This is a genomic window from Novosphingobium percolationis (assembly GCF_020179425.1).
GTDB classification, from domain to species: domain Bacteria; phylum Pseudomonadota; class Alphaproteobacteria; order Sphingomonadales; family Sphingomonadaceae; genus Novosphingobium; species Novosphingobium percolationis.
Genome location: NZ_JAILYM010000004.1, coordinates 54,207 through 163,943, shown reverse-complemented (window position 1 = coordinate 163,943; position 109,737 = coordinate 54,207). Strand labels below are relative to the sequence as shown.

The 109,737-nt window shown below is 66.8% G+C and carries 114 protein-coding genes, 3 tRNA genes and 1 pseudogene (2 of these 118 running past the window's edge); 39 read left to right on the top strand and 79 right to left on the bottom strand.

Annotation, left to right across the window (positions count from 1 at the left end; all coding sequences use genetic code 11):
• The 4 genes from K3A84_RS12120 to K3A84_RS12105 all read right to left on the bottom strand — a co-directional run.
• Positions 1-1,526: the 5' portion of an acyl-CoA synthetase gene (locus K3A84_RS12120; protein WP_225009609.1), read on the bottom strand. Its footprint begins 22 nt before the window's first position; only the first 1,526 of its 1,548 coding nucleotides appear in the window; its start codon is at positions 1,524-1,526; the stop codon falls past the left edge of the window.
• A 71-nt stretch (positions 1,527-1,597) separates the two neighbouring features.
• The gene (locus K3A84_RS12115; RefSeq protein ID WP_225009608.1) at positions 1,598-2,824 is read right to left on the bottom strand and encodes an acyl-CoA dehydrogenase family protein; all 1,227 of its coding nucleotides are present in this window, start codon (positions 2,822-2,824) and stop codon (positions 1,598-1,600) included.
• Positions 2,825-2,846: 22 nt separating this feature from the next.
• A complete protein-coding gene (locus tag K3A84_RS12110) occupies positions 2,847-3,584 on the bottom strand; it encodes an SDR family NAD(P)-dependent oxidoreductase (RefSeq protein WP_225009607.1) in 738 nt (245 codons plus the stop codon).
• A gap of 15 nt (positions 3,585-3,599) precedes the next feature.
• Complete coding sequence (locus tag K3A84_RS12105) at positions 3,600-4,643, bottom strand: phosphotransferase family protein (protein ID WP_225009606.1); 1,044 nt, start codon at positions 4,641-4,643, stop codon at positions 3,600-3,602.
• A 102-nt stretch (positions 4,644-4,745) separates the two neighbouring features.
• Here K3A84_RS12105 and K3A84_RS12100 point away from each other — a divergent pair, with 102 nt between their 5' ends.
• Complete coding sequence (locus tag K3A84_RS12100; RefSeq protein ID WP_225009605.1) at positions 4,746-5,396, top strand: TetR/AcrR family transcriptional regulator; 651 nt, start codon at positions 4,746-4,748, stop codon at positions 5,394-5,396.
• A gap of 23 nt (positions 5,397-5,419) precedes the next feature.
• On the opposite strand, the gene K3A84_RS12095 is transcribed toward K3A84_RS12100, so the two are convergent.
• The 18 genes from K3A84_RS12095 to K3A84_RS12010 all read right to left on the bottom strand — a co-directional run bounded on the left by K3A84_RS12095 (position 5,420) and on the right by K3A84_RS12010 (position 29,046).
• A complete protein-coding gene (locus tag K3A84_RS12095; protein ID WP_225009604.1) occupies positions 5,420-6,706 on the bottom strand; it encodes a capsule biosynthesis protein in 1,287 nt (428 codons plus the stop codon).
• Positions 6,707-6,746: 40 nt separating this feature from the next.
• Complete coding sequence (locus tag K3A84_RS12090; protein ID WP_225009603.1) at positions 6,747-7,877, bottom strand: capsular polysaccharide export protein, LipB/KpsS family; 1,131 nt, start codon at positions 7,875-7,877, stop codon at positions 6,747-6,749.
• Positions 7,878-7,916: 39 nt separating this feature from the next.
• Positions 7,917-8,915, bottom strand: coding sequence for a CgeB family protein (locus K3A84_RS12085; protein ID WP_225009602.1), 999 nt, complete (start codon positions 8,913-8,915; stop codon positions 7,917-7,919).
• Between the two features lie 11 nt (positions 8,916-8,926).
• Entirely contained in the window at positions 8,927-9,934 is a 1,008-nt protein-coding gene (locus K3A84_RS12080; protein ID WP_225009601.1) for a right-handed parallel beta-helix repeat-containing protein, read from the bottom strand.
• Between the two features lie 47 nt (positions 9,935-9,981).
• Complete coding sequence (locus K3A84_RS12075; RefSeq protein WP_225009600.1) at positions 9,982-10,827, bottom strand: hypothetical protein; 846 nt, start codon at positions 10,825-10,827, stop codon at positions 9,982-9,984.
• Positions 10,828-10,886: 59 nt separating this feature from the next.
• Positions 10,887-11,924 carry a GSCFA domain-containing protein gene (locus tag K3A84_RS12070; protein ID WP_225009599.1) on the bottom strand — a complete coding sequence of 346 codons (1,038 nt, stop codon included), beginning with the start codon at positions 11,922-11,924 and terminating at the stop codon, positions 10,887-10,889.
• Entirely contained in the window at positions 11,921-12,976 is a 1,056-nt protein-coding gene (locus K3A84_RS12065) for a hypothetical protein (protein WP_225009598.1), read from the bottom strand. The genes K3A84_RS12070 and K3A84_RS12065 overlap by 4 nt, the downstream gene beginning before the upstream one ends.
• Positions 12,973-18,000 (bottom strand): glycosyltransferase, encoded by a 5,028-nt coding sequence (locus K3A84_RS12060; RefSeq protein WP_225009597.1) that lies wholly within the window; start codon positions 17,998-18,000, stop codon positions 12,973-12,975. The genes K3A84_RS12065 and K3A84_RS12060 overlap by 4 nt, the downstream gene beginning before the upstream one ends.
• Before the next feature lie 53 nt (positions 18,001-18,053).
• A complete protein-coding gene (gene wecC, locus K3A84_RS12055) occupies positions 18,054-19,346 on the bottom strand; it encodes a UDP-N-acetyl-D-mannosamine dehydrogenase (RefSeq protein ID WP_225009865.1) in 1,293 nt (430 codons plus the stop codon).
• Between the two features lie 23 nt (positions 19,347-19,369).
• Positions 19,370-20,500 (bottom strand): non-hydrolyzing UDP-N-acetylglucosamine 2-epimerase, encoded by a 1,131-nt coding sequence (wecB, locus tag K3A84_RS12050; RefSeq protein WP_225009596.1) that lies wholly within the window; start codon positions 20,498-20,500, stop codon positions 19,370-19,372.
• Positions 20,497-22,347 (bottom strand): polysaccharide biosynthesis/export family protein, encoded by a 1,851-nt coding sequence (locus K3A84_RS12045; protein WP_225009595.1) that lies wholly within the window; start codon positions 22,345-22,347, stop codon positions 20,497-20,499. Before K3A84_RS12045 ends, wecB begins: the two co-directional genes overlap by 4 nt.
• An 8-nt stretch (positions 22,348-22,355) precedes the next feature.
• Positions 22,356-23,537 carry a hypothetical protein gene (locus K3A84_RS12040; protein WP_225009594.1) on the bottom strand — a complete coding sequence of 394 codons (1,182 nt, stop codon included), beginning with the start codon at positions 23,535-23,537 and terminating at the stop codon, positions 22,356-22,358.
• Entirely contained in the window at positions 23,534-24,199 is a 666-nt protein-coding gene (locus tag K3A84_RS12035; protein WP_225009593.1) for an ABC transporter ATP-binding protein, read from the bottom strand. The genes K3A84_RS12040 and K3A84_RS12035 overlap by 4 nt, the downstream gene beginning before the upstream one ends.
• A complete protein-coding gene (locus K3A84_RS12030; RefSeq protein WP_225009592.1) occupies positions 24,196-25,002 on the bottom strand; it encodes an ABC transporter permease in 807 nt (268 codons plus the stop codon). The genes K3A84_RS12035 and K3A84_RS12030 overlap by 4 nt, the downstream gene beginning before the upstream one ends.
• 88 nt (positions 25,003-25,090) lie before the next feature.
• Positions 25,091-25,957: a 3-deoxy-8-phosphooctulonate synthase gene (gene kdsA, locus K3A84_RS12025; protein ID WP_225009591.1), complete on the bottom strand. Its 867-nt coding sequence runs from the start codon at positions 25,955-25,957 to the stop codon at positions 25,091-25,093.
• Between the two features lie 25 nt (positions 25,958-25,982).
• Entirely contained in the window at positions 25,983-26,789 is an 807-nt protein-coding gene (locus tag K3A84_RS12020) for a 3-deoxy-manno-octulosonate cytidylyltransferase (RefSeq protein WP_225009590.1), read from the bottom strand.
• Between the two features lie 8 nt (positions 26,790-26,797).
• The gene (locus K3A84_RS12015) at positions 26,798-27,811 is read right to left on the bottom strand and encodes a KpsF/GutQ family sugar-phosphate isomerase (protein WP_225009589.1); all 1,014 of its coding nucleotides are present in this window, start codon (positions 27,809-27,811) and stop codon (positions 26,798-26,800) included.
• A 194-nt stretch (positions 27,812-28,005) separates the two neighbouring features.
• Positions 28,006-29,046: a phytanoyl-CoA dioxygenase family protein gene (locus K3A84_RS12010; RefSeq protein WP_225009588.1), complete on the bottom strand. Its 1,041-nt coding sequence runs from the start codon at positions 29,044-29,046 to the stop codon at positions 28,006-28,008.
• A 145-nt stretch (positions 29,047-29,191) separates the two neighbouring features.
• Here K3A84_RS12010 and K3A84_RS12005 point away from each other — a divergent pair, with 145 nt between their 5' ends.
• Positions 29,192-30,217, top strand: coding sequence for an NAD-dependent epimerase (locus tag K3A84_RS12005; RefSeq protein ID WP_225009587.1), 1,026 nt, complete (start codon positions 29,192-29,194; stop codon positions 30,215-30,217).
• A 10-nt stretch (positions 30,218-30,227) separates the two neighbouring features.
• Here the strand turns inward: K3A84_RS12005 and K3A84_RS12000 are convergent, their stop codons facing one another.
• Positions 30,228-30,587, bottom strand: a complete 360-nt coding sequence (locus K3A84_RS12000; RefSeq protein ID WP_225009586.1) for a response regulator — start codon at positions 30,585-30,587, stop codon at positions 30,228-30,230.
• Positions 30,588-30,793: 206 nt separating this feature from the next.
• Here K3A84_RS12000 and K3A84_RS11995 point away from each other — a divergent pair, with 206 nt between their 5' ends.
• The 6 genes from K3A84_RS11995 (at position 30,794) to K3A84_RS11970 (ending at position 37,948) form a co-directional block, all read left to right on the top strand.
• The gene (locus tag K3A84_RS11995) at positions 30,794-31,558 is read left to right on the top strand and encodes a TonB family protein (RefSeq protein WP_225009585.1); all 765 of its coding nucleotides are present in this window, start codon (positions 30,794-30,796) and stop codon (positions 31,556-31,558) included.
• Positions 31,559-31,732: 174 nt separating this feature from the next.
• On the top strand, positions 31,733-34,138 hold the full coding sequence (locus K3A84_RS11990) for a glycosyltransferase family 4 protein (RefSeq protein ID WP_225009584.1): 2,406 nt from the start codon (positions 31,733-31,735) through the stop codon (positions 34,136-34,138).
• Positions 34,092-35,411, top strand: a complete 1,320-nt coding sequence (locus K3A84_RS11985) for a glycoside hydrolase family 130 protein (protein WP_225009583.1) — start codon at positions 34,092-34,094, stop codon at positions 35,409-35,411. Before K3A84_RS11990 ends, K3A84_RS11985 begins: the two co-directional genes overlap by 47 nt.
• Before the next feature lie 45 nt (positions 35,412-35,456).
• Positions 35,457-36,497: a mannose-1-phosphate guanylyltransferase gene (locus K3A84_RS11980; RefSeq protein ID WP_225009582.1), complete on the top strand. Its 1,041-nt coding sequence runs from the start codon at positions 35,457-35,459 to the stop codon at positions 36,495-36,497.
• Complete coding sequence (locus tag K3A84_RS11975) at positions 36,494-37,309, top strand: class I mannose-6-phosphate isomerase (protein ID WP_225009581.1); 816 nt, start codon at positions 36,494-36,496, stop codon at positions 37,307-37,309. The genes K3A84_RS11980 and K3A84_RS11975 overlap by 4 nt, the downstream gene beginning before the upstream one ends.
• Positions 37,310-37,504: 195 nt before the next feature.
• Positions 37,505-37,948 (top strand): DUF2721 domain-containing protein, encoded by a 444-nt coding sequence (locus K3A84_RS11970; RefSeq protein WP_225009580.1) that lies wholly within the window; start codon positions 37,505-37,507, stop codon positions 37,946-37,948.
• A gap of 28 nt (positions 37,949-37,976) precedes the next feature.
• Here K3A84_RS11970 and K3A84_RS11965 read toward each other — a convergent pair whose 3' ends face one another.
• The 3 genes from K3A84_RS11965 to K3A84_RS11955 are packed head-to-tail and all read right to left on the bottom strand — an operon-like array spanning position 37,977 to position 40,249.
• A complete protein-coding gene (locus K3A84_RS11965; RefSeq protein ID WP_225009579.1) occupies positions 37,977-38,282 on the bottom strand; it encodes a polyhydroxyalkanoic acid system family protein in 306 nt (101 codons plus the stop codon).
• The gene (locus K3A84_RS11960) at positions 38,283-39,041 is read right to left on the bottom strand and encodes a hypothetical protein (RefSeq protein ID WP_225009578.1); all 759 of its coding nucleotides are present in this window, start codon (positions 39,039-39,041) and stop codon (positions 38,283-38,285) included. It abuts the gene before it with no gap.
• Positions 39,041-40,249 (bottom strand): toxic anion resistance protein, encoded by a 1,209-nt coding sequence (locus K3A84_RS11955; RefSeq protein ID WP_225009577.1) that lies wholly within the window; start codon positions 40,247-40,249, stop codon positions 39,041-39,043. The genes K3A84_RS11960 and K3A84_RS11955 overlap by 1 nt, the downstream gene beginning before the upstream one ends.
• A 300-nt stretch (positions 40,250-40,549) precedes the next feature.
• Here K3A84_RS11955 and bla point away from each other — a divergent pair, with 300 nt between their 5' ends.
• Positions 40,550-41,461, top strand: a complete 912-nt coding sequence (gene bla / locus K3A84_RS11950) for a class A beta-lactamase (protein ID WP_225009576.1) — start codon at positions 40,550-40,552, stop codon at positions 41,459-41,461.
• The gene (locus K3A84_RS11945) at positions 41,458-42,171 is read left to right on the top strand and encodes an SDR family NAD(P)-dependent oxidoreductase (RefSeq protein ID WP_225009575.1); all 714 of its coding nucleotides are present in this window, start codon (positions 41,458-41,460) and stop codon (positions 42,169-42,171) included. The genes bla and K3A84_RS11945 overlap by 4 nt, the downstream gene beginning before the upstream one ends.
• A 42-nt stretch (positions 42,172-42,213) precedes the next feature.
• Here the strand turns inward: K3A84_RS11945 and K3A84_RS11940 are convergent, their stop codons facing one another.
• Positions 42,214-43,971, bottom strand: a complete 1,758-nt coding sequence (locus tag K3A84_RS11940; RefSeq protein ID WP_225009574.1) for a fatty acyl-AMP ligase — start codon at positions 43,969-43,971, stop codon at positions 42,214-42,216.
• Between the two features lie 155 nt (positions 43,972-44,126).
• Here K3A84_RS11940 and K3A84_RS11935 point away from each other — a divergent pair, with 155 nt between their 5' ends.
• The 4 genes and pseudogenes from K3A84_RS11935 to K3A84_RS11920 all read left to right on the top strand — a co-directional run.
• Entirely contained in the window at positions 44,127-44,690 is a 564-nt protein-coding gene (locus tag K3A84_RS11935; RefSeq protein WP_225009573.1) for a regulatory protein RecX, read from the top strand.
• Positions 44,674-45,174, top strand: a complete 501-nt coding sequence (locus K3A84_RS11930) for a DUF192 domain-containing protein (RefSeq protein ID WP_225009572.1) — start codon at positions 44,674-44,676, stop codon at positions 45,172-45,174. The genes K3A84_RS11935 and K3A84_RS11930 overlap by 17 nt, the downstream gene beginning before the upstream one ends.
• Before the next feature lie 85 nt (positions 45,175-45,259).
• Complete coding sequence (locus tag K3A84_RS11925; protein ID WP_225009571.1) at positions 45,260-45,673, top strand: NADH:ubiquinone oxidoreductase subunit NDUFA12; 414 nt, start codon at positions 45,260-45,262, stop codon at positions 45,671-45,673.
• Positions 45,673-46,083: pseudogene (locus K3A84_RS11920) on the top strand (DUF2155 domain-containing protein); the annotation flags it as partial. The gene K3A84_RS11925 and the pseudogene K3A84_RS11920, both read left to right, overlap by 1 nt.
• Positions 46,084-46,118: 35 nt before the next feature.
• Here K3A84_RS11920 and aat read toward each other — a convergent pair.
• Positions 46,119-46,916 (bottom strand): leucyl/phenylalanyl-tRNA--protein transferase, encoded by a 798-nt coding sequence (gene aat / locus K3A84_RS11915; protein WP_225009864.1) that lies wholly within the window; start codon positions 46,914-46,916, stop codon positions 46,119-46,121.
• A 68-nt stretch (positions 46,917-46,984) separates the two neighbouring features.
• Here aat and K3A84_RS11910 point away from each other — a divergent pair.
• The 4 genes from K3A84_RS11910 to nusG all read left to right on the top strand — a co-directional run bounded on the left by K3A84_RS11910 (position 46,985) and on the right by nusG (position 50,282).
• A tRNA-Trp gene (locus K3A84_RS11910) sits at positions 46,985-47,060 on the top strand.
• Positions 47,061-47,344: 284 nt separating this feature from the next.
• Entirely contained in the window at positions 47,345-49,342 is a 1,998-nt protein-coding gene (locus K3A84_RS11905) for a calcium-binding protein (RefSeq protein ID WP_225009570.1), read from the top strand.
• Between the two features lie 182 nt (positions 49,343-49,524).
• Positions 49,525-49,719 (top strand): preprotein translocase subunit SecE, encoded by a 195-nt coding sequence (secE, locus tag K3A84_RS11900; RefSeq protein WP_225009569.1) that lies wholly within the window; start codon positions 49,525-49,527, stop codon positions 49,717-49,719.
• Positions 49,720-49,745: 26 nt separating this feature from the next.
• A complete protein-coding gene (gene nusG, locus K3A84_RS11895) occupies positions 49,746-50,282 on the top strand; it encodes a transcription termination/antitermination protein NusG (RefSeq protein WP_225009568.1) in 537 nt (178 codons plus the stop codon).
• 36 nt (positions 50,283-50,318) lie between these two features.
• Here the strand turns inward: nusG and K3A84_RS11890 are convergent, their stop codons facing one another.
• Positions 50,319-51,431 carry a glycosyltransferase family 4 protein gene (locus K3A84_RS11890; protein WP_225009567.1) on the bottom strand — a complete coding sequence of 371 codons (1,113 nt, stop codon included), beginning with the start codon at positions 51,429-51,431 and terminating at the stop codon, positions 50,319-50,321.
• Positions 51,432-51,637: 206 nt separating this feature from the next.
• On the opposite strand from K3A84_RS11890, the gene rplK reads away from it, so the two are divergent.
• Both rplK and rplA read left to right on the top strand, forming a co-directional pair.
• Positions 51,638-52,069, top strand: a complete 432-nt coding sequence (gene rplK / locus K3A84_RS11885; protein WP_225009566.1) for a 50S ribosomal protein L11 — start codon at positions 51,638-51,640, stop codon at positions 52,067-52,069.
• 4 nt (positions 52,070-52,073) lie between these two features.
• Positions 52,074-52,775, top strand: a complete 702-nt coding sequence (gene rplA / locus K3A84_RS11880) for a 50S ribosomal protein L1 (RefSeq protein WP_225009565.1) — start codon at positions 52,074-52,076, stop codon at positions 52,773-52,775.
• An 81-nt stretch (positions 52,776-52,856) separates the two neighbouring features.
• Here rplA and K3A84_RS11875 read toward each other — a convergent pair whose 3' ends face one another.
• On the bottom strand, positions 52,857-53,240 hold the full coding sequence (locus tag K3A84_RS11875; protein WP_225009564.1) for a c-type cytochrome: 384 nt from the start codon (positions 53,238-53,240) through the stop codon (positions 52,857-52,859).
• Positions 53,225-54,613, bottom strand: coding sequence for a hypothetical protein (locus K3A84_RS11870; protein ID WP_225009563.1), 1,389 nt, complete (start codon positions 54,611-54,613; stop codon positions 53,225-53,227). Before K3A84_RS11870 ends, K3A84_RS11875 begins: the two co-directional genes overlap by 16 nt.
• 223 nt (positions 54,614-54,836) lie before the next feature.
• Between K3A84_RS11870 and K3A84_RS11865 the strand changes: the two genes are divergently transcribed.
• Positions 54,837-55,046, top strand: a complete 210-nt coding sequence (locus K3A84_RS11865; protein ID WP_225009562.1) for a hypothetical protein — start codon at positions 54,837-54,839, stop codon at positions 55,044-55,046.
• A gap of 205 nt (positions 55,047-55,251) precedes the next feature.
• Here the strand turns inward: K3A84_RS11865 and K3A84_RS11860 are convergent, their stop codons facing one another.
• From K3A84_RS11860 to K3A84_RS11845, 4 genes are all read right to left on the bottom strand, one after another.
• Positions 55,252-56,037, bottom strand: a complete 786-nt coding sequence (locus tag K3A84_RS11860) for an enoyl-CoA hydratase (RefSeq protein ID WP_225009561.1) — start codon at positions 56,035-56,037, stop codon at positions 55,252-55,254.
• Positions 56,038-56,041: 4 nt separating this feature from the next.
• A complete protein-coding gene (locus K3A84_RS11855) occupies positions 56,042-56,617 on the bottom strand; it encodes a hypothetical protein (protein ID WP_225009560.1) in 576 nt (191 codons plus the stop codon).
• An 18-nt stretch (positions 56,618-56,635) separates the two neighbouring features.
• The gene (locus tag K3A84_RS11850) at positions 56,636-57,397 is read right to left on the bottom strand and encodes a competence/damage-inducible protein A (RefSeq protein WP_225009559.1); all 762 of its coding nucleotides are present in this window, start codon (positions 57,395-57,397) and stop codon (positions 56,636-56,638) included.
• 71 nt (positions 57,398-57,468) lie between these two features.
• Positions 57,469-58,989, bottom strand: coding sequence for a flavin-containing monooxygenase (locus K3A84_RS11845; RefSeq protein WP_225009558.1), 1,521 nt, complete (start codon positions 58,987-58,989; stop codon positions 57,469-57,471).
• 103 nt (positions 58,990-59,092) lie between these two features.
• Here K3A84_RS11845 and K3A84_RS11840 point away from each other — a divergent pair, with 103 nt between their 5' ends.
• Both K3A84_RS11840 and K3A84_RS11835 read left to right on the top strand, forming a co-directional pair.
• Positions 59,093-60,067 (top strand): magnesium and cobalt transport protein CorA, encoded by a 975-nt coding sequence (locus K3A84_RS11840; RefSeq protein WP_225009557.1) that lies wholly within the window; start codon positions 59,093-59,095, stop codon positions 60,065-60,067.
• Between the two features lie 22 nt (positions 60,068-60,089).
• A complete protein-coding gene (locus K3A84_RS11835) occupies positions 60,090-60,998 on the top strand; it encodes a cation diffusion facilitator family transporter (protein WP_225009556.1) in 909 nt (302 codons plus the stop codon).
• 3 nt (positions 60,999-61,001) lie between these two features.
• On the opposite strand, the gene K3A84_RS11830 is transcribed toward K3A84_RS11835, so the two are convergent.
• On the bottom strand, positions 61,002-61,337 hold the full coding sequence (locus K3A84_RS11830; RefSeq protein WP_225009555.1) for an SEL1-like repeat protein: 336 nt from the start codon (positions 61,335-61,337) through the stop codon (positions 61,002-61,004).
• A 321-nt stretch (positions 61,338-61,658) separates the two neighbouring features.
• Here K3A84_RS11830 and dksA point away from each other — a divergent pair, with 321 nt between their 5' ends.
• From dksA to K3A84_RS11810, 4 genes are all read left to right on the top strand, one after another.
• Entirely contained in the window at positions 61,659-62,117 is a 459-nt protein-coding gene (gene dksA, locus K3A84_RS11825; RefSeq protein ID WP_225009554.1) for an RNA polymerase-binding protein DksA, read from the top strand.
• A gap of 152 nt (positions 62,118-62,269) precedes the next feature.
• A complete protein-coding gene (locus K3A84_RS11820) occupies positions 62,270-62,581 on the top strand; it encodes a PilZ domain-containing protein (RefSeq protein ID WP_225009553.1) in 312 nt (103 codons plus the stop codon).
• A gap of 60 nt (positions 62,582-62,641) precedes the next feature.
• Complete coding sequence (locus K3A84_RS11815; RefSeq protein ID WP_225009552.1) at positions 62,642-64,141, top strand: ABC transporter substrate-binding protein; 1,500 nt, start codon at positions 62,642-62,644, stop codon at positions 64,139-64,141.
• A 5-nt stretch (positions 64,142-64,146) separates the two neighbouring features.
• On the top strand, positions 64,147-64,578 hold the full coding sequence (locus tag K3A84_RS11810) for a DUF4112 domain-containing protein (RefSeq protein ID WP_225009551.1): 432 nt from the start codon (positions 64,147-64,149) through the stop codon (positions 64,576-64,578).
• Between the two features lie 15 nt (positions 64,579-64,593).
• On the opposite strand, the gene K3A84_RS11805 is transcribed toward K3A84_RS11810, so the two are convergent.
• The gene (locus K3A84_RS11805) at positions 64,594-64,770 is read right to left on the bottom strand and encodes a DUF1674 domain-containing protein (RefSeq protein ID WP_225009550.1); all 177 of its coding nucleotides are present in this window, start codon (positions 64,768-64,770) and stop codon (positions 64,594-64,596) included.
• Between the two features lie 71 nt (positions 64,771-64,841).
• On the opposite strand from K3A84_RS11805, the gene K3A84_RS11800 reads away from it, so the two are divergent.
• The gene (locus tag K3A84_RS11800) at positions 64,842-66,107 is read left to right on the top strand and encodes an RsmB/NOP family class I SAM-dependent RNA methyltransferase (protein WP_225009549.1); all 1,266 of its coding nucleotides are present in this window, start codon (positions 64,842-64,844) and stop codon (positions 66,105-66,107) included.
• Between the two features lie 18 nt (positions 66,108-66,125).
• Here K3A84_RS11800 and msrA read toward each other — a convergent pair whose 3' ends face one another.
• Positions 66,126-66,653, bottom strand: coding sequence for a peptide-methionine (S)-S-oxide reductase MsrA (msrA, locus tag K3A84_RS11795; protein WP_225009548.1), 528 nt, complete (start codon positions 66,651-66,653; stop codon positions 66,126-66,128).
• Positions 66,654-66,760: 107 nt separating this feature from the next.
• On the opposite strand from msrA, the gene aguB reads away from it, so the two are divergent.
• The 5 genes from aguB to K3A84_RS11770 all read left to right on the top strand — a co-directional run bounded on the left by aguB (position 66,761) and on the right by K3A84_RS11770 (position 69,464).
• Positions 66,761-67,615, top strand: a complete 855-nt coding sequence (gene aguB / locus K3A84_RS11790; RefSeq protein ID WP_225009547.1) for an N-carbamoylputrescine amidase — start codon at positions 66,761-66,763, stop codon at positions 67,613-67,615.
• 5 nt (positions 67,616-67,620) lie between these two features.
• Positions 67,621-68,136: a 2-amino-4-hydroxy-6-hydroxymethyldihydropteridine diphosphokinase gene (gene folK, locus K3A84_RS11785; protein ID WP_225009546.1), complete on the top strand. Its 516-nt coding sequence runs from the start codon at positions 67,621-67,623 to the stop codon at positions 68,134-68,136.
• An 18-nt stretch (positions 68,137-68,154) separates the two neighbouring features.
• Positions 68,155-68,230 (top strand) — tRNA-Lys (locus tag K3A84_RS11780).
• Between the two features lie 181 nt (positions 68,231-68,411).
• Entirely contained in the window at positions 68,412-69,014 is a 603-nt protein-coding gene (dcd, locus tag K3A84_RS11775; RefSeq protein WP_225009545.1) for a dCTP deaminase, read from the top strand.
• A 12-nt stretch (positions 69,015-69,026) separates the two neighbouring features.
• On the top strand, positions 69,027-69,464 hold the full coding sequence (locus K3A84_RS11770) for a hypothetical protein (RefSeq protein ID WP_225009544.1): 438 nt from the start codon (positions 69,027-69,029) through the stop codon (positions 69,462-69,464).
• Positions 69,465-69,642: 178 nt separating this feature from the next.
• Here the strand turns inward: K3A84_RS11770 and K3A84_RS11765 are convergent, their stop codons facing one another.
• Positions 69,643-69,912, bottom strand: a complete 270-nt coding sequence (locus tag K3A84_RS11765; RefSeq protein WP_263626274.1) for an alanine-zipper protein — start codon at positions 69,910-69,912, stop codon at positions 69,643-69,645.
• 188 nt (positions 69,913-70,100) lie between these two features.
• Positions 70,101-70,451 carry a hypothetical protein gene (locus K3A84_RS11760; protein WP_225009542.1) on the bottom strand — a complete coding sequence of 117 codons (351 nt, stop codon included), beginning with the start codon at positions 70,449-70,451 and terminating at the stop codon, positions 70,101-70,103.
• Positions 70,452-70,589: 138 nt separating this feature from the next.
• On the opposite strand from K3A84_RS11760, the gene K3A84_RS11755 reads away from it, so the two are divergent.
• Positions 70,590-71,045, top strand: coding sequence for a helix-turn-helix domain-containing protein (locus tag K3A84_RS11755; protein ID WP_225009541.1), 456 nt, complete (start codon positions 70,590-70,592; stop codon positions 71,043-71,045).
• Positions 71,046-71,047: 2 nt separating this feature from the next.
• On the top strand, positions 71,048-71,638 hold the full coding sequence (locus K3A84_RS11750) for a PIN domain-containing protein (protein ID WP_225009540.1): 591 nt from the start codon (positions 71,048-71,050) through the stop codon (positions 71,636-71,638).
• A 236-nt stretch (positions 71,639-71,874) separates the two neighbouring features.
• On the opposite strand, the gene K3A84_RS20530 is transcribed toward K3A84_RS11750, so the two are convergent.
• From K3A84_RS20530 to K3A84_RS11725, 6 genes are all read right to left on the bottom strand, one after another.
• Positions 71,875-72,069: an FAD-linked oxidase C-terminal domain-containing protein gene (locus tag K3A84_RS20530; protein WP_225009539.1), complete on the bottom strand. Its 195-nt coding sequence runs from the start codon at positions 72,067-72,069 to the stop codon at positions 71,875-71,877.
• A gap of 127 nt (positions 72,070-72,196) precedes the next feature.
• A complete protein-coding gene (locus K3A84_RS20635; RefSeq protein WP_404823159.1) occupies positions 72,197-72,463 on the bottom strand; it encodes a DUF6538 domain-containing protein in 267 nt (88 codons plus the stop codon).
• A gap of 782 nt (positions 72,464-73,245) precedes the next feature.
• Positions 73,246-73,644 carry a nuclear transport factor 2 family protein gene (locus K3A84_RS11740; RefSeq protein WP_225009538.1) on the bottom strand — a complete coding sequence of 133 codons (399 nt, stop codon included), beginning with the start codon at positions 73,642-73,644 and terminating at the stop codon, positions 73,246-73,248.
• A gap of 60 nt (positions 73,645-73,704) precedes the next feature.
• The gene (locus K3A84_RS11735) at positions 73,705-75,519 is read right to left on the bottom strand and encodes a flavin-containing monooxygenase (RefSeq protein ID WP_225009537.1); all 1,815 of its coding nucleotides are present in this window, start codon (positions 75,517-75,519) and stop codon (positions 73,705-73,707) included.
• Positions 75,520-75,547: 28 nt separating this feature from the next.
• Positions 75,548-76,444 carry an alpha/beta hydrolase gene (locus tag K3A84_RS11730; protein ID WP_225009536.1) on the bottom strand — a complete coding sequence of 299 codons (897 nt, stop codon included), beginning with the start codon at positions 76,442-76,444 and terminating at the stop codon, positions 75,548-75,550.
• Positions 76,441-78,069, bottom strand: a complete 1,629-nt coding sequence (locus tag K3A84_RS11725; protein ID WP_225009535.1) for an AMP-binding protein — start codon at positions 78,067-78,069, stop codon at positions 76,441-76,443. Before K3A84_RS11725 ends, K3A84_RS11730 begins: the two co-directional genes overlap by 4 nt.
• A 120-nt stretch (positions 78,070-78,189) precedes the next feature.
• On the opposite strand from K3A84_RS11725, the gene K3A84_RS11720 reads away from it, so the two are divergent.
• Positions 78,190-79,173 (top strand): AraC family transcriptional regulator ligand-binding domain-containing protein, encoded by a 984-nt coding sequence (locus K3A84_RS11720; RefSeq protein WP_225009534.1) that lies wholly within the window; start codon positions 78,190-78,192, stop codon positions 79,171-79,173.
• Between the two features lie 286 nt (positions 79,174-79,459).
• Here the strand turns inward: K3A84_RS11720 and K3A84_RS11715 are convergent, their stop codons facing one another.
• The 10 genes from K3A84_RS11715 to infA form a co-directional block, all read right to left on the bottom strand.
• Positions 79,460-80,557 carry a tyrosine-type recombinase/integrase gene (locus tag K3A84_RS11715; RefSeq protein WP_225009533.1) on the bottom strand — a complete coding sequence of 366 codons (1,098 nt, stop codon included), beginning with the start codon at positions 80,555-80,557 and terminating at the stop codon, positions 79,460-79,462.
• Positions 80,554-81,039 carry a helix-turn-helix domain-containing protein gene (locus K3A84_RS11710; protein ID WP_225009532.1) on the bottom strand — a complete coding sequence of 162 codons (486 nt, stop codon included), beginning with the start codon at positions 81,037-81,039 and terminating at the stop codon, positions 80,554-80,556. The genes K3A84_RS11715 and K3A84_RS11710 overlap by 4 nt, the downstream gene beginning before the upstream one ends.
• A gap of 4 nt (positions 81,040-81,043) precedes the next feature.
• Positions 81,044-81,211: a helix-turn-helix domain-containing protein gene (locus K3A84_RS11705; RefSeq protein WP_225009531.1), complete on the bottom strand. Its 168-nt coding sequence runs from the start codon at positions 81,209-81,211 to the stop codon at positions 81,044-81,046.
• Between the two features lie 100 nt (positions 81,212-81,311).
• A complete protein-coding gene (locus tag K3A84_RS11700; RefSeq protein ID WP_225009530.1) occupies positions 81,312-81,908 on the bottom strand; it encodes a hypothetical protein in 597 nt (198 codons plus the stop codon).
• 273 nt (positions 81,909-82,181) lie between these two features.
• Positions 82,182-83,408: a tyrosine-type recombinase/integrase gene (locus tag K3A84_RS11695; RefSeq protein WP_225009529.1), complete on the bottom strand. Its 1,227-nt coding sequence runs from the start codon at positions 83,406-83,408 to the stop codon at positions 82,182-82,184.
• Between the two features lie 166 nt (positions 83,409-83,574).
• Positions 83,575-83,650: transfer RNA gene (locus K3A84_RS11690), tRNA-Phe, on the bottom strand.
• Positions 83,651-83,759: 109 nt separating this feature from the next.
• Entirely contained in the window at positions 83,760-83,933 is a 174-nt protein-coding gene (gene yacG, locus K3A84_RS11685) for a DNA gyrase inhibitor YacG (protein WP_225009528.1), read from the bottom strand.
• Complete coding sequence (locus K3A84_RS11680) at positions 83,930-84,922, bottom strand: ribonuclease (RefSeq protein ID WP_225009527.1); 993 nt, start codon at positions 84,920-84,922, stop codon at positions 83,930-83,932. Before K3A84_RS11680 ends, yacG begins: the two co-directional genes overlap by 4 nt.
• Complete coding sequence (locus tag K3A84_RS11675) at positions 84,915-85,532, bottom strand: Maf family protein (protein WP_404823158.1); 618 nt, start codon at positions 85,530-85,532, stop codon at positions 84,915-84,917. The genes K3A84_RS11680 and K3A84_RS11675 overlap by 8 nt, the downstream gene beginning before the upstream one ends.
• Positions 85,532-85,777, bottom strand: coding sequence for a translation initiation factor IF-1 (infA, locus tag K3A84_RS11670; RefSeq protein ID WP_225009526.1), 246 nt, complete (start codon positions 85,775-85,777; stop codon positions 85,532-85,534). The genes K3A84_RS11675 and infA overlap by 1 nt, the downstream gene beginning before the upstream one ends.
• Positions 85,778-86,028: 251 nt before the next feature.
• On the opposite strand from infA, the gene K3A84_RS11665 reads away from it, so the two are divergent.
• The gene (locus K3A84_RS11665; protein WP_225009525.1) at positions 86,029-88,614 is read left to right on the top strand and encodes a porin family protein; all 2,586 of its coding nucleotides are present in this window, start codon (positions 86,029-86,031) and stop codon (positions 88,612-88,614) included.
• A gap of 4 nt (positions 88,615-88,618) precedes the next feature.
• Here the strand turns inward: K3A84_RS11665 and K3A84_RS11660 are convergent, their stop codons facing one another.
• Positions 88,619-89,020: a PilZ domain-containing protein gene (locus K3A84_RS11660; protein ID WP_225009524.1), complete on the bottom strand. Its 402-nt coding sequence runs from the start codon at positions 89,018-89,020 to the stop codon at positions 88,619-88,621.
• Between the two features lie 93 nt (positions 89,021-89,113).
• Here K3A84_RS11660 and uvrC point away from each other — a divergent pair, with 93 nt between their 5' ends.
• Entirely contained in the window at positions 89,114-91,057 is a 1,944-nt protein-coding gene (gene uvrC / locus K3A84_RS11655; RefSeq protein ID WP_225009523.1) for an excinuclease ABC subunit UvrC, read from the top strand.
• 9 nt (positions 91,058-91,066) lie between these two features.
• Here uvrC and K3A84_RS11650 read toward each other — a convergent pair whose 3' ends face one another.
• From K3A84_RS11650 to K3A84_RS11605, 10 genes are read right to left on the bottom strand one after another with little or no spacing between them, the layout of a single operon-like run.
• Positions 91,067-91,528 carry a GreA/GreB family elongation factor gene (locus tag K3A84_RS11650; RefSeq protein WP_225009522.1) on the bottom strand — a complete coding sequence of 154 codons (462 nt, stop codon included), beginning with the start codon at positions 91,526-91,528 and terminating at the stop codon, positions 91,067-91,069.
• Entirely contained in the window at positions 91,525-93,414 is a 1,890-nt protein-coding gene (locus tag K3A84_RS11645; protein WP_225009521.1) for an ABC-F family ATP-binding cassette domain-containing protein, read from the bottom strand. The genes K3A84_RS11650 and K3A84_RS11645 overlap by 4 nt, the downstream gene beginning before the upstream one ends.
• A 53-nt stretch (positions 93,415-93,467) precedes the next feature.
• Entirely contained in the window at positions 93,468-93,731 is a 264-nt protein-coding gene (locus K3A84_RS11640; RefSeq protein ID WP_225009520.1) for a hypothetical protein, read from the bottom strand.
• A gap of 52 nt (positions 93,732-93,783) precedes the next feature.
• Positions 93,784-94,227 carry a chemotaxis protein CheW gene (locus tag K3A84_RS11635; protein WP_225009519.1) on the bottom strand — a complete coding sequence of 148 codons (444 nt, stop codon included), beginning with the start codon at positions 94,225-94,227 and terminating at the stop codon, positions 93,784-93,786.
• A 25-nt stretch (positions 94,228-94,252) separates the two neighbouring features.
• The gene (locus K3A84_RS11630; RefSeq protein ID WP_225009518.1) at positions 94,253-94,624 is read right to left on the bottom strand and encodes a response regulator; all 372 of its coding nucleotides are present in this window, start codon (positions 94,622-94,624) and stop codon (positions 94,253-94,255) included.
• A gap of 21 nt (positions 94,625-94,645) precedes the next feature.
• Positions 94,646-95,203 (bottom strand): chemotaxis protein CheD, encoded by a 558-nt coding sequence (locus K3A84_RS11625; protein WP_225009862.1) that lies wholly within the window; start codon positions 95,201-95,203, stop codon positions 94,646-94,648.
• 10 nt (positions 95,204-95,213) lie between these two features.
• Complete coding sequence (locus K3A84_RS11620; protein ID WP_225009517.1) at positions 95,214-96,269, bottom strand: protein-glutamate methylesterase/protein-glutamine glutaminase; 1,056 nt, start codon at positions 96,267-96,269, stop codon at positions 95,214-95,216.
• Entirely contained in the window at positions 96,266-97,135 is an 870-nt protein-coding gene (locus K3A84_RS11615) for a CheR family methyltransferase (protein ID WP_225009516.1), read from the bottom strand. Before K3A84_RS11615 ends, K3A84_RS11620 begins: the two co-directional genes overlap by 4 nt.
• A complete protein-coding gene (locus K3A84_RS11610) occupies positions 97,132-99,327 on the bottom strand; it encodes a chemotaxis protein CheA (protein WP_225009515.1) in 2,196 nt (731 codons plus the stop codon). The genes K3A84_RS11615 and K3A84_RS11610 overlap by 4 nt, the downstream gene beginning before the upstream one ends.
• Complete coding sequence (locus K3A84_RS11605) at positions 99,324-99,596, bottom strand: STAS domain-containing protein (RefSeq protein WP_225009514.1); 273 nt, start codon at positions 99,594-99,596, stop codon at positions 99,324-99,326. The genes K3A84_RS11610 and K3A84_RS11605 overlap by 4 nt, the downstream gene beginning before the upstream one ends.
• 260 nt (positions 99,597-99,856) lie before the next feature.
• On the opposite strand from K3A84_RS11605, the gene K3A84_RS11600 reads away from it, so the two are divergent.
• Positions 99,857-100,888, top strand: coding sequence for a chemotaxis protein CheB (locus tag K3A84_RS11600; protein WP_225009513.1), 1,032 nt, complete (start codon positions 99,857-99,859; stop codon positions 100,886-100,888).
• A 151-nt stretch (positions 100,889-101,039) separates the two neighbouring features.
• On the opposite strand, the gene K3A84_RS11595 is transcribed toward K3A84_RS11600, so the two are convergent.
• The 12 genes from K3A84_RS11595 to K3A84_RS11540 form a co-directional block, all read right to left on the bottom strand.
• Positions 101,040-101,417 carry a flagellar export chaperone FliS gene (locus K3A84_RS11595; RefSeq protein WP_225009512.1) on the bottom strand — a complete coding sequence of 126 codons (378 nt, stop codon included), beginning with the start codon at positions 101,415-101,417 and terminating at the stop codon, positions 101,040-101,042.
• A gap of 13 nt (positions 101,418-101,430) precedes the next feature.
• Positions 101,431-102,870, bottom strand: a complete 1,440-nt coding sequence (gene fliD, locus K3A84_RS11590) for a flagellar filament capping protein FliD (protein WP_225009511.1) — start codon at positions 102,868-102,870, stop codon at positions 101,431-101,433.
• Between the two features lie 30 nt (positions 102,871-102,900).
• Positions 102,901-104,058, bottom strand: coding sequence for an EscU/YscU/HrcU family type III secretion system export apparatus switch protein (locus tag K3A84_RS11585; RefSeq protein ID WP_225009510.1), 1,158 nt, complete (start codon positions 104,056-104,058; stop codon positions 102,901-102,903).
• A 3-nt stretch (positions 104,059-104,061) separates the two neighbouring features.
• Complete coding sequence (gene fliR, locus K3A84_RS11580; protein WP_225009509.1) at positions 104,062-104,844, bottom strand: flagellar biosynthetic protein FliR; 783 nt, start codon at positions 104,842-104,844, stop codon at positions 104,062-104,064.
• 8 nt (positions 104,845-104,852) lie between these two features.
• Positions 104,853-105,125, bottom strand: coding sequence for a flagellar biosynthetic protein FliQ (locus tag K3A84_RS11575; protein WP_225009508.1), 273 nt, complete (start codon positions 105,123-105,125; stop codon positions 104,853-104,855).
• Positions 105,125-105,913, bottom strand: a complete 789-nt coding sequence (gene fliP, locus K3A84_RS11570) for a flagellar type III secretion system pore protein FliP (protein ID WP_225009507.1) — start codon at positions 105,911-105,913, stop codon at positions 105,125-105,127. Before fliP ends, K3A84_RS11575 begins: the two co-directional genes overlap by 1 nt.
• Before the next feature lie 2 nt (positions 105,914-105,915).
• Positions 105,916-106,197, bottom strand: coding sequence for a flagellar biosynthetic protein FliO (locus K3A84_RS11565; RefSeq protein ID WP_225009506.1), 282 nt, complete (start codon positions 106,195-106,197; stop codon positions 105,916-105,918).
• Positions 106,197-106,475 (bottom strand): flagellar motor switch protein FliN, encoded by a 279-nt coding sequence (gene fliN / locus K3A84_RS11560; RefSeq protein ID WP_225009505.1) that lies wholly within the window; start codon positions 106,473-106,475, stop codon positions 106,197-106,199. Before fliN ends, K3A84_RS11565 begins: the two co-directional genes overlap by 1 nt.
• 13 nt (positions 106,476-106,488) lie before the next feature.
• On the bottom strand, positions 106,489-107,385 hold the full coding sequence (locus K3A84_RS11555; protein WP_225009504.1) for a FliM/FliN family flagellar motor switch protein: 897 nt from the start codon (positions 107,383-107,385) through the stop codon (positions 106,489-106,491).
• A 37-nt stretch (positions 107,386-107,422) separates the two neighbouring features.
• Positions 107,423-108,028, bottom strand: a complete 606-nt coding sequence (locus K3A84_RS11550) for a flagellar basal body-associated FliL family protein (protein WP_225009503.1) — start codon at positions 108,026-108,028, stop codon at positions 107,423-107,425.
• A gap of 31 nt (positions 108,029-108,059) precedes the next feature.
• Positions 108,060-109,646, bottom strand: coding sequence for a hypothetical protein (locus tag K3A84_RS11545; RefSeq protein ID WP_225009502.1), 1,587 nt, complete (start codon positions 109,644-109,646; stop codon positions 108,060-108,062).
• 67 nt (positions 109,647-109,713) lie between these two features.
• Positions 109,714-109,737, bottom strand: partial view of a hypothetical protein gene (locus K3A84_RS11540; protein WP_225009501.1) — the 3' portion only. It continues 399 nt past the right edge of the window; the window shows 24 of its 423 coding nt (coding positions 400-423); its start codon lies beyond the right edge, outside the window; the stop codon is at positions 109,714-109,716.

The following is a 109,737-nucleotide window of genomic DNA, read 5'->3' as shown; positions in this document are numbered from 1 at the left end:
GCCCAGAACGGCTCGCGCAGCTTGCGCTTGAAAATCTTGCCCGAATCCTCGCGCGGCAGGCTGTCGGCGAAGTCGATCCGACGCGGCACCTTGTAGGCGGTCATCACCCGGCGCAGCTCGGCCTTGAGGTCGTCGGCGTGCAGGTCCGCGCCCGGCATCGGCTGGACTACGGCCATCACGCTTTCGCCGAATTCTTCATCGGGGATGCCGAACACCGCGCAATCGGCAACGCCGGGCAACTTGTGCAGTTCGGCCTCGATCTCGGCGGGGTAGATGTTGGCTCCCCCTGAGATGATCATGTCGTTCTTGCGATCGCACAGGTAGAGGAAGCCGTCGGCGTCGAAATAGCCGACGTCGCCCGGCGTGATCAGGCCGTACTTTTCCATCGCGGCGCGCTTTTCGGGCGCGTTCTGGTAGGTGAACTCGGTCGCGATCCGGCTCTTGCCGATGACTTCGCCGACCGTTCCGGCAGGCACGTCGTTGCCCTGCTCGTCGACCACGCGCAGGTCGACGCCTGGCATGACCCTGCCGACCGAACCGGGGTGCGCCAGCCATTCTTCCGATGTCAGACTGGCGACATTACCCATCTCGGTCGAGCCGTAGTACTCGTTGATGACCGGCCCCCACCATTCGATCATCGCGCGCTTGACCGGCGGCGGGCAGGGTGCGGCGGCGTGGGTGATGAAGCGCAGCGACGAGAGGTCGTACTTGCGCTTCACCTCTTCGGGCAGGCGCAGCAGGCGGTTGAACATGATCGGCACCATGTTGAGGTGCGTAATCTTCTCGCGGTCGATCAGCGCGAGCAGTTCCTCGGCATCGAACCGCGGCGTCACGACGACGTTCGCGCCCAGCCGGATGGAAAAGGCAGAATGCGCGTTGGGTGCCGAATGGTACACCGGGCCGATCACAGCCGTGACGATGCTTTCGGGCGCTGCACGGCCTTCGATCACGTCCATGTAGCCATAGGAGCGGCCCAGCATCAGCGTGACGGCTTCGGCCTGCTCGGGCGTTGCCGGGGTGCGGCGCACGCCCTTGGGGCGGCCGGTCGTGCCCGAGGTGTATATGATCGAGGCAAGCGGCGGCAGCGGCTCGCCTGCAAAAGGCGCGGCAGCGTCGACCAGTTGGCCCCACACCGGAAGGCCCCGCGGCAGGGGAGTTTCGCCAATGTGGTAGGCATTGCGGATCTCGGGCGGCGTTTCGACCACGATGACCTTCAGGCCCTCCGGAATGGCGTCCGCGATCGGTGGCAGCAGGTCGGCATGGATCAACAACAGCTTCACCCCGCTGTCGCGCAGCAGGTATCCTGCTTCATCGGGGGTATAGTGCCAGTTCACCGGCACGGGATAGGCACCGACGATCCCGGCAGCGAACGAGGCTTCGAAATAGGCAAGGTCGTTGCGCAAGTAGAACGCGACGCCATCGCCCGGCACGATGCCGATTTCGCGCAGGACGGTTGCAGCCTTTCGGGCGCGCTCGTCGAATTGTGCAGGGTTCAGCGTGACATCGCCGCTCTTGATCCAGCCCATCGTCTCTCTCCCGGAACGTGTGCCGAAAGGCCGGACGCGCCCGCAGCGCGTCCGGCCCCCGACCGGTCAGGTCAGCGTGCGTTGCTGCGCACGTATTCCTGGATCTTCTGCTTGCCGAGCTGGCTCATGTGGACTTCTTCGGGACCATCGGTGAGCCGCACGAAGCGGTTGAGCGTGAAGAACGAGGCGACCGGGGTGTCCCCGCTCACGCCCATGCCACCGTGGACCTGGATCGCGCGGTCGCACACGGTCTGCGCCATGGTAGGGGCGACGACCTTGATCGCGGCGATCAAGTCCTTGGCCACCTTGTTGCCATAGCGATCCATCGCGTCGGCGGCCTTGAGCGTCAGCAGGCGGGCCATTTCGACTTCGCAGAAGCTGCGGGCCACGTCCTGGCGGATGCTGGACTGGTCGGCCAGCTTCTTGCCGAAGGCGACGCGGCTGTCGGCGCGACGGGCCATGAACTCGAGCGCGCGCTGGGCCTGCCCGATCGAGCGCATGCAGTGGTGGATGCGGCCCGGCCCGAGGCGCCCTTGCGCGATCTCGAAGCCACGCCCTTCGCCCAGGATGAGGTTCTCGGCCGGAACGCGCACGTTGTCGAAGCGCAGCTCGCATTCGCCGCCGGGCGAATTATGCGAACCGAACACCGACAGGTGGCGCACGATGGTGATGCCTGGGGTCTTGGGCTCGACCAGGATCTGCGAGTGCTGGGTGTGGCGATCACCATCGAAGCGGCTCTTGCCCATCACGATCCAGATGTCGCAACGCGGGTGCATCGCGTTGGAAATCCACCACTTGCGCCCGTTCAGAACGTATTCGTCGCCGTCGCGGATGATCGACAGTTCGAGGTTGGTGGCGTCGGACGAGGCGACCTGCGGTTCGGTCATGACATAGGCCGAGCGGATCTCGCCATCGAGCAGCGGCTTGAGCCACTTTTCCTGCTGTTCCGGGCTGCCGAACTTGGCCAGCACTTCCATGTTGCCGGTATCGGGCGCGGAGCAGTTGAACACCTGGCTCGACCACGGCACGCGGCCGAAGATTTCGGCGAGCGGGGCGTATTCGAGGTTGGTGAGGCCCGGCGAGAGTTCGCCATATTCGTGCGGCAGGAACAGGTTCCACAGGCCGAGCGCCTTGGCCTTGGCCTTCAGCGCCTCCATCCCAGGCCATTCCTTCCAGAGGTTGTTCTGGTCGTGGACGAAGTCTGTGTAGGCCTGTTCGTTGGGGTAGATGTGCTCGTCCATGAAGGCTTCGATCTGTGCGATCAGGCCCTTCACCTTGTCGGTATGTTCGAAAATCATCGTCGTTGCCTCTTTGCGATAATCAGAGTGAAAGACCGCCATCGACCACGAGCGTGTGGCCGGTGACGTAAGATGCCAGCGGGCTGGCGAGGAAGATTGCGGCGCCGGCCATGTCGGCAGGGGTGCCCGCGCGGCGCTGGGCGATCGCGGCGAGCGCGCCTTCCAGCCGCTGCGGGTTCTGCGTGGTGACCTTCGTCAGCTTGGTATCGACAAGGCCGGGGGCGAGGCCGTTCACACGGATGCCATCGGCGGCATAGGCCTGCCCCAGCGTCTTGGTCAGGCTGATCGCGCCTGCCTTCGATGCGGCATAGGCGGGGTTGCCGATGTTGGCCTTCAGTCCCGAGATAGAGCTGACGATCACGATCGAACCTTGCGTGGCCGCCAGCGCGGTGCGGAACTTGCGCGAACAGTGCATCAGGCTGTCGAGGTTGACGGCCATGACCTTGTCCCAGCCTTCGCGCTCGAACTCACCGCGGCGGTACACAACGGTGCCCTGGCACAGCACCAGCACGTCGAGCCCGTCGAACGGTGCGGGCGCGGCCTCGATCGCATCGGGATCGCCCACGTCGACGCAGGTATAGCCGAGGCCGGAAAGGTCTGACCCGTCGGCGGCGTCATAGTCAGCCGCGCTGGCGCGTGTGCCCCAGACGTGGACGGTCGCGCCACGCTGGCGGAAGCCGTGCGCGATGCCGTTGCCGATGCCGCTGGAGCCGCCCACGACCAGCACGTGTTTGCCGGAAAAGTCGGTATCGTCGATCATGCAGTGTGTCCTTGCTTATCCGATGCGGCGCAGCGCGCGTTCGAACAGGTCGATGGTGTGGGCGTGGAGGCGGTCGCCGATCTCGCGCGGGGCCTTGCCGGCACAGGCCCGCGCGTTCGATCCTTCGAGGATGATGCCGAGCTTGTAGCAGGCGAGCACCGCGAACCAGTCGACATGCGACAAGTCGCGCCCGGTCTGCTGGCCGTAGCGGGCGATCATTTCCTCGATCGTGGCAAAGCCTTCCCACGGGGTGATGGCGACGTCGGTCGCACGGCGCACGCCGTCTTCGGGCCAGGTCGCGGCGAGCCAGCCGAGATCGAGCAGCGGGTCGCCCAGCGTACACAGCTCCCAGTCGACCACGGCGGCCAGTTCGCCGCTGTCGTGCCGGAACATCACGTTGGCGAGGTGGAAGTCGCCGTGGATCAGGCCGGGCTGGAATGTCGGCGGGATGTTGTCCTCCAGCCAGCGGGCGACCTTGTCGACGCCGGGGATCGCCTGGGGACCGGTCCAGCCGGGGAACTCCTGGTAGCTCTTGAGCTGCGAGGCCCAGCGTCCGACCTGACGGCCCAGCCAGTTGTCGACCTTGCCGAAATCGGACAGGCCCACCGCCACGTAATCCACCTTGCTCAGCGCCGCGATGGCATCGACCATGGACAGGCCCATGCGGTGGCGGACCGAGGCGTCACCGGCGTGGAGCGGTTCCAGCCCTTGCGTGGCGTTGAAGCCGTCGATCGGCTCCATCAGATAGAATGCCGCGCCCAGCACGCTGTCGTCCGCACAAGCGGCGATCAGGCCGGGATGGGGCACGTCGCTGTCTGCCAGTGCGGCCAGCACACGCGCTTCGCGGCGCATCGTCTCGTTCGAATTGGCGCGCAAGTGCGGCGGCGGTCGGCGCAGCACATACGTGCGCCCTGCGCGGGTGAACCGCAGCAGGATGTTCTGCGTGCCACCTGCAAGCGAGGTCACGCCTTCCAGCGGACCGGATCCCAGCCCCTGTTGATCCATCCAGCCTGCCAGCGTCGTCATGTCGACGCCCGGAATTACCTCCGGCTCGCTCACGCATCCTCCACTCATTGCGTTCGAAGCATCGCAGCTCCGAATCTATTATCCAGATGGATAATGTGATTGACTTAAAGCGGTGTCAAAGGGTATTTGCAGGGCATGGCAACAACAGCGCCCGCCCCTCGCGTCGATCCGGCGGAAATGCTCAAGGAAGCGGCGCTGCGTCTGTTCGCCGAGCATGGCGTTGCGGGCGTAACGGTGCGCCAGATCGCGGAACTGGCGGGCCAGAAGAACCACGCGGCGGTCGGCTATCACTTCGGCTCGAAGGACGCGCTGGTGCGTGCGGTGATCGTCCACGGCGCGCGCCTGATCGACGAGTTTCGCAACCAGATGCTCGATGCGCTGGAGGCGCGCGGTGGCCCGGCCACGCTGATCGAGGTGACCACCCTGCTGGTGCAGACGTCGCTGCTACGGTCGGACCCGCCGTGGAGCGATTGCTACAACCGTTTCGTCGTGGCGCTGCAACTCTCGCATCGACGCCTGTTCATGGACGCGCTCGAAGGTCGCTGGAATTCGGGCTACCTGCGCTGTCTCGATCATGTGCGCCGCCTGCTGGCGCATCTGGCGCCCACGGTGGTCAACCGGCGATTGCTGTTCATGGGCGCTGCGCTTGGTGGCATTCTGTCCGCCCGCGAAAGCGAATTGGCGGATACGTCGCGCCCCCACCCGACATGGACGGACCCGGCGACGCTCGACGGCGTGGCGCATGCGCTCGCGGCAATCCTGCAGGGTGATGCACCCGCGCCCTAGCACGCGGCGCATCGGACTTGCCTTCAGTGCACCGCCAGCGCCGGCATCTTGGTTTTGGCGTCCTCGCCGATCGGCGGGCGTGGCGTCGCCTCGTCGGTTGCTGAGGTCGCGACGGCGATACGCTGGCGCCGGTTGGCGGCAACGCTGGGCAGGCTGGTCGCCTCGGCGGTCCAGATCAGGCCGGTGGCCGATGTTTCCGGGGCGAGCTTGCGGTAGAAGCTGCCGTTGATCTGCGTTGTGGTGATCAACTCGTCGCGGAATTTCATATAGAGCCGGTTGTCGGGTACGGCGCTGTCCGCCTCGGTCCAGAAGCGGTCGAGCGCGCCCTGGTAGGTCAGGCCGGGAATGTCCCAGACCGCTTCGCCCACGGCCTTGGTGGGGCATTTCATGCCGACCGCGGTCAGGCCCACGGTGCTGTTGATGACGACGACGCCGCGGCAATGCCGGATCAGCGTCGGGGTATGCTGGTCGTGGATGTAGAGCACTCGCCCCTCGCACCTTTCGGCGCGCGACAAGCGGCGGATCAGCGCGCTATAGTCGCGATAGCCGCGATCCATCGGATGGTGCTTGAACACCAGCACGCAATTGGCCGGGGCATGCGCCGCGAAGGATACGATGGTCGACGCGATGAAGCCTTCGACGCCGCCGACATCGGCGTGGATCACGACCTGCGAATCGTTGTGGACCTGCAGCGGCACAAGGAAGAAGCGCTTGTCGAGTTCACCCTCCAGCCGGGCCTGAACGCCCCGTTGCCGCCACTTGAACCAGCCCTTCCGCAGCGGCGAGAGCAGCCAGGGGAACATTTCCATGATCGTCAGCGGACGATGGTGGCAATAGTGCGGGAAGAACATCTGCCCGAACCCGCCGATGGTGAAATAGAGGAACCCCCACCACACCATGGCCCAGAAGCTGTGCGGCATCGGCCGACGCGCGATCACGCGGTCGGGCGCGCGCAGATAGTCTTCGGGCGTGCGCGTCATCAGGCTGTTGGCGTTGACCCCGTCGCGTTCCAGCGTGACGAAGTCGGGCCGGATATAGCCTTCTTCGAACACGCCGACCTCGATCCCCATGCCGGTCGCGACTTCGTGCGCGGCGCGGTGGATCGGACGGCAATCGCCGAACAGGAAAACGATGTCGATCTTCAGCGTGCGCAGGCGCTGTTCCAGCCAGCGTGGCCAGTCTTCCATCGTGCCGCGGTAGGTCTCACCACTGTGGAAGAAGAACCAGTCCCCGGCATTGAAATTGAGCTTGTGCACTTGCGCGCCGGCATCGTGCAAATCCCGCGCGAACCGTTTGAAGAACGGCCCCACCGGACCTTGGAGCAGCAGTACGCGCCGCCCCTGAAAGGCCTTAATTCCACCATCTATCACGACTGTTGGTCCCCAGCCACGCCCGCGTGAGCGTGCGCAGCTTGCGGATCAACCTTCTGGTCGGCCCTCTGCGCAGTCCTTCGAGCTTCCGCGATATCTCCAACATATTACGGTTGTGTGCAATGCTGGATAGGACGGATTCGCAGTTAGTTTCGCGTTCATCAGCTTCGTTCCAGTAAAGCGGATATTGCAGTAACGCGCCCGCAACAATTTCATCGAGCGTCAGTCTCCGGGTGCGGCGCAACAGGGCTCTGGCATCGGGCGCGCGATCTTCGGTCAACCCCCATCCAGCGTAGAAGGGCATACCCCAGGTCGTGACCGGCTTGCCGCGCAGCATGGCGTCGAAGCCCGACAGCGACGTGATCGTGTGCAGCGCGTCGCAGGTTTCGATGCAGCTAACTATGGAACATTCGGTCTCGATCCAGTCGGCCAGCGCTTCGGCCTCGCGCCGCGCGGTGCGGCCACGCCGGTTGCCGCTCATCACGTCGGGGTGGGGCTTGTAGACGATATAGGCGTCGGGGCAGGCGGCGCGGACCTGTTCAAGCAGCGCCAGGTTGCTGCGCACGCCGGTTCCGCCCAGCGCGATCGAGGCATCGCTTTCGACCTGCCCGGGCACCAGCACCACGCGGCGGCCCTGTGGTGTCCAGCGCGGGGGAATGCGGGCTTCGATGTTGTACTTGGTCAGGCCTTCGGCGGCGATGAAGGCGCGCGCGGCGGCGGCCCGCGCCAGCTTCTCGTCATCGAACGCGGCGGTCTGCAGCAGGATCTCCAGCGCGCTCGGCGCCGTGGCGTCGAAATAGATGCCGACCGGATCGAGCACCAGCGACTGCGGCGGGATCAGGTCCGAGCCAAGCCCGACCGAGCGGATGAACCCGTCCTCCAGCCGCAGCAAGGTGGCGCTGGTCGCGGTGGCCAGCGCGTGCAAGGCGGGGCCGGGTGTCGCGCCCCAGATCGCGATCGCATCCCGGGCGGTCGGCCGCAGCTTTTCCGCCTGCGCCGCGTCGGCGACGAAGTGAACTTCGCGGGTGCAGGAGGAGAGGATCGCGCGCAAGTTGTGCGCCTTCCAGCGGCGCAGGCCGACGGCGATGATCCTATCGTAACGCCGGTCCAAGTCGTGTCCCCCTTGCGCGCGCCCGCGCCCTTACGACGCTCAGAGTCGCACGGTCGTCGCGATCTGTTCGAGCCGCTGCGCCCATGTATGCTGCGCCAGCACGTAGCGCGAGCCTTCGCGCGCACGATCGAGATCTTCGCTCGAAGGCCCGTGGCGCAGCCGCTCGAACAGTGCGCGAGTGTCTTCGGGCGTGGCGACGACATGGCAGAAATCGCGGAACATCGCTTCGACCGAGCGCGCGGCCGATGTTACCGCAATGCCGCCGCAGGCGAGGATCTCGACCAGACGGCGCGAAAACATCGTCGCCGAATCGGTGACGGTGTTGACGTTCAGCGACACGAGGTGGTCCTTATAGATCTGTGCGGTGCGGGTGTGATCGACCGCCGGACGCACCACCAGCCCCGACCAGTCGGGATAGCGGTAGATCGACGAAGGCCGGTCAGAATTGCGGTCATAGATGGTCAGCCCCAGCCCCGTGTCGAGCGCGGCGGAAAACGCCATGTTCTGCCATTCGCGGCGGCCATCGTGGATGTGGGTGCTGTAGCTGCCGACGAAATTGGCGTCGTTGCTGCGGAAGTTGAAGCCGGTGAAGTTGTGGATCGCGGGCTGCACGGGAAAGGGCAGCACCCCGACCGAGGCCTGTTCGCCCATCACCGCGCGATAGCGGGGCACGCAATTGGCATCGACGGTGAACACGTGGTCGAAATGCCGCGCGCTGTCGATGAAGCGACCGAAGTGGACGCCGTCTTCCTTGTTCCAGAACACCGTCGGAATGCCCAGGTCGCGCGCGGTGGCGACAAGGCGGCGCAGGCGGCGGTTGGTGCGTAGCAGGTGGCGGGGATAGGATGCGATCTTGTACTTCCAGGCGCCGCCAGCCCCGTGCCACGCGGACTCCACCAGCAGCATGTCCGGACGTTCGGCGCGCAGAAGCGGCGCGAAGCCCTTGGCCGGAACGTCGATCACTTGGCATTCGGGCGCTAGGCACGAGCGCGTCAGTTCGTCCGCCAGCAGCGCGATCTTGATCCCCGTTGCCCCCATCGTGCCGATCTTCAGTCCGTCGTTTCGTTGGCGGAAATGCGCGGGCGATCATAGATCGCCGCGTCGCACCAGGGCCGGGGCTTGCGCGTGCCGCGGATGTTCACGCGGCGCAACTGGTCGATCCCGTCGAAGCGGTTGCCGCGCGCGAGATTGCCGGTGGAGGGGCATTCGCCGCTCTTCTTGGTGCATTCCTCGGACTTGCCAAGGTCGCAGAACCATTCCTCGATGCCGGTCGTGCGATCGGTGGTGCGGAAGGTGTTGCGGTCGATGACGTTGTTGTCGGACGAATCGCGCAGCTTCACCGCCGATCCGCAGAAGTCCTCGATCGTGTTGCCGACGATGCGGTTGCCCGATGAGCCGTGCGCGACGTACATTGCATGCAGCCCCGCGCAGGCGGTGACCGGATAGTTGCGAATGGTCTTGAACCAGTTGTTCTCGATCACGTTGTCATGCGAATTGACGAGCCGCACCGCAGCGGTCGACTTGCCGAGGCCCTTGGTCGTGTCGGTGCCGATCCGGGCGAAGATGTTGCCGCTGATCGTGGTGCCGCGATTGAAGGCGTGGGCATCGTTGCGGTTGCCATTGAGCGTGATCGCGGTCGCGTAATCGACGATGCGCAGGTTGCGCACGGTCAGGCCGGTGTCGCGCCCCGCGCTGCCATCATAACGCAGAAACGTGCCCGTGCCGTTGCCGTAGAAGGCGGGATAGCTGTCGGCCTTGCTGCCGGTTCCGGCGAGTGTCAGCCGCCCGCGCATCCGCTTGTCGTCGAGCGCCAGCGTCTGTCCGCGATATATGCCGGGGGCGATCTGCACGGTCATGTCCTCACCCGTTCGGGCCGATCGCGCCGCAGCGACCTGCACCGCCGCCGCCAGCGTGGCCACCGGCCTTTGTGCGCTACCGCCATCGTTGGCGTCGCTGCCGTTGGCGGCCATATAGACATCGCCCGCAAAGGCGGTGGCGGGGATCGCACCGCCAAGGCCGATCGAGAACGCGACGGCGAAGCGCAAACCCTGGGACATGAACTGGACCTTCCGAAGTGTCGCGCCCGCGGCGCGCCGCCAGACCGTCAGGCGGCAATCGCCGCCAGCGGCAACCGGCATGAGAGATTTTCGCTGAATGTGCGATTAAACCGCTCCACGGCACGCTCTACCTCGGCCAGACGCAGGGCGAAGACCTCGGCCGCAGCACCGCCAAGCACCTTGGCGCGCCGCGTGCCGGTCGCGCGCTCGGTGGCGTTGCGGTTATCGGTGGTCTCGGCGATCTCCTTGATCCACTCATCGCTCGCCGGAATGGTCAGCGGGTGGAACAGGCGTCGCGCCAGCCAGGTCGGCTTGTCGTCACAGGCGATAAAGTCGTCCAGGTTGAGCACGCCGATCGATGCGCGCGCGCCGGTGCGCAGCGAGGCATGGCGCAGTTCGATCGCCGTCTCCAGGCTTTCGATGTACTTGTCGATATAGGCGTTGGGACCGTCGGTGAACCAAGGCATTTCCACCAACGAAAGGTAGCAGTCGGCCACGTTGCGGATGCAGTAGAGATAGGCCGTGGTCGCAAAGCTGGTCCCGACGATCTGGTCGATGCGCTTGTGATGGCTTTCGATCTGCGGCGTCTTGAAGCCGTGGAAGGTGGCCTTGGGCTTCATGACCCGGCGGGCCTTGGAAAAGCTGGCGAAAAGCTCGACCACCGCTTGCGCCCGTTTGCGCTGGAAGTAGTTCGACGCATAGCCTTGCGGATAGGCGGCGTCGCCTGCAGCCATCATGTCGCGCAGCGGGCGCAACAGTGCATGGCGGATCTCGCCCTGGATACACACGTCGTGATGACGGTTGAGAAAGTCCGCGAACTGGCGCGTGCCGCAGCGCGGCATCCCGCAGAGCACCACGAAGGGCCTGCTCTGGCCGGTCTTGGTGTCGATCATCCCAACTCTGCCCCTCTGGTCGTCCTGTCGTCGCGTCGGCGGTGACTAGGCGTCTGCTGTTACAGGTCTTCGGTAATCCTGCCTTCATCGCAGATCACGTCGAATTCTTCTTCATCTTCGGCGGGCGCGTCGTGCTGGCCGAACTCCTGCGCCAGCGGGCCCGAGAAGAACTGGCTCATCACCAGGTTCACGCCGAACTCGTTCACTTCGCGAAGGTCGGGCTGGAAGAACATGCCCCGCGAGGGATGGCCGATGATGACTTCGTACGACGGGAAGTAGTGGATGTCGTCCTCGTCGGCGGCGAGATCGCCCGCCACCGCGCGCAGCACCGACTTGGAATAGGTCGTCGCGGGCAGGACGTGCTGCCCCGTCGCCGTTGCCACCAGCGGCACCGGCGAGACCGTCAGCAGCATCCGCGCGCCCGGATTGGCCAGCTTAAGGAAGGCCCAGAACGCGCGCATGTCGGCCATGACTTCGCCATAGCGCAAGTTGCGGAAGGCATAGCGTTCGGGGTCGAAGCTGCCCGCGATCGTGCCCGGCGCGGTCGGGAACATCGTCCCGTCCTCAAGGCTTTCCCAGCCCTCGGTCAGCCCCAGCGTGAATACGAAGACGTCAAGCGTCTCGAACATCGCGCGCACCGCATCGAGATGGCGCAGCCGCTCGATCCGCACGTCTTCCGCGCTGGCCTGCCCAACGGGGTCGACGCCGGGGCGCAGCGCGTCGAAGAAGCGGTCGTTCTTCTGCCACACGACTTCGGCGGGGCGACGCTCGCCGAACGCTTCCTGCGCCAGCTGGAGCAATTGGCGCGCGGTATAGACGTTGCCATAACGGCACGAGAATACGCCATAGCCGAAGCGGCGTGCCTCGCTTTCGCTGGCGAACACCGGCGGCGCGGGCTCGCAATCCATGTAGGCCGCACCACGCCTTTCAAGATTGCGGCCGATGTGCTGGGCAAAGCAGCTGCCCGCGGTCGCCACCTTGTCGGCGCGCGTCAGCGGCATCGGATCCCACATTCCGGTGAAATCGGCGACGTGGCGTTCGGTCACGGCAGAGCGCCAGAACGACCGCTCAGGCCGACCGCGATAGGGATTGGTCATCGTTGCGCCTCCCGATGGGCTCGCAATCGTTCGGCGAGCGCGATGTCTTCGGCCCGGAAGCCCCTCTGCGGCTCGGCGGCGCGCGCCACGGCAGCCGGGGCCGGGGCCGAGGCAGCCGCAAGGGCCGGAGCCCTGGCCGGGCGCGGCGCTGGGGCGGGGCGGGCGGGCACCGGACCGCCCTTGCGACGAATGGCGTGCCAAGTGTCCAGCAGGTCCTTGGGCTCGTCGGTCGGGCTGGCGGCGATCGCGCGCGCCCATTGGAGGTAGGCCGCATGGTCGCTCACATGGCCGTGATTGCCGGTGAAATCGCTGTGCAGCAGGACCCGGCGCGAGCGTGATTGCCCGGCCAGCGCGCCGAGGAAGGGCAGCATGTGCGTGGTCGCGTGATGCCGGTCGCCCATCGCCTGGCAATAGACGATCGTGTTGCGGAAGCCCGTTGCGTAAAGTTCGGGAAGATTGGTGCAGGTCACGTCGGCAAGCTGGTCGTTGGACTTGAGATCGGGCCAGCAGGCCTCGCGATAGGGGGTCACCAGCGTACTGTGATAGGCCGGGATGTTCGTCTGCGGATTGAACACCAGCGTGACGGCCTTGGGCGCGAAGAACGAGTAGTAGAGTGCCGCAAAGCCGCCGCCCGACGTTCCGAAATAGATCGTCCGGTCGCCGCCCAGCGCCTTGGTGATGGTGCGCAGCGCGCCGCGCAGGTGGTACTGTGTATCGAAACCCCGGTGCCCGGCGAACCAGCCGATGCGGAAATCGGGCGACACGGCGAGCGACGGATCGCTGAGCGCGACCTGGTTCGTGTTTGCCAGCCCTGGAAAGAAGCCGTTGAACGGGATCTTGTGCCGCGTGTCGCGGTTGACTGCGCCGTGGAAGGTGAACAGCAGCTGCGTCGGCTTTTCGACGATGCGCGCCTTGAAATGGACTTTCAGGCCTCCGACGGAGAACACCAGCTTGTGATCGCCCGGCGTCAGTTGCGAGAAGCGCGCGCGCAGATAGCGCAGGAAGCGCGGACTGTCCTCGACACTGTCCTTCTTTTCGAGATCGATCGTCATTGCGCCAGCTCCACATCAGGCGCCACCGGGGTGACGTAGTCGGCCAGCAGCCCTGCGGCCTTGGCCCCGACCGCACGCCATGTGCGCGCGTCCTGCACCCAGGCGCGACCGTTGCGGCCAAGTTCCGCGCGCAGGTCGGGCGAGGTCATCGCGTGTTGCAGCGTGTCGGCCAGGCTTTCGATATTGCCCTTTTCGAACACCAGCCCGGTCTTGCCGTCGGCGATCATCTCCACCAGCGCGCGCACGCTGGAGACCACCACCGCCTTTTCCATGGCCAGCGCTTCCAATGGCTTCATCGGCGAGACCATCTCGCACACCGGCCAGGGCTTGCGCGGGAACGGGCAGACGTCGAGCAGCGAGTAGTAGCGCCCGACCACCTCGTGCGGCACGCGGCCGGGCATGATCAGCCAGTCGGAGAAGCCTGATTCGTCGGCCGCTTCGGCGATCATCTGCGTGATCGGTCCCGTGTCGTTGCCCGACGTATTCTCGTTGCCGACCAGCAGCAGGCGGAAGTCCTGCCCGCGCTGCTTGAGCAACCCGCAGGCGCGCGCCAGATCCTCCAGCCCTTCGTAATCCACGAAGGTGCCGACATAGCCGATCACCGGCGTGCCATCGGGAATGCCCAGCTCCGCTGCCAGCTGGCCATCGCGGGCGCGCGGCAGGAAGCGTTCGGGATCGCAGGAATTGGGCAGGATGTCGATCAGCCCGGCATCGACCCCGCGCTCGGCCAGTTCCTCGCGCATCGGCTCGGTCAGCGTGAAGACATGGTCAGCGGCCTTGCACACCGCCGCTTCGAGCAGGCTCTGCAGCTTGTAGGCGGCGGTCTCGCCATAGTCGTCCTCGCGGGACATCTTGGTTACTTCCCAGAAGCCGCGCACTTCGTACACGAAGGGAATGCCAAGGCGCCGACACGCGATCAGCGCGGGCAGCGCGACGACGTGGTTCGATGCCGACATGACCATGGCCGGGCGCAGCTCGCGGTACTGTTCCTCCAGCACGCGCGCCGCTTCGGGGACATAGTTCACGTACTTCAGCGCACTTCGGCGCGGCTCGAACGTGCGGCGATAGGGAATGCCGTCGATCACATCGACCTGCGGCACGTCCTGCCCTTCGAGCCCCGTCACGACATCGTGCGGGAAGCCGGGGCGCGTCATCGCCACCACGTCGAAGCCGTTGTCGCGCAGGCCCGTCGCCACGCCGTGCGTGCGCGTGGCGTAGCCACCCGAGGAATAGGGCAGGCTGTTGTGCAGCATGTAGCAGATGCGATTGCCGACCGGCTCGAACGCGCGTTCGCGGCTTTCTTCGATCAGGTCGAGCATCGAAAGCTGGTGGGCGAGCCCGCCTTTCAGCTTTTCCACCCGCTGCCGGTCGTTCTGGTTGGCGATCACGTGCGGATGGGCATTGAGTTCGGCAAGGATGGCGGCGGTGCGCTCGAACACGCCCGCGCGCTCGAACGCGCCATAGGCACTGATCAGCACCGCCACGCTGCGGTCGGTCGCCAGCGCTTCGTCGGCCAGCGCCACGTCCGCCGCGCTCAGCCCTGCATCGCTCAACGTGCGGCCCACGCGGATCAGTTCAAGCGCGCGGGCCTTGCCCGACAGCGTGCGCTCCTTGTCGATCAGCGCGACGATGCCTGCCGCCCCTTCCCGGGCGACGAAATCCGTCGTCCGCTGCGGGTCGAGCAGCAGTCCGGTGAGCGACAGAGCGCCGGGTGCCTCCTGCTCTGGGGATCGGTCCTGGGTGCCGGTCTTGCCTGCGGAATCCTCGCGCGGCCCACCAAGGTTGGACAACACCAGCGCCGCCGCCGCGCCCCAGTCGCGCTGTTCGAGCGCGCGCGTGCGCGCTGTTTCCGCCATGGCGGCTGCACTGGCGGGATCGTCGAATACCGCCGCGATGGCGCGGGCGAGATCGGCGCCATCGCCTGCACGGAAGAACCGCGCGGTTACGCCGTCCTCGGCTTCGGAGCGGAAGGCTGCGAGATCGGGCACCACCAGTGGCACGCCCAGTGCCATCGCCTCGACCAGCTTGATCGGCGGCACCAGCTCGCACACCTTGTCGGGGCGGCGCGGCAGGCAGACCAGCGACATTTGCGCGATCCGCGCGCGCGCCTGCGCCGGGGCCAGCTTGCCCGCGAACTCGACCGCGCTACCAAGGCCCAGGGCCTGCGCCTGCGCTTCGAGCGCTTCGCGCGCCGCGCCATCGCCGATCAGGGACAGCGCGATGTCCTTGCCCTCACCACGCAACGCGGCGATCGCATCGAGCAGCAGGTCCAGCCCTTCGTAGCCCACCAGCGCACCGGCATAGCCGATGGTGAAGCGCGCCGGGCGCGAAGGGGAGATCGCGGCGAAGGCGGCGCTGTCGATGCCATTGGGCAGTACCGCAATGCGATTGCGCGCGATGCCCCATTCGCGCGTCAGGAATTCGGCCAGCGGTTGCGAGATCGCATAGACCCGGTCAGCCTGCCGTGCGGCGAAGGCTTCCAGATCTAGCCCGAGGCGATAGCGTTCGCTTTCCTCGAAACCCTCGACGTTCGAAGCGCGGCTCATTTCCCACAGCCCGCGCATCTCGTAGTGGAACGGCACGCCCACCTGCCGCGCCGCGATCAGCGCGGGCAGCGCGTTGACGTGGTTCGACGCAGCCTGGATCGCGCCGACGCGCTTCTCCACGGCCAACCGCGCGATCGCCGCCGCCGCACGTTCGAGATAGACGTCGAGCGGCAGGCTCTGCGCGGGCTGGCGGAAGTGGCGGTATTCCACGCCATCGACCAGCGTCCGTGTTTCCCGCGCGGCGCCCTTGGTGTCGGGCCGGTCCCACGGATAGCCGGGGCGTGTCGCGGCGGTCAGTTCCACGCCCGAGGCCGCGATTGCGCTGAGCAGCGCGGCGGTGCGCGTGGTGTAGCCGCTGATGTGATAGGGCATTGCGCTGGCCGCAACATAGAGCAGCGAACGCGGCTTGGGGCTGTAGCGCGTCGATGGCGTGATCGGCAGGTCGGGCTTCAGTTCGAACAAGTCGGCCAGCGCGTGGATCTGCGCCGAACGCGCTTCTTCAGAGGCGCTGAGCGCGTTGTCATCCGGCAGTTCGCGCAGCAGCCGCGCGGGTTCGAGCAGTTCGCCCGCGTCGAACAGGCGGAAGGCCAGCCACTTCGCGCGCCAAGGCTGCGGGTCGGCGTCCTGCGCGATCCGCGCGGCCTGCGCGCAGCGGGCCGGGTCGCCCGCCTGAAGGTGACGCGCCAGCGCGGTATAGGCATTGGCGCGGGCGACCGGCACCAGATCCAGCGCCTCGATCATGGCGACGGCGGCGTCGTATCCTTCAGCCTCGAATCGCTCGATCAGGCGCGAGAAGTCCTTGCCCCCTAGCGCCGCCACCAGCTTGGCGCCGCGCGTGCGCTTGCGCTTCACGTCCTCGCGGCGCAGCGCGATCAGCTGGCCGGGCAGCTTTGCGATCGCGCCGGGGGAACGGAAGCCCTTGACCAGCAGGTCGCCCAGCTGGAACCCGACCGTCTGCTTCAGCGCGGCGGCCTGCCGCTCGTAGGCGGCCTGCACGCGCTGGTGCCCGCGCTGTTGGACCAGCGCCGCGCGCCGTTCGTGCTGCAGCTGCGCCTGTGCTTCGGCGAGTGCAGCGGTCAGTTCGGCCTCGCGCGTGGCGAGCCGTTTCTGCAGCGCCTTGCGCTCGGCATTGGCGTCGGCGATGCGCTTGCGCTGCTCCTCGCGCTTGCGCAGGTAGGCTGCGTCCTGCGTCGCAAGGTTTTCGCGCAGCGTCGCCACCAGGCGTGTCAGATCGTCGATGTGGTCTTCCAGGCCCGCCCGCGCGGCCTGCGTCTCGGCCAGTTCGGCGCGCGCGGCAGCAGTCTCGGCATGGCTTTGGGTCAGGTCGGCTTCGGCCCGCGCGACGTTCGCGGCCAGCCGCTCGTTCGTCTCGCGCGCCAGCTTCAGCTCCTCGCGCGCGGCCTCAAGCTTTTCACTGAGCTTGCCACGCACGCGCACGAGCGTGTCGCGCGCGGCTTCGAGCTTGCCGCCCAGTTCCTCGCGCATCGCGTCAAGCCGTGCTGTCAGCTTGTCGCGATGGACTTCCAGCCGCTCGGCCAGGTCCTCGCCGGTCTTGCGCGCCTTCGCCAGATCGCCACGCAACCGCTCGCCATTGGCGGTCAGTTCGGCGATGGCGCGTTCGTCGGCGGCGCGCGTCTCGGCCAGTTGGCGGCGCGCCTTCGCCAGTTCGGTCTCGAGTTCCGCAAGCGCCTTCTTCTGCGCGTCCGAGCCGCCACGCAGCGATGCGATGGTGGCGGTGTGCTTGGCGATTTCGCGTGTTCGCGCCTCGAGCGCGGCCCCTCTCTTCGCCATCAACGCGTAGTGCCGCTCCTGCGCCGCGAGCGCGCCCGATGACGTCACGCGCAGCAGGTCCTCGTCGTTGCGCGGGGCCTTTTCGCCATCGCGCGCGATCATGCGGATGTAGCCGTCGACCACGTCGATTTCGTCCACCGCCAGCCCGATGGCTTCGGCCATGCGCACCACGTCGCGCGGCAGCAGCGTCGCCTTGTGGTCTTCGTGGGGGTGCAGACCGAATGGGGTAGTCAGCACAATCGTGCCGCCCGGCGCCAGATGCCGCCGCGCCGCCAGCAGGAAGCGTTCGGGCACCGCCTGGTGTTCGATCACTTCGCCCAGTACCACCGTGTCGGCCAGCAGGTCCTGCGGCAACTCGTAAAGATCGCGCTGCAGCCACGTGAGCCGCGCTGCCACCGCCGCCGCCTCGCGCATGGTTGCCTCGGTGGCATAGGCGATGGCGTCGGGGTGCGCGTCCACGCCCGTCACCACGAAACCTTCGCGCGCCAGCAGGATGGCGGCGATGCCCTGGCTGCAACCGATGTCGAGCACGGTCTCGCCCCGCGCGTGCGAACACATCCAGTGGATGCGCTCGCGCGCCACTTCGCTCGCCTCGTCCGAGGCGACTTCGCCCCGATAGAGTTCGCTGATGCGGTCCGCCGGGATGGGGTGGCTGCGGGTGTCGCTGTCGGGGAGAGTGTCGGTCATCGGCTCACAGGATGATGGTCGCGAAAGGGCCGGGTGTCGGATCGGGCAGCGGGTCAGGCAGACCAGATTCCGCGCGTGTCGATGATCTCGACGCCCGCGCGCGGGGTCGGAACGGCCTCGCGGAACGGCTTGTGGTCGACCAGCAGCGCCCATACGTCGGCAGTGCGCAGCGCTTCGGCCATGTCGGCCAGCGCGACGCCGCGCGTAGCGAGCCTGGCCGGCAGCGCGTCGATGTTCGGCTCGACCGCAAGGATCTGGCCGGGGAAGCTGGTCGCCAGCTGCTCGACGATCCCGACCGCCGGACTCTCGCGCAAGTCGTCGATGTCGGGCTTGAAGGCGAGGCCGAAGGCCGCGATCCGCACGTCCGAAACTGCACAGCCCTTGCGGCGCGCGGCGGCTGCGACAGCGGCTTCGACTTTGCCGATCACCCACTGCGGCTTGCTATCGTTGACCAGCCGCGCGGCGTGGATCAGCCGCGCCTCGTCGGGCGTGCGGTTGACGATGAACCAGGGGTCGACCGCGATGCAGTGGCCCCCCACGCCCGCACCGGGCTGGAGGATGTTGACGCGCGGGTGCCGGTTGGCGAGCGCGATCAGCTCCCACACGCTGATGTCCAGCTTGTCGCAGATCAGCGACAGTTCGTTGGCGAAGGCGATGTTGACGTCGCGGAAGGCGTTTTCGGTCAACTTGCACATTTCGGCGGTGCGTGCGTTGGTCACCACGCAGGCCCCCTGCACGAACGTGCCGTAAAGCGCGCAGGCAGCCTGCGAGCAGCGTGGCGTCATGCCGCCGATTACCCGGTCGTTTTCAACCAGTTCGCGCAGCACGTGGCCGGGCAGGACGCGTTCCGGGCAGTACGCCACGCGGATGTCGGAATCTTCGCCCGCGGTCTGCGGGAAGGTCAGATCGGGACGGGCCGCGGCGAGCCAGGCGGCCATCTGCTCGGTCGCGCCCACCGGCGACGTGGATTCGAGCACGACGAGATTGCCTGCCTCCAGCACCGGCGCGATCGCGCGGGCGGCAGCTTCGATATAGGAAAGATCGGGTTCGTGGTCGTTCTTGAAGGGGGTGGGGACGGCGATCAGGAACGCTTCGGCAGGTTCCGGCGTCAGCGTGGCGCGCAGCTTGCCTTCAACGGTCGCGGCATGAACCACCATGTCGAGATCGGGCTCGACGATGTGGATGCGCCCGCTGTTGATCGTCTCTACCGCATGGGCGTTGACGTCCACGCCGATCACTTCGACGCCGCGCGAGGCGAACACCGCCGCCGTGGGCAGGCCGATATAGCCGAGCCCGACGACGGAAATGCGTTTGAAAGATAGGCCGGGGTCATGCGCCACGGCCATGGCTTGCTTGATGGTGGCGGTCCTCATTCCCAATGCTCAAGCACCTTATGAATCCGTTCGCAAGCGCGACCGTCTCCATAAGGGTTGTGGGAAAAGGCCATGTCGCGATATTTAATGTTGCTGTCCATCAGTTCGGCAACACCGCCGACGATTTGGTCGATGCTGGTGCCGACAAGTCTGACGGTCCCCGCCTCGACTGCTTCTGGGCGTTCGGTCGTGTTGCGCATGACCAGAACAGGCTTGCCCAGTGATGGCGCTTCCTCCTGAATACCTCCGGAATCGGTCAGAATTATGTAACTGCGATTCATCAGGTATACGAACGGCAGGTAGTCTTGCGGTTCGATCAGGTGAACGTTGCCGACCCCGGCCAGAATGCGGTTGACCGGATCGCGCACGTTCGGGTTGAGGTGGACCGGATAGACGAAGTCGGCGTCCGGGTAGCGCGCCGCCAGTTCCGCGATTGCGGCGCAGATCCGTTCGAACCCGCCGCCGAAGTTCTCGCGGCGGTGGCCGGTGATCAGGATCAGGCGCGCGCCCTCGCGCAGGACGGAGGCAAATTGCGCCGCCAGTTCTGATGAAAGCGCTTCGTCGGCTTCCAGTTTGGCCTTCACCATCAGCAGCGCGTCGATCACCGTGTTGCCGGTGACGTGGATCGCATCGGCTGTGATGTTCTCGGCCAGCAGGTTTGCCTGCGATTGCGTGGTAGGGGCAAAGTGCAGCCGCGCCAGCGCGCCGGTCAGCTTGCGGTTGGCCTCTTCCGGCCAGGGCGAATAGAGGTCGCCCGTGCGCAGGCCCGCCTCGACATGTCCGACCGGGATCTGCTGGTAATAGGCGGCCAGCGTGGTGGCGAAGGTGGTCGAGGTATCGCCATGGACCAGCACGATATCGGGCGCGAAGTCCTTCAGCGGGCCTTCGATGCGGGTCAGGATCTCGCTGGTGATGCCCGAAAGCGTCTGGCCGGGCTTCATGATGTCGAGATCGTAGTCGGGCACGATGTCGAACAGGCGCAGCACCTGGTCGAGCATCTGCCGATGCTGCGCGGTCACGCAGACGCGCGCATCGAACCCGTCGGCGGCGGCGAGGTGCTTGACCAGCGGCGCCATCTTGATCGCTTCGGGGCGCGTTCCGAAAACCGTCAGAACCTTCTTCGTCATAGGGCGAGCACCACTCTTGCGCTGACCGCGATCTGGTAGAGGATCTGGGTCAGGTCCTTGAACAGCTGGCGGGATTTGGAATCGACCTTGGGCAGAACGAGCACTTCGTCGCCCGCCGCGATTTCGCGGCTGGATTCCTTCACTTCGTCATAGCTGCCGTTCTGGTGCGCGATCACGATGCGGCGCGCGCTGCTCTTCTGCGTATAGCCGCCAGCCTCGCGGACATAGCCGATTACCGGCTGGCCGGGTCGCCAGGTCACGGCGTTGGCGAACAGCACCTCGCCGCTCACCAGCACCAGGCTGTCCTTGCCCGGCACGCGCAGGCGGTCGCCATTTTCGAGCAGCATGTTGTCGCGCGCGGCACCTTCGGCCAGCACCACTTGGCCGGTCGGATCGACCTGCTTGGCGCGTTCCACCCAGCGCAGCACCATGTCGGCTTCCTGCGCGCGCAGGCGCGCTTCCTCGCTCGTGCCCGAGCGCGCGTTGAGCGCGGCGGCTTCGAGGCTCTTGAGCGAGGCGGCGAGCATGTCCTTCTGCCGCTGGCGCACGCTCGCGCGGTAGAGCTGGATGTTCTGCGGGGCCGAACGGTCGGAGAACTGGATCTGCTTGAGCAGGTCGCTCATGTGCGAACCATAGGGCAGCACGTATTCCTGCGCGCTGTCGTGCTCGCCTTCGACACGCACGGTGATCGTGCCCGGCTTCTTGTCGGCGGTGAACTCCACTTCGTCGCCATTGGCCAGTTCGGTCGCGGTGGGGGCGGTCAGCGAATAGTATTCGACATTCTTGACCGGCCCCGTGTTGCGCGTGATCCGCATGTTGGTGGCCTGCGCCAGCGGGCGCGCCATCATCGCGAGATCGGCCGTGGTGGTATGCGAACCGGCGGGGAATTCGAACACGTTGGTGTTCTCCGCAAGGCCGGTCACGGTCACCGTGTTCTGCCGCGGGCTCACGAAGATCACGTCGCCGTTCGACAGGTTCACCTGCGGCATCACCCCGCGGAACAGGAACTCGTAGAGGTTGACCCGCGCGCGCACTTGCTCGCCGCGCTTGACCTGCACCTGGATGAACGAGCCGCGATCGGGATCGATGCCGCCAGCCAGATCAAGGTAGTGCAGGATCGAATCCATGCTGGTGCCGTCATAGAGCCCCGGCCTTCGCACGAAGCCGCCCACGAACACGCGCACCGGCTGCGCATCGGCGATGCTGGCATAGCTGTAGACATTGGCGCGATAAGCGCGGGCGACGGCGCGCTCGACGATCTGCTGCAACTGGTTGTTGCGCACACCCAGCACGTTCACGGGCCCGATCGAGGGCAGGAACACGTTGCCGTGCGGATCGACGGTCTGGATCTGGTTGAAGTTGTAGGCGCCCCACAGGCGGATCACCAGCCGGTCGCCCACGCCGACCACGTATTCGGGATTGAACTGCGCCGCCGTCGCGCGGGCGAAGGCGCCGGTGAACATGTTCGACCCGAACGCCTGCGAGGCGAGGTTGGCGCGGTAGTCGAACAGCGGCGGCCCCTTGGGCATGACGGTGGCCGAACCAACGTCCATCGGCGCTGCCTGCGCGACGCCCTGCGTGGCCGTGCTGGGCAGCGATGCCGCTGGCAGCGGCACGCCGCCGCTGGTGGTGCCGCCGCCGCCCGCCGCGGCGCTCGCGGCCGATTGCATGCTCGCCGCAGCCACGGCGGCGGCGATCGTCGCAGGGTCCATGCCCGAGACCATCGACGTCATCGTTTCGGGCGACAGCGGGTTCATCTGTGCGGCGGCGGGTGCCGCACAGCCAAGCGAGAAGGCGAGGGCCGGGGCGATCAGTCCGGTGGCGGTCTTGTGCAGAGGCAAGGTCATGCGTCCTGTCAGTCGAAGTGGTCGCGAACGATGGAGACGAGCAACATGCTGATCCCCGCCAGCAGGAAGGCGACAAGGGTGAAGACAAAGGCGTTGTAGGCGCGGCGCGGCTGCTCCGCGATTTCGGGCGTGGTCGGCGACTGCATCACCGAGATTTTCTTGACCGTGCGCGAGGCATCGATCTTGCCCTTTTCCAGCGCGGCGAGCGTGGTCTGGTACAGCGCCTGCGCGAACGTGGCCTCCTGCTGCAACCGCTGGAACTTCTCGGTCTTGCGGTTCAGCGCCGCGTTGCCCGGCGCGGTCGCCTTGCCGCGCTCGGTGGCGATCTGGGCGTCGATCGCGGCGATCTGCTGGCGCACCGCGACCACGTCGGGGTGATCGGACACGAGATAGGATTGCAGCGACGTCATCTGTGTTTCGAGCGCGCTCTTGCGCGCCGAAAGCTGGGCGATCAGTTCTTCGACCGAGCGCAGCGAGTCCTCAGGCGAGACCATGCCCTCGCGGTTCTGGAAGTCGATCACGGCCTGCCGCGCGCGGGCATTGCGCTCGCTCATCCGCTCGACCTGATCTTCGAGGAAGTCCACTTGTGCCATCGCCAGCTTGTGATCGCTGTCGTTCATGAAGTCTTCGCCCTCGCGCATCATCACGGTCACGATGTCGTGCGCGGTCTTGGGATCGAAGGCCTCGGCGCGGATTTCCAGCACGCCGTCATAGTCGTCGTAATCGATGCGCACGCGGTTCTGGAAATAGTCCTCGAACTTCTCCATCGGCGTGTCGGCGCGCCACAACCGGCTCAACGGGTCGTGATGCCAGTCGCTGTAGTGCGCGCGCAGGTGCAACTGCTTGTCCAGCTTCTTGAGCATGTCGACCGACAGCAGGTGATCGCGCAGCAACATCTGGTCGGCGCGGTTGCCGCTCGATGCGAAGCCTGACAGCAGGCCCCCAAGATCGGGGCCGCCGGCGCCGGGCAACTGCGTGCGCTGCACCACCACGTCGGCTTCCGAGACGTAGCGGTCCGAGGCGATGAACAGCCAGTAGACGGTCGCCAGCGCGCTCGACACCGCCGCCAGCCCCAGCAGAAGGTTGCGGATGCGGGTGCCGCTCCAGGGCCCTTTCAGGAACGCAGGACGCGCAAAGCGCACCGGCACGGCGTCTTCGTCGGCGTGGAGCAGGGGAGTCTCGGCATTCATCTGGGAAGGGTGTCCTTGTACGCGCGCAGCGCATCGTCGAGATTGTCGAACCAGTGGGCCTTGCCGCCGTGGATATAGAGCCCGGCAGTGCAGAACCGCCGCAGCGTGCTGGCATCATGGCTGACCATGATCACGCTGGCCTCGTTGGCGCGGCGCTTGAACTCGTCGGCGGCGCGCTGGCGGAACGAGGCGTCGCCCGCCGACGTCGCCTCGTCCGAGATGTAGACGTCGAAATCGAACGCCAGCGAGATCGCGAAGCGCAGGCGCGCGGTCATGCCGGTGGAATAGGTGCGGATCGGCTCGTTGAACGCCTTGCCCAGCGCGGCGAATTCCTCGATCCGCGCCAGCCGTTCCGGGATGTCGTCCTCGTGGCCGTGGATGCGGCACACGAACTTCGAATTCTGCCGCCCGGTCAGGGTGCCCTGCAGGCCCCCGCCAAAGCCCAGCGGCCACGAAACGCGGCACTGCCGGTCGACTTCGCCGCGCGTCGGCTTGTCGACGCCGGCCAGGATGCGCAGCAGGGTGGACTTGCCCGCCCCGTTCGAGCCGACGATGCCCACGCTCAGCTTGGGCGGGATGGTGAAGCTGACGTTTTCCAGCACCCAGCGCCCGGCGCCGTGTGCGGTGCGATATCGCTTGGAGATGTTGCGCGCGATGATCATCGTTCGGCAATCTGGAAGGCGAAGCGCAGTTGCAGCGCAAGCCCGATGAACACCAGCACGCCCGCGAACATGAACAGATAGGTGGGGTCCGTTTCGGGCACCGCCTGGTAGCTGCTGGACAGGCCCATCCGCGCCATTTCCACGCCGTGCGCCACCGGGTTCAGCATCAGGATCTCGCGGACGGGTCGCGCCAGCGAGGCGATGGGAAAGATGACGCCCGAAATCAGGTACATCGGACGCAGCACGACCGAGAGCAGCAGCCTGACTTCGCGCACCAGCGTCGTCGCGGCCGAGATGATCATCCCGAAGCCCAGGCCCAGCGCCCACAGCCCGGCCATCGCGCCCAGCAGTGACAGCGGATTGTCGGGCTTGAATTCGTGCCCCCACAGCGCGGCAAGCCCGGCCAGCAGCATCGTGGTCACCAGGCTCATCGTCGCTTCGAGCAATGCGCGCGAGATCAGCGTGTCGATCGGCTTGACCTGGCGATAGGCGAAGAGCGCGCTGTTGCTGTCGGCTGAGGTCGAAACCCCGTCAGCGGTCTTGCGGAACAGGAAATAGGCCTGCAACCCCACCATGACCCACATTGCGGTGTCAAGATCGCCGACCTTGCGCACGCGGATCACGCTGTACATCACCATCAGGTAGGTGACGTGCAGCACCGGCTCGGCCAGCACCCAGATCCACGACACCCGGCTCGCAAACAGCTTCGCTTCGGCTTCGCGCAGGATCAGCGCGCGCCAGACGCCAAGCGTGACGGCAAGATGCGAACGAGGCGCGCGCGAAGCTATGACCGATCTCCCCAAGCGGAAATGCTCCGGCGATCGCGCCGGATACCACGGGTTTCCCCGCCAAAGCGCCCCGGTCGGTCCCCCGTTGTGCCCCGGCCGCGCATTAGCGAGCCGTTCCAGGCGCATCTAGTCCAATAGGTGTCATATTCGCGGCAAATTCGGCCAGCGCCATCAGCCCTTCGGCCAGCGCGGGCAGGTGCGCCAGCGGTATCGCGTTGGGGCCGTCCGACAGCGCGTGTGCCGGATCGGGATGGGTTTCCATGAACAGACCGGCCACGCCGACGGCCACGGCCGCGCGCGCCAGCGGGGCCACGAATTCCCGGCGTCCGCCCGAACTCGTGCCGTTGGCGCCGGGCAATTGCACCGAATGCGTGGCATCGAACACCACCGGGCAGCCGGTGGCGCGCATCTCGACCAGCGCGCGCATGTCGACCACGAGGTTGCCATAGCCGAAGCTGGTGCCACGCTCGCAGCACAGGAACGCGTCCTGCTCTACACCCGCGCCACGCGCCGCCTCGCGCGCCTTGGCCATCACCTGCGTCATGTCGCCCGGCGCCATGAACTGCGCCTTCTTGATATTGGCGGGTCGCCCGCTCGCGCCCACGGCGGTGATCAGGTCGGTCTGGCGGGCGAGGAAAGCGGGGGTCTGCAGCATGTCCACCACTTGCGCCACGGGCTTCACCTGTCCGGCGTCGTGAACATCGGTGAGCACCGGCAGCCCGGTCTCGGCGCGGACCTTTTCGAGCACGCGCAGGCCCTCGTCCATCCCCAGACCCCGGTAGCCCGACAGCGCGCTGCGATTGGCCTTGTCGAAGCTCGCCTTGAATACCACCAGCGCGCTTGTGCGGTCGGCCAGCGCCCGCAGCGCCTCGGCTACGGTCAGGCACAGCGCCTCGCTCTCGATCACGCAAGGCCCCGCGATCAGGAATAGCGGATGGCCCAGTCCCACGTCGCGCCCTAGCAACTTCATGCGTCCATCCCCGTCCCCCGGCGCATCATGCCAGCCCGTGCGCGGCCATGATCGCCTCGATCATCGGCGCGTCTCCGGGGTTGTTCAATTCGATCAGATCCCACGCCGGCATCGGGCAGACGGCAAGGCCCACGCGGATTCCGGCATCGAGAAAGCGCAACTGCTCAAGCCCTTCCAGTTCCTCGATCGCGCTTGGCGGTGTCGCAGCATAGTCCGCCAGTGCGTCGGGTCGATAGGCATAGAGACCGGCGTGCAGATGGACCGCGCCGGGCGCCTGAGCGATCCGTTCGGGCGCCACGTGCGGGATCACCCGCTTGGAGAAATAGAGCGCGTCGTGCCGGCGGTCGAACACCACCGTCGTACCGCCCACCCGGCCCTCGGCCTGGTCGGCCACCAGCGCTTCCAGCATCGTCGCCGTGCAGGGCAGGGCCGGGGTGCAGACCGGCAGATCCGGCTCGGCACGCATCCGGTCGAGCAGCGCCGACACCAGCCCCGCAGGGGTCAGCGGCGCATCGCCCTGCAGATTGATCACCACGTCGGGGCGCTCGCCCAGCACCGCGAGCGCAGCGGCGCATCGCTCGGTCCCGTTGCGGCAGCTTTCGGGCGTCATCACCACCTCGGCCCCGAACCCGTGTGCGACATCGGCGATGCGCGCGTCGTCGGTCGCTACCACCACGCGGTCGATCCCCGGCACGGCCATGGCCGCGCGCCAACTGCGCTCGATCAGCGGGCGCACCACGCCATCCGCTCCGCGCAAGGTGGCGAGCGGCTTGCCGGGAAAGCGGCTGGAGGCGAACCGGGCGGGAACGATGATGACGGCGCGGTCGGTCATGCGCGGGATCAGCACGCCCCTGGCGACGAAAAGTCGTGGATGTGGACGATCCCCACCGGACGGCCTTGCGCTTCTCCCACGTCCTCCACCACGAACAGCGCCGTGATGCGGCTTTCCGACAGGATCGCCAGCGCATCGCCCGCGCGGGCCTTGGTGCCGATGGTTTTGGGCGAACGGGTCATCACCTCCTGCGCGGTGCAGGTCAGCAACTGGTCCACATGACGACGCAGGTCGCCGTCGGTGATTACCCCGGCCAGCCTGCCCTGCGCGTCGATCACGCCAGCGATGCCGAGGCTCTTTTCGGTCATCGTCACCAGCACTTCGCGCATCGGCTGTTCGGGCGCGACCAGCGGCAACGCATCGCCGCTGCGCATGAACTCGACGATCGGCATCAGTTGCAGCCCGATCTCGCCGCCCGGATGCAGCGACTGCAGCCGCTCGCGCGAGATGCCGCGCACGCCCATCACCGTCACCGCCAGCGCATCGCCCAGCGCCATCATCAGCGTGGTCGACGTGGTCGGCGCGATGTTCACCGGGCACGCCTCGCGCGCATCGGGCAGCAGCAGGCCGACGTCTGCGCTGCGCATCACCGATGAATCCGCCTGCGAGGCGATGCCGATGATCCGGCAGCCGAGCGCGCGGGCATAGGACAGGATCGGGCGCAGTTCGGCGGTATTGCCCGAATTGGACACCACCAGCAGCACGTCGCCCGGCACAATCATGCCAAGATCGCCATGCGCGGCTTCTGCGGGGTGGACGAAGATTGCCGGCGTTCCGGTCGCGGCCAGCGTCGCAGCCATCTTGCGCCCGACAAGGCCCGACTTACCCATGCCGGTCACCACGACGCGCATCTTGGCAGCAAGGATCGCGCGTACCGCTTCGGCGAAGCTGTCGTCCAGCGTGCGCGCCAAGCGGCCCAGCGCATCGGCTTCGATCTGCACGACATTGCGCCCACGGCTGATCAGTTCGATCGCGGAAAGCATCGTCGGCGACTGGCCGGGAAGGCTGGCCTTTCTCAGCATTCCTTCATCCTATCGCCTTTTGACCGTCACGTGACAATAGTTGCATCGGATTTGCGCCATATCGAAGCTGTTAGCGCCTGCGAAGGCAAAAAATTTATGTCTTTTATTATAGGGATAGTACGTGCTGCTCGCTCGACGCTGACAAGGTCATCGTAGTCGGACTTTCGGCTGTCGGGCGGCGCGTTATGCCCCGATCATGACAGTTCGGCGTCAAAAGGACTGCGAATCCCCGCCGCTTTCCACGGTTGGCCGAGCCACCGCGCCAGCAGGTCGCGCCCCTTCCAGTAGGCGCCGACCCTCCGCTCGCGGATCGCGGGGATCGCGGCGAGGTCTGCGCCGCTCCACGGATTGAAGGGATTGTGCCGCGAATAGGCCCAGATCTCCGTCCGGCGCGATGGCCGCACCGACGGTCCGCGCGCGTGGAAGCCATAGGTGTCGGCCACCACCAGCGTGTTCGCGGGAACGGCAAACGCGCGCGGTGGAGATAGTCCCATTTCGGCAAGGTCGTTCGGGCCCACGCGGAACGATCCGCGCGCGGTCAGGCGTTCGGCTTGCGGCGCGGCAAGGCTCATCGCCTTTTCCCAGGCGATCCGCTGCGGCGTCAGGCGGTGCGATCCGGGCACATACGTCAGCGGCCCTTCGTCCGGGGCCACGTCGTCCAGGAACAGCCATGCCTTGGCCGATGGCTGGAAGGCGTCGGCGTGCAGCCGCAGTTGCGGATCGGCGCGCCCGCTGCCGTCGCCGCGTTGCGCCAGAATCGTCTGGACATAGCTCACCGGCTCGCGGTCGAAGCTCGCGACGTAGCGGATCAGCCCCTGCCAGTCGGGATGCGCCAGCAGCGCGCGCGCTTCGGGCACGGTGGCCAGCAATGCGGGATCGAGCGCGAAGCGGCGCGTCACCGCATCGCCCTGCCGCATGTCGCGGCACGGCCCGCGCCAGCCCTGCAGGCCTTCGCGCAGCCGCTCGAACACGGCGGGCGGCAGGAAGTCATGGCGCACCACGAAGCCGTCGCGGGCGAAGGCGGCGCGATCCTCGTCGCGCACCAGCCCCGCGATGCGCGCGCGTCGGCGCGCTGCGAGCGCATGGGCCAGCCGTACCCGCGCGACGTGCAGCCCCGCTTCGTTCAGCCGGCGTGATCCGATCAGCGGATGGTCGATGAAGCTCTTGGCCCCGGTGGCGAGGCTCGCCACCCACCAGGGCATCAGCAGGGTCGTGCGAAGCGGGCCAACGGTCATGGGCTGCCTGATGCCTGAAACGGGCGGCCGCGCGCAATTGTAATTGCTCCACTTTGAATCCGCGCTCTTTACCGCGCCGGAAACCATCGCCTAGAGCGATTTTGCGTCGCTTCGCGGGGAACGGGCGGCGGGACGGAGAACACTCGTGGCGATACTCGTGACCGGAAACGCCGGTTTCATCGGCTTCCATACGGCCAAGGCGCTGCTCGAACGCGGCGACGATGTCGTCGGCTTCGACGTGGTCAACGATTATTACGACCCCGCGATCAAGGAAGCGCGCCTGCGCATTCTGGAAGAGACGGCGCGCCGCACCAACGCATCGTACACTTTCGTGCGCGCCAACCTTGCCGACCGTGCCGTGGTGGAAGAGACCTTCGCCCGGAACGACATCCGCAAGGTCGTCAATCTCGCCGCGCAGGCGGGCGTGCGCTATTCGATCGAGAACCCGCACGCCTACGTCGAAAGCAACATCGTCGGCTTCACCAACATCCTTGAATCCTGTCGCCATGGCGGGGTTGAACACCTTGTCTATGCCTCGACCAGCTCGGTCTATGGCGCCAACAAGGCGATGCCGTTCAGCGAACACGTCGGCGTCGACCACCCGCTGCAGTTCTACGCCGCCACCAAGAAGGCGAACGAGCTGATGGCGCACAGCTACAGCCACCTCTACCGCCTGCCGACCACCGGCCTGCGCTTCTTCACCGTCTATGGTCCGTGGGGACGCCCCGACATGGCGCTGTTCCTGTTTGCCAAGAACATCATCGCCGGCAAGCCGATCGATGTGTTCAACTATGGCAACCACACGCGCGACTTCACGTTCGTCAGCGATATCGTCGAAGGCGTGATCCGCGCGCTCGACAAGCCCGCCACGCCGAACCCGGCATGGGATGCCCGAAATCCGGACCCGGCGACCAGCGACGCGCCCTATCGCATCTACAACATCGGCAACAACGCGCCGGTCAAGCTCACCGAATATATCGAGGCGCTGGAGCAGGCGATCGGTCGCAAGGCGACGCGCAACCTCCTGCCCCTGCAGGCAGGCGACGTGCCCGACACGTTCGCCGATGTCTCCGATCTTGAACGCGACCTGGGCTACAAGCCGCGCACGACCGTCCAGGAAGGCGTCGCCGCCTTCGTCGAATGGTATCGCAGCTACATGGGAGAGGGTTGAGCTTCCGCGATCAGGCGGCGCGCACCGCCGGTGCCATCGCGCTCAGCGCGGACTTGAGCGCATCGAGGCTGACCGGCTTGGTCAGCAGCGGCGCATCCGGCGTGTCGTCGTCTTCATCCAGCGAGGCGTGGCCGCTCAGGTACGTGAACGGCTTGCCCACCTGTCGCAGCTTGCGCGCAACCGGGGCCGAAGTGGTGTCTCGGCCCAGCGAGAAATCGAGGAGCGCGCAGTCGATATCAATTTCATCGAGCATGGACAGGGCCTGATCCACGGTCGCCGCCGTGGCCACCGTCTCATGGCCGAGGTCGGCGAGGTTCTCTTCGAGCAACATCGCCAGAAGCGGCTCATCTTCGACCACGAGGATCTTCATATTGGTTCCTAACCGGGCGCAGGCCCGCCCCGCTACTCTGGCGGCCAAAGCCGCAGGCCGCTATGTCACTTTACACGATGCAAGGTCATCTTAAGCCATTTTCGTCGCCTTCCGCAAACGGGATGCCGCATTTCTCGGCGAAGGGACGCGCACCAAACGGTTGCTGCGTCGGGGAACTTCGGAATGCCATGGCGTTTTGACCTGCCATGACGCTCGTCGATTCGAATCCGGCCCTGCGCTATGCCGATGCCTCACCGCTGGGTTCGGGCCAGCGCGTTCTGGCGATCGTGCTTGCGCTGGTGGTCCATGGCCTGCTGGCGGTGCTGATCCTGCACGGCCTTGGCGCGTCGATCGTCGGCGGGCAGGCGGGCGCACCGCCGCCTTCGGCCTACAATGTTCCGCTCGACCCGCCGCCACCGCCGCCGCCGCGCGCGCCCCCGACGGCCAGCCCATCCCGGGCCGCAGAAGGGGCGCAGGGGGCCGCCGGGCGCAAGGCGCGCGCCACCCAGATCGTCGCTGCGCGGGCACGCATTCCGACGCCCACCGTCAATACCGCGCCTGCCGCCTCCACCGGCAACGACACGCGATCCGGTGCCAGCGCGGCCGGTGAAGGGACAGGCGGCAGCAGCGCGGGGTCGGGTACCGGCAGTGGCGGCGCGGGCAATGGCGCGGGCGGGCGCACGGTCGCTGCGCGCCCGGTCAAGATCGCGGGCGAGATCACGTCGGCCCGGGATTACCCCCGCGAAGGCCGCGATACCCGCCTCGGGCGCAGCGTGGTGATCATGCTCACGGTCGGAACCGACGGCCGGGTCGCAGGTTGCAAGGTACATCGGCCCAGCGGCGATCCCCAGGCTGACGCCGTCACCTGCCGCCTCGCCACACAGCGCTTCCGCTTCCGCCCCGCACTCGATCAGCAGGGCAATCCGATCGAGGCACCCTACGGCTGGGAGCAGCGCTGGTTTACCCCCTGATCTCGCAGATGCGAGAAAAGTCGTTCGGTCTCTACCCTTTGAAACGAGGCTGGCTTGCGACGAATTCGCCACGGTATAGGCAAATCTTGTTGCAATGCACCGCAACCGAATCCCGTTTGCGACGTTTGGTTCATTGTAGCGACAAGCTTCTGACCATTCGGGGTCTTGCCAACGATGACGATCGAACATCCCACCGCCTTTGGCCGCCAGCGCTCGCCCTTCGCGCGCGCTGCGGTTCTCGACTTCTTCGGCGAGCACCATCACGGAGCGACGCCCCTTGCCACGCGTCCCCTACGGCTCGCGCTGATCGGAGGGTTCCGTCCGCGCAAGTGCGGCATCGCTACCTTCACCACTGACCTGTTCGAGCAGCTCGGCGCGCATCGTCCTGACGTCGCGGTCGACCTCCATGTGATCGACAGCCCCAGCGACCGCCACGAATACGCCAGCGCACGCAGCGTGATCCGTGCCGACCGGCCCAACGATTATCGCATCGCCGCGCGTCGCATCAACGAGGATGCGGTCGATGCGGTCTGGCTCCAGCACGAATACGGCATCTTCGGCGGCCCGGCGGGCGACATGGTGCTCGATCTTGTCGACCGCGTCGCGGCGCCGCTGATCGTCACCCTGCACACCGTGCTGGCGGAGCCTTCGCCCGACCAGCGCCGCGTGCTCGATCACATCCTGCGCCGCGCCAGCAAGGTCATGGTGATGAGCCGCCATTCGCAGGGCATGCTCGTCCGCGAGTACGGCGTCGACCCTGCACGCATCGCGGTCATTCCGCACGGCGCGCCCGACCGGCCCTTTGCGCGAACGCAGGACTTCAAGGCCCGCCTCGGTCTCGCCGATCGTCCGGTGCTGATGACTTTCGGGCTGATCGGGCCCGGCAAGGGGCTGGAGACCATGATCGAGGCCCTGCCCGCGATCGTCGCTGCGCACCCGCAGGTGCTCTATCGCATCGTCGGCGCCACCCATCCCAATCTGGTCGCCACCGAAGGCGAGGCCTGTCGCGAACGACTGATGGCGCTGGCCGACGAACTGGGCGTCGCCGCCAACATCGCTTGGGACAACCGCTTCCTCGATACTGAAGAACTGCTCGACAGCATCGAGGCCTGCGACATCTACGTCACGCCTTATCCCAACCTCCAGCAATCGACGTCGGGCACGCTCAGCTATGCCGTGGCGCTGGGCAAGGCGGTTGTCTCGACGCCTTATGTCCACGCCACCGAACTGCTGGCCGACGATGTAGGCGTGCTCGTCCCGCCGCGCTCGGCTGCCGCACTGGCCGAGGCCGTCAACCGCCTGCTCGGCGATCCCGCGCGGCTCGCGGCGATCCAGCGCCGCGCTTATGCCCGTGGTCGCGAGACGATCTGGCCGCGCTTTGCCGAAGCCAGCGCCGGGCTGGTCGAAGCCGTGGCCGTCACGCGGCCGCGCACCGCGCCGCTGCTCGCCACGCCGGGCTTCACCGGCATGCGGCTGATGAGCGACGACACCGGCATGTTCCAGCATTCGATCGGTGTCGTACCCGATCGTCGCCATGGCTACTGCATCGATGACAACGTGCGCGCGCTGATGCTGATGGGCGAGGCCGATGCCGTGCCGCTCGCCGAACGCCAGCACTGGGCCACCATCTACGCCTCGTTCATCCAGTATGCCTGGAACCCGGACGAGCAGCGCTTCCGCAACTTCATGGCCTTCGACCGTTCGTGGTGCGAAGACGTGGGCTCGGAAGACAGCAACGGGCGCACGCTGTGGGCACTGGGCCATGCCATGGCCCGCGCACCTGATGCGGGCCTTCGCGCCTGGGCACGCCAGTGGTTCGACATCGCGGCAGAGCCGCTGTCACGCGTTACCTACCCACGCGCCACGGCCTTCACCATGCTCGGCGCGCTTCAGGCGCTGAAGGTCGCCCCCGATCACCAGCGCGCGCGTGAAGTGGTCGAGCGCGGCGGCACGATGCTGCACAGCCTGCTTGCTGCCGAGCGCCGCCCCGACTGGGCGTGGTTCGAAACCGTGCTGGGCTATGACAACCCCCGCATGCCGCAGGCGCTGATCGAGGCTGCGCAGCTCACCGGCCGTCAGGACTGGCTCGAAAGCGGGCTCGATGCCTTGCGCTTCATCTGCGCGCAGCAGGTTTCGGCGGCGGGCCTGTTCCGCCCGATCGGTTCCGAAACGTTCCATCGCCCGTTCGATTCGATGCCGTTCGACCAGCAGCCGCTGGAAGCGTGGGCCGCGATCGACGCTGCTGCCGCCGCGTGGCGCGCAACGCGCGACACGGTCTGGCTCGACCATGCCGAAGCTGCATGGCGCTGGTATCTGGGCGCCAACGATCGCGGCGTCGTGCTGGGCGATCTGGCCACCGGACGTTGCCGCGATGGCATCACCCCGCAAGGGGCGAACGAGAATTGCGGCGCCGAATCCATTCTGGCATTCCAGCTTTCGTATTATGCGATGCAGGCGCTTGCCCGCGATTCCCGACAGGACGCCGGGGGGCTGGTCGCCACGCGCACCACGGGGACCGCCTTGGGGGGATCACTTGTCGACCGACCGCAGCAGGACGCACACCAGCTTGCGAATTCTTGAAGAAAGACTCCACGCCGATCCTTCGCGGGTAGTTCTGCGTCCGTTCCATCTGGGATGGTCGTCGGACACCGCGCAAGGCTCGCGGCCCGCACGGCTCGTCGCCGATGTTCTGGCGCTTCCGCCGGATGAAGCGGCAGAGGAATACGCGCGCGTGCTCCACGATTTCGAGGAGCGGCACTGGCAGACCGAGCAGCTGTTCGAAGAACGCTACCGTGAAGTCGAGCAAGGCCTCGGGCTCGACGGCGATGCCATCGACATCACGCACAAGCGGCTGATCGGCGCGTACTTCTGTCACGAATACACGTATGCCGCCGCCGCGCTGATGAACCCCAGCATCGTGCCCCATCCCGACCAATCGGGCATGACCGGGGGCGCCGTGCGCTTCGTCATGTCGCTGCGCGCGGTGGGCGAAGGGCACATCAGCTCGATCGTTTTCCGCGAAGGCATCGCCCATGCCGATGGCGCGTTCCAGCTCTGGCCGCAGAGCGCCTTTGCCACCGCGATGCAGATCGACGACACCAGCCTGGTGGATGCCGACAGTGCTGTGGCTGTGCATCGCCACGCCGAATCGAGCCTGTCCAATTCGGTGATCTTTCCCATCACCGAACAGCAGCGCGGCGGGCTGGAGGATTTGCGCCTGGTCCGCTTCGACCACGACGCGGCCGGTGGCGGAGACTACGAATGGGTCGGCACCTACACCGCCTATTCGGGCAGTTCGATCCGCTCCGAACTGCTGCGCACACGCGACTTCCGCGATTTCGTTCTCGAACCTATCGAAGGCCGCGCCGGACGCAACAAGGGCATGGCGCTGTTCCCGCAGAAGGTTAACGGTCGTTATTGCATGGTCGGGCGGCAGGACGGCAAGAACCTCTATCTGATGTATTCCGATCGTCTCGATCATTGGGACGACGATGGCGTGCTGCTGATGGAGCCAAAATATCCGTGGGAATTCATCCAGATCGGAAACTGCGGTGCTCCAATCCTGACGGATGCTGGCTGGCTTCTGTTGACCCACGGCGTTGGCGCAATGCGCAAGTATGCACTCGGTTGCGCGCTGCTTGACCGTGAAGATCCTACGAAAGTGCTTGCTCGCACCCGCACACCGTTGTTGACAGCTATTGACGCAGACCGTTTCGGATATGTCCCGAACGTGGTCTATACATGTGGTGCGTTAAAGGTGGGCGAAACGCTGCTGGTCCCCTATGGGATCTCCGATAGCGCTGTCGGGTTTGCGTCGGCGACGATCGGCGAGATACTGCAACTGATGGAGTAAGGTGCTGGGTTAACAGCATTTTACGCCGGGAAAAGACGGGATTTCATGGACAAGATCATTCCGGTGGTTCTGTGCGGCGGCAGCGGTACCCGGCTCTGGCCGCGTTCGCGCAAGGTGAAGCCCAAGCCGTTCCTGCCGCTCGTCGGCGATACGACCCTGTTTGAAGCGACCGTGCTGCGCTGCGGCAAGCAGGCGGGGTTCGGCGATCCCGTGATCGTCACCGGCGCAGCCCATCTCGAACACGTCGAAAGCCAGTTGCCCGACAAGGCGCATACCCGCATCGTGGTCGAACCCGAAGGGAAGAACACCGCCGCCGCCATCGCGCTGGCCGCGTTGCTCCTGCCCGAAGATGCGGTCATGCTGGTCTGCCCCAGCGACCACCACATCGGCGATTGCGACGCTTTCCAGGCCGCCGCGCGCGAAGCCGCCGCGCTCGCCGCGCAAGGCTGGCTGGTCTCCTTCGGCATCGCCCCCACCGCGCCCGAAACCGGCTTCGGTTATCTCAAGCGGGGCGAGGCGATCGAGGGGAGCGCGGGTTCGCGCGTCGAAAAGTTCGTCGAAAAGCCCGACATCGAACGCGCGATCGAATTTCTCGGTCATGGCGGCTATTCGTGGAACGGCGGTATCTTCGCGTTCCGCGCGGGCACCTTCCTCGACGAACTGAAAGCGCACCGCCCCGCAATCTTCAACGCGGTCAAGGCTTCGGTCGACAATGGGACCGCCGATGGCATGCGCTTCCACCCCGATCCTGCCGCCTTCGCCGATATCCAGAGCGAATCGGTCGACTACGCGGTGATGGAAAACACCGACCGCGCCGCGATGGTCCCCGCCGTCATGGCCTGGTCCGACATCGGCAACTGGCAGGCGCTGCACGAGGCGCTCGATCGTGACGAGGCCGGTAACGCGGTGATGGGTGCGGCCGAACTCAAGGACTGCACCAACGTCCTCGTCCACACCGATGGTCCGCGCGTCAACGTGGTCGGCGCGTCGAACCTGATCGTCGTGGTCGACAAGGACGAAGTTCTGGTCTGCACCCCCGAAGGCGCACAACTCGTCGGCAAGCTCACCGGCGCGGCCAACCAGTGACCAAGCTGCCCATCCGCACCGTCGAAAAGCCGTGGGGCAAGGACGTTCTGCCTGCGCCCTTCACGGCGCCCGAGGGGCAGCGGATCGGGGAGATCTGGTTCGAGCCGCCCACCGACGTTCCCTCGCTGCTGATCAAGTACATCTTCACCAGCGAAAAGCTGTCGGTGCAGGTTCATCCCAGCGATGAACAGGCCGCCGCCTCGGGCGAAACCGAGGCCACCGGCTACGGCGGCAAGGAAGAATGCTGGCTGGTGATCGACGCCGAACCCGGCGCCACGCTGGGCGTCGGCTTCACTGGCGATGTCGATGCGGACACCATGCGCAAGGCGGCGCTCGACGGCAGCATCGAGGACATGCTCGTCTGGCACCCGGTCAAGGCGGGCGATTTCTTCTACATTCCCGCCAACACCGTCCACGCCATAGGTGCGGGCGTCTCGCTGATCGAGATCCAGCAGAACTCCGACATCACCTATCGCCTCTACGACTATGGCCGCCCGCGCGAACTCCACCTCGACAAGGGCATCGCCGTCTCGAAGGGCGAAGTCCTGGCCCCGGCCCTGCACAAGCATATCCCCGACCACGGCACCGTCGAACTGGCCAGCGGCAAATACTTCACCGCCCATCGCGTCGAAGGCGTGCCCGACGCCGCGATCCGCAGTGCCTATCCCGGCCCCTTGCTCGTCATCCCGCGCCAGGGCGAAGTCCGCCTCGGCGGCGAAGTCCTGCGCCCCGGCGATTGCGCCTCGGCCCCCGGCCTCGACGCGCTGACCTTGCCCGCCGATGGGCAATACATCCTCGTCCGCGCGGCCTGAAGAACAAGGGAAATGCGAGGGTTATCACCCTCGCGCTCCCGGAACGTCTCCCGGCGATAGCGAGCGCAAGGGCGTGGCGTCGCGTACCGGCTCGCCGTCGTCCCACCGAAGGCTGGGACCGCTGGCCTCCTTCTCCGACGGTTATTCGTATCCGCCACCTTGCGTCCGATCCCGCGCGCGGCGACACTCGCGCGCATGATCGCCCAGACCATCCAACTCGCGCTGGCCCCGGTGTTCGTGCTCGTCGCCATCGGCAACATCATGAACATCCTCACCACCCGCCTCGGCCGGATCGTGGACCGTTCGCGCACCCTGCAGAAGCTTCACGCCGAAACCACCGGCGCGGCGCATGACGCCGTCGTGGTGGAAATGCGCTACGTCGATCGCCGCATCCAACTGATCGGTCACGCACTGCTGATTCTGGTGTTGAGCGGCATCGCCATTGGCGTGACCGTCGGCACGCTGTTCGTGGGCGAAATGGCCGGGCGCGAATTTCGCGTGATGACCGAAATCAGCTTCTTCGTCGCCATCGCGCTGCTGATGGTGGCGCTCGTCTACCTGCTGCTGGAAACGCGCCTCGTCTCGCGCACGCTGAGGTTGCCGCAAGGCTTGCTCGAGCTGCACCGCGACGACCTCTAGGTGTCGTTCTACCCCCTTTAGGTGTCGTTCAGGTCAGCAGCTTCTCGCCCTTCTCGCGGATCGCGCTTTCGATCATCTTTCTTGCAAAACCAAGGCCTTGCGGGATGTCGACGTTGAATTCCAGAGCGGATTCCTGAATCTCGAGCGCGCAGGGGATCGAAAACCCCATCGCGCTGACATCCATCTTCAGGTGGTCCTCGTCGAGCCACTGCATCGCGATAGAAACCGCCCCGCCGAGCATGTCGGACGCCTTCCCTTCGGCATCGCCTGCGCGCGCGTGCAGGCGGCGGCGCACCTCGTCCTTGCCAAGTGTATGGGGAATCGAGACTTTCACTTAAGCTTCCTTCGGCGCGACAAGTTGGGGGGCCGCTTCAAGCCCTTCCCCGTACTTGTAGTCAAGATAGCGCCCGCGCACCGCCAGCGCATCAAGGTCGCCCGCCGCCAGGTTCCGGCTGATCTCGTTGATTTCCTGCGAAATCTTCACGAGCCCATCGACCAGTTGCTGGTCCGCGTCGCGCCCGCCGCGCTGTTCCTTGCGCAAATGCGGCGGGATCTTGCGCCAGCTTTCGACCATGCCGGGCAGATGCTCGCCCACCAGACGCCGCACGTCGCCGACGGAACCTTCCGTAGAATCAAGGCCTTCCAGCTGCGTGCCGAGGCCATCGAGCTGCACGCCGATCTGGTCCACCAGCGTCACCGCCGGCGCCGGCAGGGCAGGGCGCTGCGCCTCCAGCCAGAGTTCCGTGCGCGCCACCATGGTGCGCACGTCTCCGGTGTTGAGCGTGGTCAGATCGGGCACCTTAAGGCGCGGATATGTCGAGAAAAACCACATCGCAGCCAGCACCGCGAAGAAGGTCACGACCAGGCCGGTGAAGCCGATGCCGTCGATCACGAGGCCCGCCACCATCGCGGCCGCCAGCACGGCCGAAATCGCCATCGCAACCCGCGTCAACTTGCGTGCAAAGTGACGCCGCCGCACTTCGGCCGAGCGCTGGCCGATGGCGCGGCCCGTCACCCGCCGCCCGCCTTCGCGCTGGCGGACCAGCGACTGTCGTGCTTCGGTCAGGATGCGATCGCTATCCGTGGCGCTCATCAGCCCTCCAGCGACAGCAGCGACGGGGTTTCAGTGCCGCCCAGCTGCTTGGCCTGCGCCGCGCCTTCGGCGCGTGCGATGTAGCCCTTTGATTTCTCGACCTCGCCCGAAAGCGTGTCGACCGTCTGCTTCATCGCATCGAGCGCCTTCAGCTTGAATGTGTCGATGGTGTCCATCGTGTCGTAGATGTTCTGGAAGGCGCGTTGCAGGGTCTCCATCGGGATGGTGCTTGATGCCGCCATCTCGTGGATCTTGCCGGTCTGTTCGCGCAGCAGCTTGCCGGTGCTGTCGATGATGTTGGCGGTGGTGGTGTTGAGCGCGGTGATCTGCGCCAGCACCAGCCGCTGGTTGGTCATGGCCTGCGCCACGGTCACCGCGGTGCGCAGCGCCGCGACGGTGGTGGTGCTGGCGCGGTCGACGCCTTTGACCAGTTCGACGTTGTTCTTCTTGACCAGATCGAGCGCGAGATAGCCCTGCACCGTCACCGCCATTTGCGTCAGCAGATCCTGCGTGCGCTGGCGGGTGTAGAACAGCGCAGATTCGCGGATCGCCTTGGCCTTGGCCGGTTCGCTGTGGTCGAGATCGAGCGCGGCGTCTTCCAGCCGCTGGTCGAGTACCTTGGAGATGTGGATCATCTGTTCGAGATTGCCCATCGCCTCCCACAACTTCTGCCGTTCGACGTCGATAGCGGCATTGTCCATCAGCAGCTCGTCCTTGCCCGAGGCAAGGCGTTCGAGGATCGCCTTGATGTGCCCCTGGGCCGAGGTGTAGCCGTCGAAGTAGCGCTTCAGCTTGTTGCCGAAAGGCAGGATGCCCAGGAACTTGCGCGGCGCTGACAGGTTGCCCTGCCGACCCGGATCGAGATCTTCCACGGTGCGGCGCAGGGCGGCCAGATCGGCGCCGACCCCGCTGTCCTTGTCGATCGCGCGGATCGGTCGGTCGAGAAAGCGGTTCGACATCCCCGCTGCCGCTGCGATTTCCTTGCGCCCCATCGCGGTCAACTGGTCGACACGCTTGCCGAATTCGGGACTCTGCGCGTCCTGCGCGATCAGGTCGGCGACGAAGGCGTCGACCTTGGCTTCCAGCTTGGCCTTGGCCTCGTCGGCGACGGGTACCAGACCTGCCGCCTGCGTCGGGGCCACCACCGGCACCGGCTCGGGCGGGGTGAGGTTGATCGGAGAGGCGGTGTCGGTCGCGTTGCTGGCCATGGTGTTCCTGTCGCTCGCGCCAAGAGGCGTTTGGACCAAGATGGCGGTGTGGGCGCTCGTGTGCAAGCGGTGCTGTCGATGGGGGATGGCGGTTGGTCGAAGGGTGGAAGGGAAGGCGCAGGGGTTATGCCCCTCGCGCTCCCGGCACGTCTTCCGGCGCGAGGCCTGTGTTTGGTGGAGAGGGGGCGGCGTCGTTGGGCGCCGCTTTCGCCGGAAGACGCTACAGGGTGCAGGGATGGTAAATCCCTGCGTTCTTTCTCCTTCTTCCTTCCGCCTCCTGCCAAGGATAGTCTCCCCCCGATGGACCGTCGCCGTTTCGCTCTGGGCCTTGCCGCCCTGACCGCCGCCCCGGCTTTTGCACGCCCGAAGAAGCCCCAGCCGCTCAAGCCGTTTCGCGGCATCCAGATGCTGGGCAAGCTGGAACGTAGCGTCGGCGGCAGGCTGGGAGCCTATGTGCTCGATACCGGCAGCGGGCAGGGGTTCGGCTGGCGCGAGGACGCACTGTTCGGGATGTGTTCGACCTTCAAGCTGAGCCTTGCCGCGTTGGTGCTGCGTGAGGTGGATGCGGGGCGGCTGGGCGCGGACGAGCGGCTGGTGTGGTCGGCGCTCGACGTGTTGCCCAATTCGCCGGTGACGGGCGCGGCGGTGGGGCCGCAGGGCTTGAGCGTCGTGGCGCTGGCGCAGGCCGCGCAGCAGACCAGCGACAATCTGGCGGCCAATCTGGTGATGCGGCGGCTGGGCGGGCCGGAGGCGCTGACGGCGTTCTGGCGTTCGCTTGGCGATACGGTGAGCAGGCTCGATCGGTATGAGACGGCGCTCAACATGGTGCCTGCGGGCGAGGTGCGGGATACGACGTCGGCGCGCGCGATCACCGGCAGCGTGGCGCAGTTCGTGGCGGGGGCGGTGCTTTCGCCTGCATCAAGGGACATGTTGCTGCGCTGGATGGGCGAGACCACGACGGGGCTGAAGCGCATTCGCGCGGGCGTGCCGCACTATTGGCGCTGCGGCGACAAGACGGGCACAGGCATGACGCCGGGAATGGAAAGCAAGATCAACGATATCGCCGTGCTGTTCTCGCCGGGCCGCGCGCCTATGGTGGTGGCGTGCTTTTATGAACCCTCGGGCGCGCCCCAGATCATCCGCCCGCAGGACGAAGCCGTGTTGGCGGCGGTGGGCCAGATCGCGGCGGACAAGGACGCGTGGAAGCGATGAACTTGCGCTGCGCGGTGTTCGGCGCGAGCGGCGGGATTGGGGCGGCGCTGGTGCGCGCGCTGGCGGCACGCGACGACGTGGCCGAAGTCTGGGCCGGATCGCGCGGAGGCGTTGTGGATCAGGGCAAGGTGCGCGGTTTTGCCTTCGGCCTTGCCGACGAAGCGAGCATCGTAGCGGCGTGCGCGCGGATCGGCGCGGCGCTCGATCTGGCGATCGTGGCAACGGGGCGGTTGACCTTGCGTGATGGCAGCGTGCCGGAGAAATCGTATCGCGCGCTCGATCCGGCGCGGCTGGCAGAAAGCTTCGCGGTCAACGCGATCGGCCCGGCGCTGGTGGCCAAGCACGTGCTGCCTTTGTTGCCGAAGGATCGCCGGGCGGTGTTCGCGGCACTTTCGGCGCGGGTCGGGTCGATCTCGGACAATCGGCTGGGCGGATGGCACGGCTACCGTGCCAGCAAGGCGGCGCTCAACATGCTGGTGCGGAACTTCGCGGTGGAACTCGGGCGCACGCACCGCCAGGCCGTGGTGGTGGCGCTGCATCCGGGGACGGTGGACACCGGGCTATCGGCCCCGTTCCAGAAGGGCGTGGCCGAGGGCAAGCTGTTCACGCCGGACTTTGCGGCGGCGCGACTGCTGGCGGTGCTGGACGGGCTGGCGCCCGCCGACAGCGGCAAGCTGTTTGCGTGGGACGGGGCGGAAGTGGCGTTCTAGGGCGTAGCGCCCCTCCCGCGAGCAGGAGGGGCGAATGCGGCTTTACGCCGCCAGCTGGTACGGCTCGATCTTGCCTGCCAGATACAGCTTCTTCGCCTTGGCGCGGCTGAGCTTGCCCGAGCTGGTGCGCGGCAGCGTGCGAGGGGGCACGAGTTCGACCACGCAGTTCATGCCGGTGATCGAGCGGACCTTGTCGCGAATCTCGTTGCGCAGCTTCACGCGCTCTTCGGGATCGGAGACGCGGCAGTGGACGAGCACGGCGGGGGTTTCCTCGCCGCTTTCGGTCTCGACCGAGAAGGCGGCGATGTCGCCCTGGTGGAACCCCGGCAGCTGTTCCACAGCCCACTCGATGTCCTGCGGCCAGTGGTTCTTGCCGTTGATGATGATCATGTCCTTGGCGCGGCCGACGATGAACAGGTAGCCGCGTTCGTTGACGTAGCCCATGTCGCCGGTGTCGAGCCAGCCATCGACCATGCAGGCCTCGGTCGCTTGCGGGTCGCGGAAATAGGAGTGCATGACCGACGAGCCGCGGCACCAAACCTTGCCGATGTGGTGGTGGGCAACCACTTCGCCGTTCTCGCCGCGCACTTCGACTTCCATGCCGCGCACGGGCACGCCGCAGTTGACGATGGCGCGGTAGCGGGCGGGGCGCGAGAGATCGCGGGGGCTGCCCGAAAGGCGCTCTTCCTCGACCAGTTCGACGCGGATGCCTTCACCCGGCGGCATGATCGTGACGGCGAGCGTCGCTTCGGCAAGACCGTAGCTGGGCAGGAAGGCGGCGGCCTTGAAGCCTGCATCGGCAAAGGCGTTGACGAAGCCCTGCATCACGTCGGGGCGGATCATGTCGGCACCGTTGCCCGCCACGCGCCAGCGCGACAGGTCGAAGCGCTCGGCCACGTTGGTCTGGCTCGAAATGCGGCGCGCGCAGATGTCATAGCCGAACGTGGGCGAATAGGAGAGCGTGGCGCCCTGGTTGCGGCTGATCAGGTCGAGCCAGGCGAGCGGGCGGCGCGCGAAATCCTCGGTCTTGAGGTAATCGACCGACATCTGGTTGGCGATCGGCGAGAGGAAGCAGCCGACCAGGCCCATGTCGTGATACCACGGCAGCCAGCTGACGCAGCGGTCGCCATCGGTGAAGCCCATGCCATAGGCGTGGCCGGCAAGGTTCGCCATCAGCGCGCGATGGGTGACGGCGACACCATGGGGGAAGCGGGTCGAGCCGCTGGAATATTGCAGGTAGCTGATCGCCTCGGGATCGGGCGTGGGCAGGGCCGCATCCGACGGGGCGACGGCGCCGAACTGGTCCCACGTCATGCCGGGGCAACCCTGACGCGCGGCGGCGGCGGCGCACATCTCGGCGATCTCGGTCGGGTAGAGCAGCATCGTCGGGTCGGAGCTGCCGAGCTGGACCGAAAGCTGGTCGATGTAGTTTTCCTTCCCGCCGAAGCTGGTGGGCAGCGGCAGCGGCACCGGCCAGGCGCCTGCGTACATCGCCCCGCAGAACAGCGCGGCGAAGTCCGGCCCGGTCTCGGCGATCAGGGCGATGCGGTCGCCCGCCTTGACGCCATGGGCAACAAGGCGGCGCGCGGCGACGAGTGCGTCGGCGCGCAGCTGGCTGAACGGATAGACTTGCGCCAGTTGTCCGCGCGGATCGTGGAAGTTGAAGCCCCGCTCGCCTTGCGCGGCATAGTCCAGCGCGTGGCAAAGCGTGTCAAAGTCTGCGTAACGGCGCGGCTGAGCATCATCGTTCGGCGTGGGAACGAGAGCGGCCTTCTCGGCAACGGCGTCCGAAACGGTCATGCGATACCCCGATTTTCTTCTGTTTACCTGCGAACCGTAACTCTGCGTTCGCAGGTGAATGGTCCATGACTGTCAATCCCGTCGACGCCGCAAAGCAGCTGGCGTCAACGTGCGGCGTTCTCATTTAGACCGGACTGTGGCACGAATATGGCGCAATGGAGCAGCAGCGTCCCGATCGGCCCGGAAAACGGGCGCCAAGGCCGCTCGATGCGGGGCAACTGGAGGAGCTCGCGCTGAGCTATGTCGCGCGCTTTGCCACCAGCGCGGGCAAGCTTGCCGACTACCTGAAGCGCAAGCTGCGCGAGCGCGGCTGGGAAGGGGCGGTCGCGCCCGACGTGGCGGCGGTTGTCGCGCGGATGGTCGAGCGGCGCTATGTCGACGATGCCGTGTTCGCGCGGGCCAAGGGGCAGGGGCTGCTGCGGCGCGGCTATGGTGCGCGGCGGATCGGGCAGGCGCTGGGCGCGGCCGGGATCGACGAGGATTTGCGCGACGAAGGGCTGGGTTCGGCGCGCGAGCAACGCGAAGCGGTTCTGGTGCTGGCGCGCAAGCGACGCTTCGGGCCGTTCGGGCGTGACGGGGCAAGTCATGATCCTGCAACGCGCGAAAAGCAGGTGGCGGCGATGTTGCGCGCCGGGCACCCCCTTGCCAGCGCGCGGGCCATGGTCGATGCAGACACCATCGAGGAAGCGGAAAGTTGGGTCGATGAAGACGTGGACTAGGTTGATTGCGCTGGCGGTGGCTTCGGGCCTGGTCGCGTGCTCCCCGGCGGCGGCCGGGTCGAAGGCGACCAAGCCCGCGTCGGTGGCGCCGATGCCGGCGGTCCATCCGCTCTCCGGGCTCAAGGTCGTGCCGCTGACGGCGACCACGTCCGCCGGGCCGCATCGCTTCGCGGTGGAAGTTGCCGCCAGCTTTGCCGAGCAGGAAAAGGGCCTGATGTTCCGCACCGCGATGGGCGCGGACGAAGGCATGATCTTCCCCTACGATCCGCCGCAGCGCACCGCGTTCTGGATGAAGAACACGGTTCTGCCGCTCGACATCATCTTCATCGGCGCGGACCACCGCGTGTTGAACGTGGCGGCGAATGCCGTGCCCTATGACCTCACGCCGCTGCCCTCGGCGGGCCCGGTTTCGGGCGTGCTGGAGCTGAACGCGGGGCGCGCGGCGCAGCTTGGTATCGCGCCGGGAACGCTCATCACCTGGTAATAGCGAGCCTGCGAGGCGTTAAGGGTGGCATAGGGCGCATCCGGCGCTTGCCGACTCCCCCGTTTCGCGGCTAAGCGCTCGGGCCATGACCATCCTCGGCAAGATCTTCACCTGGTGGGACGGCGCCACCTTCGGCACCATGCTCGACAGCGCGCGCAACGGCGAGCTGGTCGGCCACGATGCGCAGGGTAACAAGTACTACCGTGCGAAGAAGCCCTATCCCAAGGGTCATCCCTTCGCCGGGCGCGAACGCCGCTGGGTGATCTACAACGGTCCAAACGATGCCAGCCGCGTGCCGGCGGAATGGCATGGCTGGCTGCATGGCAGCTTCGACGGCGTGCCTGAAAGCAACCTGCCGCCTGCGCGGATCTGGGAAGTGGACTACACCCCCAACGCCACCGGCACGTCGGCCGCCTATCGCCCGCAAGGCGCGCTGGAACGCGGTGGCAAGCGCGCCGGCGCAACCGGCGACTACGAAGCCTGGTCGCCCGAAGCCTGATGATTGGCCGCCGGTCGCCGGTCGTTGCGCTGCTCGCCTTTTCGGCGGCGCTGTCCGGCTGCAAGGGGGGGGACGAAGTCGCGCCGCCGCCCGAGGCGACGCAGACCGGGGGGCCTGCCGCCTCTGCCAGCGGTGTGGTCGAAAGCGAATACGGCACGCCGGTAAAGGACCGCGTGGCGACGCTGGGCTTCCTCAACAAGCGCAACAACATCACGCAGGACGTGGTGCTGAAGACGGGCGAATCGCGTCGCATCGGCAACGCCATCGTCAAGCTGGCCACCTGCGAGAAGACCGCGCCTTGGGAAGATCCGCCCGAAACCGGCGCCTTCGTGCAGCTTTACGTCGAAGAGCGCGCGACGACGCAGGAAAAGCTCGCCTGGCACAAGGTGTTCTCGGGTTGGCTGTTCCGCAATTCGCCGTCGCTGAACGTGGTCCAGCACCCGGTCTATGACGTTTGGGTCAAGGACTGCGCGATGAAGTTCCCCGGCGAGGAGGACAGCCCCGCCTCGGCCGCATCGTCGAGCAATGCGGCAAAGCCGGTCGGCACCGCGAAGCCCGCGCCTTCGCCCAGCCCATCGGCGTCGAAGGCCCCGGCCCCCGCGGCCGAGGAAGCGCCGCCCGCCGACAATCCCGCGTAAGGACGGCGCAGCGCGGCTTCGAGTAAGCCGAGGTATTGCGATTGGGGGATCTCCACCGCACCCAGCGAGGCGAGGTGGGGCGTGGAAAACTGGCAGTCGAGCAGTTCCGCGCCGCCGCGCCGCATCGCCGCGACCAGCCAGGCAAGCGCCACCTTCGATGCATCGGTGGCGCGGCTGAACATGCTTTCGCCACAGAACACGCGGCCGAAGCCCACGCCATAGAGCCCGCCGACCAGATGCAGCGTGTCCGATTCATCGGCCAGCCACGATTCGATCGAATGCGCGTGGCCGAGCTGGTGGAGTTCGCGATAACTCTCGCGGATGCGGCGGCTGATCCAGCTTTCCTCGGCCCCTTCGCGCGGCGCAGCGCAGGCGTCTATCACCGAATCGAAGGCGGCGTTGCAGGTGACGGTGAAGCGCCCGCGCCGCAGCGTGCGCGCCAGCGATTTCGACAGGTGGAAATGATCGAGCGGCAGGATCGCGCGCAACCGCGGCTCCACCCAGTAGATATCGGGATCGTCGCGGCTGTCGGACATCGGGAAGATGCCGGCGCGATAGGCCCTGAGCAGCAGCTCGGGCGGGATGATCGGGTCCTCGCGGGCCATAGTGGACAAAATCGTTGTCAGCCGGTTGCATCCCCTGCGTCAAGCCACTAAAGGCGCGTCTCCGGCACAGGAGCGTAGCTCAGTTGGTAGAGCATCGGTCTCCAAAACCGAGGGCCGTGGGTTCGAGTCCCTCCGCTCCTGCCACTTCCTGATGGAAGTGGCGTCCGCCCGGAATGCCGGGGAGTTAGCCAACCGGGTTGGCCAAAACTCCCCCCAGGCCTTGCCCGTTCTCCCCTGCAACATGGTCGATCGCAATCGAGCGGCCCATACGTCTTGGGGTTTGGGCGTGTCAGGGGGGCGTCCCGAAAACGGCCGCTTCATGCTTGTCGCGACTATGAAACTTCCATTTTGGTAGTAATATTACTCAGGAGCTTTCCGCGCGCAGCGGCGGCTCCGCGACCGCAATGGAACAAGGACGTGGCGCAGGCGTGGCGACAACCTTCACCGGCGGGCCGGGCGACGACACCTTTGACGTCACCGCGAGCGACGATGCGATCGTCGAACAGCCCGATGGCGGTGTGGATACCGTGCGGGCCACGGTCGATTACGCGCTGCCCGACAATGTCGAGAACCTGATCCTGCTCGGCGGGGCGCGGGCCGGAACCGGCAACGCGCTCGCCAACACGATCACCGGCAATGCGCTGGACAACACGCTGCGCGGGGGTGGCGGGGCGGACCACCTGTTCGGGCTTGAAGGCGATGACCTGTTCCTTGCCACGGGCGCCGATCTGGTCGCGGGCGAGGCGATCGACGGCGGGGCGGGCACCGACCTGCTGCGGATCGAGGGCTATGCCAGCGCCGACCTGACCGGAATCACGCTGACCGCGCTCGAAGGCGTCGAGGCGACAGGCGCGGTGCGGATGACGGCGGCGCAAGTGAGCGCGCTCGATTCGCTCCACGCCGGCGGGCTGGAGATCGCGAGCGCGGGCGATGCCGACCTGACCGGGCTCGACCTGCTGGTGGGCGATCTCGCGCTGGGCGATGCGGGCGTCCGCCTGATCACGGACGATCCTACGCGCGTGCTGAACGTGCGTGGCGTGGCGGGCGCGCAGGTGTCGCTGAGCGACGGGACGTTCGTAACGTTCACCGACACGGTGAAGACCGCGACGATCGGTTCAAGCGGCGACGATTATTTCCTGGGTGCGATCGGTTCCGTGTTCGATGCCGGCGCGGGCTACGACGTGGTGGAGCTGGCCGGCATTCGCGGAAACTACGACTTGCGCCATCAGGTTTGGCGCAACGTCGAGGAATTGCGTGGCGGGTTGTCGACGGTGACGCTCGATGCTGACCAGTTCAACCAGCTCCAGCGGAGCGCCGGGCTTGTGTTCTACCGGGTTTCGGGAAGCGGCACGCTGCACGCGGTGTCCGGCCTGGGCTATGCCACGCTGCTGAACGGGGGCATGACGCTCGACTGGGGCGCGTCAGACGTGAACGTGTCGATCCAGGGCAGCAACGGCGTGGACAAGGTCACCGTCGGCAAGTTCGGCAGCACCGTCAACGGCAACGACGGCGATGACGTGATCGTCGGCGGTGCGGGCATCGACTATCTCTCCGGCGGCGCGGGCACCGACCGCATCCTCGGCGGTGCGGGCAACGACCAATTGGCGGGCGGCGCGGGGATCGATCAGGTCTATGGCGGCGCGGGCGACGATGTCCTGATCCTTTCGACCGAAGGCCTTGGCGCGGGCGAAGTGGTTTCGGGCGGCGCGGGGCATGACACGCTGCGCCTTGTCGGGACCGGCAACGCCCTGACCGAGATCGATCTGACGCGCGTGCAGATCGCGGGCATGGAAGCCCTGTCGCCCGATTTCCGCGTGCGCATAAGCGTGGGCCAGCTGGCACAGTTCGACACGTTCAACGTCGGTAAGCTGACGGTGAAGGGCGCGGCGCCGCTCGATCTGGGCCACGCCACCGGCTACATCGGCTGGATCGTGCTGGAAACGCCCGGCGCCCGGCTTTCGCTGACCGGGTTTGCGGGCAAGACCGCGGTGACCGGCAGCGAGGGCGCCGACACGATCCATGCCGCCGACGGTGGTTCGGAGCTCAAGGGCGGCGGCGGCAACGACTGGCTGTGGAGCGGCATCGGCGCGGATACCCTGCGCGGCGGGGCCGGGCGCGACCGCTTCGTGTTTGCGACTGACCCGTCGGGGGCGATCGACAGAATCGCCGATTTCGTCGCGGTAGACGACAGCGTGATGCTCGACCACGGCGTGTTCACGGCCCTGCCTGTCACGCACGGCGCCATCGGCCGCGCGGCGTTCTGGATCGGCGCGCAGGCGCACGATGCCAGCGACCGGATCGTCTATGACGCAGGCACCGGCGCGCTTTACTACGATGCCGATGGCAACGGCGCGGGCGCGCAAGTACAGTTCGCGCAGTTTTCCGCCAACCTTGCGCTCACCCACGGCGATTTCATCGTCATCTGACTGCGCCCGGGCCTGCGCTCAGGCAACGCCTTGCCATTGGCGTTGCTTGCGACTAAATGACACGCACTTTCCGACATCGGAACATCGCCCTGCCCCTCCCGGACCTGTCCGGGGCGGCGATGTCCCCTAGGTGGAAGGCGTGACATTCCTCAAGGCAAGCGAAAGCGAAGAGCGAACAAGCGATGGCCAAGACCAGCCCCGGCGAGTTCATCAACCAGGTCCGCGCCGAAGCGCGCAAGGTCGTCTGGCCGACCCGGCAGGAGACCACCACCACCGCGATCTTCGTGGGCGTGATGATGCTGATTCTTTCGGTGTTCTTCCTCGGGATCGATACCCTGTTCGGGTTTGCCGTGCAGTGGCTGCTCTCGCTCGCCTGACCCAAAAGACCATCCAAGGAAGACCCATGGCCCGCTGGTACATCATCCACGCCTATTCCGGCTTTGAGAACAAGGTTCGCGAGGCGATCATTTCCGAGGCCGAACGCATGGGCCTGTCGCAGCTGGTCGAAGCGGTCGAAGTGCCGACCGAGACCGTCACCGAGGTCAAGCGCGGCAAGAAGGTCGCGGTCGAGCGCAAGTTCATGCCCGGCTACGTTCTGGCCAAGCTGACGCTGAACGACGACATCTACCACCTCGTCAAGAACACGCCCAAGGTGACCGGCTTCCTCGGCAACAACAACAAGCCGCAGCCGATCTCCGAAAAGGAAGCCGCCCGTTACTTCGGTGCGCGCGAGCAGGCCGCGGCTGAACCGCGCAAGCACGTCGCGGTCGATTACGAGATCGGCGATTCGGTCAAGGTCAACGCGGGGCCGTTCGCCTCGTTCAACGGCACCGTCGAGGAGCTGGACTTCGAGAAGCAGCGCGTGAAGGTGGCGGTGTCCATCTTCGGCCGTGCGACCCCGGTCGAGCTGAGCTTCGAGGAAGTCGAACTCGTCAAGTAAGCGCCGCGAAAGCTGTCTGGCGTGGCGCGGGCGGGATCAGTCCCGGCCTGCGCCAGTCACGGCATGGCGCGCCGCAGCATAGAGCGCGGCGGTGCGCCGGGCGATATCCGCCCACGACAGGTCGCCGTCGCGGCGGCGCTGCACCGCAGCTTCCAGCGTTTCGAGCAGGCCCGGTTCGGTGACGAGCCGCGCGCCCGCTTCGGCCAGCGCGGCGATGTCGCCCGCCGGCACCATCAGCCCGCCATCCTGAACCGCTTCGGCCAGTGCGCCGACGCGCGTGGCGATGACCGGGCGGCCCGCGCCATATGTGCTGGCGATCACTCCGCTCTGCGTCGCATCGCGATAGGGCAGCACCGCGGCGGCAGAGCCCGCCACCAGCCGTTCCAGTTCGTCCTGCGCGATCCGCCCGCGCATCAGGGTGATGTTGGGCGCGGCGGCAAGGCGGGGGGCGAGGCGGTTCACTTCCGGCCCGGCGCCCGCCACCAGCAGGTCCACCGGCACGCCTTGCGCCAGCCAGAGGTCGTTGGCGTCGAGCAACTCGGCAAGGCCCTTGTAGGCCTCCATGCGCCCGAAGAAGATCAGGCGGTGGCGATCGGGCGCGCCTTGCGGAACTTCGCCGCCGTGGCGGCCGAAATGTAGCACGCCGTGAGGCACGACCGCGATCCGTTCGTGCGGTACGCCGGTCCGGGCGAGGTCTTCGGCCAGGCTCTGCCCATGGACGATCACGCGGTCGCTTGCGGCGCGCAGGGCGGCATAGGCGCGGGCGAAAGTGCGGGCGGCGCGGTCGTCGTCGCCGCTGTGGGGCAGCGGATCGTGGACGGTGGTCACGAACGGCAGCCGACCGCGTAGCAGCCGGGCAAGCTGGGCCATCGAGCGCGTCGGGTGCTCCTGCGCATGGACCACGTCGGGGCGGAAGCGGGCGATGTGGCGGGCGCAGAGCAGCGCGATCAGCGGCTGAAGCGGGGCGAGGTGGTGCGGCACGATGCGCAAGGTCAGGTGCTGGCGCAGCCAGTCCAGCGATTCGGGGCGGATCTGCCGGGCGCAGTTGCGGCGGCTGAGCACCAGCAGCACGTCGTGATGTTCCGCCAGCGCGGCGGCGAGGTTCGCCGCATAGTCGGCGTGGTGCGTGGCGATCAGGGCAATGCGCATGGGCGCTGGCCGGTATCAGGTTCTCACGCGTGCGCAAGCGGCGCGGCCCTTGCGTTTCGGGCGGGATGCCGGTATGCGCGCGGCCTTCGCGAGTGCCGTCCTTGTGGCGGAGCTGGCGATTCCGTGCGGAAGAGGGCCCGGCGGGTTCTCGCCTGACCGCTCACTCTGAGCCCCTTTGCGGGCGACAGGAAGAAAGGAGGCCACCCGTGGCCAAGAAGATTGAAGGCTATATCAAGCTGCAGGTTTCTGCAGGCGAAGCCAAGCCCGCCCCGCCGATCGGTCCGGCGCTGGGTCAGCGCGGCGTCAACATCATGGAATTCTGCAAGCAGTTCAACGCTGCAACGCAGGAAGTGGAAAAGGGCACGCCGCTGCCGACCGTGATCACGGTCTATGCGGACCGCTCGTTCACGTTCGTGACCAAGACCCCGCCCGCCACGTTCTTCATCAAGAAGGCCGTCGGTCTCAAGTCGGGTTCGAAGAACCCCGGCAAGGAATCGGCCGGCACCATCAAGCGCTCGCAGCTTGCCGAGATCGCCCAGATGAAGATGAAGGACCTGAACGCGAACGATATCGATCAGGCGACCAAGATCATCGAGGGCTCGGCCCGTTCGATGGGTCTCCAGGTTGTGGAGGGCTGAGACCATGGCAAACCAGACCAAGAAGCAGAAGTCGCTGGTCGAAAAGCTGGGCGACAACCAGAAGCTCCACGGCGTTGACGAAGCGATCCAGCTCCTCAAGGACCTTGGCACCGCCAAGTTCGACCAGACGCTCGAAGTCGCGCTGAACCTCGGCGTCGATCCGCGCCACGCCGACCAGATGGTTCGTGGCATGGTCACGCTGCCGTCGGGTACCGGCAAGGACGTCAAGGTCGCCGTGTTCGCCCGTGGCGACAAGGCTGAAGCCGCGCTTGCCGCCGGTGCCGACCGCGTCGGTGCGGAAGACCTGCTCGAAGACATGCAGAACGGCAACCTCGACTATGGCCGCGTGATCGCCACGCCGGACATGATGGGCGTCGTCGGCCGTCTCGGCAAGGTGCTGGGTCCCAAGGGCCTGATGCCGAACCCGAAGCTGGGCACCGTGACCCCGAACGTCGCCGATGCGGTCAAGGCTGCCAAGAGCGGCCAGATCGAATTCCGCGTCGAAAAGGCCGGCATCATCCATGGTGGCATCGGCAAGCTCTCGTTCTCGAACGAAGCGCTGCGCGCCAACTTCGACGCCTTCGTCGACGCGATCGTCAAGGCGAAGCCGGCCGGCGCCAAGGGCAAGTACGTCCGCAAGGTCGGTCTGTCCTCGTCGATGGGCCCCGGCATCAAGATCGATCTCGCCGAGGTTCAGGGCGCCTGATCGCCTGACCTGACGGCAGACACAAAAAGGCCGGGAAGAGCGATCTTCCCGGCCTTTTTCCTTGCCCGCTGCGAATGTGCGTCAGCGCAGCGTCTGGAGATAGGCGACCACGTTGGCGCGGTCGCCTTCGCCCGCAATTCCGGGGAAGGGCATCTTGTTGCCCTTGACCACGCCCTGCGGGCTGGCGACGTAGAGGCGCAGCTGCTCGGGCGTCCAGGCGAAGCCCGCCGCGGCCATGGCCGACGAATAGTGGAAGCCGGGGAACGTCCCCGCCTTGCGCCCGACCACGCCGAACAGGCGCGGGCCGATGCCCGGCGGGGAATTGGCGGTATCGCCGTGGCAGACGGCGCAGTGGCTCTTGAAATAGGTGCGTCCCGCGCCCGCATCGGCGGCGTGCGCGCCGGTCGTGCCGAGCGCTGAAAGGGCGAGGGCGGCGAACGTGCCGCGAATCAGAAAGCCAGCCATGTGAACACCCGCAATGCGTTGTTGTCGGAAGCGTTGGCGCCTGCACCATCGTAATTGTGGCTGGCGCCGTCGAAGCGGCCATAGGCAGTGTACTGCACGCCCAGCCGCATGTTGACGAGCGGGCCGAACGGCGAATTGCCGCCACCCCACGGCGTGTAGTCGAGCTGTGCCATCACCCCGCTGCTGTCGGGGCGTGCCAGCGGGCCGCTGTAGAGGAAGGCGCTGTGCGATCCGGTGGTCGAGAACGCGCCGAGCGTAGCGCCCAGCTTGCCGCGCCAGTTGTAGGCAAGATCGCCGCGCAACTGGCTCAGCGTGTTGTGCGCGCAATCGGGGCCGAGCGCGGCCAGCAGGCAACTGGCGGCAAGGTTGCTGGATTCGTGGATGTAGCGCATCTGCGCGGTCAGCGTGTCGCCGCCGCTGCCGATGGACTTGAGGAACGAGGCGTCGAGCCCGAGATCGGAATAGCGATCGCCCTTGCCGGTCGAGGCATCGCGGCCCGGATCGATCGCGGCCTTGAGCGCGAACGCGCCGAGTTCCAGCGTGCCGCCGGCGAGATCCTGCTGGTAGGCCACGCGGCCATAGGGCGCGAGGCCGCGCAGCTTGCCCGGATCGGTCGGGTCGGCACCGAGCCAGCGCAGCGTGCCCGCCGAGGGCGAGCCGTAGGCGCCTGCTTCGATGTAGAGCTTGTGCCCGATCCAGCTGTAGGCCGACACGCCCAGCGTGTTCTGCGCCAGCGCGCCGTCGATCAGCGGCGCCGCGCCCGGTGTGCCCGAGACAGTCGTGTCGGTATAGGGAAAGCCCCAGGCGGTGGTCGTGTTCCACACGTCCTGCACCATCGGCGCGTTGTTGAGTGTGACGCCGAACACGGCGTCGCTGCCCAGCACGCGACCATTGGTGACGGCGCGCAGGTCGAGGTTGTCCCACGACCAGTGCCGCGCAACGCCATCGTAAGTCATCTGCGCGAAGCCGCCGAAGTGCTGGCCCACGCCGCCCGCGACAAACAGGCTGCCCTGGTCGAAGGCGAGGTTGTCGTTGGCGTTCAGCTTGTCGGGCGCGGGGACCTGATCCTTGCGCGTGTGGGTGTAGGAAGCGAGCGCCATCGCCGCGAGCGGCACGTTGAAGGCCTTGGCGCGCATGGTGTAGCCGTTCAGCTTGAACTCGCGCCCAAAGGGGGTGAGCTGCGGGCCGAAGCCGCCGACGTGGCAAGCCTGGCAAGGCTGGCCGGTCTGGTCGGCGAAGCTGGGCACGGCCATGGCCGGGCGGGCGGCGAGGACGGCGACGACGCCGATAGCGGCGGGCAGGGTGGCGCGCAGGGCGTACCATCGCAGGCTGCGGCGGCGTGCCGCCGGGTTCGAAAAGCTCGATTCGGTCATGCTGGAATCCCCCCCGGATCGAGACGATCCGGTCCTTGGGAGGACCCTGTATGGGGCCAAGTGACTGGGTGGTGGCGCGCGCGTGAACAAGTCTTCATCGGAATAACCGGCGCGCGGCCGCGTTGTTGAAACCCTTTGCGCGGGCGCGAATGTCGTGGACAGCAGCCTTGCCGCGCCGCGCGCCGCAGGGCATCGACACGGGCCGTCAGGAGTGCCGATCCCCGTGTCCGATCATCCCGCGTTCGACAATCCGGTGACCCGTGCGCGGGTGATGGTCGAGGCCGAAGTGCCGCCCGAGCGGCGCGGGCCGGGCTGGGACCGGCACTGGCGCGAGCTGGAGGCCTATGCGGCGGCGGGCACCGACTGGACGGTGGCGCCCGCGCCGCCGCCCCATGCTAAGCGCAAGCGGCGGCGGGCGAAATCGGCTGGTTGAAGGCATCAACAAACGCGCCGACCGGATTTCTGGCGAATCACGCCTTTTCAGGCGCTTCCCCCAAGCTTGTTGACGAAACAACGGCGTGGAGCAGGGTTTCGTGCAAGGCGCGCGCAGGCGCGCAGGGCGGCGGGCCGTCGGCCCGCGAGAGCATGACGGCCTTTCACCTTGTAGGACAGCGCAAATGCGCGGGTGGCGGGCTCCTTCAGCCTGCCTGCGTGCGCCCGCGCGCCTGCACGCCCGCGACGCGGCCCGCGATCTCTTCGGGGGTGAGCGCAGCGGAGAACGCGCGGCTGGCGCTCTTTTCGTGGGTGCGGCCTTCGCCATAGGCGAGCGCGTTGCCCTGGTCGATCTGGGCCTTGTAGGCCGACAGCGTCCGGGCCGGGATGGTGGCCATTTCGGCGGCGAGCGCCAGTGCGGTGTCGATGAGGTCGGCGGCGGGCACCACGCGGTTGACGAGGCCCCATTCGAGCGCCTTCGCTGCATCGATGAAGTTGCCGGTGAAGGCCATTTCCTTGTAGCGGGCGAGGCCGATCAGGCGCGGCAGCTTCTGCGACAGGCCCCAGCCGGGCAGGATGCCCACGCGCGCGTGGGTATCGGCAAAGCGCGCCTTGTCGCTGGCGATCAGCACGTCGCAGGCGATGGCGACTTCGAAACCGCCGGTGATGGCGACGCCGTTGATCGCGCCGATCACGGGCTTGGGGCAGAATTCGATGGCATGGACCGGGTCGGCGGGCTCGTCGCCCGTGGGGGCGACGGCGGACAGGCCGTTGCCGGTCGACAGTTCCTTGAGATCGAGCCCGGCGCAGAAGGCGCGCTCGCCCGCGCCGGTTAGGATCACGACCGAAACGTCGTCGTCAGCGGCGACCTGGTCCATCGCCTTGGCCAGCGCATCGCGCAGGGCCCGCGACAGCGCGTTCATCGCTTCGGGCCGGTTGAGCGTGACGATCGCGATGGCGTCGCGCTTTTCGATGGTGACCAGTTCGCTCATTCCCTCATCCCTTTTTTCTGAAATTGGCTTTTGTATAACACTCTATAACGAGGCTGATGGCGGTCCCGTCGGCCCGGCGCAAGAGGCCGCGATGCGAAAGCACGGTGTCCTTGGGGCAGCCCGGCCAGCCGCCCGCGTGTTCGGACAGGCGTTCGCGGTGGAAGCCGAGCGGAGCGACGACCTTGCCGAACGGTGCATCGCTGGTTTCAAGCGTGCGGTTCATCTCGGGCGTCAGCGCGGCGGGGATGTACCAGTTCTTGGCTTCGGACAGGACCACGCCGTTGCAGGCCAGGCGCACGTGGCGGAAGCCGAAAGGCTGGCCGGGGGCAAGGCCGAGCGCCGCGCGGGTCTGCGCGTCGGGCGCTTCGAACGCGCCGCGATCGACCAGCGCGCGGATTTCGCCTGCAGGCGCGATGCCTTCGACGCGGCACCAGTCGGTGAGGGCGGCGGTGGCACTGTCACGTGCACGCAAGGCCTGCTGGAAGCGGTGGAGCTGTGCCGGCGCGCAGCCAGCCAGGCTGGCCGCCGCAACAAGGGCGGCGGGCAGGGCGGCTGCGGGCAGGGCGAGGGATTCGCGCAAGGCCACGCGCCCGGCGGCTCAGATGCCCCCGGCGAACGGCTCGCGCCCGATCCCCGCCAGCGCATCGGACAGCGCCCCGGCGCAGGCGTCCAGCTGGGCCTGATCGGTCGAGCGGATCACGAAGTTGGCGCCGGTGCGACCTTCGCGGAAGAACGGGTAGCTGCCGATCTGTACGCCTTCATAGGCGCGCTCGGTCCGGGCCAGAAGATCGGCGATCTCGCTTTCGGCGACCCAGCAGCCGACCGTGGTGGAAAGCAGCGGCAGCCCGCCTTCGAGCGTGCCGGTCAGGCCATCGAGCATGCCCGCGGTGATCGAGGGGACACCCGCCATGATGAAGATGTTGCCGCACTTGATCCCCGGCGCGCCCGACATGCGGTTGACGATGAGGTCGCTGCCTTCGGGCACGCGCGCCATGCGCAGGCGCGCATCGGTCAGCCCGCCGCGCGTTTCGTAATAGCGTTCCAGCACGGCACGGGCTTCGGGGTGGACGATCACGGGCACGCCCACGGCGGCCGCGATGGCATCGACGGTGATGTCGTCGTGCGTGGGGCCGATGCCACCCGTGGTGAACAGGTAATCGTTGCGGGCGCGCAAGATGTTCACCGCTTCGGCGATGGCGTCCATGTCGTCGGCCACGACGCGCACTTCGCGCAGGCGGATACCCTGCACGCCGAGCCAGGTGGCGATCTGCGCGATGTTCTTGTCCTGCGTGCGGCCGGAGAGGATTTCATCCCCGATCACGATCAGCGCGGCGGTCCAGATGCGGGTCTTGTCGGTCATCGGCAATTACCGTTACCGCAAAGCCCGCCTCTGGCAAGTGCGTGTGAAGGGAGGCGCGAGGGCACGTCGCGCTATTCGGCTGCCTCGCGCGTGGGAACCGTGACCATGGCTTCGTCCGGATGGGCCAGTTGCAGCACGCCGTCCTCGATCGGATCGGTCTTCATGAACTTGCGGTCACGCACGTAGTCCTGGCTGAGCCGCCAGCGCATGTCGGTGGCGCTGCGCGGCTGGAGGTGCTTGCCGCGCTGGAGATAGCCCGAGGAGAAGTCGAACACGTCGTCGAAGGTGAGCGCCCCCGCATCGGACAGCACCGGGGTTGCCACTTCGTGCCCGGTCTCCTTCATGCGGTTGAGCAGGCGGCACACATATTCGGCGTTGAGATCGGCGCGCAGTGTCCACGAGGCGTTGAGATAGCCGAACACCGCCGCAAGGTTGGGCAGGTTCGAGAACATCACCGCCTTGTAGTAGTAGTGATCGGCCAGATCGATCGGCACGCCATCCTTCGACAGCGCGATTTTCCCGGCGATGGCGAGTTTGAGGCCGGTGGCGGTGACGATCACGTCGGCATCGAGATGGCGGCCCGATTCGAGCTGGATGCCGGTGGCGTCGATCCGGGCGATGCGGTCGGTGACGACATCGGCCTTGCCGGCCTTGATCGCTTCGAACATGTCGGCATCGGGTACGAGGCAGAGCCGCTGTTCCCACGGATTGTAGGGCGGGGTGAAGGCGCGGGCGTCGTACTTGTCGCCCAGCATGGCCTTGAGCCGTTCGGTGAGGAACGCCTTCACCTTTTCCGGCTGGGTGCGCGCGCGGTTGTAGAAGAAGTTCTGCAGACGGACGTTCTTGAACCGGGTGATCGCATAGGCGAGCCGTTCGGGTAGGAACTTGCGCAGCGTGTTGGCGAAGGCATCGCGCGCGGGGCGCGAGGCGTACCAGGTCGGCGTGCGCTGGAGCATGGTGACATGCGCGGCCTTGTCGGCCATCGCGGGAACGACGGTGACGGCGGTGGCGCCCGAGCCGATCACCACGACGCGCTTGCCCGCATAGTCGAGGTGCTTCGGCCAGAACTGCGGGTGGACGATCTGCCCGGCGAAGTCTGCCTTGCCGGGAATCTCGGCCTCGTAGGGCTGGTCGTAGTCGTAGTAGCCCGATCCGAGGTAGAGCATGCGCGCGGTGAGGCTGGTGCGGCGATGGTTGTCGTCCTCCGCCACGATCCGCCAGAACCCCGCGGCGCTGTCCCAGTCGGCGGACACGACGCGCGTGCCGAAGCGGATGTTGGGGCGGATATGGCGTTCGTCGGCGATGCGGTTGAGGTATTCGAGAATCGAGGGGCCGTCGGCGATCGACTTTTCGTGCCGCCAGGGTTCGAACGAAAAGCCCAGCGTGTGCATGTCGCTGTCCGAGCGCACGCCCGGATAGCGGAACAGGTCCCAGGTGCCGCCGATGGCGGCACGGCGTTCGAGGATGGCGTAGCGGCGATCTGGGCAGAGCATCTGCATGTGCGCGGCCATGCCGATGCCGGAAATGCCCGCGCCGACGATCGCGACGTCGATGTCCGGTTGTTCGCCTTCGAGCCTGATCTCGACGCCCATTGCCTGTTCTCCCGTTTTGTTATTGACAGCGATGTTAGCCGCTTTGCCGGCAATTGCCAGCGGCGATTGCGTTTTGGCAACGACCGCGACAGACAGGGCACGCATGATTGTTGCCGCGCACCGCTACACCGCCGGGAAGGCCCACGACATCGCGCTGGAGATCGACGGCGTGCATCGCCCGTGCGAGGCGCCGGGCAGTTTCGACTGGGTGGGGCTGTGCGAGCCTGACGCCGCCGAGATGGAGCTGGTGCGGCGGCAGTACGGGCTGCACCCGCTGGCGGTGGAGGATGCGCTCAACCCGCGCCAGCTGCCCAAGGTCGACATCTATGGCCGACAGCTGTTCGTGGTGGCGCGCACCGCCGCGCTGGCCGAGGATGGCGAGACCATCGCCTATGGCCAGACGGCGTTCTTCCTGGGCGCGGACTTCGTGATCTCGGTGCGGTTCGGATCGACCCGCGCGCACCGCGACCTGCGGCGCGGGCTGGAAAGCGATGCCGAGCGGCTGGCCGAGGGCGCGGACTATGTGCTGCACGCGGTGCTCGATTTCATCGTCGATGGCTACATGCCGATCATGGACCGGCTGGAGGACGTGGCGCAGGCCATGGAGGAATCGGCCATCGACGCGTTTCCCGAACAGGCGGTGATCCGCCGCATCTTCCGCCTGCGCCGGCAGTTGCGGCGGTTCGAGCGGGTGATTGGGCCGATGGAGGAAATGGTCGAGCGGCTGGCGCAGGCCGACCTGCCGATGGTCGACCCTTCGGCAAGGATCTGGTTCCGCGACGTGCTCGACCACGTGCGCCGGGTGATGGCTCGGATGCGCGGCCTGAAGGAAACGCTGGCCGCGATTGTCGAGACCGCGAGCCTGCTCGAACAGCACCGGCAGGGCGAGATGACGCGCCAGCTGGCGGCCTGGGCGGCGATCCTGGCGGTGCCGACCGCGATTGCCGGGATCTATGGCATGAATTTCGAGTACATCCCGGAGCTGAGGTGGCACTACGGCTATTATCTGGTCTGGGCGGTCATCCTGTCGATCTGCGGGGGGCTGTTCTGGCGCTTCCGCAGGATCGGCTGGCTTTGACCGGCAACATTGGGGAACATTCATGGCGGGCGGTTCGACGCGGACGATCCTGATCGCGCTGGGCGCGAACGTGGGCATCGCGATTGCCAAGTTCGGGGCGGCGGCGGTGACGGGCTCGTCGGCGATGCTGACCGAAGGCGTCCACTCCCTTGTCGATTCGAGCAACCAGGTGCTGCTGCTCTATGGCCGCAAGCGGTCGGTCCAGCCGGCCGATGCGACGCATCCGTTCGGCTATGGGCGCGAGCTGTACTTCTGGTCGTTCATCGTCGCGATCCTGGTGTTCGCGCTGGGCGCGGGGGTCTCGGTCTACGAGGGCGTGCTGCACATCCTCGATCCCGAGCCGGCGACCAACCCGCTGCTCGCCTATGCCGTGCTGGCGGTGGCCTTCGCGCTGGAGGGCTGGTCGACGATCGCGGCACTGGCCGACTTCAACAAGACGCGGCGCGGAACGATCTGGCAGGAGATCCGCCACACCAAGGATGCACCGACGCTGGTGCTGCTGCTCGAAAATTCGGGCGCGCTGGTGGGCCTGATCGTCGCTGCGCTGGGGCTGACGCTGAGCCTCGTCACCGGCCATCCGTTCTGGGACGGGCTGGCTTCGGTGCTGATCGGGCTGGTGCTGGGCGTTCTGGCGGTGGTGCTGCTGCACGAGGCCAAGGGCCTGTTGATCGGCGAAAGCGCGGACCCGGTGATGGTCGAGGCGATTCGCGCGAAGGCGGCGGCGCACGCGGGCGTGGTGCGGGTGCACGAGGTGCTGACTCTGCACAGCGCGCCGACGATGGTGACGGTGATCATCAGCGCCGATTTCGAGGACGCGATCACCGCGCGCGATGTCGAACGGATCGTGCTGGCAATCGAGCGCGAGGTGGCGGCGAGCTTTCCGATCGTGGCGCGGGTCTATGTCCGCCCGCGCGACAGCTCGGTGGCGTAACGGTCAGGCCGCGCGGCGCATTCCGGCGCGCAGCCATTCGCGGGCGCGGCGCTGGGCTTCGGCGATCTCGCGCGCGGTCATGTCCTCGGCCACGTCGGCGCGGCATTGCGCGGCTTCGTCATGGCCCGCGACGGCGGCGAGGTTGAACCACTTGTGCGCCTCGACGAAGTCGCAATCGACGTCGTGGCTGCCGGTGGAAAAGGCGACGCCGAGGTCGAAGTAGGCGCTGGCATCGCCCATCTGCGCAGCAGCGAGGCAAACGGCGACGAGCGAATCGGTGGCGGCCGGGATGGCGGCGGTAGAGGCGGGTGTGATGCTGGCGAGGCCGATGGGCGTCATGATCTGGTCCAAGTCCTGTCCGGCAACGTCCCCCAATGGCGCTGCCCTAGGGAAAACCTCGCTAAGTTTGGTCAACAAAGCGTTAATGATAGCCGCAGAAGTCGAGCGGAGGGGACAGCTACGGACCATTCGCCATGTTCGTTCGGCTCTCCTTCATCCAACTTTCGACACTGTGAGTAAGGACTTGTGGCGTTACGGAGCGGACCCTATAGGCGCGCCAAACCAAGAGCTTTGCGCCGCGTCGCAATGCGGCGCTGAAGGGCCTGTGGGGTCGACGTTTTCCAGCCCGCACCAGTACGGTCGGGTCATGCGGAGGGCCGGATGGCTGGGGTTTTGAGTGATGAAATCGACGTTCTGGCAAAGGCCCGCCGGGCCATGCCGGGCGACTATGTTCCCAGTGACAACGAAGAGTACATGTCCGAGCAGCAGCAGGATTATTTCCGGCGGCTGCTGCTGGAATGGAAGAGGTCGATCCTTTCGGCTTCGGAAACCACGCTTTCGGCGCTGCAGGATGGCCCGCTGCGCGAGCCCGACCTCAACGATCGCGCATCGAGCGAGACCGACTGGGGCATCGAGCTGCGCACCCGCGATCGCCAGCGCAAGCTGATCGCCAAGATCGATTCGGCCATGCGCCGCATCGACGAAGGCGAATACGGCTTTTGCGAAGTGACCGGCGAGCCGATCGGCCTCGGCCGCCTGATCGCCCGCCCGATCGCGACGATGACGGTCGAAGCGCAGGAAGCGCACGAGCGCCGCGAGAAGATTTCGCGCGACATGTGATCCATAGCGACCGGGCGGCGCTATGGTCCGCCCGGTCGCTGCCGCCCCAGCGCGCGCCCGTTTCTGTCCCGGTTCGGGACGTAGGGCGGGTTAATTGCGCGTTAGGCATGTTCGTTTGCATCCCGGCGGTATCGGCACGCGAAAAGCAGGCCATGGACGAGATCGAACATCGCCAGCGCGGGCGGGACAACCTGTTCCTGATGGCGGACCTGCGCCTTGTCGACCCGAACGGCCTGCGCGCGGACGGCGAACACCGCGTGCGCATCCGCAACCTTTCGGCGGGCGGCGTCATGGCCGAAGGCAACGTCAAGGTCGGCCCCGGCACGGGGCTTGAAATCGCGCTGCGCCATATCGGCTGGGTGGCCGGCACGGTCGCCTGGATACAGGACAACCGCTTCGGCATCGCCTTTGCGCAGCCGATCGATCCCGCGCTGGTGCAAGCGTCGGATGCGGGGGGCCTCTAAGCGATTTTCCCGGCGCTTCTGCGCTGACCTTCGCGCCTGGGTCTGCTAGCACGGCAGGCGATGGTCCGTCGTTCACGCACCGCTCTGGCATTTCTGTTGCCGCTGGTCCTGCTGGGGGCGAGCTGCGGGCGCGCCAAGCATGGTCCGCTGCCGGTGGCGCTGGTGGGCGAAGACGATGCCTTCCGCACATCGGGCGCGCGGCTTTCCCCGGCCGCGCAAGTGCTGCGCGCGGCGACGATCGAGGGGCTGGTGGGCTTCGATGCCGAAGGCCGCGTGGTGCCCGCGCTGGCCGATCGCTGGATCGTGACCGACGACGGGCAAAGCTACATCTTCCGCTTGCGCGACGGGACCTGGCCCGATGGATCGCCGGTCAGCGCCGAAAGCGCGGCGGCGGCCCTGCGCAAGACGCTGGCGGCGCTTTCGGGCACGGCGCTGGGGCTGGACCTGTCGCCGATCGACGATGTGCGGGTGATGGCCGACCGGGTGATCGAGGTCGATCTCGACGCGCCGATGCCCGACCTGCTGACGCTGCTGGCGCAGCCGGAACTGGGGCTGATCCACGACAAGCGCGGCGCCGGGCCGATGGGCCTGAAGCGCGAGGGTGAAGCGAACGGGGTGGGCGGTGCACGCGCGGCGGTGCTGGCGCTGATCCCGCCGGACAAGCGCGGGCTGCCCCCGCAGGAAGGCTTTGCCGCGCGCAGCCGTCCGATCCACCTCGAAGTGGTGAGCGCAGCGCGCGCGGTCGAGCGCTTCAACGATGGTTTTGTCGACGCGGTGCTGGGCGGGCGCATCGATTCGCTGCCGCTGGCGGGCGTGGGCGGGCTGACGCGCGGGAATGTGCAGATCGACCCGGTGATCGGGCTGTTCGGGCTGATGATCGAGCGCGGAGACGGCTTCCTCTCCCAGGCGCTCAACCGCGAGGCGCTGGCGCTGGCGATCGATCGTCCGGCGCTGCTGGCAGCGTTCAACGTGGGCGGGTGGGAGCCGACCACGCGGGTCGTTTCGGCCGACGTGGAAGACGATACCGGCGCGGTGCGCGAACGCTGGGCGGCGCTGGACCTGCCGGCGCGGCGCAGCAGCGCCGTCGAACGCGTCGCGCGCTGGAAGGCGGCGGGCAACGCGCCGCCGGTGCTGCGCATCGCCATGCCCGATGGCCCGGGTTCGCAACTGGTGCTGGCGCACCTGACGGCAGACTTCGCCGCTATCGGCGTCGGCCTGAACCGCGTGCCCGAAGGCACCCGCGCCGAGCTGCGGCTGGTGGACAGCGTGGCGCGCTATGGCCGGGCGACCTGGTTCCTCAACCAGCTGACCTGCGCGGTGCAGAAGGCGGTGTGCAGCCCCGTGGGCGACGACCTGCTGGCGCAGGCGCGCCAGGCGGTGGACCCGCGCCAGCGCGCGGCGTTGCTGGGGCAGGCCGAAGGGGAGATCACCGCCGCCAACGGCTTCATCCCCATCGCGCGGCCCTTGCGCTGGTCGCTGGTGCGCAGCGGCGTGACGGGCTTCGCGCTCAATCCGTGGGGCTGGCATCCCTTGCCGCCGCTGGCCATGCTTCCCAAGTAGGGAGCATGAACGCTTTTTCGACATCGACCGTCCGCCCGCGCCGCATGGCCCCCGCGATGCCCGGGCTGGGGCGTGATCCTGCCGCTGTCCGCGCCCGTATCGAGGCGATGGAGCAGGTGCTGGAACGCGCCTTCACCATTCCGGGGCTGGGTCGCAAGGTCGGGCTAGACGCGGTGGCGGGCCTCGTGCCGGTGCTGGGCGACATGCTGACCGCCGCGATGGGCGCGTGGCTGGTGTGGGAGGCGCGCAACCTGGGCCTGCCGAAGTGGAAGCTGTGGCGGATGAGCGCGAACGTCGCCTTCGATGCCGCGATCGGCGCGGTGCCGGTGGTGGGCGATGCCTTCGACCTGCTGTTCCGTTCGAACAGCCGCAACCTGAAGATCATCCGCAAGCATCTCGACCGGCACCACCCGGCGAGCGGGGTGATCGAGGGCTGATCCCCCCATAGGCCGTCAGAAGTCGATCGCGATCCCGTTCTTCTCCCAATCGCCGAAGCGGGTGGGATCGAGACCATCGGGATCTTCGCCGCGCTGCATCGGTTGCGGAGCGGGGGCCGGAGCGTTGGTCCAGTGCGCGGGGCGGGTGAAGGCCGCCGGGCGCTGCGTGGCGCGGGGAATAGGCTTGTCCATGGATCGCGAGATGGGGCGTCCCTGCGCGCGATGCAATTGCCATTTGTGTCCTGTGCGCCGATAGGCGGACGATGAACGCACATTCTCAGGATGAAACCCCCGGCGTGCCCGCGCGGCGCGCGGCGTTGCGGATGCTCGATGCCGTGCTGCGCCGGGGCGAACCGCTCGACCAGGCCGCGCCGCCGATCCTGCGCGCGATCGAGCGCGGCGACGACCGCGCGCTCGCCACCGCCATCGCGCAGGAGGCCTTGCGCTGGCTCGCCGATCTCGACGCGCTGATCGATGGCGCAACCCGGCAGGTGCTGCCTGACGACGCCAAGGCGCGCAGCGTGCTGCGGATCATGCTGGCGCAGGCGCTGCGGCTGGAATTGCCGCCGCACGCGGTGATTGCCACGGGCCTGCCGCTGCTGATGGGCGGGCCGCGCCGGCTGGCGCACGGCGTGTTCTCGGCCCTGCTCAAGAGCGGGCAGCGCCTGCCCGACGCGCCGACGCTGCCCGACGCGGTGCGGGCGCGCTGGGACGCGGCCTGGCCGGGGCGGGTGGACGCCATCGCGGCGGGGCTGGCCGTGCCGCCGCCGCTCGACCTGACGCTGAAGGACGCGAGCCGTACCGCCGAATGGGCCGAGCGGCTGGGCGGTTCGTCGCTGATGCCCGGGCACGTGCGGCTGGCCCGCGCGGGCGCGGTCGAGGCGCTGGCGGGGTTCGGCGAAGGCGCGTGGTGGGTGCAGGACCTTGCCGCGAGTGTGCCCGCGCGGCTGCTGGGCGCGGGCGAAGGACGCCGCGTGCTTGATTTGTGCGCCGCGCCGGGGGGCAAGACCATGCAACTGGCCGCGGCGGGCTGGAAGGTCACCGCGCTCGACAAGTCGGCGCGGCGGCTGGAGCGGCTGACCGCCAATCTCACGCGCGTGGGGCTGGAGGCCGAAGTGATCGCCGCCGATGCGATGCAGTGGCGGCCCGAGGAGATATACGACGCGGTGCTGCTCGATGCGCCGTGCTCGGCCACGGGCACCTGCCGTCGCCATCCCGATGTGTTGCTGCGCCAGCCGCCCTTTGGCGAACTGGCGGAATTGCAGCGCAATCTGCTGGAACGTGCGGCCGGCGCGCTCAAGCCCGGCGGCACGCTGGTCTATGCGGTCTGCGCGATGGAGCCCGCCGAGGGCGAGCGCCAGGCCGACTGGGTGCGCGCGCTGCGCCCCGATCCGATCCGCGTCGACGAACTGCCCGAAGGCATCGCCCCGACGGCGGAAGGGTGGTTCCGCTCCGACCCCGGCATGTTGGCCGGGGCGGGCGGGATCGACGGCTTCTTCGCGGCCCGGTGGGTAAAGGGCGCTGGGTAAAGCGCGCCGGTTGAAGGATCAGGCCTTCACCCGGTTGGCGAAGCTCTTGCGCAGCTTCATCAGCTTGGGCGGGATCACGGCGAGGCAGTAGGAATTGCGCTGGCCTTCGCCCTGCCAGTATTCCTGGTGGTAGTCCTCCGCCGGATACCAGGTGGCGGGGCCTTCGATGGTGGTGACGACCGGCTGGTCGCGCTCGGCCTGCGCGCGGGCGATCCCGGCTTCGGCCTCGGCGCGCTGGTCGTCGTCGAGCGGGAAGATCGCCGAGCGATACTGAGTGCCCACGTCGTTGCCCTGCCGGTTGAGCTGCGTCGGATCGTGCGTGACGAAGAAGATGTCGAGCAGGTCGGCATAGCGCAGAGACTGCGGATCGTAGGTCACGCGGATCGCCTCGGCATGGCCGGTCAGCCCGGAACAGACTTCCTTGTAGGTCGGATCGGCCTTGCTGCCGCCGATGTAGCCGCTTTCGACGGCTTCCACGCCGATCACGTCGCGGAACACCGCCTCGGTGCACCAGAAGCAGCCGCCTGCGAAAATGGCCTGCGCCATGGGGAGAAGTCCTTTCGTATCGTGTCCTGCGCGAAGATAGGAAGCACGCGCGCCGCTGTCACCGTCCCAGCGTTGAATTGAACGCGCGATGGCCATAAGTGCAGGGCATGACCACGATCACCGTCGCCGCCCTCCAACTCGCGCTCAACCATGCCGACGAGCAGGTCAACATCGCCGCCGTCGCCGCGCTGGTGGAACAGGCCGCCGCCAGGGGCGCGCAAGTGGTGCAGCCGCCCGAGCTGTTCGCAGGGCCGTACTTCTGCAACCGCGAGGACGAGGCGCTGTTCGCGCTCGCCCGGCCGTTGCAAGAAGACCCCTCGGTGCGCGAAATGCGCAAGCTGGCCAAGGCGCTGGGCATCGCCATTCCCACCAGCTTCTTCGAGCGCGACGGGCACCATTACTACAACACGCTGGCGATGGTCGGCCCCGATGGCGAGATCATGGGCGCTTATCGGAAGAGCCACATCCCCGACGGTCCGGGCTATGAAGAGAAGTTCTATTTCCGCCCCGGCAACACCGGATTCAAGGTGTGGGACGTGTTCGGCGCGCGCATCGGCGTGGGCGTGTGCTGGGACCAGTGGTATCCCGAATGCGCGCGCGCGATGGCGCTGATGGGGGCCGAGCTGCTGTTCTATCCCACCGCGATCGGATCCGAACCCTATGACGCCAGCTTCGACACCAGCCGCATCTGGCGGCGCGCGATGCTGGGCCATGCGGCATCGAACTGCATGCCGGTGATCGCGGCCAACCGCATCGGCACCGAAGCCGACGAGCAGCGCTTCTACGGTCACAGCTTCATCGCCAACCAGTGGGGCGATTTCCTCGCCGAATATGGCGCGGAGGAGACCGGCGTGCTGGTGGCGGCCATCGACCTTGCCGAAGCGGCGAAGCACCGCGCAGGGATGGGTTTCTTCCGCGACCGTCGGCCGCAGCTCTACGGGCGCCTGGCCGAGGATATCTGACGCCGGTGCGCCAGCGCTACCTGATCGCGCTCGGCTCGAACGTGCGCCACCCGCGCCACGGCGGGCCGCCCAGCGTGCTGCGCGCGGCGGCGCTGGCGCTGGAAGCGGCCGGGCTGGCGGTGCTGGCGGTGGCGCCGGTGATCGCCAGCGCGCCGCTGGGGCCATCGCGCCGCCGCTATGCCAATGGCGCGGCCGTGGTGGACAGCGCGCTGCCCCCGCGCGCGCTGCTGGCGCTGCTGCAAGGCATCGAACACGATTTCGGCCGGGTGCGGCGCGGCCAGCGCTGGGGCGCGCGGACGCTCGATCTCGACCTCGTGTTGTGGAGCGGCGGGCACTGGCAGGACAAGGCGCTGAGCGTGCCGCACCCCGCTTTTCGCACGCGTGCCTTCGTGGTGTGCCCGGCCGCGCGCATCGCGCCCGGCTGGCGCGATCCGGCGACAGGCCTCGCGCTGAAACACCTCGCCGCCCGCTTGACCCGCCGCGCGAGCCCCCCTAGGGCCGCACCACGCCGCGCGCCATGACAGCGCGACCCGAAGGGCGGGCCCTTAGCTCAGTCGGTAGAGCAACTGACTTTTAATCAGTAGGTCGCTGGTTCGAACCCAGCAGGGCTCACCATACGGATTTGCAAGGATTTTGACCGCTATAGTACTGCCGCGTGGGCCTGGCTTATTTGTTTCGGGTAAGCACCCGGTAAGCACGGCTGGTTCATTGGCTTCGGAACGCCCGTGTTGATTTCGGATTCCCAAAGTCGCCAAACTATGATTCAAGCATGCGTGATCACAGGGAGCTTTGGGGTATGAGCGCGGCTTTCCTCATCGATGGCCAGTACGAAGCCCGACGGAAGATGGGCGAAAGCATCGTCACACCCTTTGATGAGTCATCATTGCAGCCAGCATCCATTGACCTGCGCCTGAGCGATCAGGAGACTGTGTACGACCTAACGGAGTACGTTCTAGGCCAGGATCTGGGCGAGAGCCAAGTGACTCAGCGGCAGTTCAGCAGGCGGAAAGTCAAGCCAGGGGAAACGGTTTTCATAACCCTCAAAGAGACGATTGCGATCCCTAGCGATTGCCTCGGCTTTGTGTTCCCTCGGAGCAGCATCACGCGCTTGGGCATCATTATCCCACCGGTTTACATGAATCCTGGATACCGGGGGCGAATGCCCTTGACGATAACCAACGCCAGTCCGGTTGAGATTACAATCTTGCCAGATATCCGCGTTGCCCAATTGATCTGCGCAACTTTAAATCCGGCTCCCTCTCATGGGTACGCGGCGCGACCCTCCGCAAAGTACGCTGATGAGAAGGGGGCCGCATCAATGATCGCGTCTGATGCGGACATTCGTGCTGCGGTAGCAAAGGTTCTCGCAGCTTCGGTTCCGTCCAGTCTGCGTGAATAGTCCTGACGCTGAATGACATTAGAATCCGAACGCAGCTCGCTAAGGGACTTGATTGGCGACGCGCTTGCATTGCGAGCAGGCGAAGAACTGGGACAGTTCCAACTCCCATCCGAAGCCGAGAGAGCGAAATTTAGGTCCGTAACCAGCGATAGCGCCGAGAAGGTTTTGGGGAATTATGAGCGGGCGCTCGCAGTCGATGTTTTGGCGGCCGCAGTTATAGACAGGCTCCGCGATGATATCAGCCGTAGGAGTCGTGTCTCCGGCATCATCGAGATCGCAATAAACATCTCCGCAGTTTTACTTGGCCTTCTTGGTGGGGCCATCGGTGTCTTCCTAGACCCAAATAACAATGCCAGTTCCATAAAAATTATTGCCTTGGCTATCGCGGGCATCGCAATCATTCAATTCATCGGTAACTGGTACCTTAAGCAGTTTGACCATAATCGATAAATTTCTTCGTCTATCGACGAAGCAATAGGTGGGGCAAGTGGCGACCAAAGACCTACCACTGCCTCCCCGGGGTTAACGATCCCCGCAGCCTTCGCTACCTCAAGGGCAGGTGCTCCAGACCCGCCCGCCGCCTCGTGCAGGCGATTACTCTCATTTGCGTCAATGGGGCGCGTTGCTCTTACTCTTGCGCTGCCGCCTCTGCGTTATCCGCCGCATCCTTGGCGTTACTGGCCGCTTGTTCAGCATCGTCCGCTGCGCTTTGGGCGTCTCCGACGACATCACGCCAGTTCTCATTCTGGAATCGTTGCGCTTGCGATTTCGCCTCCTCGGCTGCGCTGTGTGCCGTCTCCGCTGCGGATTGGGCATCCTCTGCAGCGGAATGCGCCTCATCCAGTTGCGATCGGAGCGCAGCATTTTCGGATTCCAGTTCGGAAACCTGCTGCTCCAATTCTTCCCGGCTTGGCCTGTCCGAACAGGCGCAGAGTAATAGGAATGCAAATCCGATTGAGTATCGCACAGGCCCCCCAGTGCTGTTGATCCATAATGGCCGATCTTTGTTCTATAGCATAGCCCCATTCTTGATCGCGAGTGGATGCCATGCTTGCAGGATAATAGGGACGATAGAGACAATGGGCCTCAGTCCATCTTGAATCCCGGCGGCGGTGGAGGCGGCGTGTGCTTCGAAGCGACCGTTGGCGGAAGCATCGGCAGACCCTTGGCGGCGCTTTCACCTCGCGCCCCCTTTCGAGCCACCTCGATTGCCTTCTGGATCGCCTTGCGCTGCGCCTCGGGCGTCATGCCTCCGAAGGCCGCATTGCCGACAAGCGCGCTCAGGCGCTGGTGGGCATCCTGTCCCGCCTTGGCTGCAAGCTGCTCGTACTCCTGCGGCGTGTAGTTCATGCTCGGGGATCCACGGCTGACGCACCGGAGGATGGCGATGTCGAGCGCGATTACTTCGACCGCGCGCGCGTTCTGGGAGCTGATCACGCGAGACCCTGCCGAGTGGCGTGAGCCGACAACACGTTGGTGGTGACACGATCTGGGAACCCCTACCGTTTTCGAACATTTCACTTATTGCGTTTATTTCGAATACTGCGTAGGCACACGCCGTAGAGGAGCCCGCCCGTGACCATCCCAGCTTTCGCCGAGGAGATCGGCGCACGGCTGCCTTCCGCAAGCGAGAAGGCCGCTGCCAACCAGCTACGTCAGATCATCGCCGTCCACGCCGACGGTGACGCGACGCTGCGTGTGCTCGGTGACGATCGCCAGCCTGTCGACGTGACGCTCACGCCCGCGCTCTCGCACCTGCTGATAGAGCTGCTGGGGCACATCGGTCGCGGTGACGCGGTGACACTGGTCCCGGTGCATCAGATGCTGTCGACGCAGCAGGCCGCCGACATCCTGAACGTGTCCCGGCCGCACCTGATCTCGTTGCTGGAGAAGGCGTCGATCCCGCATGTGCTGGTGGGCAGGCACCGGCGCATCCGAGCCGAGGATCTGTTCGCATACAAGCAGGAGCGAGACTCTAGACGTCGACAGGCACTGTCCGACCTCGCCGAGAACGACGCGGAGCTGCTGTAACCTTGTTCGCCAACCGCTACACAGCCTTCGTCGATGCGTGCGCACTGGTCGGTGTGCTCAAGCGCAATATGCTGCTGACGCTCGCCGAGGAGGGCTTCTTCCGCATCCGGTGGTCGGCAGAGGTGCTGGACGAGGTCGAGCGCGCCGTCGACGAGATTCACGCGGCCAAGGGGAACTCCAACTCGGCGGCCGTCGCCAGGAACCAGCGCGAGCGCATGGAGAGCGCGTTCGAGGAAGCCCCTGTGACGGGCTATGAGGCCCTCAAGGCCGTCTGCACCGGCGTGCCCGATCCGAACGACCATCACGTCGTCGCTGCGGCCCTGAAGGCACAAGCGGCGACGATCGTGACGGACAACCTCAAGGACTTTCCCCAGGGTGTCCTGGCAGATCTGAACATCGAGGCGAAGTCGACCGATGCGTTCATCGCAGACACCATCGAACTTGATCCGGGCCGGGCAGTCGGAGCGATCAGGCGAATGCGCGAACGCTTCAAGAACCCGGCGCTGAACGCAGAGGCGCTGCTCCTGAAGATCGAAGCGGTGGGGCTGACGGAAACCGCCGACACGCTTCGATCCTACCTCTCGGTCCTCTGACGCTCGCTTCCGTCGTGCGTTTGTCTGCGGTGGCCTGTAGTCGGCGGGGACGCCCCCAGAAGTCGTTTGCGACCGAGAACCGCGTCAACCTTCACTTTGACGATGATGCGTGCATCGCGGCGCACGTCGAGCGCGGGCCGACAAAGAAAGCGGCAGGCACCGATGTGCTCGGCGCCTGCCCCAAGTAGCGATCCATGCCACCGGGGAGGTGATGCATGGGCTCCAGGCTCGAGAGCCTAGATCCTGATGCCGGACTTGCCCGGCGCGATAATCCCGTTGGGGTCGAGCGCCTGCTTGATCCTGCGGTTGACGTCCATGCGGACCTCGCCCTGCAAGGCGGCCGCCTGGTCCATGAAACCGATGTTGGTGCGATAGACGCCGATGCCGATCTTGCCGAACTCGGTGAGCAGCTTCCCTGGGGAACCGAACACCGGCACAAGCGCGTCGGGCGTTCCTGCATGATGGAAGCGTCACACCCGACGCGCTTGTGCCGGTGGAGCAGCACGAATATCAAACCGGCAGACTCTCGTTATGACCGCGGGACCAGCGGGGGGCAGGTCAGCTGGACGGCTGCGGCGGAGCCGCAGATCGCGCAACGGGCGCATCGTTTGAGAACGGTTGCAGGAGCGTCTCATCGACAGTCAGCCCAGCCAGCCAACGGCTGCGCTCAATTTCCACTTCAACCTTCGCTCTCGCGCTGGGCAAGCGTCGCAGAGCGGTCTTGAGGCTATCGGTCCGAAGTGATCGCCAGATTTCAGCCCGGCCAATTAGGCTTCGAGCATCCGCTGGAACGCGGCGGCGATAATAGAATTGGCCTGCTCGAATGCATAGCCCTTGAGGCCGTTTGTGTAGCAGGTTTGTGTAACAGTCACCTTGAAGGTAAGTGACTGTTTTTACGATCCTTTTCGCCGATTCCGGGACCGGATTGTGTAGCAGACCTGTGTAGCAAACACGCTTTGAGGACCGTCCTTGCGACGATTTCTCAATGTTTTCAGTTATTTGGAAGCCAATGGTGCCGGGGACGGAACCGCAAAACCTCCATAAGAAGCTGATATAATGTAATAGTTTGTGTGTCGATTTTCAGGGATGCCCCCAAATGTGCCCCCAGCCGGACTTCGCTACCCTCATTTTCTCCACTATTCTGTTCGTCTTTACGCGCCAGTGAACGGCATTGCGTACGTGCCATGCAATCATGCGCCCGACGTCCAACTCGCGATGCGAGCGGGCTTCGTCATTCGCGCACCGGACATTGCGGACGATCTGGTTAGGCAGCTTCAGGTCCGCGAAGACAGGATAGCGGTCGTTCGGATGCGTCGGTCCCGGCGACAGCTTTCGACCAATTGTCGCCGGTCGACATAAGCCACTTGAACGTCTTTTTGCGCCAAAACCCGTCGCTGAAGGGTGTCTCCGCATGCGGCGAAGCGCACCGCAACGCGACGCGGCCGTTCGATCGGTCAGGCGTACGTCCCCAACTGCCAGTCCTTCACCCGGAGTTCGAGGCAAACCCTCTCTGTGTAAACGGGACGCCTGACCTAACTGCACTCGATGCGACGAACGCCGTTCTGGGACGGCAGGTCCGGGAAGCGACGGGCATACCGCACTTGTTTTCAGCCGGGGGCCTGCTGCGCCAACCTGGCCAGATCCAGCGATTCGAAGACTTCCGTGATGCCCCTGTCATCGTGGCGAGCGAACAATGTGTATTCATTTTCATACGGCTGGTTCGTCGCGCGAAAGCGTGCACGATATATGAAGCGGACCGCGCTGATGCTCTCGGAACCCACCTCGTCGAGAATTTCCACGGTGCAGTCCTCGAAGTAGACGTCGCTCCAGACAGAACGGTTGAAGGCGGTGACGGCATCGTAGCCCTTCATCGGCACTGAAAACGGAAGCGAGGGCGGCAGGCTCCACTCCACGTTGGGTGCGTACATCTTGGCCATCTCGGCCGCATTTCCAAAGTTCCGGACGAGCTGTCCAGCAGGGGTCGTATCGCCAATGCGCATCAGCATCGCTCCATTCAAAGTGCACCGCCTGCCAGACGCAATTCAGGCAGGCGGTGCATGCAGCAATCAGGAAAATTCCAGACCGGGCCTGCCGCTGTCGCACCAGGCATTCAGAACCTTGGTGAATGCGATCGGCCCGGGAGCGTAAGTATCGACTAGCAGGCCTTTGTCGATGTCTCCTTCGCCCGTGTAATAGCCGGGGGTGCACGTCTCCAGATAGGGCCGTCCGGCACGGGCCAGTTCACGGATCTCGGCCACCCAGGCGGTTTCAGCCTGCTCGGTGACTTCGACACGGGTTTTCCCTGCCGCCTTTGCCGCAACGATGACCTGCACGATGTGGCTCGCCTGCTCGTCCAAGGTGTCGGTAATGTTGGGTTTGAAGCCATTTTGCCCCAGCGCCATCATGAAGAAGTTCGGGAAACCATGGGTCGCCAGACCATAGAGCGTGCGGGTGCCGGTCGCGAACTTCTCGGTCAGGGACTGGCCATCGGCTCCGTGGATTTCGAAAGCGGCCCGCCGGGCATAGGCCGTGCCGGTCTCGAAACCGGTGGCGAAGATGATGCAATCGACAGGATATTCGACGCCGCCGAACACGATGCCGGTTTCCGTGATCCGGTCCGGCCCGCGCCCCTCGGTGTCGATGAGGCTGACATTGGGGCGATTGAAGGCGTCCAGATATTCATCATTGAACGTCGGGCGCTTGCAGAACATGCCGTACCAAGGCTTGAGGCCAGCCGCGGTCTTGTCGTCCGTGACGGTCCGGGCGATGCGGTCGCGAATGTCGTTGCCCTTGCGGAAATCGGCAATCTCCATGGCCTGCGCCAGATCGTCGGGAGCAATGGCCGATCCGTCGGGATGCCGTAGCGCCGTCATGGTGTCGTGGAACAGGTGGGTCCACCCGTCGTCCACCATATCCGTGCCGGCATTGACCCCGTTGAGAGTTGCGATGAAATTGTCCATGCGTTCGCGCTGCCAGCCCGGCTTCAGCGACTTGACCCAGTCCGGGTCGGTGGGCTTGTTCCCGCGAACATCGACCGTCGAAGGCGTGCGCTGCACGACGTAGAGATGCTTCGCGTCCCGGGCGACGTAGGGCACGCACTGGATGGCGGTCGCGCCCGTGCCGATCACGGCGACGCGCTTGTCCGCGAGGCCGGTCATTTCGCCCCGGCTATGTCCGCCGGTGTAGCCGTAGTCCCACCGGCTGGTGTGGAAGGTGTGGCCCTTAAAGCTGGCAATGCCGGGAATGCCGGGAAGCCTCGGGCGATTGAGGGGGCCACTGGCGCTGAGCACGTAGCGGGCGCGGATCTTGTCGCCGCGATCGGTGGTTACCGCCCAGCGATCGGCGTCTTCGTCCCAGCGCAGTTCGGTGATCTGCGTCTGGAACAGGGTGGAGGGATAGAGATCGAAGGTCTTGCCGATGCGCTTGGCGTGTTCGAACAGTTCGGCAGCATGGGCGTACTTTTCGGTGGGGATGTAGCCCGTCTCTTCCAGCAGCGGCATGTAGATATAGGCTTCGATGTCGCACTGGGCGCCGGGGTATCGGTTCCAGTACCAGGTGCCGCCGAAATCGCCCGCCTTCTCGATGATCCGGAAGCTGTCGATGCCCGCCTTGCGCAGCTTCGACGCCGCCAGCAGCCCGCCGAACCCGCCGCCGATGATAACGGCATCGACTTCTTCGGCGATGGCATCGCGCACCAGCGGAACCTCGATGTAGGGATCATCGATGTAGTGGCTGAAATCGCCCGTCACCTCGATGAACTGCTCGTTCTTGCGGGGGTTGAGGCGCTTCTGGCGTTCCAGCGCGTACTTTGCGCGCAGCTCTTCGAGGTTTACGCCGTAAGCTGCGGCGAGATCGTTTCTGGTAGGTGCTTCGGTAGCCATGGCTCGGGTTGCTCCTGGATTGCGATCGTTACTGGGATTGGGACGAATGCCGGTCGATGAAGCGCGCGATCTGGGCGAGCGTGGCATCGGCCGCAGATGATGCGGGCGCCAGCGTCAGGTAGGCGTGAGGCGCTCCGTCCTGATGATGCGTGGTGACATCGCACCCGGCCTGAGCAAGCGCGCAAGCGTAGTCTTGCGCTTCCGCCGCGAGAAGGTCGGCCCCTGCTGTGATAACCAAAGCGGGTACAAGCCCTACCAGAACGCCGCGCGCCGGCGCGAACCGCGGGTCGGCGCGCTGACCGCGATCGGGCACGTAGAGATCGTAGAAGGCGCTGATCTCTTCCAGTCCCATGAAGGGCGGGGCGAAGGCTCGCATCGCCTCGGTGTCGGTATCGCCCGCGACCGAGGGATAGATCAGGATCTGGCCGGCGAGACGCCCACCGCCGCTGTCGCGGTCCACCTGCGCCAGCACGGCAGACAGGTTGCCCCCGGCGCTGTCGCCGCCCACAAAGAGGGGGCCATCCGGCGACAGCTCCCGGTAGACGGCGCACACGTCTTCCACGGCCGCAGGAAAGGGGTGTTCGGGGGCGAGGCGGTACTCGACCGATACCACGCGGCACCCGGTCCGTGCGGCCAGGGTCCGGGCGAAGCTGTCGTAATCGGCAACCGAGCCGACGACCCACCCGCCGCCGTGAATGAACAGGATGGTCGCGCGCGGCCTCGCGCTGGGGCGATAGTCGCGGACGGAAACACCTGCAATGCAGGCGTCGGCCACGCTGTGCATGTCGGGGCCGCCTGTCGGCGAGACTTGCGACAGCACGGCCCGCATGACGTCGGGCGGGCTGTTGGTGATCGACGGCAGGCCCGGGGCCGACAAGGCTTCGGCCAGATCGGCCATCTCGGGATCAATGTTTACATTACTCACAGAGCCTCCTCGGCAGCCATCGCCTGCCGCATCACGAATTTCTGGACTTTCCCGGAGGCCGTCATGGGCAATTGATCGACCAGTCGGACGATCGCCGGAACTTTGTAGTGCGCGAGCTGGCCGCGGCAGAATGCCCGGATCTGGTCCGCGTCGATGGTGGACCCTGCTGCGGTCACGACCCAGGCGCAGACGATCTCGCCAAATTGCTGGTCAGGCACGCCTATGACCGCGACATCTACGATCTCGGCATGGCGGTAGAGGTACTCCTCGATCTCGCGCGGCGAGATGTTCTCGCCGCCGCGGATGATCATGTCCTTCGCCCGGCCGGTGATCCGGACGTAGCCCGCCTCGTCCATCACGGCGAGGTCGCCCGAATGCATGAAGCCATCGCGGTCCACAGCCTTGGCGGTCGCGTCGGGATCGTTCCAGTAGCCCGCCATCACGGAATAACCGCGCGTGCACAGCTCGCCTTGGGTGCCGCGCGCCACCGTCTCGCCCAGCCCGTCCACGATCTTGATCTCGATGTGGGGCATCACCTGGCCGACAGTCTCCACGCGCACGCTGATCGGATCGTTGGCAGAGGTCTGGGTGCTGACCGGGCTGGTTTCGGTCATGCCATACGCGATGGTCACGTCGCGCATATGCATACGATCCATGACCCGCCGCATCACTTCGACGGGACAAGTCGTTCCGGCCATGATCCCGCCGCGAAGCGAAGCCAGGTCGCGGTCCTGCCGGTCCAGCGCCGAAAGCATGGCGATGAACATCGTCGGCACGCCGTAGCAATGGGTGCAGCGTTCGGCCTCGATCGCGGCAAGGCTCGCCTCGGCGTCAAAACCGGGCGCGGGATAGACCATGGTCGCACCGCTGGCGATACAGGCGAGATTGGCCATCACCATGCCGAAGCAATGGTACAGCGGGACGGGGACGCAGACCCGGTCGCCGCTGCCTATACCGGCCCTGCGTCCGACGTCCGCGCCGTTGTTGAGGATGTTCCGGTGGGTGAGCGTGACTCCCTTCGGTCGCCCGGTGGTGCCGCTGGTAAACTGGATGTTGACCGGTTCACAGGCATCGGGCGCGACGCCGTCCAGCCAGGTGAGGTCCGATGACGGAAGCTCGGTGAACGCCAGGTAGCCGCTGGGCGGCACGTCGCCGAGCCACACGCGAAACTCCAGCTCGGGCGCGTCTATGCCCGCCAGTTCGGCGGCATAATCAATGTCCTTGAATCCCGGGGCCATGACGATGGCCCGGGCTCCGGAAAGGTTGAGCACGTGTTCCAGTTCAACCCGGCGATAGGCCGTATTGAATGTCACGAACACCAGACCGGCACGCGCGGTTGCGAATTGCAGCAGTGTCCATGCAGCGCAGGTGGGCGCCCAAACGGCGACCCGGTCACCGCGATTCAGCCCGAGCTTGCGCAGGCCCGCCGCCAACTGGCTGACCCGCCGGTCAAGCTCGCCGAACGTCAGCCGGATGCCCTCATGGCACGACACCAGTGCATCCTCGGACGGCCAGAGTGTTGCGGCGCGCGCAACAGCCTCCCCGATGCCATACTCGATCAACGGAACGTCGATCTCGCCAGCCGACAATGCCAGCGTGCGGAGCGCACCGGTTTGCGTCGCCATCCTCTTCTCCATCGCCGCAGCCTCGGCGGGCCTTGTGCTGGAGGGAATTGTAACCGATTGACGGACGTCTTCTTTGCAAAATATGACAATGAATTATCAATTTGCGACAGGTGTGCAGCTATGCAGACAATGGCCGATGCCGGTGCCGTCCGGCAGTTCGTACGATTTGCTCAGGCCGTCGGCCTGCCTCTGCAAAGCATTCTCGATCCGGACCTAGGAGCGATCGTCGCTGCGGCGGCGCAATCCGAACGGATTCCCGCGCACGGCATTGTTGATCTGCTACAGGTTTGCTCTGCGGTTTCCGGCAGGTCCGACCTCGGCATCGCCTTTGCTGCATGGGGAAATATGCGCGGCTACGGCCCGTTGAGCCTGCTGTGGGATCATTGCCCTACGTTCAGTGAGGCGATCAGGGTCAACCAGCAGTATCTGCATCTTGAAAGCGGCGCCCTGGCGACGCGCTCCGAAGAGTTCGGCGACGAGGTCTACCTCAGTTCCATCCTGCTCGTCGAAGCCCGCTTCGGGGGGGCGCAGTTTCTGGAAGCCACGGCCGCACTGTCCATGATCGTCGGGCGGCTCATTCTTGGCCAAACCTGGTCGCCCGTGAAGATGGAGTTCCAGCACCCCGCACCCAAGTCGTTGAGGCAGCATCACGACCTGTTTCGCTGCCCGATCGAGTTTGGCGCCGAGCGCAACGCGCTGGTGGTCAGCAAGGCGGACCTTACCCGGGAAACCGGTGCTGGCAACGCGCATATGCTGGCATACCTCGAACGTCACCTGGCGTCGTCATCGGCCCAATGGCCCGAAGACCTCGTGCACCAGGTCGAGCGCATCGTGTCTACCAACCTTTCGTCCGGAGATGCGGCGCTGGAGCAAGTGGCCGCGGCGCTGAACATGAATTTGCGGACTTTGCAGCGCCGTCTTTCAGCGCAGGGACAAAGCTACAACCGTCTCGTCGAGCGGGTACGCAAGCGGATCGTCCAAGATTACACGAACAGCAACGCCCATCCCAACCTGTCCGAACTCGCGTTCCGCCTAGGCTACAGCGAAACTTCCGCAGCCAGCCGATTTCTCAGTGCGAAGATGGGCATCCGGCTGCGCGGGTAACTGCGGCAGCTATCTCCGGCGTTGCCCTAGAGTCGCCATTCCGGAGCGCGCGCAAGCCCAAGTATAGGAAAGATGGGTAACGCTACTACACGAATGGCAAGTTTCGTCGTAACCGGACTTGCCCAGAAGCGGCGGCGATCGGCAGAAAAGTCCCAAGGACAGTCGATCGCACCCACGCGGGTACGCGATGAACATAGGGCAGGTATCAGGGATCGTCTTGAGTGCCGAGAACGGCCGCTCTGTTTGTGCGAGCTGCAGTTGTGACCTACCGGATTTTCTGAAGGCGCTAGTCCGATTGCCTTCGCAGCGTTGCCAGGAGGGTTTCGAGCGCGGCAATTTGTTCGTCGGACTGATGCTTCCTCGTCGAAGTGCGCGTGCGGATCAATTCGCCCTGCCTATGCACCGATACCTGGCCATAGCTGGTGAACGTCGTCAGCACCTTTTCATGGCCAAGGTTTTGCGACCACGCCTTCATCTGTTCGGGCGTCAGGTCCATCGCCATCGCGTGGCGCACCAGCATATCGCGGAAGGTGTGCGGGTTGAAATAGGGCAGGTCCGCCCCGGCGAAGGCCCGCTTGAACACGTCGCGGATCGGGTTGGTGGTGGTCCAGCCCGTGCGGCTCAATCCTTTCGGCTGGAAACCGCCCCCTTCCCCGATGCCCATTTCGGTGGACGGGAACAGGTAGTCACCGGGGCCACGCAGATGATCTTCGCGCAGTTCGCGCACCCAGTCCGCCAGAATGTATTGCGTACCGTCGATCACCGGCATGAAGTAGGTGCGGAACGTCTTGGCGAACTTCGTGCGGACCAGCCGTGCGTCCTGTTCGATCCATCCCCCCGCCAGATCGACGTGGCCCAACCGGAATGACGCCAGCGCATTGACGCGTGCCGCCGTCAGCGCGGCGCAGGCCACCAGCGCCCGGTCGCGCCGTTCGATCGCGGTGGCGGTCGGCATGGTCTCCAGCACGCGCTGCACCTGTTCGATCGACGGCACCGCCTTTTCCCTATGCGCGCGGGCGATGGCGGTCTCCTTCTCGCTCAGGCTGAAATAGTCCGCGTCGGACCACGCGATCTTCTGCTTGAAGCCCGGCTCGCGCGACAGCCATTCGAAGAACACCTTCAGGTCGGACAGCGTCGAATGCACCGTCGCCTTGCTCAAGTTCTCGCCGGTGCGGGCGTTGCGTGCTTCGGCCATGCGGCGCTTGAACGCCATCGCCTGTTCGCGGTGGAACTTGCGGAAGTCCTTGCGCCCGGTGGAGTCCTCGAAGCGGGCCAGCGACTTCGCCACGCGGTCGATCGTCGCCTCGTCGCGCCCCTTCGCTTCCTTCAGGAACAGCAGGTATTCCCGCTTCACCCGTTCGTTTTGGGCATTGTGTTTGGTCATTTGTCGCCTCGCTTGCCGAAGTCACAATTCAGGGAAGGGGAACCGCGCCCACTTAGGCGTTCTGGTGCTTCCACGAATTGCACCGTCAGACCGGGCATGATGCGGCCCAGATCGTCGCGCCGCGCGCTGCGGTGCATGACGGTTCCACAAGTGTCGCAGATGCCGCGAAGGTTGCCGCTGGTGGCCTTCAGCGCCACGTAATCGACCATTCCCAACGCCGGTTCGCGCGGGGCGCGGCAGCGCAGGCAATACATCTGGCCCAACCCGCAGGACTGTTTGCGGTCGCGGTTGCGAGCCGTCAGGAAGCGTCGCACCGTTTCGCCGTGGAACAGAAGCGGGCGGACCTTGTCGATCGGTTCCAGCCCCGCCTGTTGCCAGTGGCGGACGGTGTTCTTGTGGACTTCCAGACAGCCCGCCAGCTCCGGCACGCTGTAGGTCCGGTGCATCTTCACCCGGTTGGGGTTGACCCGGCGTGCGGGCACCGGACTACTCCTGCCCCGCCACCAGACGGCGGATCGATTCCGTCTTCACCAGCGTGCGGCGACCCAGCTTGATGACTTCCAGCCGCCCGTCGGCGATCATCGTATAGATGGTGGTGCGGCCCACGCTCAGCGTGCGTGCGGTTTCATTGATCGAGTTGGTGAGGCGTTCCATGGGTGTTGCTCCATTTGGCCCGGGGCGGGTGCCAGCGGGTTCAATGGAACATCAGCGGATCGGGGCAGCGGGGCGGCCAAGAACCGCCAGAAACTGCCAATTACTCTGTGGCTGCGGAGTTATTGGCAGTTTGCAGTTTGATTGCATTAAGCTCGGCGACGAAGCGTTTGCCATAGTCGCGCAGTTGGCTGCTTTCGGGCGCATTGTCCTGGGTATCGATGAACCACGCGCGCAGGTGGCGGGCGATGTCCGATTGATTTGGATCTTTGCCGTCGTCACGAAACAGGCCGTCCCGGCTACCATGCGCAATTGCGGCCAGATGGAGCAATGCCCCGTCCCAGTCCCATTTTCGCGGTGCGCCGCCTGCGCTCGCGCGGGGCGTTGATGTCAGGACATCAATCGCGGGAAGCCCAGATCGATCAAACTTTACGCCCGTCGCCGACCCTGTGGCGTAGTATCCCGCATCATCGTCGTCGAACGCGAAATCGCCAGCAATCCAGTCGACGGTCGCAACGGTCCGCAAGCGTTGCAAGGTGCGCCAGAAATACGGATCGATCGTCCTGACATACTCTTGCGGATGGAAAATCTGTTCTTCGCCACCGTTGCGGTTCCCTTGGACAAAGCGGAACCATACAGGGCTGGCCAGCAATGTTCCTTCGGTTAGCCGACGCATCAGTGCATCGGCTGCTCTGGTCATAGCTGCGCGCTGCTGTGTCTCCTTGGACGCATATTCCGCAACGTCGTGACGCGCATAAGCCTCGCTCACAAGGCGTAGCGCTTCGCGTGAAGCTATCCATTCGCGGGGCTTATCAAGCTGCTTAGATGCGTCGGCGGCACGTTGGGGAGAGTGCATGACGCCATCGTGTTGAATTGGGCGTCAGCGCACAAGGGCGAACGGCGACGTTTCCACCAGTATCAACACTACAAGGGGGCCGTCGGTTTATTCGCCCGACTGGAATCTGTTGTCGCGTCACCTCGCTTGATGTTTCGGCAAGACAAGAATGTCCGCACCCGTCCTAAGCGTATCGAGAAAATCCGCCCACCATTGCGCCATATCGACGCGCTCCTGCCAGTGTGCGCCGCGATGATAGGCAGCACGGACCGCATCCTTGTCCTTGTGTGCCAGCGCCCGCTCGATGGCGTCAGGTGACCACTTGCCAGACTCGTTCAACAGCGTGCTGGCCATCGCGCGGAATCCGTGGCCGGTCATTTCATCGCTGGCATAGCCCATCCGACGAAGCGCGGCGTTGATGGTGTTTTCCGACATCGGGCGCAGGTGGGTGCGGATTGACGGGAACACGAATTGCCCGTCCCCCGTCAGGGCGCGGATTTGCTTCAAAATGTCCAGTGCTTGGCGCGACAAGGGAACGACGTGTTCGGCGCGGGCCTTCATCTTGTCCGCCGGAATCCGCCATACCGCCGCGTCCTCGTCGATCTCCGACCATTCGGCGTGCCGCAGTTCGCCCGGGCGCACGAAAACGAGCGCTGCCAGTTGCAGGGCAAGGCGCGTCACCGGATGGCCATCATAGCCGTCGATCGCGCGCAACAGTTCACCGGCCTTGCGCGGTTCAAGGATGGCGGCGTGGTGCTTCGACTTGTGACTGGTCAATGCACCCCGAAGGTCGCGGGTCGGGTCGGATGCGGCCAGCTGGTTGGCGATGGCGAAGCGAAATACCTGGCTGGCGAATTGCAAGGCCCGGTGCGCGGCTTCGGTGCGCCCGGTCGTCTCGTGCTTGCGTACCGCTTCCAGCATTTCGAACGGCTGGATCTCCGAGACGGGGCGTTGACCGATGGCACGATCTAACAACTTCAGCAGCCATTCCTGCTTCGTGGTGGTGGCTTCGGCGCGGCCCTCGCGTTTGCACTTGGCGATGTAGCGCTGCGCGACGACCACGAACGAGTTGGCGGCGCTAACCTTGGCGGCGTGGCGATCCTGCTTTTTCTTCTCTGCCGGATCGATGCCGCTGGCCAGCAGCTTGCGAGCGGCATCTCGCAGATCGCGTGCAGCTTTCAGCGAGACTTCAGGATAGGCCCCAAAAGCCAGCTTCTTTTCCGTGCCGGTCGGGGTCCGGTACTTCAACCGCCAGAGCCGTCCGCCGGATGGTGAAATCTGAAGATAGAGGCCCTTTTCATCCGCTACGCGATAATCCTTGTCGCGGGGCTTCAGGGCGCGGATTGCAGCATCGCTTAGGGGCATCGTGGGGGCCTTTCAGATAAGGCGTTTTCACAAGGCCCCCGCAAAGGCCCCCACGATCAACCCACTATGGGCGATCAATGCCGGACGCCAGCGGTAAAGCCGACGTGCAATATGGCGGATTTCTGCGGATTTTTCAATCATTGGCGGTCATTTGCGGACAGGCCAATGGTGCCCGGGGACGGAGTCGAACCGCCGACACCGTGATTTTCAGTCACGTGCTCTACCAACTGAGCTACCCGGGCATCGCGTCGGCCGCGGCCTGGAAGGCGGCGGCTGTCGATTGGAAGCGCGCCTATGGCGAACGGGGGCGGGCTTGTCCAGCCCCGCTGCCAAGATTTTTTGCGCTGATGTCTACTGGTCTTCGTCGATGTCGGCGGGCGGGCCGGGAATGGCGTAGCCGTCGTCCAGCCAGCGCACGAGGTCGCGGTCGCGGCAGCGGGGCGAGCAGAACGGGGAGTGCGCTTCGCTGCGGGGTTTGCCGCAGATCGGGCAGCGCCGGGTCTTGGGGGCGGGGCTGGTGGTCATGACGCCAGCGCCTGCGCGAATCCGGCGGCGAGGGCAAGGGCTGGCCGTTCGTCGCGCACCACCTGGCGCCCGGTGCGGCGGACCAGTTCGACTTCCCATGCGGGCGTGATCGCGCGCAGCACGGCGGGGTGCGCGGCAAGGTGGAGCACGCCGGGTTCGGCGACGCGCTCGGCCTGGCGCAGCAGGATGCGTGCGGCGGCGCCGAGCGGATCGCGGGCGAAGCGGGCGGGCAACGATGGGCGTTCCAGCCGCGCGACCAGCTGGACGAAGCCATAGCCGTTCATCGCGGTGCGTTCGGCCTTCCACGCGCCGAGCGCGTCCGCCAGCGCCGTGTCGACAGCCTGTCGGTCCTTCTTTTCGGGGAGCGTCGGAAAGTCGATGCCGATCGAGCCGCCGATGTCGAGCCGGGGCAGCGCCGCGGCGATGGCGGGGACGGCGGCGAGGCACAGTGCGGGGAGCGGCGGCGGTCCGTCGATGTCGATCAGCGTCATCGCCGGGGTGGGGCTGATGGCGAGGCTGCCGCCTGCGAATGCGACTTCGCCCGAGAAGGCTTCCTCGACCAGTTCGTGCCAGCCTGCCCGGTCGAAATCGCGGTCGGTGACGCGCAGCGCGCGCACCGGGTGGCCTTCGCCGCGCAGGGCTTCGAGCAGGGTCGGGGCGGGGCGTTCAGCTTCATCCGGTCCGGCGGGGCGCGCCTGCGGCAGCTTGGTGCGACCCTTTTCGGCAATCGCGGCGCGGGTCACGCGCAGGCGGATTTCGCGCCCCTCTGTCGCTTCGGGCGGGAGACTGTCGACCTGCGTTTCGGTGCCATCGGAAAACCGGGCGAAGCCGCGCCGCGTGCCCGCGATGCGGCGCGTGATTCGCGCCATGGCGACGTGGCCGGGGCGCAAGGGCTCGCCCCAGTCGATCCGCGCGGCGAGGATCGTGGCGCCTTCGACCAGGATCGCGCGTTCTTCGCCGATCCCGGCTTCATGGAGCCATTCAGGCAAGCGCGACCCCGGCGGCGCGCAGCAGGCGGCGCGTTTCGAACAGGGGCAGGCCGACGACGCCCGAGTGGCTGCCCGACAGCCAGTCGCAGAAACCTTCGGCGCTGCCCTGAATGGCATAGCCGCCGGCCTTGCCGTGCCATTCGCCGCCCGCGATGTAGGCGTCGATCTCGGCATCGGAGAGGCGCTTGAAGCGGACGATCGTCTCGCTCAGGGCTTCGCGCAAGTGGCCGTCGGGGCCGAGCAGCGCGATGGCCGAGAACACGCGATGGCGGCGGCCCGAAAGCAGCGACAGGCACGCCCGCGCGGTCGCTTCGTCCTCGGCCTTGGGCAGGATGCGGCGGCCGACGCCGACCACCGTGTCCCCGGCGAGGATCAGCCCGTCAGGGGCCAGCGCGGCGGCGGCGCGCGCCTTTTCGGCGGCAAGGCGCACCGCATGGGCGCGCGGGATTTCGCGGCTGAGCGGGCTTTCGTCGATATCGGTGGCGAGGACGCGGTCGGGCTTGATCCCCAGACGCGCGAGCAGTTCGAGGCGGCGCGGGCTGGCCGAGGCGAGAACCAGCGGGGGCCCGATCGGAGACCGGGGGGCGGCTGGCGAGGACAGGTTTGCGATCAGAAGCCGCCGGGGCCGCCGCGGCCGGGCATGAAGCGGTAGGTGATGCGCCCCTTGGTGAGATCGTAGGGCGTCAGTTCGACCAGCACTTCGTCGCCCACCAGCACGCGGATGCGGTTCTTGCGCATCTTGCCCGCGGTGTGGCCGAGAACTTCGTGATCGTTCTCCAGCTTCACGCGGAACATCGCGTTGGGCAGGAGTTCGACCACCGTGCCACGCATCTCTAGGAGTTCTTCTTTCGCCATGGGCGGGGTCGGACGCCTTTCGCTGGAAGTCTGCTGGAAACCGGAAACGATGCAGGGCCTCGAACCCCGCGCGCCGCGCGCATAGCGATTGCGGCGCCAAAAGAAAAGAGCGCGCGATTCTTTGGCGTTTCATGCTGCCCGTCATGCTGCGATGCGACAAAATGATACCATTCGCCCGTTGTTCCGGCGGGAGCGCAAGGCCAGCCTTGGCGTTATCGCCCCATGACCGATCCCTTGCCCGAAGCAGACGCATGATCCGAACGATTCCTTCCGCCGCGCTGGTTGCGCTGATCCTCCCCGCCGTTGCCGTGGCTGCCGAACAGCCGCAGGGCGTGCCGCAGGAGGCGCAGCCGCCCGTCTCGGTCAACGGCGAGGCGATCCCGGTCGACAGCAATGGCGACGGGCTGGACGACGTGGACGGCGACATCCTGGTGGTGGCGACGCGGCTGAAGGGGCAGGTCTCTGCCGCGCAGCCGCCGCTGGTCACGCTCGATGAAGAGGCGATCGCTTCGTACGGGGCGGGTTCGATCCAGGAATTGCTGGCGGCGCTGGCCCCGCAGACCGGATCGGGACGCGGGCGCGGCGATGGCGCGCCGGTGATCCTGCTCAACGGCATGCGCATATCGAGCTTCCGCGAAATGCGCGGCCTTCCGCCCGAGGCGATCCGCCGCGTGGAAGTGCTGCCCGAGGAAGTGGCGCTGAAATTCGGCTATCGCCCCGACCAGCGCGTGGTGAACTTCATCCTTAAGGACAACTTCCGCAGCTTTGGCAGCGAAAGCGACGTGAACCTGCCGGGGGCGGGTGGCTATACCAGCTGGAAGCAGGAGACGACGCTGGCGCGCATCGACAAGGGCGCGCGGCTGAACGTGACCGGCTCTTACGAGAAACAGAGCCCGCTGACCGAGGCCGAGCGCGGCATCGCGCAAGCCACTGGCGCGGGCATTGGCGTGAGCGGCGATCCCGCTGCCGCCGACTATCGCACGCTGCTGTCGGACACCACCAGCGCGCAGCTCAACGCCACGTGGGCCAAGCCGCTGGGCGGCGGGGCGGGGCTGACGCTCAATGCGCTGGCGCAACGCGACACGGCGACGAGCCTCAACGGCCTGAACGCCGTGACGCTGACCGATCCGGCCGATGGCACGGCCTATGCCCGCACGCTGCTCGATCCACGCGCGCTGACCACGCGCAAGCGCACGACCACCGTGTCGCTGGGCGCGGGGTTGAACAAGCCGCTGGGCGCGTGGCAGCTTTCGGTCACGGCTGACGGCAGCCACGTCGTCAGCGACAGCACGATCGACACGCGCGCCGATCTTTCGGGCTTGCAGGCGCTGGTCAATGCGGGCGTCTTTGCCGCGAACGGCGCGATCCCGGCCGATGCGGTGGTGGGCCTCGGCCCGGACCGCGCGCACAGCGTCACCAACAGCGCGACGTCGCTTGCCACGCTCAGCGGCCAGCCGCTGCGCCTGCCGGGCGGCGAGGCTTCGCTGACGGTCAAGGCGGGCTATGCCTATTCGGGGCTGCGATCGACCGATACGCGCACGCTGGCGGGGGCGACCGCGCTCAACCGGGGCGATGCGCAGGCGGGGTTCAGCCTCGACCTGCCGATCACCAGCCGGCGCGAGAACTTCGGCGCAGGGGTGGGCGACCTGTCGCTCAACCTCAACGGCGAGGTTCACCAGCTTTCGGACTTCGGCACGCTGGCCAACTATGGCGCGGGGCTGACGTGGGGGCCGACCGAGAAGCTGTCGCTGTCGGCGAGCTATATCGCCACGCAGGCCGCGCCGGGGCTGTCCGATCTCGGCGCGCCGACGACGCTGACGCAGGGCGTGACGCTCTACGATTTCACGCGCGGCGAGACGGTGCTGGCCAATGTCATCAGCGGCGGCAATCCCGCACTGAAGAAGGAACAGCAGCGCGACATCAAGCTGGCGGCCAACTGGGACCTGCCGTTCCTGAAGAATTCATCGCTGGTGGTCGAATATTTCCGCAACCGTTCGACCAACACCACCAACGCCTTTCCGCTGCTGACCAGCGAGGTCGAGGCCGCGTTCCCGGGGCGCGTGGTGCGCGATGCCAGCGGGCGCATCGTCTCGGTCGATCAGAGCCCGGTGACGTTCGCGGAGGAAAAGAGCAGCCGCTTGCGCTGGGGCATCAACCTGTCCGGCAACTTCGGCAAGCCGGACCCGGCGATGGCGCAGCGGCGCGGTGGTGGCTTTCGCGGCATGATGGGCGGCATGGGCGGTCCTCCGCCCGGTGGCCCAAGTGGTGGCATGGGCGCGGGTGGTCCTCCTCCGGGTGGCGGGTTCGGGCGTGGCGGGATGCGCGGCGGCCCGGGCGGGGGCGGCAGCGACGGGCGCGGGCGCTGGAACCTGTCGCTGACCCACACCATCCAGTTCACCAATACCGTCCAGATCGTGCAGGGCGGAACGGTTCTCAACCTGCTCGATGGCGATGCGGTTTCGGGCGGCGGGGTGGCGCGCCATTCGCTGCAGCTGGAAGGCGGCGGCTTCTATCGCGGCTTCGGGCTGCGGCTGAACGGCACCTACACCGGGGGGACGCATGTGAATGCGAGCGGCGCGCCGGGGGCTACGCGGCTCGATTTCGCGCCGATCGCGACGTTCAATATGCGCCTGTTCGCCGATCTTGGCCGCGTGCCGGGGCTGGCCGACAAGACGCCGTTCTTCAAGGGCGCGCGGCTGTCGCTGGGCGTGGACAACGTGTTCGATGCGCAGCAGCGCGTGACCGACGGAAACGGGCAGGTGCCGCTGCGCTATCAGTCGGGCTACCTCGATCCGGCGGGACGCGTCTTCAAGCTGGAGTTCCGCAAGCAGTTCTAGCGCGTCACACCCTGCGTCCGGTCACGAACTCCTGCGCGATGCGCAGGCGGCGCTGTTCCTCGTGGCCGTCGTAATCATCGGCGAAATGGCGCAGGCGGACGACGCTTTCCAGCGGCAGCTTTTCGTCGAAGCGGAAGCCGACGCGCCCGGCGCGGTGCCACACGACTTCGCCGAAGGTTTCGACATCCTGGATGGTCAGCACGCCTTCCGCCCCTAGCGGCGGCGTGCCGGACAGCGCGATCCGCGCGCCGGTGCGCGAAACGTCCTCCACCCGGCCCATCATCGTGCCGCGCAAGGTGACCAGGGTGCAGGGCAGCCCGGGGCCGAGCCGCACCCGCGCATCGGCGCGACGGCCGGTCTGGGACTGGCTGGTCGGGGAATGGGGCGGAACGAACGGGGCGGACATGCTGCCCTGCTTGCGCGCGCTCCGGTTGCATAAGGGATCGTCCGGGCATCCGGTGGTTTGCGTATCAGGGCGTCCGCGCCTATCTCGCAAGCCATGTCGCGTACTCCTGCCGGAACCCCTGCCACTCCTGATGCCGCCGACCGTTTCAACGAGGACAAGGCGACGTATGCCGTGCGCGGTGCGGAACGGCCCGACATCGAGGCGGGCGTCGCCGCGATCCGCGAGGTGGTGCAGACGCTGAAGCCCAAGCCCGGCGTTTACCGGATGCAGGATGCGCGCGGCGACGTGCTCTACGTGGGCAAGGCGCGCGCGCTGAAGAACCGCGTGGCGAACTATACCCAGGTCGATCGCCTGTCGAACCGGCTGCGGCGCATGGTCAGCCAGACGCGGTCTATGACGATTGTCACCACCAATTCGGAGGCCGAAGCGCTGCTGCTCGAAGCGCAGCTGATCAAACGCTATCGCCCGCCCTACAACGTCCTGCTGCGCGACGACAAATCGTTCCCGTTCATCCTGCTTCGGTCGGACCACGCCTATCCGCGCCTGATGAAGCATCGCGGCGCGCGCAAGGCGAAGGGAGACTATTACGGCCCCTTCGCCAGTGCCGGCAGCGTCAACACCACGATCAACGCGCTGCAGAAGCTGTTCCTGCTGCGCAGCTGCAACGATGGCTTCATGGCGCGGCGCGATCGGCCCTGCCTGCTCTACCAGATCAAGCGCTGCTCCGCCCCGTGCGTCGACCGCATCACGCCCGAAGGCTATGGCGAGCTGGTGCGGCAGGCCAAGGACTTCCTCGGCGGCAAGTCCGGCGCGGTGCAGAAGGAGATCGAGGTGCAGATGGCCGAGGCCGCCGAGGCGCTCGATTTCGAGCGCGCGGCCATGCTGCGCGACCGGCTGCGCGCCGCCACCTTCATCCAGGGCAGCCAGGCGATCAACGCCGAAGGCGTGGGCAATGCCGATGTCTTCGCGATGGCGGTGCAGGGCGGGCAGGTGGGGGTGCAGGCCTTCTTCATTCGCGGCGGCCAGAACTGGGGGCACCGCGCGTTCTTCCCCAGCCACACCGAAGGATTGAGCGAGGACGAAGTGCTGACCGCGTTCCTTGCGCAGTTCTACGAGGAAGTGCCGCCGCCGCGCCTTATCCTTGTCGATCGCGAGCTGGGCGAGGCCGACCTTCTAGCCGAGGCGCTGTCCGGCCCGGCGGGGGGCAAGGTCGAGATTTCGGTGCCGCAGCGCGGCGACCGCCGCCGCCTGATGGAGCAGGCCAGCCGCAACGCGGTCGAGGCGCTCGAACGCCGCATGGCCGAAAGCGGGACCAAGGCCCGCGTCAACCGCGAGATGGCCGAGTTCCTCGAACTGGCCGAAGTGCCGCAGCGGGTCGAGATCTACGACAACAGCCATATCCAGGGCACCAACGCGCTGGGCGCGATGGTCGTCGCGGGACCGGAGGGCTTCCTCAAGGGCCAGTATCGCAAGTGGAACATCAAGACGGCGCAGACCAACGACGATTTCGGCATGATGCGCGAAGTCATGCGTCGCCGCTTCGCCCGCGCGCAGGAGGAAGACCCGGACCGCGAAGGCGGGATGTGGCCCGATCTGGTGCTGATCGATGGCGGCAAGGGGCAGATGACCGCGGTGCGCGAGACGCTGGAGGAACTGGGCGTCGAGGACGTGCCGCTGATCGCCATCGCCAAGGGCCCGCACCACGGGCGCGAGGGGCGCGAGGTGTTCCACTTCCCCGACGGGCGCGAAAAGATGCTGCCTGTCAATTCGCCGGTGCTGTTCCACCTCCAGCGCCTGCGCGATGAAGTCCACCGCTTCGCCATCGGCGCGCACCGCGAAAAGCGCAGCCGGGCGATCACGGCGAGTCCGCTTGACGAGATTCCCGGCATCGGTCCGGCGCGCAAGCGCGCGCTGCTGCTGCATTTCGGCACGGCGGGGAAGGTGCGCGCGGCCAGCCTCGAAGACCTGCAACGCGCGCCCGGTGTCAGCGCGGCGGTGGCGCAGGCGGTCTACGACTTCTACCACCCGGGCGGGTGACGGGCGGCCTCAGAGCGGTTCGACGCTGACGATCTCGATTGCTTCGGCCTTGCCGTTGAAGTCGACCCGTTCGCCCGCCTCGGCGTCCATCATCGCGCGCGGCAGCGGGGCGGTGAAGGCGACCTTGCCGCTGGCGGTGTCGGCCTCGTCGTGGCCGACGATGGCGATGGTCCGCTCCTGCCCGCCAACGCGGAAGGTGACGCGGGTGCCGAAGGCGACGATATTGCCATCTGCAGGCGGCATCACCTCAGCGCTTGCGCGCCGGGCTTTCCAGTAGCGCAAGTCGCGCCTGGCGGCGGCCAGTGCGGTTTCGTCGGTTTCACTGGCCGCCAGCGCCTCGAAGTGTGCGATGCGCTGCTCGATCAGCGCCAGCCCCGCTGGGGTCACGCGGTTGGGGCCGGGCGGGATCGGCACTTCGAACTTGGGTTCAAGGTGCTCTTCGTCGCCGTCGCGGCGGAAGGCGACGCTCACGCCGCTGCCTCTTGCGCCAGCTCATAGGCTTCGCTCGCTTCGAGCCACGCGGCCTCGGCGTGTTCCAGCTCGCTCGCCTTGCGTCCGCGGCGTTCGGAGAGCTGGCCCATCGTCAGCTTGGCCAGATCGCCTTTGACGCTGCCCGGCTCGAACATTGCCCGGTCCAGCTCGCTCAGCTCGGCCTGAAGCTTGTTCACGCGGGCCTCGGCGTCGGTCACGGTCTTCTTGAGGCCCTTGAGCTGTTCGCGCAGCTGCGCACTGGCGCGGCGATCCTGCTTGCCGCCACCGCCGCCCTTGCCAGTGGAGCCGCCGTCCTGCTTCGGCTGGTTCCGGCCCAGCACGAAGTCGATGTAGTCCTCCATCGATCCGCTGAATTCGCGCGCGGTACCCTCGTCCACCAGCACCAGCCGGTCGGCGGTCAGTTCGACCATGTGGCGATCATGGCTGATCAGCAGGACCGCGCCCTTGTAGGCGTTGAGCGCCTGCACCAGCGCCTCGCGCGCATCGACATCGAGGTGGTTGGTCGGCTCGTCGAGGATGAGCATGTGCGGCGCATCGCGCGTGACGAGCGCCAGCGCGAGGCGGGCGCGTTCGCCGCCCGACAGCGTGCCGACTTGCGCCGTGGCGTGGGGCCCGGAAAAGCCGAAGCGGCCCAGCTGCGCGCGCACGGCGGCGGGCGTCTTGCCCGGCATGGCGCGGGTCATGTGTTCGAGCGGGGTGGCATCGCCCGCCAGTTCTTCCACCTGGTACTGCGTGAAATAGCCGATCTGCATCTTGCCCGCGGCGTTCATCGCGCCTTCCATCGGCGTCAGCTGCGCGGCGAGCAGGCGGGCGAGCGTGGTTTTGCCGTTGCCGTTGCGGCCCAGCAGCGCGACGCGATCGTCGGGATCGATGCGCAAGTTGAGGCGGCGCAGGATCGGCGTTTCGGCATAGCCCACGGCGGCCAGATCAAGCGTGATCAGCGGTGGGCGCAGTTCCTCCGGATCGGGGAAGTCGAAGCGCAGGCTGGGATCTTCCATCAGCGCCGCGATCGGCTGCATCTTGGCCAGCATCTTGGCGCGCGACTGCGCCTGCTTGGCGGTGGAAGCGCGCGCGCTGTTGCGGGCGATGTAGTCCTTCAGGCGGTCGGCCTGCGCTTCCTGCGCGGCGCGCGCGGCGGCGACTTGCGCGGCGCGTTCGGCGCGCTGGCGTTCGAAGCTGTCGTAGCCGCCGGGATAGAGCGTCACCTTGCCGCCCTGCAGGTGCAGGATGTGGTCGCACACGGTGTTCAGCAGGTCGCGTTCGTGGCTGATGATCAGCAGCGTGGCGGGATAGGACTTGAGGAAGTTCTCCAGCCACAGCGTGGCTTCCAGATCGAGGTGGTTCGACGGTTCGTCGAGCAGCAGCACGTCGGGCTGGCTGAACAGCAGCGCTGCCAGCGCCACGCGCATCTTCCACCCGCCCGAGAAGCTGTCGAGCGGCTGGCCCTGCATGCCTTCATCAAAGCCCAGCCCTGAGAGGATGCGCGCGGCGCGCGCAGGGGCGGTATAGGCGTCGATGGCGATCAGCCGGTCATGCACGTCACCCAGGCGGTGCGGTTCTGTGCAGGTCTCGGCCTCTTCCAGCAGCGCGGTGCGCTCCTTGTCGGCGGCGAGCACGGTATCGAACGGGGTGGCGTCGCCAGCGGGTGCTTCCTGCGCGATGTAGCCGAGGCGCGTGCCGCGCGGCATCTCGATCTCGCCCTCGTCGGGCTCGATCTGGCCGATCAGCGCCTTCATCAGCGTGGACTTGCCCGCGCCGTTGCGGCCGATCAGGCCGACCTTGCCCCGGGGCGGGATGGCGGCAGAAGCGCGAGAAAGAATGTCGCGCCCGCCAAGGCGCACGGTAAGGGACTGGATCGAAAGCATCGCGCGCCCCTAGAGCATTTTTGCTCCGGGGGGAAACAGCGAGGATGGCGCCATCAATGCGCCGTGCCGAGCATCCGCATCCGTTCGCGAAGCACGTCGATCGCGATCTTTTCCACCTGCTCCATCGGGCAGTCGGCTTCGAGCAGCGCGGCGAGCGAGCGCTGCTTCTGGGCGATCAAGTCGATGCCCTGGAGCGAATCCATGTGCCGCATGGCGATGTCCATGTCGGTGCACAGCTTCGCGCCGAGCGCTTCGACTTCCTGCGCCAGTTCCTCGAGCACCACCGCGATCTGGCGGTGGGTGGCCTGGTTGGCCATGGGCATGGTCTCCCGCGAACAGGGGTGGGCGGAACGTGCGGATTCGGCAGCCTCAGGCCGCCTCGGCGAGCTGTGCGCCATCGCTCAGCGCCTGCAGGTTGAGCACCATCACCATCTGATCCTCGATCGCGGCAAGGCCTTCGAGGAAGGGCACCACCGTGTCGTTCCCGGCGGTGGGCGGGGGCGGCTGCATCGCTTCGCTGGGCACGGTCACGATGTCGCTGACCGAATCGACGATCCAGCCGCCGACCTGTGCGCCGAGCTGGGTGACGATGATCGCGTGGCGCGGCGTCGGCTCGGTCGCGGACCAGCCGAGACGGGCGGCCAGATCGACCACGGGCAGCACCGTGCCGCGCAGGTTGACGACGCCCGCGACATAGTGCGGCACGCGCGGCAGGCGCGTGGTCGGCGTCCAGGCGCGGATCTCGCGGATCGACATGATGTCGAGCCCGAACACCTGCCCTTCGACCTCGAAGGTGATGAGTTCACGGATCATGGCGCGGTCCTCCTTGTGGAATGGGTCAATGCGCGACGCGGCGCACGGCGGCGACGAGCTTTTGCGGATCGAACGGCTTGACGATCCAGCCGGTGGCCCCGGCGGCGCGGGCGCGGGCCTTCTTTTCCTCGCTGCTTTCGGTGGTCAGCACGAGGATGGGGCGGTCGCGATGGCGGCTGCCTTCGCGCAGGCGCTCGATCAGGCCGAAGCCGTCGAGCCGCGGCATGTTGATGTCGGTGATCACGACGTCGACCTCGTTCAGCGCCAGCCAGTCGAGCGCGGCGATGCCGTCCTCGGCCTGGGAGACATCGAAGCCTTGCGTGGTGAGGGCGTGGTTGAGCAGCGCGCGCATGGACGGGCTGTCGTCTACGGTCAGGATGCGGGTGGTGTTGCTCATGGGTCGGGCTCGCTTGCTGAATCAGAACAGTTCGACGTCGCCGGTGGACTTGTCCGGGCGGCTGGTGGGGTGGACGGGCGGCGCGAGGCGATCCTCGACCGTGCGGCAGCGCACCTGGCCGGAGGCCGGGCGGAAATCGACGCGGCGGGCGCAGGTGCCGCCCAGATCCTCGCGCATCAGCTCGATGCCTTCGCGGCTGAGGAAGGCGCGCGCGAACTCGGCATTGGCGGTGCCGATGCGCATCATGTTGCGGTTGACGTTGGCTCCACCATAGAGGTGCGCCTTCAGGCGGCTCTTGCGTGCACCCTTGCCCAGCATGGTGTTGACCAGCAGCTCCATCAGGTAGACGCCGTAATGCTCGTCCACCGTGGCATTGCCGCACCCCGCGGGCGGTTCCGACAGCAGAAAATGGTTCATGCCGCCGACCCGCGCATCGGGATCGTAAAGGCAAGTGGCGACGCACGATCCGAGCACTGTCGAATATTCCGTCGCCGCATCGCCGGTGGCGAGCGCCTGGCCCTGCATCACCGTGATCCGGTCCACGGCGCGCTGCGGCGCGGCTGCGATGGCGCGTTCCATGACCATGGCGTCAGGCCGCCTTGGTCAGCGCGTGGCGCGCGATGTGACTGATCGGCGCGATCACGCCTGCCGCGCCGAGCGAGATTGCCGCGCGCGGCATGCCGAACACGGTGCAGGTGGCTTCGTCCTGCGCGATCGTGTGCGCGCCCTTCTGCGCCATGGCGAGCAGACCGCGTGCGCCGTCGCTGCCCATGCCGGTCAGCAGGATGCCGACCGAGCGCGCGCCGACCGCTTCGGCGACCGAGCCGAACAGCACGTCGACGCTGGGCAGGTGGCCCGAGACCGGCTCGCCCCGCCGCAGCTTGGCGATCAGCGTGGACGTGCCGCCCACGGCGAGGTGCCGCTCGTCGCCCGGCGCGATGTAGACGTGGCCATCCTTGAGCGGCATGTCGGGTTCGGCGACCATGATCCTGGGCGGACACGAGCCATCGAGCGTGCGCGCCACTGCAGGGGCGAAGCGTGCGTTGATGTGCTGCACCACCAGCGTCGGGGGGCAGTTTTCGGGAAAGCCCCCCAGCAGGATCTGCAGCGCTTCGACCCCGCCGGTGGACGAGCCGATGGCGATGACGCGCGGACGCTCGCGGATCGAACTGCGCGCCTCGCTGGCAACGCGCTGCACCGCGCTGCGCGATTGCGGGGTCGGCGGCGTGGCGGCGGAACGGCCGGAGAACTGCACCTTGGACGCTTCGCGGATCATCGTGGCCAGCTTGCCGTTGTCGTCCATCGGCAGGCCGGTGCTGTTCTCGCTCTTGGCGTAGCAATCGACCGCGCCCAAGGCGAGCGCGCGGGCGGTGGTTTCCGCGCCCTTCTGCGTCGAGCCGGAGACGATGATGACCGGCGTCGGACGCAACTGCATGATCTTTTCAAGGAAATCGAGGCCGTTCATGCCGGGCATTTCCACGTCGAGCGTGACCACATCAGGGTCCAGCTCGCGGATCACCTGCCGCCCTTCTGCGGCATTGGCGGCGGCGGCGACGACTTCGATGTCCGGCTCCTTGGCCAGACGGCTCATCAGGATCGCGCGCATGGTGGGCGAATCCTCGACGATGACGACGCGAATGGTCATGCCGCATTCCTCCGGTAGATCGTGGGGCCCATCGGGGCCAGCTCGGCCAGCGCCGGGCCGCTGACCCGCTCGCTGTGGCCGATGTAGAGCCAGCCGCCATGCGCCAGCATCTGGGCGAAGCGTGCGACCAGGCGCTCCTTGGTCGGGTTGTCGAAGTAGATCATCACGTTACGGCAGAAGATCACGTCGAACTTGCCCTGCATCGGCCAGTCGCCGAGCAGGTTGAGCGTGCGGAACCGGGCGAGGCCACGCACTTCGGGTGCGATCACGGCATCGTCGCCCGACACCTGCGTCCAGGTGCGGCGCAGCGGTTCGGGCACGGGCTTGAGGTCCTCGGCGCGATACGTCCCGGCCTCGGCCTTGGCGATGGCGTGGGTGGCGATGTCGCTGGCGAGCAGGCGCACGTCGCGCCGCGCGATGGCGGTCCCGGCGCTGCGGTCGGGACCGAGCAGCGTCATCAGCAGCGACCAGGTCTCCTCGCCGCTGGAGCAGCCCGCCGACCACAGCCGCACCTTGTCGCCGCGTTCCAGCCGCGAGAGCAGCGCGGGGCGCACGTCATGCTCGAAGTGTTCGAAGTGGTGGGATTCCCGGTAGAAGAAGGTGTGGTTGGTGGTCAGCGCGCAGATCGCTCTGCTGCGTTCCGTCGCGTCTTCGCGCAGGCGCAGGATGTAGGCGCCGAACGTCTGGCAGCCGGTGGCGCGCACCAGCGGGGCGAGGCGCGAATAGACCAGCATCGCCTTGCCAGGCGGCAGCACGATCCCGGCCTCGCGGTGCGCGAGTTCGCTGACCGCCTGAAAATCGGCGGGACCGTACACGTCGGGGCTGATGCCCGGCAGCGATTCGGCAAAGGCGGTCTGCAGGTTCACGCCGCCTCCGCCAGCGGCAGGCCCGACAGCGAGCGCGAAACGAGGCCGTCGACATCGACGATCAACGCCACGCGCCCGTCGCCAAGGATGGTCGCGCCCGCCACGCCCTCGACCGAGCGATAATGCGTGTCGAGGCTCTTGATCACGACCTGGCGCTGGTCGCAGATCGCATCGACCAGCAGCGCCGCGCGCCCGGCGCGCTCGGTCTCGACCACGATCAGCACGCCTTCCTGCGCGCTCTCGACCGCGCCGCGCGCGCCCACCGCCAGATGCAGCGGGACCACGGGGATGAAGCGACCGCGCACGTTGATCATCGCGCGCGAGGCGCCGAGGCCCTGCACGTCGCTGGGTTCGGGACGCAGGCTTTCGACGACGTTGGCCAGCGGCACGACGAGCGTCTGGTCGCCGACATTGACGATCATGCCGTCCGAAATGGCGAGCGTGAGCGGCAGGGTGAGGGTGAAGGTGGTGCCGGTGCCCTGTTCGGATTCGATGGTGATGCGCCCGCCCAGATCCTTCACGTTCTGGCGCACAACGTCCATGCCCACGCCGCGTCCCGAAATGTTCGAGATCTGCTGCGCCGTGGAGAAGCCGGGCGCGAAGATCAGCGCGTCGATCTCTTCCTTGGAAAGCTGCACATCGGGGGCGACGAGGCCCTTTTCGATCGCCTTCTGCAGCACGCGTTCGCGGTTGATGCCGCGCCCGTCGTCGGCGATGCGGATGAGGATGCGACCCGAACGATGCTCGGCCGACAGCGTCAGCGTGCCTTCGGCGGACTTGCCCGAGGCGATGCGTTCTTCCGCGCCTTCGATGCCGTGGTCGACCGCGTTGCGGATCAGGTGGGTCAGCGGTTCGCCGAGTCGTTCGATCACGGTCTTGTCGAGTTCCGTGCTTTCGCCCGAGACTTCGAGGCGGACGTGCTTGCCGGTGCTGGCGGTCAGTTCGCGCAGGATGCGCGGCACGCGGCTGAACACCGATCCGATCGGCTGGGCGCGGATCGCCATGGCCGATTCCTGGATATCGCGGGTCAGGCCTTCGAGCACGGCCAGTTCCTCGGACACGGCAAGGCCATCGCCGGCAAGGCGCTGCGCCATCATGGCCTGCGCGATCACCAGTTCGCCGACCGCGTCGATCAGCTTGTCGAGCTTGCCCAGTTCGATGCGGATCGACTGGCCGGGCGCGGGCGGCGCGGGGACGCTGGCCTGCTGCGCAGCGCTGGTCGCCGGAGCTTCTTCTGCGGGGGCGGCGGGGGCTGCTGTGGCGGCGGCGGTCGGCGCGACCATCGGCGCAGGTTGCGGCGCGGGCGCGGCGGTCGGTGTCGGCGCCGCCTGGCGGGGCGCAGGGAACTGTACCGCGGGCATCGGCGCGCCTTCGCCGCAGGCCGTGCCGCATTCGTCGCCGACGAAGTCGAAGATCTCGCGCACCGAATCCTCAGTCGCTTCGGGCGGGAAGCCGAACGTCCAGCCAAGATATCCCGTGCCCGGATCGAGCGTATCGAGCGCGGGGACCGCATCGACATCGCATTCGATGCAGGCGCCGCCCAGTGCGATCATCTCGCGCAGCATCAGCAGCGGTTCGCTGCCGTTGCGCATCGCGCCTGCATGGGGGCGGACCTTGAACAGCCAGAGCTTTTCCGGCGCGGCTTCCGCTTCGCTCGCACCTTCGCCTGCCGGACTGCCGATCGCCCCGGCGATGTCGTCGAGCATCGAATCGAAGTCGAAGCCGAAGTCGTCATCGGACGAGGATGCCGCAGGGGCGGGTTCCTCGGCTGGGGCGGGGGCTTCATCAACGTGCGCCGGGGCGTGGCCGCCCGCGTTGGCTGCCATCGCGGCGGTCAGCTCGGCCTGCAACGAAGCGTCATCGGGCGTTTCGCCCTGGCCGCGCGCGGCGGTGACGTGGTCGCTCAACGTATCGAGCGCGCGCAGCAGCAGGTCGACCAGCGGCTGGGTGATCTCCACGCTGCCGTCGCGCACGTCGGACAGCAGCGTCTCGAAGGTATGGGTGAAGCCCTGCAGCGCGGCATAACCGAACGCGCCGGCGCCGCCCTTGATCGAATGGACGCCCCGAAACACCGCGTTGACGGTGTCGGCATCGTGCGTGCCGGCCTTGCACGCGGCGAGGCCCTGTTCAGCGGCGGCGAGCGATTCCTCGCATTCGGCGAAGAAGATCGCCTGGATTTCCTCGGCGGTCACAGCGCGCCCCCCCGGCCGTCGCCATCGAACAGTTCGGCCTCAAGCCCGAACTGGCGCGCGGTATCGCGAAGGCTGGCCGAAGCCTCGATCACAGCGCCCTCGCCGGTGTGGCGGGCGCTGACCAGCACCTGCAGCATCGCCTGTCCGATCTGGGTGCATTCGCGCGCGTCGATGTGCAGCGCGCCGGTGCCGAGCGCGGCGACCATTTCGGGCAGCAGCGCCTCGGCGGCGGCCCGGTCGCACCGGGAAGGCAGGGTGAACGTCGGCATGGGTGCACTTTCCCCTTCGCGAAACCATCGCCTGCCGCGCGCTGTCCTGGCCCCGCTTCCGGCGGAGTCGGCCAGCGCTTGGCGGGCATTTCGAAGGATGGGCCTAGCGACCAAGCGGCAAAGGGCGGCTTGCCCCGGGCTTAGGGTGAGATACCTATCCGGGCAGGGGGAATTTGCTGGGCGGTCGCAGGCTACCCAAGGTTTCACAGGCGCTCGATGCGCGCCGTCAAGACACATGAAGCACAAGGGCTTGTTACTCCATGCACGATGCACGCGTTCTGGTGGTCGATGATTCCGCGGCGATGCGCGCCCTGTTTTCCGACATCCTGGATCAGGCGAAGAACGTGCAGGTCGTCGGGGCGGCTTCCAACGCCGCCGATGCACGCGACCAGATCGCCGAGCTGAAGCCCAACGTCATCACGCTCGACGTCGAAATGCCGGGCATGAGCGGGATCGAATTCCTCGAAGAGATCATGGGGTCCAATCCGCTGCCGGTGGTGATGCTCTCCTCGCTGACGCAGGCGGGCACCGAAACCTCGCTCAAGGCCTTCGAGCTGGGCGCGGTGGAGTGCTTTCCCAAGCCGCTCAAGGCCACGCCCGAACAGTTCGCCAAGACGGTGGGCAAGCTCGGCAAGATCGTGCTCGCCGCCGCCAATTCTAACGTCAAGGACCGCAAGCACATGCAGCGCGTCCATGTCGATGCAGGCGCGGTGTTCGAATGGAATGGCCGCATCGCCGCGTTCAGCGCGTCGATGGGCGGGATCGACGCGCTGACCACAATTCTGTCGGCCTTCCCGCAGAACTGCCCGCCGACAGTGGTGTGCCTCCAGGCTGAGCCGATGCTGGTCGAAACCTTCATCAAGCGGCTCGACACCGACCTGAAATGCAGCGTCAGGGCGGCCAAGGACGGCGCGGCGCTGACGCAGGGCACGATCCACATTGCCGCCGATCCCGAACGCCACGTGGTGGTCGAGGCAGGCCAGCCGCCCAAGGTGCGCCTGATGCAGCGCGATCCGGTCGAAGGCGCGCGGCCCAGTGCCAACCTGCTGTTCGGCTCGATCGCGCGCGGCGCGGTTCCCTCGGTCGGCGCGGTGCTGACCGGGATGGGCGCGGACGGCGCCAAGGGCCTGAAACTGATGCGCGACAGCGGGTTCGATACCTATGTGCAGGATCGCAAGACCGCGCTGGTGGCGGAAACCCCCGAAGCCGTGATCGCGCTTGATGCGGCGCAGCGCGAAGTCGCGCTCGATGCCATCGGTGCGGCGGTGCTGGGCAGCTGCAACCAGAGTTGAAGACCACAAGCCCTTACGGGTCGCAAGCAAAGGAATACCCCGGACGACGATCTCCAGCCCCCCTTGCTGAGCGTCGTTCCATCTGTCCGGAACCGCATTTTCTTGCGGTTCCGGACATTTTTTGTCCGGGGGCGGGGGAAGGGCGGCGGCGTCAGCCGGCCTGGCCAAGCATCGCAGCGCGGATTTCGATGAAGTCGGCGCGGATCGTGGACAGCGTCGCCGCATCGAAGCGCACGGCGCTGTCGAGCACGCTCTTGCGCGCGGTCTGGTAGAGGTGGATCAGCGCCTGCCCGGTGGGGTTGGCAGGATCGACGCCCATCTGCAGCGCCGTCAGCGCAGCGGTCGCCCGGGTGATCGCGGCGCTCTTGGCGGCATTGTCGCCGCGCGCTTCGGCATAGATCGCGCGGCCCAGCGAGCCGGTCAGCTGTTCGAGGCACAAGTCGACAAGCTGTCGCGAATCCGCGCCCTTGACCCGCGCGTCGAAGTCGACGCGGCGATACGCTTCGCCGGGATCGCGGTGCAGCAGCATGGCTTCGCCCTCCTCAGTTCGACTTCGCGTTCCAGGCGGCGACCTGCGCCTGCAGGAACGACAGCGTGGACTTCGAGCCCGACAGGCGCGAATCGAGGCCCGCGTACTGCGTGACCAGCTTCTGGCGCAGCGCTTCCTGCTTGGTTTCGAAGTCGCTCTTCTGCGTGACCAGCTTCTGTTTCAGCGCGGTCATGGTGGTGATCGAGCCGCCCAGCGAACTGGCGTTGTCGGCGGTGGTGGTCCGCGCGAGTTTGTCGAGCGTGGCAAAGACGCCGTAGAGGCCGTTGGTGAACATCTTCGCCGCGCCGGTCGGGCTGCTTTTCAGCGTGGCCGCAAGGCGCGTCGAATCCAGCGCGAAGCTGCCATCGCGGTTGGTCTTGAGGCCCAGGTCGGACAGCGTGGTGGGCTCGCCACCGGCCGCGTTCGGCATGACCGTCGCCAGCGCCAGCGTGGTCAGCGAGCGCCGTAGCGTGCGCGCGCCGGCATTGGCATTGAGCGTCCCCGACGTGGGGTTGGTATCGGTGTTCAGCTCCGACACCATCTCGTTGAGCGCCGCGACGAGATCGTCCATCGCGGTCTGGATCGCGCTCGACGGATCGCTGAAGGTGATCGTGGTGGGCGCGCCGATGTTGGTGGCGGTCAATTTGAGCGACAGGCCGGGAGCCGCGTCGGTGATGGTGTTGCTGGCAGACGTGCTGGCCACGCCATCAAGGACATAGGCCGCATCGCTGGCCGGAACCTTGAGCCGGGCGGTGCCCGCGGCGGGCGTCCAGCCGAGTGCGGCAAGGCCCGGGTCGGCAGGATCCTCGGTGGTTTCGATCTGAAAGGCATTGGCCGCGCCATCCGCGCCCTTGAGCACCAGTTGCGCGCCGCTGGTGCCAGTGGCGACATAGGCGGTGACGCCCGCGCCCTTCGCGTTGATCGCGTTGGCAATGTCGGTCAGCGTGGCCCCTTGCACGATCGTCACGTCGACTGGCGCGCGCGCGGCGTCGGGCACGAGCGCGCTGCCCGAGATCGTGCCGAAGCGGATCGTCAGCGTGCCCGAACCGGGGGTGGCGCTGGCGCCAGCGGGAAAGCCGGGCGAGACCAGCGTGGCGCCGCGCGCCAGGGCGGTGACTTCGAGCGTGGCCGTGCCGCTGCCGGTCAGCGAGCCCTTGCTGACCGTGGCGACCGCGCTGTTGGCGATCAGCGGGCTGCTCGAAAGATCGCCGGTACGCACCCGGTCGCCGAACGAGGAGGCGAGCGTGGTGACCATGCCCTTGAGCGTGGAGGCTGCGGAGATCTGCGTCGTCAGCTTGTCGTTGCGAGCGGCGATCTGGTCGATCCGCGACGCGAATTGCGCGGCGGCCAGCTGTTCGGCGAGGCTGGCGGTATCGATACCGCTGCCTGCGCCCAGGGTGGAGACCAGTTGCGCGGTGGCAGACGTCGACGAAGTGGCTGAAGTCGTGGTCATACGGACAAGAACGGCGCGCGCGAGGGCATGTTAAGCGTCCTCGACGGGTTTCACCCCGCGAATTTCGGGCCGCCCCTCGGCGTCGAAGCGAACTTCCACCGGCACGTCGACGCGCGGAGCGGGGGGGCTTTCGCCGCGCTTCAGCGACAGCACGAAAGCGAGCACCGAAGCCACCGCAGCGTACAGTTCCTCGCGGATCGTCTGGTTCTCGCGCGTGGTGAAATAGACCGAGCGGGCGAGCGCAGGAAATTCCAGCGTCGGCACGCGCAGCTCTGCCGCCAGCTCGCGCATCGCCAGCGCCTTTTCGCCGCGCCCCTTGGCCAGCACGATCGGGGCCGAGGCGCGCGCGGGGTCATAGACCATCGCCACCGAGAAGTGCGTCGGGTTGGTGATCACGAATTGCGCCTCGCGCATCGCGCGCTGCATCCCGCCCATCGCGATCTCGCGCTGGCGCTGGCGTTGCGCGGCCTTCTTTTCGGGGCTGCCTTCGCTTTCCTTGTGCTCGTCCTTGATTTCCTGAAGGCTCATCCGCAGGCGCAGGAAGCGGCGTACCCACTGGATCGGGAAATCGATCAGCGCGATCACCGTCAGCCCGCCGCCCAGCGCGAACAGCAGCGCCAGCAGCGTGTCCCAGGCATACGTCAGCTGCCCCACCACTTCGCCGCCGCCAAGGCCGAGCATCGCGTGCAACCGCCCGCGCAGCCAGGCAAACGCGATCGCACCGAGCAGCGCCAGCTTGGCAAGGCCCTTGCCGATCTCGACCCAGCCCTGTGGGCCGATCATGCGCTTGAACCCGTTCATCGGGTTGAGCCGGGAACCTTTGGGCGCAAGGTTGGCCGCGACCCAGCGCCCTTCGCCACCGGGGCCGAGCTGCGCCGCCAGCGACGCGGCCAGCACCAGCCCGCCAAGCACGAACAGCGGCGGCAGTACCGCTTCCAGCGCCTGCACGATCAACGCGCCGGGGTTGTAGGCATCGAGACTGGCGCGATCCCACACGAGGCCGCGCCGCGCGGTCTCTCCCAGCGAGGTCAGCATCCAGGGTCCCGCCATCCGCAGCCACACCGCGCCCACGAGAATCGAAACGGCGGTGGTCAGTTCGCGCGAGCGCAGGACGTCGCCATTTTTGGCGGCGTCCTCCTTGCGCTTGGGGGTTGGGGCAAAGGTCTTTTCGCCCGCGCTTTCGGCCATGGCCTATTTCTCCAGCAGCGCGCCGCTCTGGGCGACGGCGGTCTGGGCAAGGTCGCTCAGGCGGTCGGTCAGCAGCGGGGCCGAGGCGATCAGCGCGAGCAGGCCCGCCAGCACGCTCGCCGGAAGGCCGAGCGAGAACAGGTTGAGGCTGGGGGCAGAGCGGCTGATGATCCCTGCCATCACCTGCACCAGCAGAAGAAGCAGCGTCACCGGCAGCGCGATCAGCAGCGCGGTGCTGAACATCTGCGTGGCGAACCCGGCGACGAGCGCCATGCGCCCGCCCGAAAACCACGCGGAGCCCGGCGGGAACGCACGATAGCTCTCGACCAGCAGCGAAAACCAGTTGAGATGCGCGCCAAGGCCGAGGAACAGCACGGTCAGCACGACCGAGAAATACTGCCCCAGCGCGGGCGAATGTGCGCCGCTGACCGGATCGGCGGTGGTCGCGATCGACAAACCCATGCCGCCGCCGATCAGTTCGGCCGCGATGATCGGCGCGGCGAACGACAGTTGCAGCACGAAGCCCATGGCAAGGCCGATCAGCGCTTCCTGCGCGACGGCCAGCATCCCCACCAGCGACAGCAGGTTGGGCGGCGCGGCCACGCTCGTCCAGTTGCAGACCAGCACGGCGACGGCCCCGCTGGCCATCACGCGCACCTGCGGCGGCACGGTGGTTGCGCCGAACAGCGGCGCGGCGAACAGTGCGGCGGCGATGCGCGTCATCACGAAGACCAGCCGCCAGAATTCGCCTTCCAGCGCACCGAAGCCGAAGTTGAGCGCGATCATCGCCGCCTCTAGCGCCCGGTCGCCGCGATCTGCGCGAACACGTCCTTCAGGAAGTCTCCGACAAGGCCGAGCATCGCCCCGCCCAGCAGCACCAGCACCAGCGCGGTGATGGCCAGCTTGGGCACGAAGGTCAGCGTCTGTTCGTTGACCGAGGTGGCGGCCTGGATGATGCCGACGACAAGACCGACGGCAAGGCTGGCCAGCAGCACGGGCGCTGCGACGAGCGCTGCGACCCACAGCATCCGGTCGGCAAGGCCGAGAAGGGTTGCGGTGTCGTCCATCAGCCGAAGCTCGATGCAAGGCTGCCCATCAGCAGCGCCCAGCCATCCACCAGCACGAACAGCAACAGCTTGAACGGCATCGACACGATCGTCGGGCTCATCATCATCATGCCAAGGCTCATCAGCACCGAGGAGACCACAAGGTCGATCACGAGGAAGGGCAGGAACAGCATGAAGCCGATCTGGAACGCGGTCTTCAGTTCGCTGGTCACGAAGGCTGGCAACAGCACCGAGAACGGCACGTCGGCGCTGCTGGCGAACTTGGGGGCGTGCGCCATGTCGGCGAACATCGACAGATCGTGCTCGCGCGTCTGGCGGATCATGAACTTGTGGAACTCTCCGCCTGCATTGGCGATGGCCTGTTCGGCATTGATTGTGCCCGCCGAATAGGGGCTGATCGCGGTCTGGTTCACCTTGTCGAGCGTTGGCGCCATCACGAACAGCGACAGGAACAGCGACAGCCCGATCAGCACCTGGTTCGGCGGCGACTGCTGCAGGCCCAGCGCCTGGCGCAGGATGCCCAGCACCACGAGGATGCGGGTGAAGCTGGTCATCATCAGGATCAGGCTGGGCAGGATCGTCAACAGCCCCATGATCAGCAGGAGCTGAAGCGACAGCGACAGGCTGCCCCCCGACTGCGCACCCGCGATCTGGCCGAAGGCGCGATCGAGCGCGCCCGGAATGGCGGCGGCGGTCGAGCCGGGGGCAGCCGCGGCAGCATGGGCCAGCCCGGGCAGCAGCAGCAGCGCGGCAAGCGCCAGTGCGCTGCGAAACGAGACGAAGCGCATGGTCAGGCCTCGCCGCCTTCGCCGCCGCTTTCGCGCGCCGGGGCCTCTGCCAGCGGGACCAGCCCGTTCTTGCCCGCCGAGACGAGGATCTCGCGCCCGTGGAATTCCAGCACCGCGATGCGCAGCGTCGGCGAAAGCATCTGCGTCTCCACGATCCTGACCGACCGCGCGCCCGCAGGCGTGCCGAACTTGCCCTCCATCCGCTTGGCGAACTTCAGGCTCGCCCAGGCAAGGCCGCCGATCAGCGGCAGCAGGATCACCAGCTTGAGGATGTACCACAGCATCAGGCGGCTTCCCCGCGCGGGCTGGCAGCCTGCTGGCCGACCAGCTCGACGATGCGCAGCCCGAAGCGGTCGCCTTGGGCCACGACTTCGCCGCGCGCGATCAGCTTGCCATTGACCATCACGTCGAGCAGCTCGTCGGTCAGTCGGTCGAGCATGACCACGCTTTCTTCGGCAAGGCCCAGCACATCCTTGAGCTTCATGTCGGTGCGGCCGAGTTCGACGGTCAGGCGGACGTCGACGTCCTTGAGGAAATCGAAGCCGCGGGTCTGGAAGGTCATCTATGCCTCTTCTTCAGGAAAGCTGGGTAAGCTGGACGGCGACGCGATCGTCGACCGCGCCGATGCTGCCATGCGCCACGGTGCGCCCGGCGACGCGCAAGGGGATGCTGCGCGCGATCGGTACGGACAGGATCTGGCCGACTTCGAGCGAGGACAGCACCGAGAGCGGCAGCGCGACATCGACCAGCACCGCGCTGACGAGCAGCGGAAGGTCGGCATAGGGCGCTGCGAGCGGGTCGGCCGGCTGGACGTGGCGCGGGCGTCCCGCCGGGCGATCGGCGCCGGTGAACAGGTCGGCCAGGATCGGGAAGGGCAGCGCCAGCCGCATCCGCCACGGCGCGCGGCCCCCTTCGGAAATCGACAGCGTCAGCACCGCCAGCCGCGTCTCTGCGCCGAAGGGCTGCACTTGCGCGAAATCGCTGTCGCGGCGCAGCGCGGCGACGGCATTCGTGCGCGACAGCCCTGCTGCGGCGGCGAACTGTGCGGCCAGCACGGCTTCCACGCGCTGCACCATCAGCTCTGCCGACAGCGGCAGTTCGCGCGGCAACGGGTGGGGCGCTTCGCCGGGGCCACCGAACGCGCGGTCGACCAGCCGCAGCACGGCTTCGGCATCGACCGCCGACAGCAGGCGACCACTGCCGCCGGCAAGGCCATAGAGGCTCCAGGCAGCAAGGCCCGGCACCGTCGCCGCCAGGTCGGCAGGCGCCATGTCTTCGGGGGCATCGCATTCGACCATCGGCGGTTCGCCGCCGAGCAAGCCCGCCAGCGCACCGCGCAAGCCCCGCGCCATGCGCTCGCCCGCACGGGCAAGGGCAGGCAGCAGCTCCGCCGGGCCGGGGCCGGAACGGACCAGTTCGGCGCAGTGCTGCGCCAGTGGCCGTTCGGCGACAAGGGAACGTTCGGGCTTCATCGCGTGACGATCGTGCTGGTCCTGATGCTGGAAAAATTCACTGGACGATGAAGGACTTGAAATAGACCGCATCGATGCCGCCGAACCCTTCGGTCTGGGTCAGCACCTTGTTGATCGCGGCGGTCATGCGCTTCTGCAGGCGGTCCTTGCCCTGGCTGTTCTGAATGTCGGCCTCGGGCGTTTCGGCCAGCACGTCGAGCAGGGCCGATCGGATCGCCAGCTCGTGCTTCTTGAGCCACGCCATCACGCGGTAGTCGCGCCGCGTGGAGCAGGCGACCGAGAGCTGGACCAGCGCGTCGCTGTCCTTGAGGTTCGAGGTGAAGTCGTCGGCGAAGCTGTAGTAGAGCGTGCGGTATTCGCTGCCGCCTTCGCCCTCCATTTCCTTGCCTTCGCCGCCCTCGCCGCCTTCGCCTTCCTTGGCCTTGGGCGCGTAGGGGTCTTCCTCGCCCTTCTTGATCAGCTTGGGCCGGTTGTCTTCCTTGACTTCTTCCTTGTGGCCGCCGCCGATCACGCCCGCCGCGACCAGCCCATAAGCCCCGCCGCCGCCGATCGCGAGCATCGCCACGGCGCCGCCGAGGATCATCACCATCTTGCCGCCGCCCTTCTTCTTGGGCTTGGCGTCCTTGTCCTTCTTGTCGCTCATGCTGGGTTCCCGAAAGGTCTAGAGGGCAGGATCAGGCGAAGATGCCGTCGCGCGGCTGCGGGCTTTCGCCGCTGCTGCGCGCATTCCCGCGTTGCGATGGAGTGGAGGTGGCGCGCCCGCCGTCCTGGCGCTGGCCGCCGTTCGTGGCCGCCTGGCCCGATGCGTTTCCGCCCGATGCGCCATTCATGTCGGAGCGGGCGTCGGCCGAACGACCCTGCGCATCGGTGCGCGGCGCGTCCTGCTGCGGTTGCGGCTGCTGGCGCATGTCGGGCGCGGCCTGCGCCTGGCCCGCTGCGGCGACGGCAGGGGCGAAGCCCGGATCGGCGCTGGTCATCGACACCGACAGCCCGTCGTCCTCGTTGCGGAAACGTAGCGAGACCTTGCCGAACTCGGCATGGGTCAGCGCGACTGCGACCGGCGCGAGCGATGCCGCATCGTCGCGCGCGCGGGCGATGGTGTCGACCAGCGTGGCCACGTCGACGCGCTGCGGCGCGGGCCGCGGGCTGGCCGCAGTGGCTTCGCGCCCGGTATCGACCGGCTGGGCGGCGTGCGCTGCGGCGGGAGCGGCGGCGAGGGCGGCATCCGCGACCGGCGCGATGTCAGCCGAGGCAGATTTGCCGCGATCCGCGCGCATTCGCTCGGGCGGCGTTATGCGGGCAAGCGCGTCCTGCAAGGGCGCGGCCGCCGCGCGCGGGCTCTGGGGGCGATCATCGGGCGTGGCAGCGATCGGGGGCGGCGATGTCGACGCCATCGCGACCGGGGCTTCTGCCTGCGCGGTGGCGTCCGGCGGGGCCGGCGTCGAGGCTGCCGCCACGGTGCGCGGCGTCGGCCCCGGCTCAAGCGTAAGGCCGAGATCGGCAGGAACGAGGCCTTTGGCGGCGGTTGCGTCCGCCGTCTGGCCGCGTGCGGCAACAGGCTGGTTGATCGCGGTCGGGACCGGCGCCTCGCGGGCTACTGCGGCTTGCGCGGCGATCGGCCTTGCCACGAAGCGCACGTTCGCACCCGCCGTCGGTGCGGCGTCTGCCGTGGCGCGCGACTGTGCCGAGGGGCTGGGGACCTGCCCTGCAGGACGAAGCGAAACCGCAACGGCGCTGGCCGGCGCGGCGAGCGCAAGGGCCGAAGGCTGCGTGACCTCACCCGGCGCAGCAGGCTTGTCCTCGTGCGGTGCGGTGCGCTCGTCGTCGGCCTTCGCCTCGGTACGACCTTTGCCGATGCGATCGCGCGGCAACGGCGACGTCACCGCCGGCCCGGCGACATCCGGCTTGGCCACAGGGAGCAGTGCGACATCGGGATCGGTGACAGCGGGGACATCCGGCAAGACGGCAACCGGCGCGGCGGCAAGCTCTTGCCGTGCGGCAATCACCGGCAGGGCGATGCGGGGCGCGGTGCCGGGTGTCATGCCCAAAGCCGGCGCCTGCTGCGCCGCGTCATCCGTCAGCGCGGTATCGCCGGTCGGCAAGGACGCCTGCTCCGCGCCGGGCGTTGCGGCGGCCTGTACGACGGCGGCGGCGAAGGCGGCGGAAAACGGATCGCCAATGGGCATTCGTGCCTGCGACGAGGGCGCCACCGTGCCCGGCAGGGTCATCAGGCTGGCGGCATTGGCGGCAACATCGACCATCGGGCAGGGCTTTCGTTCGGCGGTTCGTGAATTGCTATTCAAGAGCCGTGCCAAGCACGCTCCACCCCTATCCATGCGGATTGCGGCGCGC

What these genes read in the sequence shown, in the direction of transcription:
- K3A84_RS12115 (WP_225009608.1), bottom strand. Translation starts at nt 2,824, where the DNA reads ATGATTTTCGAACATACCGACAAGGTGAAGGGCCTGATCGCACAGATC.
- K3A84_RS12110 (WP_225009607.1), bottom strand. Translation starts at nt 3,584, where the DNA reads ATGATCGACGATACCGACTTTTCCGGCAAACACGTGCTGGTCGTGGGC.
- K3A84_RS12100 (WP_225009605.1), top strand. Translation starts at nt 4,746, where the DNA reads ATGGCAACAACAGCGCCCGCCCCTCGCGTCGATCCGGCGGAAATGCTC.
- K3A84_RS12085 (WP_225009602.1), bottom strand. Translation starts at nt 8,915, where the DNA reads ATGGGGGCAACGGGGATCAAGATCGCGCTGCTGGCGGACGAACTGACG.
- K3A84_RS12080 (WP_225009601.1), bottom strand. Translation starts at nt 9,934, where the DNA reads ATGTCCCAGGGTTTGCGCTTCGCCGTCGCGTTCTCGATCGGCCTTGGC.
- K3A84_RS12075 (WP_225009600.1), bottom strand. Translation starts at nt 10,827, where the DNA reads ATGATCGACACCAAGACCGGCCAGAGCAGGCCCTTCGTGGTGCTCTGC.
- K3A84_RS12070 (WP_225009599.1), bottom strand. Translation starts at nt 11,924, where the DNA reads ATGACCAATCCCTATCGCGGTCGGCCTGAGCGGTCGTTCTGGCGCTCT.
- K3A84_RS12065 (WP_225009598.1), bottom strand. Translation starts at nt 12,976, where the DNA reads ATGACGATCGATCTCGAAAAGAAGGACAGTGTCGAGGACAGTCCGCGC.
- K3A84_RS12060 (WP_225009597.1), bottom strand. Translation starts at nt 18,000, where the DNA reads ATGACCGACACTCTCCCCGACAGCGACACCCGCAGCCACCCCATCCCG.
- wecC (WP_225009865.1), bottom strand. Translation starts at nt 19,346, where the DNA reads ATGGCCGTGGCGCATGACCCCGGCCTATCTTTCAAACGCATTTCCGTC.
- wecB (WP_225009596.1), bottom strand. Translation starts at nt 20,500, where the DNA reads ATGACGAAGAAGGTTCTGACGGTTTTCGGAACGCGCCCCGAAGCGATC.
- K3A84_RS12045 (WP_225009595.1), bottom strand. Translation starts at nt 22,347, where the DNA reads ATGACCTTGCCTCTGCACAAGACCGCCACCGGACTGATCGCCCCGGCC.
- K3A84_RS12040 (WP_225009594.1), bottom strand. Translation starts at nt 23,537, where the DNA reads ATGAATGCCGAGACTCCCCTGCTCCACGCCGACGAAGACGCCGTGCCG.
- K3A84_RS12035 (WP_225009593.1), bottom strand. Translation starts at nt 24,199, where the DNA reads ATGATCATCGCGCGCAACATCTCCAAGCGATATCGCACCGCACACGGC.
- kdsA (WP_225009591.1), bottom strand. Translation starts at nt 25,957, where the DNA reads ATGAAGTTGCTAGGGCGCGACGTGGGACTGGGCCATCCGCTATTCCTG.
- K3A84_RS12020 (WP_225009590.1), bottom strand. Translation starts at nt 26,789, where the DNA reads ATGACCGACCGCGCCGTCATCATCGTTCCCGCCCGGTTCGCCTCCAGC.
- K3A84_RS12015 (WP_225009589.1), bottom strand. Translation starts at nt 27,811, where the DNA reads ATGCTGAGAAAGGCCAGCCTTCCCGGCCAGTCGCCGACGATGCTTTCC.
- K3A84_RS12010 (WP_225009588.1), bottom strand. Translation starts at nt 29,046, where the DNA reads ATGACCGTTGGCCCGCTTCGCACGACCCTGCTGATGCCCTGGTGGGTG.
- K3A84_RS12000 (WP_225009586.1), bottom strand. Translation starts at nt 30,587, where the DNA reads ATGAAGATCCTCGTGGTCGAAGATGAGCCGCTTCTGGCGATGTTGCTC.
- K3A84_RS11995 (WP_225009585.1), top strand. Translation starts at nt 30,794, where the DNA reads ATGACGCTCGTCGATTCGAATCCGGCCCTGCGCTATGCCGATGCCTCA.
- K3A84_RS11990 (WP_225009584.1), top strand. Translation starts at nt 31,733, where the DNA reads ATGACGATCGAACATCCCACCGCCTTTGGCCGCCAGCGCTCGCCCTTC.
- K3A84_RS11980 (WP_225009582.1), top strand. Translation starts at nt 35,457, where the DNA reads ATGGACAAGATCATTCCGGTGGTTCTGTGCGGCGGCAGCGGTACCCGG.
- K3A84_RS11970 (WP_225009580.1), top strand. Translation starts at nt 37,505, where the DNA reads ATGATCGCCCAGACCATCCAACTCGCGCTGGCCCCGGTGTTCGTGCTC.
- K3A84_RS11960 (WP_225009578.1), bottom strand. Translation starts at nt 39,041, where the DNA reads ATGAGCGCCACGGATAGCGATCGCATCCTGACCGAAGCACGACAGTCG.
- K3A84_RS11955 (WP_225009577.1), bottom strand. Translation starts at nt 40,249, where the DNA reads ATGGCCAGCAACGCGACCGACACCGCCTCTCCGATCAACCTCACCCCG.
- bla (WP_225009576.1), top strand. Translation starts at nt 40,550, where the DNA reads ATGGACCGTCGCCGTTTCGCTCTGGGCCTTGCCGCCCTGACCGCCGCC.
- K3A84_RS11945 (WP_225009575.1), top strand. Translation starts at nt 41,458, where the DNA reads ATGAACTTGCGCTGCGCGGTGTTCGGCGCGAGCGGCGGGATTGGGGCG.
- K3A84_RS11940 (WP_225009574.1), bottom strand. Translation starts at nt 43,971, where the DNA reads ATGACCGTTTCGGACGCCGTTGCCGAGAAGGCCGCTCTCGTTCCCACG.
- K3A84_RS11935 (WP_225009573.1), top strand. Translation starts at nt 44,127, where the DNA reads ATGGAGCAGCAGCGTCCCGATCGGCCCGGAAAACGGGCGCCAAGGCCG.
- K3A84_RS11930 (WP_225009572.1), top strand. Translation starts at nt 44,674, where the DNA reads ATGAAGACGTGGACTAGGTTGATTGCGCTGGCGGTGGCTTCGGGCCTG.
- K3A84_RS11925 (WP_225009571.1), top strand. Translation starts at nt 45,260, where the DNA reads ATGACCATCCTCGGCAAGATCTTCACCTGGTGGGACGGCGCCACCTTC.
- aat (WP_225009864.1), bottom strand. Translation starts at nt 46,916, where the DNA reads ATGGCCCGCGAGGACCCGATCATCCCGCCCGAGCTGCTGCTCAGGGCC.
- secE (WP_225009569.1), top strand. Translation starts at nt 49,525, where the DNA reads ATGGCCAAGACCAGCCCCGGCGAGTTCATCAACCAGGTCCGCGCCGAA.
- nusG (WP_225009568.1), top strand. Translation starts at nt 49,746, where the DNA reads ATGGCCCGCTGGTACATCATCCACGCCTATTCCGGCTTTGAGAACAAG.
- K3A84_RS11890 (WP_225009567.1), bottom strand. Translation starts at nt 51,431, where the DNA reads ATGCGCATTGCCCTGATCGCCACGCACCACGCCGACTATGCGGCGAAC.
- rplA (WP_225009565.1), top strand. Translation starts at nt 52,074, where the DNA reads ATGGCAAACCAGACCAAGAAGCAGAAGTCGCTGGTCGAAAAGCTGGGC.
- K3A84_RS11875 (WP_225009564.1), bottom strand. Translation starts at nt 53,240, where the DNA reads ATGGCTGGCTTTCTGATTCGCGGCACGTTCGCCGCCCTCGCCCTTTCA.
- K3A84_RS11870 (WP_225009563.1), bottom strand. Translation starts at nt 54,613, where the DNA reads ATGACCGAATCGAGCTTTTCGAACCCGGCGGCACGCCGCCGCAGCCTG.
- K3A84_RS11860 (WP_225009561.1), bottom strand. Translation starts at nt 56,037, where the DNA reads ATGAGCGAACTGGTCACCATCGAAAAGCGCGACGCCATCGCGATCGTC.
- K3A84_RS11850 (WP_225009559.1), bottom strand. Translation starts at nt 57,397, where the DNA reads ATGACCGACAAGACCCGCATCTGGACCGCCGCGCTGATCGTGATCGGG.
- K3A84_RS11845 (WP_225009558.1), bottom strand. Translation starts at nt 58,989, where the DNA reads ATGGGCGTCGAGATCAGGCTCGAAGGCGAACAACCGGACATCGACGTC.
- K3A84_RS11840 (WP_225009557.1), top strand. Translation starts at nt 59,093, where the DNA reads ATGATTGTTGCCGCGCACCGCTACACCGCCGGGAAGGCCCACGACATC.
- K3A84_RS11835 (WP_225009556.1), top strand. Translation starts at nt 60,090, where the DNA reads ATGGCGGGCGGTTCGACGCGGACGATCCTGATCGCGCTGGGCGCGAAC.
- K3A84_RS11830 (WP_225009555.1), bottom strand. Translation starts at nt 61,337, where the DNA reads ATGACGCCCATCGGCCTCGCCAGCATCACACCCGCCTCTACCGCCGCC.
- dksA (WP_225009554.1), top strand. Translation starts at nt 61,659, where the DNA reads ATGGCTGGGGTTTTGAGTGATGAAATCGACGTTCTGGCAAAGGCCCGC.
- K3A84_RS11820 (WP_225009553.1), top strand. Translation starts at nt 62,270, where the DNA reads ATGGACGAGATCGAACATCGCCAGCGCGGGCGGGACAACCTGTTCCTG.
- K3A84_RS11815 (WP_225009552.1), top strand. Translation starts at nt 62,642, where the DNA reads ATGGTCCGTCGTTCACGCACCGCTCTGGCATTTCTGTTGCCGCTGGTC.
- K3A84_RS11810 (WP_225009551.1), top strand. Translation starts at nt 64,147, where the DNA reads ATGAACGCTTTTTCGACATCGACCGTCCGCCCGCGCCGCATGGCCCCC.
- K3A84_RS11805 (WP_225009550.1), bottom strand. Translation starts at nt 64,770, where the DNA reads ATGGACAAGCCTATTCCCCGCGCCACGCAGCGCCCGGCGGCCTTCACC.
- K3A84_RS11800 (WP_225009549.1), top strand. Translation starts at nt 64,842, where the DNA reads ATGAACGCACATTCTCAGGATGAAACCCCCGGCGTGCCCGCGCGGCGC.
- msrA (WP_225009548.1), bottom strand. Translation starts at nt 66,653, where the DNA reads ATGGCGCAGGCCATTTTCGCAGGCGGCTGCTTCTGGTGCACCGAGGCG.
- aguB (WP_225009547.1), top strand. Translation starts at nt 66,761, where the DNA reads ATGACCACGATCACCGTCGCCGCCCTCCAACTCGCGCTCAACCATGCC.
- dcd (WP_225009545.1), top strand. Translation starts at nt 68,412, where the DNA reads ATGAGCGCGGCTTTCCTCATCGATGGCCAGTACGAAGCCCGACGGAAG.
- K3A84_RS11770 (WP_225009544.1), top strand. Translation starts at nt 69,027, where the DNA reads ATGACATTAGAATCCGAACGCAGCTCGCTAAGGGACTTGATTGGCGAC.
- K3A84_RS11740 (WP_225009538.1), bottom strand. Translation starts at nt 73,644, where the DNA reads ATGCTGATGCGCATTGGCGATACGACCCCTGCTGGACAGCTCGTCCGG.
- K3A84_RS11735 (WP_225009537.1), bottom strand. Translation starts at nt 75,519, where the DNA reads ATGGCTACCGAAGCACCTACCAGAAACGATCTCGCCGCAGCTTACGGC.
- K3A84_RS11725 (WP_225009535.1), bottom strand. Translation starts at nt 78,069, where the DNA reads ATGGCGACGCAAACCGGTGCGCTCCGCACGCTGGCATTGTCGGCTGGC.
- K3A84_RS11720 (WP_225009534.1), top strand. Translation starts at nt 78,190, where the DNA reads ATGCAGACAATGGCCGATGCCGGTGCCGTCCGGCAGTTCGTACGATTT.
- K3A84_RS11715 (WP_225009533.1), bottom strand. Translation starts at nt 80,557, where the DNA reads ATGACCAAACACAATGCCCAAAACGAACGGGTGAAGCGGGAATACCTG.
- K3A84_RS11705 (WP_225009531.1), bottom strand. Translation starts at nt 81,211, where the DNA reads ATGGAACGCCTCACCAACTCGATCAATGAAACCGCACGCACGCTGAGC.
- K3A84_RS11700 (WP_225009530.1), bottom strand. Translation starts at nt 81,908, where the DNA reads ATGACCAGAGCAGCCGATGCACTGATGCGTCGGCTAACCGAAGGAACA.
- K3A84_RS11695 (WP_225009529.1), bottom strand. Translation starts at nt 83,408, where the DNA reads ATGCCCCTAAGCGATGCTGCAATCCGCGCCCTGAAGCCCCGCGACAAG.
- yacG (WP_225009528.1), bottom strand. Translation starts at nt 83,933, where the DNA reads ATGACCACCAGCCCCGCCCCCAAGACCCGGCGCTGCCCGATCTGCGGC.
- infA (WP_225009526.1), bottom strand. Translation starts at nt 85,777, where the DNA reads ATGGCGAAAGAAGAACTCCTAGAGATGCGTGGCACGGTGGTCGAACTC.
- K3A84_RS11665 (WP_225009525.1), top strand. Translation starts at nt 86,029, where the DNA reads ATGATCCGAACGATTCCTTCCGCCGCGCTGGTTGCGCTGATCCTCCCC.
- K3A84_RS11660 (WP_225009524.1), bottom strand. Translation starts at nt 89,020, where the DNA reads ATGTCCGCCCCGTTCGTTCCGCCCCATTCCCCGACCAGCCAGTCCCAG.
- uvrC (WP_225009523.1), top strand. Translation starts at nt 89,114, where the DNA reads ATGTCGCGTACTCCTGCCGGAACCCCTGCCACTCCTGATGCCGCCGAC.
- K3A84_RS11645 (WP_225009521.1), bottom strand. Translation starts at nt 93,414, where the DNA reads ATGCTTTCGATCCAGTCCCTTACCGTGCGCCTTGGCGGGCGCGACATT.
- K3A84_RS11640 (WP_225009520.1), bottom strand. Translation starts at nt 93,731, where the DNA reads ATGGCCAACCAGGCCACCCACCGCCAGATCGCGGTGGTGCTCGAGGAA.
- K3A84_RS11635 (WP_225009519.1), bottom strand. Translation starts at nt 94,227, where the DNA reads ATGATCCGTGAACTCATCACCTTCGAGGTCGAAGGGCAGGTGTTCGGG.
- K3A84_RS11630 (WP_225009518.1), bottom strand. Translation starts at nt 94,624, where the DNA reads ATGAGCAACACCACCCGCATCCTGACCGTAGACGACAGCCCGTCCATG.
- K3A84_RS11625 (WP_225009862.1), bottom strand. Translation starts at nt 95,203, where the DNA reads ATGGAACGCGCCATCGCAGCCGCGCCGCAGCGCGCCGTGGACCGGATC.
- K3A84_RS11620 (WP_225009517.1), bottom strand. Translation starts at nt 96,269, where the DNA reads ATGACCATTCGCGTCGTCATCGTCGAGGATTCGCCCACCATGCGCGCG.
- K3A84_RS11605 (WP_225009514.1), bottom strand. Translation starts at nt 99,596, where the DNA reads ATGCCGACGTTCACCCTGCCTTCCCGGTGCGACCGGGCCGCCGCCGAG.
- K3A84_RS11600 (WP_225009513.1), top strand. Translation starts at nt 99,857, where the DNA reads ATGCACGATGCACGCGTTCTGGTGGTCGATGATTCCGCGGCGATGCGC.
- K3A84_RS11595 (WP_225009512.1), bottom strand. Translation starts at nt 101,417, where the DNA reads ATGCTGCTGCACCGCGATCCCGGCGAAGCGTATCGCCGCGTCGACTTC.
- fliD (WP_225009511.1), bottom strand. Translation starts at nt 102,870, where the DNA reads ATGACCACGACTTCAGCCACTTCGTCGACGTCTGCCACCGCGCAACTG.
- K3A84_RS11585 (WP_225009510.1), bottom strand. Translation starts at nt 104,058, where the DNA reads ATGGCCGAAAGCGCGGGCGAAAAGACCTTTGCCCCAACCCCCAAGCGC.
- fliR (WP_225009509.1), bottom strand. Translation starts at nt 104,844, where the DNA reads ATGATCGCGCTCAACTTCGGCTTCGGTGCGCTGGAAGGCGAATTCTGG.
- K3A84_RS11575 (WP_225009508.1), bottom strand. Translation starts at nt 105,125, where the DNA reads ATGGACGACACCGCAACCCTTCTCGGCCTTGCCGACCGGATGCTGTGG.
- fliP (WP_225009507.1), bottom strand. Translation starts at nt 105,913, where the DNA reads ATGCGCTTCGTCTCGTTTCGCAGCGCACTGGCGCTTGCCGCGCTGCTG.
- K3A84_RS11565 (WP_225009506.1), bottom strand. Translation starts at nt 106,197, where the DNA reads ATGCTGTGGTACATCCTCAAGCTGGTGATCCTGCTGCCGCTGATCGGC.
- fliN (WP_225009505.1), bottom strand. Translation starts at nt 106,475, where the DNA reads ATGACCTTCCAGACCCGCGGCTTCGATTTCCTCAAGGACGTCGACGTC.
- K3A84_RS11555 (WP_225009504.1), bottom strand. Translation starts at nt 107,385, where the DNA reads ATGAAGCCCGAACGTTCCCTTGTCGCCGAACGGCCACTGGCGCAGCAC.
- K3A84_RS11550 (WP_225009503.1), bottom strand. Translation starts at nt 108,028, where the DNA reads ATGAGCGACAAGAAGGACAAGGACGCCAAGCCCAAGAAGAAGGGCGGC.
- K3A84_RS11545 (WP_225009502.1), bottom strand. Translation starts at nt 109,646, where the DNA reads ATGGTCGATGTTGCCGCCAATGCCGCCAGCCTGATGACCCTGCCGGGC.